Consider the following 115343-nt stretch of genomic DNA (forward strand, 5'->3'; position numbering starts at 1 on the left):
CACCTTGCGCGGCGGCCACACTGGCTCGCCTTTGATCAAGCCGTCACGAAACCCTTCGAACCAGTCGTCTTCGCAACTGACCGCCGCGATGGATTGCAGCAAGGCACGATGCTGCTCGGCGCTCAGGCTCGGGTCGTGATAGAGCACGCCCCAGAACATCAACAGCCCCAACAGATCGTCGCCACATGCAGCGCGATCGCTTTCGATGCAGGTGTAAAGCAGGGTGTTGGCAGGCAATCGGGCGCTGTCGAGTGCCTGCTGAACGCTGAACAATTGCTGCACCAACAAGCCGTGCACCGGATCATTGCCTTGCAGCCAGCCCAGTAAACCGTCGCAATTGCCTTGCTCGCGTTGCAAACGGCGCAACAGTGGCTGCAATCGGCTCAAGGGATGAGCCGGACTGAACGGCAGACGCTCCAGGCACTGCCCATCGATCAATTGCAGACAACGTTCCGGCTGATCCAGCAACGCCAGCAAAAACATGGTTTGAGCGTGCCACTCCCACACTGCCTCCCCCAGCCCGACCGACGGCAACCCGATCCCGCGACGGCTCAACTGAAAAAGCAGATCGAGTTCGGACAGGTCACAGTCGTCTTTGACGGCACCCAATTTGAACGCTTCAGCGATGCGCTCCAGGGCGGTGTCACTGTAGGGCCGCAAGCGACGCAGCCACAGGCGACAGACCTTGTGCAGCTCGCCTGTTGTCAGTTCCTGCGGCAATTGCTCCGATGTTGAATCCGCTTCGCTGAAGGCGCTCATCACCTGCGCAATCGGCGCATTCGCCAACCAGCGCAGATGTTGTCCGGCCTGAACTTTGAGTCCGCTCAATACCAGGCACTCAAGCGCATCGACCGGGAGCGGCTGATCCAGAATCCGCTGCAGCAAGACCGCATCACCGCGATGCAGCGCCCAGGCATGCCGGTACAGTTGCAGCAGCCGGCTGTCGGCATTCTCACCCAGCAGTTGGGCAAGCAACGGGAGCTCATCGCCTGTCATGCGCCAATCGACAAAACTTTGCGCCAGGCTATCGAGCTTCAACCGCCCGACACCCAACCAACGGTTCAGCGTCTCGGGACGTTGTGACGGACTGCCGTATACCTGGGCGTCATCCCCAAGATTCGCAGGCCACTCAGAGAAATCGCCCAGACAATCGAACGCCTGAATCAGCAGAGGCAGAAAAGTCGGTTGCCGCTTGGCGCACAACTCCAGCAGACGACTTTCGGCCATCGGATGGCGGAACTCGTTCCACAGTCGGATCCAGCAAGGCAATGCCTGATCGTCCCGCCCCAGCAGACTGCTCTGACACGCCAACAGGTAAAGCCAGTCCACGTCATCAGGTGCTTCCAGCTGCTTTTCGACGCAGCACTGCAAAAATGTCGATGCACCGATGCCCGCCTGAGTGAACTGCACCAGCAAACGCTTGATGAACGCAGCATCATCCGGCAACGGCAGACAGGTGTGCTGACCGGCGAAGTCGGCAAACTCATGGAGTGGACGCTTGGCGAAAATGAAGTCGAGGCTGCGTGCGTACCAGAGTGTTTCGGTCTGCGCAGCCTCTGACCAAGCGCTCATCAGATCGGTATCGAACGGGTCAGGCGTTTCGATTCGCTGCAAAAAGGCTTCCACCCGATGCGCGTCGTTGAACTCCAGATCCAGTAACTGCTGATGCCACGCCATACGCTTGGCCAACAGATTCGCGCAGCGGTAAGACAGCGGGCCGGCATCGGCCATCCGGTGGTAGAGCCCCCAACTGAGTTCATCGAGCTGTTCCAGCGACAGCTCATCCAGCGCCCGGACAAATGCCTGCCACGCCTCGAAGTTGAAACGCCGCGCGGGATCGTCAAGCAACTCACAGAAATCCGCGAACGCCTGCGGGATCTCGACAACCTCCTGCCCTGACTCTTCAGTTTTTTCCTCGGGCGCTTCTTCCTCGTCTTCACGCGCCAGACGCAACGCGTTTTCGTAGGCCATGCGCAGCGCCTGAAATCCTTCAGGATCGGTTTCCGGATGATGCGACGGCAAACATGCGCGGTAGGCATCACGAATCCGGGTTTCGTCGGAGGTGGGCTCGATGCCCAGTCGAATCCAGCAACTCATGACCAGTCGAACTCCTTGAGCGATGCAGGGCGGGGCAGCAGATCAATCTCCATGTGCCAGGGCAGGTCGGCCAGAAAGTGCGGGATGTTCTGGGCGAGGCCGCGGGTGATCCGCAGGTTATGAGCACTGTCCCCTTGCCGCTCCAGCTCGCAAGCCAGCTCGTCGTCGCTTGTGTCCAGGCAACACCAAAACGTACGCCCCACAACAAAGCCATTGAAGTAGGACATCCAGCTACCGTAGTGAAATTGCGCCCTGACGGCTAAACGGCTGTGCAGCCAGTTGCTTTCGGCCAGATCAATCCACTGATTGCGCACTGCGCAACGCAAGAGAAACCCCATTCGCCCGTAATCCCAGGACAAGATCCCTCCTGGACCGCAACCGCCGAAAGTGCGACTGGCAAACTCATGCAGAACCCGCTCGCGAGGGCTCAGCTCTTCGAGCAGGCGCTGCCATTCACTCGGCAGACAACGTTGCCATGCCAAATAGGCACCACTCAGGTGCTTTGCATGTCCGTCGTCCGTCATCCACTGGAGCATGTCGAACAATTGCCGCCGGTCATCGATTCCCCAGCTGCCTTTCAGATCGATGTAGCGGTCGTCGCAGAAGGCAGGGTCGTCATACCCGGCGCCGGTGTTGAGCGCTGCCATTGGCGCAGAAAGGGCGCACAGCCAGCGCTGTTGAATATCGTCCATGAAAAAAGGCTCCAGGCCGACCGATAAGGATGGGGGTCGGCAAAACTGCGGCGGATTGTAGAGAAACCGCCGCTGGCGGCAAAGTCGAACAGCCATTTTCTTGCGCCCACAAAAAAGGCCCCGACGTATCGGGGCCTTCATTCAGCGGCTTATCGCCCGTTCAGACGATTTGTTTCTGCAAGTGACTCAGTGCTGCAGTGCCGGCTGCGCTCCGTTGATCGGGATGCGCTTGGCTTTCGCCTCTTCCGGAATCACGCGCAACAGGTCGATGCTCAACAGACCGTTGCTCAGGCCGGCGGCCTTGATCTCGATGTGATCGGCCAGACGGAAGGACAGCTTGAATGCACGCTGGGCAATGCCCTGGTGCAGGAACGTGACGCCTTCGTTGGCATCGCGCTTGCCGCCACTGATGGTCAGCACGCCTTTTTCGACTTGCAGTTCCAGGTCTTCTTCCTGGAAACCGGCCGCCGCCACGACGATGCGGTATTGATCGTCACCGTGTTTTTCCACGTTGTAAGGCGGATAGGTGCTGCCTGGCTCGTTGCGCAGGGCAGTTTCGAACAGGTCGTTGAAACGGTCGAAACCCACCGAGGAACGGAACAGTGGAGCGAGGGAAAATGCAGTACTCATGATTCAAATCTCCTGAAAACAATCAGCAAGTTTTTTTGTCTCCGCGACCCGAATTCGGCATCGCGTAACCCTTAGATAGGGACCTGCGTTTTGTTTTCAAGAGATCGTTTGAAGATTTTTTTCAGGCGGCTTCGGCGACCGGCAAACCCAGTAAACGCGAGACCTGATCCGGCTCGGTCTCCCGGCGCAGCACGGTAAACAGCTCGACGGCCTCGGGGTAATTGCGGGTCAGCATGGCCAGCCACTGTTTCAAACGGCCCGGTGATTGACGAGCGGTCATTTGCGCTTTGGCTTGCAGCCAGAAGTCCTGGATCAGTGGCATCAGTTCGGCCCAGGTCATTTCGACGACTTCCACGCCGGCACGGGCGGCGGCGATCTGACGGGCCAGATCCGGACGCGACACCAGGCCGCGACCGAGCATGATGTCTTCGACGCCGCTGATTTCCCGGCAGCGGCGCCAGTCTTCGACGCTCCAGATATCGCCGTTGGCGAACACCGGCACCTTGACCACGTCCTGCACGCGCGGAATCCACTCCCAATGCGCCGGCGGCTTGTAGCCGTCGACCTTGGTCCGGGCGTGAACCACGATGTGCTCCGCGCCGCCCTCGGCCAGCGCCGTGGCGCACACCAGCGAACCGTCCGGGCTGTCAAAACCCAGGCGCATCTTGGCGGTAACGGGAATGTGTGCGGGCACGGCGCGACGCACGTGTTCGACGATCTGATTGAGCAGCTCCGGCTCCTTGAGCAGTACCGCACCGCCACGGGACTTGTTGACGGTCTTGGCCGGGCAGCCGAAGTTCAGGTCGATCACTTCAGAGCCCAGCTCGCAGGCCAGCGCCGCGTTTTCCGCCAGGCACACCGGATCGGAACCCAGTAACTGCACGCGCAGTGGCACGCCGGAAGCGGTGCGCGCACCGTTGAGCAGTTCAGGGCCGAATTTGTGGAAATAGGCCGGGGTCAGCAACTGGTCGTTGACCCGAATGAACTCGGTCACGCACCAGTCAATACCGCCGACACGGGTCAGGACATCGCGCAGAATGTCGTCGACCAACCCTTCCATCGGCGCCAGAGCAATTTGCATGGGGAACACACACTCAAGGAAAAACGTGCGGCAGTTTACTGGGTTTCGCGAGCTAAACCCATGTCCGCCGTCTGTATGACCGGGCCGTAGCCCTCGATGAACTCGGCAGGCATGCGCTTGGGCCTGCCGGTGGACAGCTCGATGCAGACGAAGGTGGTCTGGGCGCGCAGCAGCGTGGCGTTGTCGCTGGGGCGGATCAGCTGGAAGTGACGGGTCATTTTCAGGCGCTGATCCCAATCGACGATCCAGGTCGCCAGTTGCAGTTCATCGCCTTCGTAGGCAGCGGCCAGGTAATCGATTTCGTGTCGCACCACGGCCATCGCCCGATCCAGCCGCCGGTACTCGACCAGATCCAGACCCAGACGCTGTGAGTGGCGCCAGGCGCAGCGCTCGAGCCAGGTCACATAGACCGCGTTGTTGGCGTGGCCCAACCCGTCGATGTCCTCGGCGCCCACTTGCAGATCAATGGTAAACGGCGTTGCCCGATCCCAGCCCATGCCCTACTCCCGGTCAGATGATTCAACCGGGGCAGTGTAACGGATGACTACGCCGATTGCCGCGCCTGAAGGCTGCGCCCGGCCAGCAGTGATAACACGCCATCAATCACCCGAGGGTCGGCCAGCACGCGTTGATGGCCGCCGGCTTCCAGGCGCAGCAAGCGACTGTCGAACCAGGATTCGTGGATCAGCTGGGATTCCTTGACCGAGACGAAGGTGTCGTCCTCGGCATGCACGATCAGGCCCGGCATATCCAGTTGATAGTGGGCGACATCAAGGGTGGCGGCGCGCATGCCGACGTCCTGTTCAACCTCGCGAATGAACGCGGAACGAGCTCTGGGCGGCATACCGACGTAACGGGCAAATCCGCGCAAAACACCAAGAATTCGCGCCGGAGCGGCAATGCTCACGAGGGTTTCGGTGCGCAATCCTAATTGCACCGCCAGCATGGCGCTGGCGCCGCCCATGGAGTGACCGATGACAGCCTGCAACGGAGGCAATTCGGCAGCGGCTTCAAGCATCGCTCGAGCGAACAGGACCACGTTGGCTTCACGCCCCGGCGAGCGACCGTGGGCCGGGCCATCAAGCGCGACAACGGTGTAACCCGCTTCAACCAGCGCGGTGATCAACGCGGCAAACTGGGTGGGCCGCCCTTCCCAGCCGTGCATCAGCAAAACAGTCGGGCCTTGCCCCCAGCGCAGGGCCGAAAGACCGAAACGCAAGGTAATGCGCTCGGATTTCGCCAGCAGCGGCAATTCCCAGTCCCTCGGTTTATTCACGCGCGGCGTCATGAACGCCAACCGCATTTTGCTCGCCACCAGTTTCGGTGCGAACCAGCCCAAGGTGCCATTAACGCCGCGAACCCACTTCAACGTGCTCATCGCTCTCTCCTCGGGCTTGCAGCCTTCAGGTCAACGCACCGCCGACTTGGCGGCGCGCAGCAATCGATCGGATAAATCCCCAGGACCCAACGCCCTCGCGAGCGCCAGGCCACCCACCATCAAGGCCACGTCGGCTAACGCTTTGTCGGTGTCTTCCGGCGCTGCGGCCAACTGCGCAATCATCAATTCCAAGTGTTCGTTCAACGCAATCCGAAAGGCCTCCGGCAGACGGCCCAACTCGCCAATAGAGGCCGGAATCGGGCAGGCCGAATCGCTGGAATCGCGGTGCTTGCGCGACAGGTAAAACGCAGCCACCAGGGCGCGGCGCTCTTCACCGGTCAGCTCGCTGTCCATGTCGGCAATCAGGTCGCGACGGCGACCGAGCAATTGCTTGAACGCCTCAAGCATCATGGCGTCCTTGCTTTCGAAGTGGGCATAGAAGCCGCCGACGGTCAGGCCGGCCGCACCCATCACTTCGCCCACGCTCGGTTCAGCCGGACCGCGCTGGATCAGTGCAGCACTGGCGGCCTTGAGAATGCGTTCGCGGGTTTGAGCTTTCTTGTCGTTCATCGTCGCCTCCGAATATTACGATAGCAATATTATTCTCATAATAATATTCCGCAAGTCACACGCGTGACCGCTGGTCTGAAGCACAGTGTTAAGGAAAAAGAGGATTTGGCCAAACGCCAGACAAACAAAAGGGCCATTCAATAATTGAATGACCCTTATAAAATCCCGCAAAGCGGGTAATCGTGGCGTCCCCTAGGGGACTCGAACCCCTGTTACCGCCGTGAAAGGGCGGTGTCCTAGGCCACTAGACGAAGGGGACACAAACCTTCTATACAACTGATCAGCGCTGAGTACCGATCGATTCAAGGCCGGTGTGGCCAGACCTTGAACTGTAAATTGGTGGAGCTAAGCGGGATCGAACCGCTGACCTCCTGCATGCCATGCAGGCGCTCTCCCAGCTGAGCTATAGCCCCGGATTTTTCGCCTCTCGGCGGAGCGACATCTTGCAACATCGCTTCTGCAAAACTGGCGTCCCCTAGGGGACTCGAACCCCTGTTACCGCCGTGAAAGGGCGGTGTCCTAGGCCACTAGACGAAGGGGACGCAAACCCTTCTATACAACTGACCAACGCTGAGTGTTGATCGCTTCGAAGCCGGTGTGGCCAGGCTCCGAAGTGTAAATTGGTGGAGCTAGACGGGATCGAACCGTCGACCTCTTGCATGCCATGCAAGCGCTCTCCCAGCTGAGCTATAGCCCCTCATCGTTGATGTCATCGCTGAGGACGGGGCGAATCTTAAGGGCGTATCGAAAGGCTGTCAAACTTATTTTTGAAAAATTTCAAAATTTTTTGTCGGCATTACAATCACTTACCGCCCTCCCCCCGTAAATTCGGGGGAAAACACCGAAGGACAGGATCAAAAGATCCTGACCTTCGGCGCGTCCTGCAGAGTCAAACGCAATCAGGCGATGGCGCCCAACAGCTTTTCCCACTCTTTGTTTTCTTTCTTCGACACACCGCCCAGCAGGTCAATCGCCTGGCGCAGACGGAAACGGGTCAGGTCAGGCCCGAGGATTTCCATTGCATCGAGCACCGACACCGAACTCGCCTGCCCGGTAATCGCGGCAAACATCAGCGGCATCGCGTCACGCAGCTTCAGCTCAAGGGATTCAACCACCGCCTGAATCGTTGCGGTGATGCTGTCCTTCTCCCACTGACGCAGGCTTTCCAGCTTCCACAGGATCAATTGCATCAACTGACGAACCTGATCGCCCGAGAGCTTTTTCGATTCGAACAGCTTGGCATCCGGGTTCACGCCACCGGCGAAGAAGAATCCGGCCAGGGGTGCAACCTGGCTGAAGGTTTCGACGCGGCCCTGAACGTGCGGCGCGATTTTCATCATGTATTCGGAATTGAACGCCCACTTCTGTACGCGAGCGGCGAACTCTTCCACCGGCAGATCACGCAACCACTGGCCGTTGAGCCACGACAGCTTCTCGATATCGAAAATCGGCCCGCCCAGCGACACACGCTTGAGATCGAAGTTGTCGACCATTTCCTGCAGCGAGAACTTCTCGCGCTCGTCCGGCATCGACCAGCCCATGCGGCCCAGGTAGTTGAGCATCGCCTCAGGCATGAAGCCCATGCGCTCGTAGAACGTCACCGAAGTCGGGTTCTTGCGCTTGGACAGCTTGCTCTTGTCCGGGTTACGCAGCAGCGGCATATAGCACAGCTCCGGTTGTTCCCAGCCGAAGTACTCGTAGAGCAGGATCAGTTTCGGCGCCGACGGCAGCCATTCTTCGCCACGCAGCACGTGGGTGATGCCCATCAGGTGATCGTCGACTACGTTGGCCAGGAAATATGTCGGCAGGCCGTCGGTCTTCATCAGCACTTGCATGTCCATGCGATCCCACGGGATCTCGACATCGCCACGCAGCATGTCCGGGACCACGCAGACGCCTTCGCTCGGCACCTTCATGCGGATCACGTGCGGCTCGCCGGCAGCCAGGCGACGGGCGACTTCTTCCTTGGACAGCAGCAGCGCGCGGCCGTCGTAACGCGGGGTTTCGCCGCGAGCCATTTGCTCGGCGCGCATCTGGTCCAGCTCTTCGGCGGTGCAGAAGCACGGGAAGGCGTGGCCCATGTCGACCAGTTGCTGGCAGTACTTCTGGTAGATGTCGCCGCGCTCGCTCTGACGGTAAGGACCGTGCGGGCCGCCGACGTCCGGGCCTTCGCTCCAATCGATACCCAGCCAGCGCAGGGCGTCGAAGATCTGCTGTTCGGACTCGCGGGTCGAACGCAACTGATCGGTGTCTTCGATCCGCAGGATGAACTCACCGCCGTGCTGCTTGGCAAAGCAGTAGTTGAACAGTGCGATGTAAGCGGTACCTACGTGGGGATCCCCGGTAGGCGATGGCGCGATGCGAGTGCGGACGGTGGTCATGGCATGTCTCGAAAAGAATGAAAAGCAAAGAACGATCAAGCGGCGAATGGTAACAGGCGACACCCGCCCCGCTCCAGCGGGCAGGGCATTTAAGCCAAGGTTGCGTCTGGAACGCCCGTTGGCCGTGGTGAATGGCCGAATATCAACAGACGGCATTTACCGCTCATCGGCTGTGTGCCAGATTCGCCTGCTGATAACTTTCCTTACAATTCCTCGACTACAGTTTGCCCATGCCTGCCCAACTCAAGCGTCGCCTGTTCATTTTCCTGTTGCTGGTCCTGCTGATTGCCGGGGGCTTTTTCGCCCATTGGTTTTTCAAGGGACGCTTTTATGAAAGCACCGACAACGCCTATGTCCAGGGTGAAATCACCCGGGTATCGAGCCAGTTGAGCGCACGCATCGAGGAAGTGCTGGTGCAGGACAACCAGCATGTGGAAAAAGGCCAGTTGCTGATCCGTCTCGAACCAAATGATTTCCGCCTCGCTGTCGATCGCGCCAATGCCGCCCTCGCCACCCGCGAAGCCGAACGCCTGCAGGCCCAGAGCAAATTGACTCAGCAATCGAGCCTGATCGCCGCCAGCGATGCGCAAGTGGCAACCACGCAAGCCACCCTCGGGCGCTCGCAGATGGATTTGTCGCGGGCAGAAACCCTGCGTAAACCCGGCTACGTCTCCGAGGAGCGGGTCACCACCCTTTCCGCCGACGCCCACATCGCTCGCTCTCAAGTGGCCAAGGCCCAGGCCGATGCCCAGAGCCAGCGCCAGCAAGTCAATGCACTTACGGCCGAAATCAAACGCCTCGACGCGCAGATCGCCAACGCCCGCGCCGACCTCGCCCAGGCCGAACTGAACCTGACGCGCAGTGAAATCCACGCACCGATCAGCGGCCTGATCGGCCAGCGCGCGGCGCGCAATGGTCAGGTGGTGCAGGCCGGCGCCTATCTGCTTTCAATCGTTCCGGACGAAGACATTTGGGTGCAGGCCAATTTCAAGGAAACCCAAATCGGTCACATGCAGCCGGGCCAGAAAGCCGAGCTGCTTTTCGATGCCTACGGCGATACGCCGATCGAGGCCCGGGTCGACAGCCTGTTCGCCGCCTCCGGCGCGCAGTTCAGCCTGTTGCCGCCGGACAACGCCACCGGCAACTTTACCAAGGTCGTGCAGCGGATTCCGGTCAAGCTGACCTTCAAGGCCGATAACCCGCTGCACGGCAAGATCCGTCCGGGCATGTCCGTCACCGCCACCGTGAACATCAAAGACGCCCCTGACAATGGCCGGTGATTCACTGATCCGCCCGGTCGGCGAACCGACCCGGCGGGACTGGATTGCGGTGATGAGCGTGATGCTCGGCGCCTTCATGGCGGTGCTCGACATCCAGATCACCAACTCCTCGCTCAAGGATATTCAGGGCGCCCTGTCGGCGACGCTTGAAGAAGGCTCGTGGATTTCGACGTCTTATCTGGTGGCGGAAATCATCATGATCCCGCTGACCGCCTGGCTGGTGCAGTTGCTGTCGGCACGGCGGCTGGCAGTGTGGGTGTCGCTGGGGTTTCTGATTTCGTCGCTGCTGTGCTCAATGGCCTGGAGCCTGGAGAGCATGATCGTGTTTCGCGCCATGCAGGGTTTCACCGGCGGCGCGCTGATCCCGCTGGCGTTCACCCTGACCCTGATCAAACTCCCCGAACACCACCGCGCCAAAGGCATGGCGATGTTTGCCATGACCGCCACCTTCGCCCCGTCCATCGGCCCGACCCTCGGCGGCTGGCTCACGGAAAACTGGGGCTGGGAGTACATCTTCTATATCAACATCCCGCCGGGGCTGATCATGATCGCCGGGCTGATGTACGGGCTGGAGAAGAAAGAAGCGCATTGGGAGCTGCTGAAAAGCACCGATTACACCGGCATTCTCACGCTGGGCGTCGGCCTCGGTTGCTTGCAGGTTTTTCTCGAGGAAGGCCATCGCAAGGACTGGCTGGAATCGAGCCTGATCGTGACGCTGGGCAGCATCGCCCTGCTGAGTTTGATCACCTTTGTGATCGTGCAGATTTCCAAGCCCAATCCGCTGATCAACCTCGGGATCCTGCGCAACCGCAATTTCGGCCTGTCGAGCATTTCCAGCCTCGGCATGGGCGTCGGGCTGTACGGTTCGATCTATCTGCTGCCGCTGTATCTGGCGCAGATCCAGAACTACAACGCCTTGCAGATCGGCGAAGTGATCATGTGGATGGGCGTGCCGCAGCTGTTTCTGATTCCGCTGGTGCCGAAACTGATGAAATTCGTCTCGCCGAAATGGCTGTGCACGATCGGTTTCGGCCTGTTCGGGCTGGCGAGTTTTTCCTCCGGCGTGCTCAACCCGGATTTCGCCGGGCCGCAGTTCAACCAGATCCAGATTATCCGCGCCTTGGGCCAGCCGCTGATCATGGTGACTATTTCACTGATCGCCACGGCGTACATCCTGCCGCAGGACGCGGGCTCGGCGTCGAGCCTGTTCAACATTTTGCGCAACCTCGGCGGCGCCATCGGCATCGCCCTGCTCGCAACGCTGCTGGACGCGCGCACCAAGACCTACTTCGATTATCTGCGTGAAGCGGTGGTGCCGACCAATCCGCAGGTGGCCGAACGCCTGGCGTCGATGACTGATCGGTTCGGCAGTGACACGGCGGCGCTGGGCAAGTTGAGCGAGATCGTGCATCAGCAGGCGCTGATCATGGCCTACAACGATGCGTTTCATTTTGTCGGGATTGCGCTGGGGATCAGCATGTTGGCGATTTTGCTGACCAAGAAATTGCCCGCCGGACTGAAGGCCGGCGAGGCACATTAACCTTGAGCGGACGCAGAGCGTCCAGGGCTGCATTCCCACGCGGAGCGTGGGAATGCTCCGTTAAACGGCCAACAGCCGCTCACGCAGCTTGGCGATTTCGTCGCGCATCTGCGCTGCCGCTTCGAATTCCAGGTCGCGGGCCAGCTGGTACATCTTCTCTTCCAGTTGGCGGATGCGCTTGGTGATCTCGCTCGGCGAGCGCAATTCGGCTTCGTACTTGGCGTTTTCCTCGGCGGCCTTGGCCATGCCCTTGCGCTTCTTGCTGCGCGAACCGGGCACGGTGGCGCCTTCCATGATGTCGGCGACGTCCTTGAACACGCCCTTCGGCGTGATACCGTTGGCCAGGTTGAAGGCGATCTGCTTGTCGCGACGGCGCTCGGTTTCGCCAATCGCCCGCTCCATCGAACCGGTGATGCGATCGGCGTAGAGAATCGCCCGGCCATTGAGGTTACGCGCCGCCCGGCCGATGGTCTGAATCAGCGAGCGCTCGGAGCGCAGAAAACCTTCCTTGTCCGCGTCGAGAATCGCCACCAGCGACACTTCCGGCATGTCCAGGCCTTCACGCAGCAGGTTGATCCCCACCAGCACATCAAAGGTGCCGAGGCGCAGGTCGCGGATGATTTCGACCCGCTCGACGGTGTCGATGTCCGAGTGCAGATAACGCACGCGCACGCCGTGATCGGCCAGGTAATCGGTCAGATCTTCGGCCATGCGCTTGGTCAGCGTGGTGACCAATACCCGCTCCTCCACGGCCACGCGCTTGGTGATTTCCGAGAGCAGATCGTCGACCTGGGTCAGCGCCGGACGCACTTCAACCTGCGGGTCGACCAGACCGGTCGGGCGCACAACCTGTTCGATCACCCGGCCGGCGTGTTCGGCTTCGTAGTTGCCGGGCGTGGCCGAGACGAAAATCGTCTGCGGGCTGACCCCTTCCCACTCGTCGAAGCGCATCGGCCGGTTGTCCAGCGCCGATGGCAGGCGGAAGCCGTATTCCACCAGGGTCTCTTTACGCGAGCGGTCGCCCTTATACATCGCGCCGACCTGCGGCACGCTGACGTGGGATTCGTCGATCACCAGCAAGGCGTCGGCCGGCAGGTAATCGTAAAGCGTCGGCGGCGGTGCCCCGGCCGGACGCCCGGACAGGTAGCGCGAGTAGTTTTCGATGCCGTTGCAATAACCGAGTTCGAGGATCATCTCCAGGTCGAATCGGGTGCGCTGCTCCAGGCGCTGGGCTTCCACCAGTTTGTTGTTGTTGCGCAGATACTCCAGGCGCTCCTGCAACTCGACCTTGATCCCCTCGATGGCGTCGAGCAAGGTTTCCCGGGGCGTCACGTAGTGGCTTTTCGGATAGAAGGTGAAGCGCGGCAGCTTGCGGATGACCTCGCCGGTCAGCGGGTCGAACGCGGAAATGCTCTCCACTTCGTCATCGAACAACTCGATGCGGATCGCTTCGAGGTCGGATTCCGCCGGGTAGATGTCGATCACATCGCCGCGCACCCGGAAGGTCGCTCGGGCGAAATCCATGTCGTTGCGGGTGTATTGCAGGTCGGCCAGGCGCCGCACCAGCGCACGCTGGTCGAGCTTGTCGCCGCGATCGACGTGCAAGACCATTTTCAAATAGGTTTCCGGGCTGCCCAGACCGTAGATGCACGACACCGTGGTGACGATGATCGCATCCTTGCGCTCCAGCAACGCCTTGGTCGCTGACAGGCGCATCTGCTCGATGTGGTCGTTGATCGACGCATCCTTCTCGATAAAGGTGTCGGACGATGGCACGTAGGCTTCGGGCTGGTAGTAGTCGTAGTAGGAAACGAAGTACTCGACGGCGTTGTTCGGAAAGAACGACTTGAACTCGCCGTACAACTGCGCGGCCAGGGTCTTGTTCGGCGCCAGCACCAGGGTCGGGCGCTGCACCTGGGCGATCACATTGGCGATGCTGAAGGTCTTGCCCGACCCGGTCACCCCGAGCAGCGTCTGGTGCGACAAACCGGCTTCGATGCCTTCGACCATCAGGCGAATGGCTTCAGGCTGATCGCCGGCAGGGTCGAATCGGGTGACGAGCTGGAATTCAGACATAAACACCTCTGGAATCGCGACGCGGCGGGCAACCGCAGCACCACGAGAAAGACCGCAAACGACCGATGTCGCGCAAGGAAAAACGAAGATTGTGCTGAATGTGGAGCCGATTGCCTCGCCTTTCAAGGCAAACGTCCTACATCCGGTAAAGTCTCCGACAAGTCCATTCGACTAACGGTCGAGAAATAATCGGAAAAACTTACCTTAAAAGCCGAATCGCCTGTCGCCATTGATCGATGATGGCCTCTATACTAGCTCCCCGTTTGTGCACCGCTCTAGTGCATTCGGCTGGAGCGCGACACGTCCCTCCACTCTCCATTCAGAGCCGCCGTAAAAATGAGCCTGTTCTCCGCTGTCGAAATGGCACCCCGCGATCCAATCCTGGGCCTCAACGAAGCATTCAACGCCGATACCCGGACCAATAAGGTCAACCTCGGGGTGGGTGTGTACTGCAACGAAGAGGGGCGAATTCCACTCCTGCGCGCCGTCATCGAAGCCGAAACCCTTCGCGCCGCTCAGCATGCCTCCCGTGGCTACCTGCCGATCGACGGCATCGCGGCCTACGACCAGGCCGTGCAAAAGCTGCTGTTCGGCAATGATTCGCCACTGCTGGCGGCTGGCCGCGTTGTCACTACTCAGGCCGTCGGCGGTACCGGCGCACTGAAAATCGGTGCCGACTTCCTCAAGCAACTGCTGCCCAATGCCGTAGTGGCGATCAGCGACCCGAGCTGGGAAAACCACCGCGCGCTGTTCGAAACCGCCGGTTTCCCGGTGCAGAACTACCGCTACTACGACGCCGCCACCCACGACGTGAACCGTGCCGGCCTGCTCGAAGACCTGAACGCCCTGCCGAACGGCTCGATCGTCGTGCTGCACGCCTGCTGCCACAACCCAACCGGCGTCGACCTGAGCCCGGCGGACTGGAACAACGTGCTGGAAGCGGTCAAGGCCAAAGGTCACGTACCGTTCCTCGACATGGCTTACCAGGGTTTCGGTGACGGCATCGCCGAAGACGCCGCTGCCGTGCGTCTGTTTGCTGAATCCGGCCTGACCTTCTTCGTGTCGAGCTCGTTCTCCAAGTCGTTCTCGTTGTACGGCGAGCGCGTCGGTGCACTGTCGATCATCAGCGAATCGAAAGAAGAAAGCGCCCGCGTCCTGTCGCAAGTCAAACGCGTGATCCGCACCAACTACTCCAACCCGCCGACCCACGGTGCAAGCATCGTCGCCGCCGTGCTGAACAGCCCGGAACTGCGCGCTCAGTGGGAAGCTGAACTGGCTGAAATGCGCCTGCGCATTCGTGGCATGCGCGAGCAGATGGTTGCTCTGCTGGCGAAGAAAGCCCCGCAGCGTGACTTCAGCTTCGTCGGTCGTCAGCGCGGCATGTTCTCCTACTCCGGCCTGACCACCGAACAGGTTCACCGCCTGCGCAACGAGTTCGGCATCTACGCCCTGGACACCGGCCGCATCTGCGTCGCCGCGCTGAACCAGAGCAACATCGAAGCCGTGACGGACGCCATCGTTCAGGTCATCTGACCGGACGCGGCACAAAAAACGGGAAGCCTTCGCGCTTCCCGTTTTTTATTTGTCTGAAGAAAAGCCGCTACACCCTCTAGACTGCACCCAAACGATATTTCAGAGAGACGACATGAAAAACGATGACCTGCGCGCTGACCGCGACGATCTGGATGACTTCATCCCCCGCGCCCCGGCCAAACGCGGCAACAACCTGGTGCTGCAAGTCGCGGCCGGGGTGTTTCTCGGCGGGCTGGCGCTGTGGCTGGTGCAACTGGGTGCGACGATGCTCTACGCCAAACTGATGCTCGGCACCTTCACCTTCGGCGGTTAAGCCAGTTCCGCTGCACGCTGAGTCGCCGCATCGTCATAAACGACGTAGAGCGATTCGGCGATCTGGCTCTTGATGGCCTTGGTGCTTTCCAGGCCGAGGACAAAACCTTCGGCCTTGCCGCCTGCGCGGTTCAGCTCTTCAGCCGTACCGGCCTGAGTGATCGCGTCGTAAAGCTTTTCGGCATGTGGGCCAACGCCTTTGGGCAGGCTGATTTGTGCGGTGCTCATGCGAACACCTCGACAGGACGACGGGTTAGGATGGGACTATTCATGGCGCGTACCTTTTCGGCGAATGGCCGGCAGCGCGTGTGACCACTTCCGGGCGGCCATGGTAGTCCTCTGGTGGAGTTCTGGTAACCGCCAATCGCCGATAAACCACCGCCCGTCCTGACCTTTCCAACAAATTTACATCTCGCGCTTGACTAGTCTTTTTAAATCAGTAACATACGCACCAATTCCGCAATAGCTCAGTTGGTAGAGCAAGTGACTGTTAATCACTGGGTCCCTGGTTCGAGTCCAGGTTGTGGAGCCAAATACAGAGCCCCTGAATCGAAAGATTCAGGGGCTTTTTTGTGGGCGCTGAAAAAAAGGCGACATAGAAAAAGGGCCGATCAGTTTTCCAGCTGATCGGCCCTTTTCGTTCAACGACAACGGTCAGACGTGCTCGCTGCTCTTGGCATGTGCCTTCGGTACGCCATGACCGTGATCTGCATCCGGATCGATCACCGGTACTTCGTTGCCGTCGCAGTCATGCAGCTTGCCGTCGCTGAAGTAGTCGCCTTCACGCAACGCTGCCAGATCGCGATAACGCAGGGTCCGCTCTTCTGCTGCCGCGAACACCGACTGCTGATCCGAGTTACCCGCCGTGAAGTGGTTGAACGCCAGGTTCAGCAGGATCGCCATGATCGCCGACGAGCTGATGCCCGAATGGAAAATGGTCGCGAACCAGCTCGGGAAGTGATCGTAGAAGTTCGGCGCGGCAATCGGGATCATGCCGAAGCCGATCGAGGTGGCGACGATGATCAGGTTGACGTTGTTGCGGTAATCAACCTTGGACAAGGTGCGGATACCACTCGCCGCCACGGTGCCGAACAGCACGATACCGGCGCCGCCGAGTACCGAGGTCGGCACGGCTGCGATGACCCGGCCCATGAACGGCAGCAGGCCGAGGATCACCAGGAAGATACCGCCGGTCGCCACCACATAGCGGCTCTTGATCCCGGTCACCGCCACCAGCCCGACGTTCTGGGCGAAGGCACTTTGGGTGAACGAGCCGAAGATCGGCGCAAACATGCTCGACAGCATGTCCGCCCGCAGGCCGTTGCCCAGACGCTTGGAGTCGACCTTGGTGCCGATGATTTCACCGACCGCCAGGATGTCCGCCGAGGTTTCCACCAGGGTCACCATGACCACGATGCACATCGACAGGATCGCGGCGAAGTGGAAGGTCGGCATGCCGAAATGGAACGGCGTCGGGAAGCCGAACATCGGGCCCTGGGTGACGCTGGAGAAATCCGCCATGCCGAGGAACACCGCCAGCACCGTGCCGATCACCATGGCCAACAGGATCGACAGACGCGAGATGGTGGAGCTGCCGACCTTGCTCAGCAACAACACCAGTACCAGCGTGACCGCCGCCAGACCGATGTTCTGCATGCTGCCGAAATCAGGCGCATGACTGTTGCCGCCCATGGCCCAGCGTGCGGCCACCGGCATCAGCGTCAGGCCGATGGTGGTGATCACAATGCCGGTTACCAGCGGCGGGAAGAACTTGGTGATTCGCGAGAACACCGGGGTGATCAGCAAGCCAATCAACGACGCGGCTATCACTGCGCCGAGCACCGACTGGAAGCCGCCCTCCCCGCCGCTGCTGACAATCGCCACCATGGTCGCGACACCGGAAAACGACACGCCCTGCACTAGCGGCAACTGACAGCCGAAAAACGGTAAACCCAGGGTTTGCAGCAACGTGGCCAGCCCCCCCGCAAACAATGAAGCAGCAATCAACAGACCGATGTCCGCCGGCGATAGCCCGGCGGCCTGACCGATGATCAGTGGCACCGCGACGATACCGCCATACATGGTCAGAACGTGTTGCAGGCCGTAAGCCATATTCGCGCCGACCCCGAGATTCTCGTCCTCGGGCCGTTGGTGTGAAACATGGGGCGTTTTCATGGTGGGGGAGTTCCCTGGTTTTTGTTATGCACACACTGTATGCAAGAGTCAGGACAAATGTCCATAGACTTGTATACAACTTGTCAGTCACATAATGGTTAGCTAGCCACCCAACCTTCTATCCCGCTGCTTTCATCCCCCCACAAATCCGGCAACCCATCCCTAATCGAGTCCACGTTTTATCCGCCTAGGCTGAAGTATTCACGGCGACCGACGGCGCGGTCGCACCCTTTTTTATACATATAAAGTATGCATAGTGAAGTCATTCAAGATTCAGTTCGACAAAAGCAAGAATGCTGCCAACCCATTCGAGCCCAGCGAGCGATGGCAACTTTGCGCAGAGGTGATCAATGAAAGATGAATACAATTTCAGCGACGGTAAACGCGGCGCCATTGCTCCCACCAAGGGTAAAACGCGCATCACCATCATGCTCGATGACGCGGTGATCGAAGCCGCGCGCGAGGTCGCTGAAAGCGAGGGGTTTGGCTATCAGACGGTCATCAACAACACCCTGCGCCATGCATTGCTTAACAGCCGTGGGGCAGCTGTTGAACTCGAAGATTCAAGCGGGCAATTCAAGCAAGGCATCACCGCCACCGACCTCAAGAGCCTTGAGAAAAAACTGTCGGCGGCCGTGAACGAGATCCGGCGAGTACTGGAACCGGACGTCAAACCGTAGCTTTCAAACTGGCTGAATCAAGCGCGCCAGAGCCTCTCGCGCACCGAGCTGGTGCGGCAGGCGCAAGCCGAATTCCCGTTCCAGCAATTCGATCAGTTCATCGACATCCGTCACTTCACGCCGCTCGCTCTCGACGCCGATACGGTGGATCGCGAAACTGCCGTTGTTCAAGGTGCGCCGCCAGCCGTCGCCCGTACGCGCGACCATCAGGCGCTGGGCAAATGGTGAGTCCGGGTGGGTCGAGACGTACCAGTTGCCGAGGGTGTAATCGATGTCTTCCTGGCGCTGCAGATCGAACAGGTACATCGGCCGCCATTCGCCAGCGACTCTGGCCCGCAGCATGTAGCCATCGGCCTGCACTTCGATGCGATACGGTTCGTGCGGCGTGGATTGCTCGGCGTCGGTATCGAGCACCAGTGGTGCGGTCGGCACCATGCCGCCGAAGCCGACGTCGGTGATGTAGCGCACGTCGTCAATGGTCACCAGGCTCAAGCGATGGGTGCGCGCGGTCCAGCTGCCTTCGGGCTGATTCATGACCACGCGCCCGCTGATGCCCCGCGCGTCGAACCCCAGCTCCAGCAGCAAGGCCAGAAACAGGTTGTTCAGCTCGTAGCAGTACCCGCCACGGGCGTCATTAAAGACTTTGCGCTCGATGGACGGCAGATCGATCAGGACGGGTTCGCCACTGAGCGTCGACAGGTTTTCGAATGGAAAGGCGCCGGTATGGCGCAGTTGCAACAGACGCAGGGTTTCAAGGGTTGGCGCCGGGGGCGCATCGAATCCCAGACGTTGCAGATACTGTTTCAGATTCGTCAGGCGTGGCTCGCTCATGGCTGGGTCCTTTTGCATGGGGGCGCGGATCGTTCCGCCGATGGTCGCCATGTATACGGGATCCGGGCATCGAATCGACAATTGAATTAACCAATCACCGGCTAGCGTCTTTTACGCGAATCGATACGAATCCACGTCGGCGCGTGATCACTGGCATGCGGTTCATTACGCACCCAGGCATCCACCCCCGCCTCGTGCAAATAAGGCGTCAGCTTCGGATTGAGCAGCAGATGGTCGATCCGCAGCCCGGAGTTCTTCTGCCAGTGCTGACGGAAATAGTCCCAGAAGGTGTACAGCCGATCTTCGGGATACAGATGCCGCAACGAATCGGTCCAGCCCTGATCCAGCAGGCGCTGATAGCACTCGCGGCTTTGCGGTTGCAACAGCGCGTCCTTGAGCCAGGAACGGGTGTTGTAGATATCCAGATCGGTGGGCACCACGTTGTAATCGCCGGCCAGCACCACCGGGTGATCGCTGCTTTGCAGATCCCGGGCGTATTTGATCAGGCGCTCGAACCAGGCCAGTTTGTAGTCGAACTTCGGCCCCGGTTGCGGGTTGCCATTGGGCAGGTACAGGCATCCCACCAACACCCCGTGCACCGCCGCTTCGAGGTAGCGGCTGTGTTTATCGTCGGGATCGCCGGGCAAACCGCGCCGGCTCTCCAGCGGTTGCGCATCGCGGGCAAGAATCGCCACGCCGTTCCATGACGCCTGACCGTGCCAGATGGCGCCGTAACCAGCGGCTTCCAGCTCGGCGGCGGGAAACGCACTGTCCACCAGTTTCAGCTCCTGCAAACAGGCGATGTCCGGCTGCTCACGCCTGAGCCATTCCAGCAGGTTCGGCAGTCGGGCCCGCAGGCCGTTGACGTTGAACGTGGCAATGCGCATTTTTTTCATCGTCCAGTTTCCTGCCATTGACCGATAAAAACTGTGACATCCGCCCACCGCGACGGTTGCGTCGGATCCTTCCCGTACGGCGTAATAAGCCCTCGCCCGATCGCCGAGAATCCCCACATGCAAACCACGCTGCAAGGCCAGGGCATCATCCTGCGCCCGCTTCAATACGCCGACGCCGATGCCCTGCTCCGCGCTGCCGCCGACGGTGAACTGTGGAACCTCACGGTCACCGTGGTGCCGTCGGCGACCACCGTCGACGCTTACCTGAAGAAGGCCCTCGACGGCCGTGAGGCGGGAACGGTCATGCCGTTTGTCATCGTACTGAAGGAAACCGGCGAGGTGATCGGCTCGACCCGGTTCTGGAAGATCGACCCGCTCAACCGCAAGCTGGAGATCGGCAGCAGCTGGATTTCGGCACGTTTTCAGAAGACCTTCGTCAACACCGAGGCCAAGTACCTGATGCTGCGCCACGCGTTCGAGGTGCTCGATTGCGTGCGGGTGCAGTTCACCACCGACGAGAACAACCAGAAATCGCGCCACGCGATCCTGCGGCTCGGCGCGCAGCAGGAAGGCATCGTCCGCCACGAACGCATCATGCCGGACGGCCGCAAGCGCAACTCGGTGCGCTTCAGCATCATCGATGACGAATGGCCGCAGGTGCGCCTGAACCTGGAACGCAAACTGGCGGATTACGGCCTGCGCTGAACAGTCAGACGCGATTGCGCAGCCATTGCAGGAAACCTTTTTTCGGCAGCGCCACCGGCGTTTCTTCCGTCAGGGATTGAGCCTTGTGCAGGCGGAAATCGAGCAGCGCCTGCATCGCGTCGTTGATGTCGTGACGAGCGTCCAGGCACGGCTTGAGATAAGACTTTTCAATGCGATACAGCGCGCAGAAGGTCTTGGCGGAGAAGTCGGCCGGCAATGACGTATCGGACAGAATCCCCGCCTCGCCGATCACTTCACCCGGCCCCATCCGTCCTGACTCGAACGGCGCGCCATGGCGCTTGAGCGTCACCGAGACCACGCCGGATTCGATGATGAACAGGTGATCGCTGACCTCGCCGCCCGCGAGGATCGTCTCGCCGGCCCGGAAAGTTTGCAGGGTCATGTTCTGGCTGAAGGTTTCTTTCTCCTCCTGACGCAGGGTGGAGAAAATCGGCGAGCTGTCGAGCAACGCCCGAGGGCGCGAGAGATTGCTCGCCACGCCGGGCTCATCGCTCGACAGCAGATTGACCCCGGACGCTTGCAGGTGCCGGTACGCCAGGTCGAACAGCTGATTGCGCACCACGCGCTTTTCGCTCATCGAGGCGACGAACCCGCTGATTTCATATTCGGCACCCGCACTGTTGGAGCTCTTCAGCGCGACACTCGGCGCAGGGCTCTCCAATAACTGGCGACAACCCTGCATCGCCCGCTCCAGGGCCTCGATCACCGAACTGGGCCGCGCATGGGGGCTGACCTGCACGCTGACGGCCACCCCGAACATATTGCTCGGCCGGCTGAAATTGATGATCTTGGCCTTGGCCGCCAGCGAGTTGGGAATCACCGCCATGCTGCCCTGACTGGTTTGCAGCCGCGTGGCGCGCCAGTCGATGTCGGTGACCCGGCCTTCGGTGCCGTCGATGGAAATCCAGTCATCCAGTTGATAAGGCTTGGTGGTGTTGAGCACGATCCCGGAAAACACGTCACTCAAGGTGCTCTGCAACGCCAGACCGACGATGATCGCCAGCGCCCCGGAGGTTGCCAGCACGCCCTTGACCGGCAGATCCAGCACATAGGCCAGTGCCGCGATGATTGCGATCAGGAAAATCACCGCACCGAGCAGATCCTGCAACAACCGCCCGGTGTGCCCGACCCGTTGCATCATCACCGCACCGATCAACACCGTCAGAGTGCGCGCGCCGAACAGCCACCAGCCGATCTGCAACCCGGTCGCCGCCAGGTGCAACGGCACATTGTCGGCCCACGGCGCAGGCTCCATCGGGTTGAGCCCTTCGTTGAACAGCAGGATGCTGAACAGGGCAAAAATCAGCACCCGCACCAACAGTTTCCATGCGCTGCCGTGGGCGCTGATCAGGCGCCACAGACCGAGATCGACCAGGATCAGGATCAAGGCGCAAAACAACGGATGATCGGTGAGCAGAGACAGCATCAAACAACTCCGACAGGGGCCAATCGCGAGAAGATCGCACAGATTGGGCTCAGTGTAGGAGTAATTGATTTGGCGGGATGAGCGCTACTGCGCGTGCGCAAAAAAAACCGGCAGGCGCACGTGGCGCCTGCCGGAATTTTCAGCCGTGCATCTGGCCGAAGCGGCCGGACTGGAAGTCGGCGAAGGCCTGATGGATTTCCTGCTCGGTGTTCATCACGAACGGGCCGTGGCCGACAATCGGCTCGTCGATCGGCTCGCCACTGAGCAGCAGCACCACCGCGTCCTGGCTGGCCTGGAGGGTGATGCGATCACCGTCACGCTCGAACAGCGCCAACTGCCCTTCGCGCATCGACTCCCCACCGTTGATCTGAACCGAACCCTTCAACACCACCAGCGCCGTGTTGCGGCCTTCATGCAGATTCAGCGAGAGCAACTTGCCGGTGTTCAGTCGCAGATCCCACACGTCGATAGGCGTGAACGTGCGGGATGGACCTTTGTGGCCGTCGAACTCACCGGCGATCAGCCGCAGGCTGCCGGCACCGTCCTTGAGCGCGATTTGCGGGATATCACTGTCCAGAATGGTCTGGTAACCCGGCGCGGCCATTTTGTCCTTGGCCGGCAGGTTGACCCACAGCTGCACCATTTCCAGGTTGCCGCCGGTTCGAGCGAAGTTTTCCGAATGGAATTCCTCATGCAGGATTCCGGAAGCCGCCGTCATCCATTGCACATCGCCCGGACCGATGGTGCCGCCGCTGCCGGTGGAGTCGCGGTGCTGCACTTCGCCTTCGTAAACGATGGTCACGGTTTCGAAGCCACGGTGCGGATGCTGCCCCACGCCGCGGCGTTCAGTAGTCGGGGTGAAATGCGCAGGCCCGGCGTGATCCAACAGCAGGAACGGGCTGATGTGTTTGCCCAGGTTGTCGTAGGAAAACAGGGTGCGCACCGGAAACCCATCGCCGACCCAGTGGCCGCGAGGGCTGGTGTAGATACCGATCAGGTTTTTCATGGTGGACTCCGCAATCAGGTTGATCATGGAGCGATCATAAATTCGTCATGTATTTAGTACTAGTCAGCCAAAACCGTCCTCATCGTTCTACTGGTGGAACGATATCGATCGCGGTGATTCGTGACTTTCAGTCAACAGTACTTTGCCCCGACAGCGGTTTTTCCCAAGGAATCAGACGCGGATACTCCTGCCCATTCCCACTGCAACCCTAGAGTCCTGCATGTCTGTTCCCGCTTTCGGTCTTGGTACGTTTCGCCTGCAAGGTCAGGTGGTCATCGATTCGGTGAGCACTGCCCTTGAACTTGGTTACCGAGTCATCGACACCGCACAGATCTATGAAAACGAGGCCGACGTTGGCGCAGCCATCGCTGCCAGCGGCATTGCCCGTGAAGAGCTGTTCATCACCAGCAAGATCTGGATCGCCAACTTCGCCAAGGATCGTCTGATCGAAAGCCTCAAGGAAAGCCTGCAAAAGCTGCAGACCGACTACCTCGACCTGACGCTGATCCACTGGCCATCGCCGGAAGATCAAGTGCCGGTCGAAGAGTTCATGGGCGCGTTGCTGGAAGCCAAACGCCTGGGCCTGACCCGGCAGATCGGCGTGTCCAACTTCACCATCAACCTGATGAAACAGGCGATTGCTGCGGTCGGTGCGGAAAATATCGCCACCAACCAAATCGAGCTGCACCCGTACCTGCAAAACCGTAAGGTCGTGGAATTCGCCCAGAGTCAGGGCATTCAGATCACCTCGTACATGACCCTCGCCTACGGCGAAGTGCTGAAGGATCCGCTGATCGTGCAGATCGCCGAGCGTCTGCAAGCCACCCCGGCGCAGGTCACTCTGGCGTGGGCGATGCAGTCGGGTTACGCGGTGATTCCGTCGTCGACCAAACGCGCCAACCTGAAAGGCAACCTCGGCGCCACGGCGCTGAACCTGAGCGACGCCGACATGGCGTTGATTGCCACACTGGAGCGCGGCCATCGCCTGACCAGCCCCAAAGGCATCGCGCCGCAGTGGGACTGACCGATCAGGCCTGAAGCTGCTGCGCGAGGTCGTGCATGGCCACGCGCAGCGAATCGATGGCAGCCGTCAATGCCGCTTCGGGCTCATCGTCACGACAGGCTTGCTCGAGTAACCGACACGCCGAGACCACGCGCTCGGCACCGATCATGTGCGCCCCGCCCGTGACGTGATGCGCCAGATCACGTAAATCTGCGCGATCACTTTTGCGGCCCGATTCATCCAGACGCTTCAGGTCGACGCGCAGGCTGCTCAAAACCTCCTCACGCAACTGGTCGATCAGCGGGTTGTCCGCGCCCGCCAGTTGCAACAGCGCGCTCAGATCGAACTCGGCCGGTGCCGGATCGTCCGCGCTGTCGGCCTGCGAGCCCCCGGAGACGGCGGCCATCAAGGCCAGGCTCAATTCGCGCAGCAGAACCGGTTTGAACAGGCAATCGTCCATCCCGGCCGCGCGGCATCGCTCCTTTTCTTCCATCTGCGCATTGGCGGTAAATCCGAGGATCAGACAGGGCGTCCTGCCCATGGCAGCCTCTTCCCGACGCACCGCCCCTGTCAGTTCATATCCGTTGAATTCCGGCATGTTGCAGTCGGTGATCAGTGCATCGAAAGATTGCTCGCGCCACAGCGCGAGCCCTTCCTCACCGCCACCGGCGTCAACAGCGCGATGCCCGAGTTCACTCAACTGCCGGCACAACAGCAGGCGATTCACCGGATGGTCATCCACCACCAGCACGTTCAGCGACTTGACCGTCGCCGCCACTGGCGCCGGCACAGCCTCTTGCACAAGCGGCGCCAGCATCGGCAGCTCCAGTCGCAGCATGACCTGAGTGCCGCGGTTCAACTCGCTGTTCATCCACAAATCGCCGCCCATCAACCGGCACAGGTTGCGGCTGATCACCAGCCCCAGGCCGGAGCCACGCTGCGCCGTTGATGAGTGGTTGCCGACCTGCACAAACGGTCTGAATAATCGCTGCTGATCTTCCGCGCTGATCCCCCGGCCACTGTCTTCAATGGCTACGCCCACTTCAATCAGCCCGCCCTGTTCGCCGAACACGCGCAAGCGCAGGCTGACCTCGCCATCGTCGGTGAACTTGATCGCGTTGCTCAACAGATTCGACAATATCTGCTTGAAGCGTAGGGGGTCGAGCATCACCTCAACGTCGCTGCGCTTATCCAGTTCTGCGTTCCACAATAAAGGCTTCTGCCGCGCCAGGCCTTCGAAAATCCGACACACCGACTCCACCACCTCGCGCAGATTGACCCGTTCGGGAACCAGCGACAAATGCCCAGCCTCAATGCGCGCGATGTCGAGAATATCGCCGATCAATGCCAGCAATTGCTGCCCGGCACTGGACGCCACCTCGATCGCCTGGCGATCGGTCACGCCTTCATCGGCACGCTTGAGGGCCAGTTCGAGCATGCCGATCAGGGCATTCATCGGTGTGCGGATTTCATGACTCATGGTTGCAAGAAACGTACTTTTGGCACGATTGGCTTCGTCGGCCGCGTCCTTGGCCTCCTGCAACTGCTGAACCCATCGCTGGCGCTGACGGATCTGCCGACGCTGAAAACCGATCCAGCCCAATGCCAGCAACAGCAAACCCGCGGCAACGGCAAACCCACGCAAAATTTGCTCTCGATGACGCTGCCAATAGCTGTCCTGCAGTACCACATTACGACTCCAGCGCGCGACCAGAGCGTCGATTTCCTGGGGTGCGATGCTCAGCAGTGCCTTGTTCAGAATCGATTGCAACTGCGGGGCATCGAGCGCCGTGGCCATGGCGACCCGGGCCGGCTGATCACCCAGCGTGGAAACAATGCGCAAGCGATCACGGTACTGGTGATCGATCTGGTAGCGCGCCACCAGCAACGAGCTCAATGTCGCGTCAGCCTTGCCGTCGAGCAGCGCCTGCGTGCCGTCGGCCGGGCTTGGCAATTCGATCAGGTTGATCTGCGGCACGTGCTCCAACAGATAATCGCGCAGTGGATTACCGCGGTAGAGCGCCAGGCGCCTACCTGCCATCTCTTCGAGGCTGCGCGGCGCCTGTGACTTCAAATCGGTGATCAAGACAAAGGGGCTATTGGCGTACGAGCGGGTAAGCAGCATTTGCGTTTCGCGCTGGCGGCTCGGTGTCATCACCGGCAGCAGATCCAGTTGCCCGCTCCTGAGTTGCTCGACCTGACGATCCAGCGACTGACCGCGCACCACCTCGAATGTCAGGCCACTGCGCTGACTGATCAGGTTGAGCAATTGGGCAGCCAGCCCACCGAAACGGCCATCGGCGTCAAAGAATGTCAGCGGTGCAAAATCATCGATGGCGCCGACCCGCACCACCGGATGCTGATCCAGCCATTGTTGCTCGCTGTCGCTCAGGCTGACCCTCGACTGCGCTGCCATGTCGGCGCGACCGGCGCTCCAGCGCAGTTCCATGGCCAGGCGCTGTTCCATGGGAATCGCCAGCAAGGCCTTGTCGACCAGACGTTTCAAGCGTGTGTTGCTGCGGGCCAGGGCGAAGCCGAACGGGTTGGCGTCAAGGCCCGAGGGCCCCGCCAGTTGCAGGTCGTTGTGAAAGTGAGTGTTGATCAGATAGCTGGCGCTGATGAAGTCGCCGAGATAAAGAACAGCGTCGCCGAACGCTACAGCTCCGAGGGCATCAAGGATCGAGGGGTAACGCTGGAGGATCGCTTGCGGATAAGCCTCCTCGATGGTCCAGACAGGCAAGTAGTCTTCCACCATGGCGATACGTTTGCCGGCGAGATCATCCGGCAACGGCTCATCGAGCCGGGTCACCCACATCGGCTGATCTTCAGCGTAGGCGCGCGACAGCATCAGGTCGGGATCAGCGATTTCAAAGTTGTTCGACGTACCCAGCAGGTCCACATCCCCGGCCTTGAGCGCGGCCATCGCGCTTGCGCGGTTGGCATAACACCAGACTTCGACGTCGATGTTCAAAATCTGTGCGATCGCATCGGCGTAATCGGCGGTGAGGCCTTCCAGTTCGTGTCGTTTGCGAGTCAGTTCAAAGGGCGGGTAATCCGGCCAGGAGGCACCGATGCGCAATACCGGGTGCGTGCTCAGCCACTGCCGATCCTGCTTGTCCAGTTGAATCTGTACGCCTTCCAGGCGGGTGCGGGAGACGATTTCGAGCCGCTGCGCCGGCCCGGTCGCGTGCGCTGAGCTTGCAAGCATCAGTATCGACAGAAGTACGGCCCGCAGAGGACATATCATGAGGCTACCGATCAAGACAGGCCGTTGCGTTTGACAAACGCTCCCAACGCCACCAGCGAGCTCACTCCGAGTTTCAGCATCAAACGGCTCTTGTAGGTGCTGACGGTTTTGTGACTGAGGTTCATCGTCAGAGCGATGTGCTTGTTGGACTCACCTCTGGCCAGCTTCAGCATGATTTCCATTTCGCGGGTGGACAGAAGTGCGATCAGCTCTCGCTCATCGCGGTGCGCTTCGGATTGCACGGCATTGACAGGCACTTCAGGAAAGTAGCTATAGCCCAAACGGACGGCCTTGATAGCATTCTGCAAATGCTGCATCGAGGCGGACTTGGAGACAAAAGCCATCGCCCCCGCACGTCGACAGCGCACCACATAGTGTTCAGGTTCGGCCGAGGTGAAAATCACCACCTTGCAGACCAGCCCGATGGCCCTGATGCGCGCCAACACTTCCAGGCCGCCGAAGCCATCGAGTTTCAGGTCGAGCACGACCAGATCCGGCGTGTGCTCACGGAGCATTGGCACCACATCGACGCCTTTGGAAGTTACATAAATCGGTTTGTAGCCCGCAGACTCCAGAACCAGACGCAGGGCTCCAACCACCACCGGATGATCATCAACGATCAATGCTGAACCCATGACCACTCCCGGGGCGAATACCTGACATGACGCCACCGATCCAGCATGAACGGGACTATTGGTAGCTGCGCTACAACTGTTGCACGGTGTGCGCGCTGAATCACCTGTCAGATCTGACAGTTGTGCGCCAGACCGATCTGTGATCGAACACGCGATGGGCGCCCGAACGAAGCCTCGACCGAGGTCATCAACTGTTCGATTTCGTCGAATGAAGGCAGCGCTGCCGGGCTGGTGATGATCTTTGCCTCGAAATGCCCGGGAACCCCTGTGGAATCCGCCGGCGCACCATAGACCAGGGCCCGTCGGATTTGTGGGTGATCGAACAGAAAACCGGGCAGATCCGCGATCCCGCTCGCCAGTTCGGCATTGACCACCAGGACATCGAACGGCTGACAGCCGTAATCGACCAGGGTCAACAGTTCGGCAAGGTTTTGTACCGGCGCGATGCGGTGGTAATTCAGGCCGTTGAACAGGCGCTCGATCTTCATCCGATGAAAGTGCTGCAAGTCGGCGATCAGGATGCGCAGGGTTTTGTCGGTCAATGTGGAAGTCCGGGTAGTCGCTTCAAGTGGCGGCAAGACTACCCAAGCATCGGGATACACTCTGTAGGACTTTTCCGAAAAACACGGTCACTCATCGGGATTGAAAAAGTTACTCCGTGGTGCTCGGACTCCAGAACGCCTGCACCACCAGCGTCGACGTCGAGATTCGCGCCACCAGCGCATCCAGTTCATCACCGTCCACCGAGGTGGTGGCCAGCGTCGCTTCGATCTCGATTTCATCGGCACCGAAGGCATGTATATCGACATCGCTGGCCGGGTAATTGCTGCGTTCCAGCTCGGCCTCGAGCAAGGCGAACACGGCTTTCTGCTGCGAACGCCGGGCGATGACATAAACAATGTTGGTGACTTCCGCCGAGACCACGTCCAGCGGCTGACGGTTGATGTTGTTGACGATCGGCCGCAACAAGGTATTGGCGGCGAGCACGAACAAGGTGCCCAGGACCGCTTCGGCCAGTAGGTCGGCACCGGCGCAGGCACCAACCGCCGCCGAGGTCCAGAGCGTGGCGGCGGTATTGAGCCCGCGCACGTTGCCCTCTTCGCGCATGATCACCCCGGCACCGAGAAAGCCGATGCCGGAGACCACATACGCGACCACCCGCACCGCGCCTTCGGCCCCGGCGAGACGGTTGGCCATGTCGACGAAAATCGCCGCGCCGACCGCCACCAGCACATTGGTGCGCAAGCCCGCCGTGCGTTGCCGGTACTGGCGTTCGAAGCCGATCAGGCCGCCTAGGATGAACGCCGCGCTGAGGCTGACCAAAGTGTCGAGCAATGAGCTGAGGTTGAGATTGTTGATCGCTTGCATGTCGAACTCCTTGAAACCGCCCCCCCTCGCTCCCACAAGGGGGGAATCTTGCCTGTTACTGCCAGCCGAACCGGCGGATGTAGAAGCCTTTGACGGCCTGGGTCAGCGCCATGTACGCCAGCAGGATCACCGGCAGAAACACGAAGTACATCGACGGCAGCGCCTGCAATTTGAAGTAGTGCGCCAGCGGCCCCATCGGCAGGAAGATGCCCACGGCCATGATGATTGCGGTCATCACCAGCAGCGGCATCGCCGCGCGGCTTTGCAGGAACGGAATCTTCGGCGTGCGGATCATGTGCACGATCAGCGTCTGGGTCAGCAGCCCGACCACGAACCAGCCGGACTGGAACAGGGTCTGGTGATCCGGGGTGTTGGCATCGAACACGTACCACATCAAGGCGAACGTTGTGATGTCGAAGATCGAACTGATCGGACCGAAGAACAGCATGAAGCGCCCGACATCCCCCGGCTGCCAGCGTTGTGGCTGTTTCAGCATCTCGTCGTCGACGTTGTCGAACGGGATCGCGATCTGCGAAATGTCATACAGCAGGTTCTGCACCAGCAGGTGCATCGGCAGCATCGGCAGGAACGGAATGAACGCACTGGCCACCAGCACCGAGAAGACGTTGCCGAAGTTCGAGCTGGCGGTCATCTTGATGTACTTGAGCATGTTGGCGAAGGTCCGACGCCCTTCCAGCACGCCCTCCTCCAGCACCATCAGGCTCTTTTCCAGCAGGATGATGTCGGCCGCTTCCTTGGCGATGTCCACCGCGCTGTCCACCGAAATCCCGATGTCTGCGGTGCGTAGCGCCGGGGCGTCGTTGATGCCGTCGCCCATGAACCCGACCACGTGGCCGTTGCCCTTGAGGATGCGCACGATGCGTTCCTTGTGCGACGGCGTCAGCTTGGCAAACACGTTGGTGGTTTCCACCGCCACCGCCAGTTCGGCGTCGCTCATGCGTTCGATGTCGTTGCCCATCAACAGGCCTTGCTGGGCCAGGCCCACTTCGCGGCAGATCTTGGCGGTCACCAGTTCGTTGTCGCCGGTCAGCACTTTCACGGCCACGCCGTGTTCGGCCAGGGCCTTCAGCGCTGGTGCGGTGCTTTCCTTCGGCGGATCGAGAAACGCCACGTAACCGATCAGCGTCAGTTCCTGCTCGTCGCTCAGGCTGTAAGTGTCGCGCCCCTGCGGCATCGACCGTGCCGCCACCGCGACCACACGCAAGCCTTCAGCGTTGAATGCTGCGGTGACCTGACGAATTTTCGCCAGCAATTCATCGCTCAAGGCTTCGTCGACTTCACCGTGACGAACCCGGCTGCACACCGCCAGCACTTCTTCCACCGCGCCCTTGCAGATCAGCTGATGCGGCTGGCCGCGCCCTTCCACCACCACCGACATCCGCCGGCGATTGAAATCGAACGGGATCTCGTCGACCTTGCGAAACGCCGTGCCGACCTTCAGCTCACGGTGGATTTCCACGTGTTCCAGCACCGCCACGTCGAGCAGGTTTTTCAGACCGGTCTGGTAATAGCTGTTGAGGTAGGCCATTTCGAGCACGTCATCGGAGTCTTCGCCCCAGACGTCGACGTTACGCGCCAGGAAAATCTTGTCCTGGGTCAGTGTGCCGGTCTTGTCGGTGCACAGCACGTCCATGGCGCCGAAGTTCTGGATCGCATCCAGGCGTTTGACGATGACTTTCTTGCGCGACAGGAACACCGCGCCCTTGGCCAGCGTCGAGGTGACGATCATCGGCAGCATTTCCGGGGTCAGGCCCACGGCAATCGACAGCGCGAACAGCAGCGCTTCGGTCCAGTCGCCCTTGGTGAAACCGTTGATGAACAACACCAGCGGCGCCATGACGAACATGAAGCGGATCAGCAGCCAGCTGACTTTGTTCACCCCTTGCTGGAACGAAGTCACCGCGCGATCCGTCGCCCCGACCCGCTGCGCCAGTGCACCGAAATAGGTGCTGTTGCCGGTAGTGAGAATCACCGCCACCGCCGTGCCGGACACCACGTTGGTGCCCATGAACAGGATGTTGTCGAGCTCCAGCGGATTGCGCGTGTCGCGATCGGCCTGACGCGGGAATTTTTCCACCGGCATCGATTCACCGGTCATTGCCGCCTGGCTGACGAACAGATCCTTGGCGCTGAGCACCCGGCAATCGGCAGGAATCATGTCGCCGGCCGACAGCACGATCAGATCGCCGGGCACCAGTTGCTTGATCGGCAACTCAGCACGCGGCGCATCCCGGCGCAGCACGGTGGCGGTGTTGCTGACCATCGCCTTGAGCGCGTCGGCGGCCTGGTTGGATTTGCTCTCCTGCCAGAAGCGCAGCAGCGTCGAGAGCACCACCATCGAGAAAATCACGATCGCGGCCTTGAGGTCTTCGGTCAGCCACGAGATCACCGCCAACAGGGTCAGCAGCAGGTTGAAAGGGTTCTTGTAGCAGTGCCACAGGTGGGTCCACCACGGCAGCGGTTGCTCGTGTTCGACTTCGTTGAGGCCGTGCTGCGCACGCAGCACATCGACTTCGAAATCGGTGAGGCCATCAGTGTGGGTGCCGAGTTTCGACAACAGCACGCCGCTGTCGCAATGGGCGGCGTCCACCAGCGTGTTGGCGAGGGTGGGCGGCACTTCACGGCTGACCGTGGTGTCGCTGAGGGTTTCCAGCAAGGCCAGGCGACGGAAGTGCCGGGCGATGTGGCGGGTCCGCAGGAAGCCTGCGAAAAATTCCTTGAGCGTAAGTTTCATGGCTGTTGCCCCTATGGTCAGCCGGGAAACCGTCGAGCAGGTACGTCCTCGTCCTGGGCACCGGAAAACCGGCACGGCAAGGCGTGGCGCGCCGGTCAGAAAAGACAGGCGTGTCGATAGGGCTGCAATGACGACGATGAAGTCGACTTCACAGGCTTTTCAGTGTCGATGAGAAGGACGTCGGGACATGACCGGGACCGGTCATGATCGGGATGCCGCTGCTCGCTGTTCGGCGAGACAACGGCACAAAGAAATGCGCGTTATCTTGCCGAGAATCCGCCGGTTACAAGGACCGGCCGACAACTGTCACTCGAACAAGTACCCACTGTGGGTCTCCGCTATTGATGAAAACGCGCGAAGCTTACGCCCCGATTTCAGGAGAGTAAACCCGCAAAAGGAAGTGTGTCGGGGAATGTGGCGGGTGTTCAGGAAGGGTTCAGGATTGCCCCCGAGATCGTTCCCACGCTCTGCGTGGGAATTCAGCCGGGCACGCTCTGCGTCCCATTGGAACGCGGAGCGTCCCTTGAGGCATTCCCACGCAGAGCGTGGGAACGATCAGTGTGGAGGCTGAAAGGATACTTAGCTGGCAGTCGCCAGCAACAAGTCCATCACCGAACGGCTGTGCCCGCGGTTTTTGCCATGCTCATACAGCGAGCCGGCAATCTCGTCCGCGCGGATCGGCAGGATCGACAGCAGCGTATCGCTCAGACCATGACTGGCCTGGCAGAAGCCCTGCATGTACAGACCGGCCTTGCAGCGCTCGTCGGTGATCAACCGGTAATTGCGATCGACCTCGAAGTCGCCCAGGTATTCTTCCAGCGGCGCCAGCAGTTTGCGGTGCATCTGACGCTCGTAACCGGTGGCCAGCACGACTGCATCGTAGGCACGCACGGTGACTTCGCCGGTGGCATTGTTGCGCACGGTCAGTTCAATGCCGTGTTCGGTGGCAGTGGCTTTCTCGACCGTAGTCAGAGTGCGGAACGCATGACGTGCGACGCCGGAGACTTTCTGACGATAGAAGATGCCGTAGATGCGCTCGATCAGGTCGATGTCGACCACCGAGTAGTTGGTGTTGTGGTACTCGTTGACCAGACGCTCACGCTCGCTGCTCTTCTGCTGGAAGATCAGGTCGGTGAATTCCGGCGAGAACACTTCGTTGACGAACGGGCTGTCGTCCGCCGGTTTCAGGGCCGAGCCGCGCAGGATCATGTCGACCTGCACCGACGGGAACGAATCGTTCAGGTCGATGAAGGCTTCCGCCGCGCTCTGGCCGCCACCGATGATCGCAATGCTCATTGGCTGGTTGTTGATGCACGGCTGCTTGGCCATCTCGGCCAGGTATTGCGAGTGATGGAACACCCGACCGTCGCCCTTCAACGCCTTGAACGCTTCGGGAATGCGTGGCGTGCCGCCGGCGCTGACCACCACCGAACGCGCAGTACGCACAAACTGCTGGCCTTCGGTATCACGGGAAATCACCCGCAGCGCTTCGACCTGATGGTTGTGCAGCACCGGCTCGATGGTCAGCACTTCTTCACCGTAGCGGCTCTGTTCGGTGAACTGCCCGGCCACCCAGCGCAGGTAGTCGTTGTACTCCATGCGGCACGGATAGAAGGTGCCGAGGTTGATGAAGTCCACCAGACGGCCGTGGTGCTTGAGGTAGTTGACGAACGAGTACGGGCTGGTCGGATTGCGCAGGGTGACCAGATCCTTGAGGAAGGAAATCTGCAACTCGCTCTGGGTCGACAGGGTGTTGCCGTGCCAGCTGTAGTGGGGTTGTTTGTCGAGGAACAGCACATCCAGCTCGCCCTGGGTCGGGCCGCGCTCTTGCAGAGCGATGGCCAGCGCCAGGTTCGAAGGGCCGAAACCGACGCCGATCAGGTCGTGAACGATGGGCGATGCAATTGCCTGTGTCATTTCCAGTGTCCTCTGGAGGAACCCCGAACCAGCGGGGACGAAAAGCCTGAGTGACCTGACCGGCCTTGAGCAGGACAGCAGATCGTCTGTTGAGTAGGAACGAGGACAGTGAAAAAAAATTTAACGCCGGTAGCTCAATGGACATCCCATTGCTTGATGCGCAGGCGGCAATGTTTCATGGCGTTGACGATGTGCTTTTCCACCAGAGCCTTGGAAATCCCGAGGTGCTGCGCGATTTCGGGATGCGACAGACCTTCGATCTTGCGCAACAGAAAACTTTCGCGGCACAGCGGCGAAAGTTCTGCCAGGGCACGCTGGAGCATCTCCAGTCGCTGACCGTGATCGAACGTGTTGTGGGGGGACGGCGTGAAATAGCGCTCTTCGCTGTCGAGTACTTCCAGCGATTCGACCTGACGCAGGGCATTGCGCCGATGGTCGTCGATTACCAGATTGAGCGCGGTGCGGTAGAGGAAAGCCCGGGGTTGCTCGATCGGCGTGTCGCTGGAACGCTCCAGAACCCGTACATAAGCGTCATGCACCACATCTTCGGCGACCTGGCGGTTGCCGAGCTTGGCGTTCAGGAAACACACCAATTCGCGATAGTAGTTTTCCAACATGACTCCCGGCCGCAAGGGGTGCGGTTTCTGTCCTTGAGCCCGATCCTGACTGCACTGGAGGCAGTAGCATGATAGTGGCAACTTGAAGGGCGTAATTTATAGTAATTCTCATATAGATTTAAAGTAGTGATTCTCTTCACCAGACAAATAGTCCTGCCGGGCAACCTGTAACTTCGTGTGTGAGCACTTAAATTCCCTTGCGCATTCATCGTTTACAGGACAGCTCCCCGTGTCTGTCGTGCCTTGCGACAGCGTTCAGCGACCGACCGAACCTGTTCACCTGCTGAACGACGGGCCGAATTCCACTGGCCGGAACCCTGCATGAAACGTCCCCGCCCCGCCCGACGCGCCCTGTTCGTTGCCCTCTGCCTGATCCCTGTCATCGCCGTTGCCGCGTGGCAGGTATTGCCGCCGGGCCGTGAGACCCTCGCCACTGTTCAAGTGACACGCGGCGATATCGAAAACAGCGTGACCGCACTCGGCACCCTGCAACCGAGGCGCTATGTGGATGTGGGCGCCCAGGCGTCAGGGCAGATCCAGAAAATTCATGTCGAGGCCGGCGATGCGGTCAAGGAAGGCCAGTTGCTGGTGGAAATCGACCCGTCCACGCAAAAGGCCAAGCTCGACGCAGGCCGGTTCTCCATCGAGAACCTCAAGGCGCAGTTGCAGGAGCAACGAGCCCAGCATGAGCTGGCGCAGCAAAAGTACCAGCGCCAGCAAAAACTCGCCGCCGGCGGCGCCACCCGCGAGGAAGACGTCCAGACCGCCCGGGCCGAAGTGCGCGCCACGCAGGCCCGCATCGACATGTTTCAGGCGCAGATCCGCCAGGCACAGGCCAGCCTGCGCAGCGACGAAGCCGAGCTCGGCTACACACGCATCTATGCGCCGATGTCCGGCACGGTGGTGGCAGTAGGCGCCCGGGAAGGCCAGACACTCAACGCGCAACAGCAGACCCCGCTGATTCTGCGGATCGCGCGGCTCTCTCCGATGACCGTATGGGCCGAGGTCTCCGAAGCCGACATCGGTCACGTCAAACCGGGCATGACCGCTTACTTCACCACCCTCAGCGGCGGCAGCCGGCGCTGGAGCAGCACCGTACGGCAGATCCTGCCGGTGCCGCCGCGTCCGCTGGAACAGAGCCAGGGCGCCAGCCCCACCAGCGGTCGCAGTGGTAGCGAACGGGTGGTGCTTTACACGGTATTGCTGGATGTCGATAACGCCGATAACACCCTGATGACCGACATGACCGCCCAGGTGTTCTTCGTTTCGCAACAGGCACAAAACACCCTGACCGTGCCCACCGCCGCCCTGCAACGCAGCGCTCGCGCGGACTGGCAACTGGCGCAGGTGGTCGCCGCCAATGGCGACATTCAGTCCCGGGAAGTGCGCACCGGCATCCGCGACCGCTTGCGCACGCAGATTCTTGAAGGGCTTGTCGAAGGCGATCATGTCCTGAGCAGCCCGGCCACCGGCAATGGAGGCTGAATGCAAACGCCCCTGATTGACCTGCGGCAGATCCGCAAAGCCTATGGCGGTGGCGACAGTCCGCGGGTGGAAGTGCTGCGCGGCATTGATCTGTCGATTCATGCCGGCGAATTCGTGGCGATCGTCGGCGCCTCCGGTTCCGGCAAGTCGACACTGATGAACATCCTCGGCTGCCTCGACCGACCGACCAGCGGCGAATACCTGTTTGCCGGTGAAGAGGTCGCGCGGCTGGACACCGACGCTCTGGCCTGGCTGCGACGCGAGGCGTTCGGCTTCGTGTTCCAGGGCTATCACCTGATTCCGTCCGGCTCGGCCCAGGAAAACGTCGAAATGCCGGCCATTTACGCAGGCACACCGGCCGCCGAACGCCACGCCCGGGCCCACGCGCTGCTGACTCGCCTGGGCCTTGCCGGCCGCACTGCCAATCGCCCGCACCAACTCTCCGGCGGGCAACAGCAGCGGGTGTCGATTGCCCGTGCGCTGATGAATGGCGGTCATATCATTCTCGCCGACGAACCCACCGGTGCGCTCGACAGCCACAGCGGTGCCGAGGTCATGACCCTGCTCGATGAACTGGCAGATCAGGGCCATGTGGTGATTCTCATCACCCACGACCGCGAGGTCGCGCAACGTGCCAAGCGCATCATCGAAATCCGCGACGGCCTGATCATCAGCGACACCGCCGATCCGTCATCGCCCCCCTCGCCCGCCGTCGGTTCCGGCGCATTGCAGGCCGTGGATCTGCGCGAGCGTCTGAACACCGGCAGCACCCAGACCGGCGCCTGGAAAGGCGAATTGGTGGACGCCGTGCAAGCGGCGTGGCGAGTGATGTGGGTCAACCGCTTCCGCACCGCGCTGACCCTGCTGGGCATCGTCATCGGCGTCGCGTCTGTGGTGGTGATGCTGGCGGTGGGCGAAGGCAGCAAGCGCCAGGTGATGGCGCAAATGGGCGCCTTCGGCTCCAACATCATTTATCTCAGCGGCGCTGCCCCCAACCCGCGCACGCCACCGGGCATCATCACCCTCGATGACGTCGCCGAACTGGCCGCCCTGCCCCAGGTGGAACGCATCATGCCGGTCAACGGCTCGACCGCCGGCGTGCGCTTCGGCAATGCCGACCACACCAGCTATGTGGGCGGCAATGACACCAATTTCCCGACCATTTTCAATTGGCCGGTGGTTCAGGGCAGCTACTTCACGCAAGCCGACGAAGACAGCGCCGCTGCCGTGGCGGTGATCGGCACCAAGGTTCGCGACAAACTGCTCAAGGATGTCGCCGATCCTGTCGGTCAATACATCCTGATCGAAAACGTACCGTTCCAGGTGCTCGGAGTCCTCGCTGAGAAAGGCTCCAGCTCCGGCGACTCGGACAGTGACAACCGGATCGCCGTGCCCTACTCCGCCGCCAGCATGCGCCTGTTCGGCAGCCGCAACCCCGAATATGTGGTCATCGCCGCGCGGGACGCCCGCAAGGTCAAGGAGGCGGAGCAGGCCATCGAGCAATCGATGCTGCGCCGGCACAACGGCAAAAGGGATTTCGAGCTGACCAACAACGCCGCCATGATTCAGGCCGAGGCGCGAACCCAGGGCACGCTGTCGCTGATGCTCGGCGCGATCGCCGCCATTTCCTTGCTGGTGGGCGGTATCGGCGTGATGAACATCATGCTCATGACCGTGCGCGAGCGCACCCGGGAAATCGGCATCCGCATGGCCACCGGCGCCCGTCAGCGCGACATCCTGCGCCAGTTCCTGACCGAGGCAGTGATGCTCTCGGTGGTCGGCGGCGTTGCCGGGATCAGCCTGGCGATGCTGGTCGGCGGTGTGCTGCAACTCAGCGGCGTCGCCATGGCGTTCCAGTGGATTGCGGTGTTCGGCGCCTTCGGTTGCGCGCTGGCCACCGGTGTCATCTTCGGCTTCATGCCTGCCCGCAAGGCCGCCCGGCTCGATCCGGTCAAGGCCCTCACCAGTGAATGATCGACCTATGAAAGCCCACCTGACACTTCTCGCCGCCAGCGTTTTGCTGGCGGCGTGCGGCAGCCCCGCGCCACGCCCCGACAGCGGCCTGCAACCACCGCCCGCCTGGCAATCGCCCGAACATCCCGGCGCCAGCCAAAGCGATCGACAATGGTGGACGCATTTCGGCAGCACGGAACTCGATCATCTGATCGAACAGGCCCGGCTGGGTAGCCATGACCTGGCCGCCGCAGTCGCCCGGGTGAGGCAGGCGCAGGCCAGCGCGACCATCGCCGGCGCGCCGCTGCTGCCCGAAGTCAAGGCCGGGCTGAATGCCAATCGGCAGAAACTCCTGCACGGCAAAGGCTACAGCCAGCTCGACGTGAACCCCGACAACCGCTCGCTGGATTACTACGACGCCGAGTTGAGTGCCAGTTACGAAATCGATTTCTGGGGCGGCAAACGCGCCGCCCGGGACAGCGCGGTGCTCGGTGTGCAGGCCAGCGAATTCGACCGTTCAACGGTGGAACTGACCCTGCAAAGTGCCGTCGCCAACAGCTACACCCAGGCCCTGGCGCTGCGCGAACAGGCGCGGATCGCCGAACTCAATCTGGTCAATGCGCAAAGTGTTCTGCATCTGGTGCAGACCCGCCACGACGCCGGCAGCGCCACCGCGCTGGAACTGGCTCAGCAGAAAAGCCTGGTCGCCGAACAACAACGCAAACTGCCGCTGGTACAACAACAGGCCCGCGAGGCACTGATCACCCTGGCCGCCCTGCTCGGCCATCCGGTGCAGGAGTTGCCGACACCCCGACAGGCGTTCGCCCAACTGCAATGGCCGGACATCGCCAGTGGTGTGCCCAGCGATCTGCTGCAACGGCGCCCGGACATCGCCAGCGCCGAAGCCAGACTGGCCGCCGCCCAGGCCGATGTGACCGTGGCCCGCGCCGCCATGCTGCCCAAGGTCACGCTGACCGCCAGCCTCGGCACCGGCGCGGACCTCGCATCGGATCTGCTGCGCACGACCTTCTACAACCTGTCCTCAGGTCTGGTGGCACCGATCTTCAACAATGGCCGCCTGCGTGCCGAACGCGACAAGGCCACGGCGCGCCAGGAAGAATTGCTGGAGACCTATCGCGGCGCAATCATCAATGGCTTCGCGGACGTGGAAAAAGCCCTGACGAGCATTCGCGGCCTCGATGAACAGCGTCAATGGCAAGGCGAGGAACTGCGCCAGGCACAGACCGCGTTCGACATCGCCCAGAGCCGCTATCAGGCCGGAGCCGAGGATCTGCTGACGGTGTTGCAGACTCAACGCACGCTGTATGCCGCCCAGGACATGAACGTGCAACTGCGGCTGTCACGCCTGCAGGCCAGCATTGCGCTGTACAAGGCGCTGGGCGGGGGTTGGCAAGTCATCTGAACAGCGCCTTGTTCAAGGCAAAAAAAATCGCAGCCCGACGCTGCGATTTTTTTTGCCTTCAGAGTTGTCGCCCCTTGACCTTCAGATGCCTGGCGTACCACGGCCGCTGCGGCACTTTGCGGAACAGGTCGGCCATGTTGTCTTCATCGCCGAACGTGATGCGCAATGCCAGCTTCATGGTTTCCGGGTCCATCTCCACCGAACGCCCCACCTGAAGGCCCGGAACGGTGCTGCAACCATGGGTGTCCGGGCCGAGCCACGGATCATCGACCTCGACCCAGCGCCCCGGTGCAAACCATGGCACGCCGTTGACTTGCAGACGGCTCACCTCACCCGGATGAAAGCGTTCGTGAGCGCGATACCAGTCTTCGATGCGGTCGTCGATCCAGCCATGGAATCGCCAGAACACCGGGTTCACATGGGAGGAAAACGGGTCGCCGAGAAAGTCGTTCTCCGGCGCGTACCAGCGCGCCGCGAAGTCAGCCTGATCCCGGGCCATCGGCACCGGAATATCGTTGGACGGATCACGGGCCACCGATGCCCAGCGCATGTGCAGCCAGTCGTGCAGACCCAGCTCGACTTCCGAGCCGAACTGGCCGAGCGTCAGCTTCGAGAGATAGCGCGGATCGGTGTACTGCGATTCCCAGACCTGGAAGTTGCTGTGGTAGGTCTCGGCCGTCTTGATGTCGCTGACCCACTTTGTGTATTCGTCATCGCCTTCGGTCAGCCAGGTGGGTGGCAAGGCGTCGCCGTCATGGTTGTCGAAGTAGCGGGCAAAACCCTGACGATCGCGCTCGAGCTCCGGTTGCGGCGCGGGGAATTTCAACCAGGACGGCAAGTCCTGCATCGAACGTGCAGTGCCCAACATGTGCCGGTGCATGAAGAAGAAGTCGATGCCCGAGCCGTTGCGATCCTTGCGCGGACCGCGCGCATCGCGCTCCTTGTAACGCGGGCCGGGTTGCCAGCCGATGCCGCGCAACGCATCGCGTTTTTTCTCGGACAGTTTGTGCCACTTGTCCCGCGAGGCATGCCAGAGCTGGTGAAACAGGCGATGCTCGGGCGACACCAGCCACGCCAGCAACGTCGGGTTCAGACCGGTTCGCTCACGAGCCTCGGGGAAACGGCGTTTGACGGCGATGAAACGGTTATCGAGCTCCGGCAGACCCAACGGCCGATCCAGGCGCAGCACCTGCCCGGTGAACGTGCCGCTGCCGGCATTGCCGAAGGCCGCCCAGACTTCGTCCAGTTTGACATCGAGCTCGTAGACCGCCGGCGCCTGTGGCTGGTCCGTGCGCATCAGACGCCAGTACAGCTGCGCGCCATTGCCCGAGACCAGATCGCCAATGACGTCATAGCGGGGCAACCCGTCGCTCCGCAACCGCGCGCCGGTGTCGAGACAGCCGCGCAAGCCGCGCCCGCGCTGGGCAATATCGAGAAACAATTCCAGGCCCTCACGGGGCAGGCCGTCGAGCCCGGCATCGGCGCCCGTGAAGCGGATGTCCCAAACACCGCGCAGGTTGTCGGCCAACTGCTGGCCGGCAGTGTCTGCCAGATCCACCGTGGCCTCGCCCGGCGTGACCGGCTCCTCCTCGCGGGTCAGCTCACGATGTGCATAAAAAGCGGCAGGCAGCGCAGCGCCCGTGAGTGCCATGCCCGCCATGAACCAGCGTCGAGAGATCGTCATTGCCCTACCTGTGTCAGCCATGAAGCAGGCTTTATCCAAGCTAGAACGTTTGCTGGTGCGACAAATTTATCGCCTGCCCGAAAAGATCCTCCGAAGGTCCGGACCGCGTTCGCGCGTTCTTTTGCCGCCTCGCTAAATTGTTTGCCTCCCCAGTCGTTCCTCCCAGATAGCAAAGGCCCCTGCGCCTGTACCTCGACGGCGAACCTGAATGAGATGGCAATGACAAAACCGCGTTCGAAAAAGGCTCTATACATCGGCCTGCCGCTGGCCTTGGCGATCAGCGCCGGTGCAGGCTTCCTGGCCTGGGATTACTGGTTCAGGGACAACCCCGGCTACCCGGTCAAGGTGATGAAACAGGCCACCGAACTGCAGGAACGGATCCTGTCGTTCGACAGCCATATCACCGTGCCCTTGAGTTTCGGCACCCATGGCAATGAAGCCGACAAGGACGGCTCCGGGCAGTTCGACCTGATCAAGGCCAACCGCGGACGGCTGTCCGGCGCCGCATTGACGGTCTTCGGCTGGCCGGAGATGTGGAACGGCCCGAACGCCCCGCACCGGCCTACCGACGGTTTCGTCGAAGAGGCCCGCAATCAACAGGAAGTGCGCTACAAGATCATCTCGGGCCTGGTGCGCGACTTCCCCAACCAGGTCGGCATCGCCTACACCCCCGACGATTTCCGCCGTCTGCACGGCGAAGGCAAGTTTGCGATTTTCATCAGCATGCTCAACGCCTACCCGCTGGGCAACGACCTGAGCAAACTGGACCTGTGGGCCGGTCGTGGCATGCGCATGTTCGGCTTCAGCTACATCGGCAACAACAGCTGGGCAGACTCCTCGCGCCCGCTGCCGTTTTTCAATGATTCCCCGGATGCGCTCGACGGCCTGTCGGATATCGGCAAACAGGCCGTGCACCGCCTGAACGACCTGGGCGTGATCATCGACGTCTCGCAGATGTCGACCAAGGGCCTGGAGCAGGTCGCGCAACTGAGCCGTACACCGCTGGTGGCTTCGCACTCGGCGCCGAGGGCGGCGGTGGACATTCCGCGCAACCTCAGCGACAAGGAGCTGCAACTGATCAAGAACAGCGGCGGCGTGGTGCAGGTGGTCGGTTTCTCGCAGTACCTCAAACCGCTGACCCAAGGCACCCAGGACAAACTCAATGCCTTGCGCGCCCGTTTCGATCTGCCGCCTCTGCCGAACCTGGCCATGGCGTTGATGCCGGGCGACCCGATCATCACCGCCTGGTCGGAACAGAAACTCGGCCAGTACGCCAGCGGCCTGTACGGGATTCTCGAAGAAGAACCGAAAGCCACCCTGAAGGACTTCGGCGACGCCATCGACTACACCGTACGCAAGATCGGCATCGATCACGTCGGCATCTCTTCGGACTTCAATGACGGCGGCGGAATCAAGGGTTGGGAGAACGTCGGCGAAATCCGCAACGTCACCGCCGAACTGATCCAGCGCGGTTACTCCGAAGCCGACATCGCCAAGCTGTGGGGCGGCAACTTCCTGCGGGTCTGGGATCAGGTGCAGAAAGCCGCCAAACCCGCACTGCTCTCCCGTCAGGACGCGACCCGACCATGACTGACCGCCGTACTTTTCTGAAACAGGCCGGCGTACTGGCCGCCGCTCTGCCTCTGGGTGTGAGCCTGGCTGAGCCGGCCCGCGCCGCCGCTTCGCCGCAGGACAAATGGGTGAAACTGCGCGGGCTGTTCGAACAGGACCCGGACGCGATCCACTTCGCCAACTTTCTGGTGACATCGCACCCAAGGCCGGTGCGCGAAGCCATTGCCCGCCATCGTGCGGACATCGACCGCAATCCGGGCCTGGCGATGGACTGGGATCTGGGCGTCACCGAACAGCGCGAAGAAAACGTGCGGGTCTGGGCCGGCCACTACTTGCAGGCCAGGCCGAGCCAGATCGCCCTCACCGGCAGCACCACCGAAGGTCTGGCGATGATCTACGGCAGTGTGCACGTGCGCCCGGACCAGGAAATCCTGACCACGGTTCACGAGCATTACTCCACCCGCAACATCCTCGACTTCCGCACCGCCCGCGACGGCACCCGGGTGCGCAAGCTCACGCTGTTCGAGAACCCGCAAAGCGTTTCGACGGATCAGGTGCTCGACACCATCAATCGCAACATCCGCCCCGAAACCCGCGTCCTCGGCATGACCTGGGTGCATTCGGGCAGCGGCGTGAAACTGCCGATCGCCGACATTGCCCGCCTCGTCGACGAACACAACCGAAACCGCGACGACAAGGACCGGATCATTTACGTGGTCGACGGCGTGCACGGCTTCGGTGTCGAAGACCTGAGCTTCCCGCAGATGAACTGCGATTTCTTCATCGCCGGCACGCACAAATGGATGTTCGGCCCGCGCGGCACCGGCATCGTCTGCAGTCGCAGCGACGAGGTGAAATACGTCAGCCCCAGCGTGCCGACCTTCTCCGAAGCCACGACCTTCGCCAAGACCATGACGCCCGGCGGCTATCACGCCTTCGAACATCGCTGGGCGGTGGACGAAGCGTTCAAGCTGCACCTGCAAGTGGGCAAGGCCGATGTGCAAGCCCGCATCCACCAGCTCAACAGCTATTTGAAACAGCGCTTGCAGGAGCAACCGGGCGTCGAGCTGGTGACCCCGGTCGAGCCGAAGTTCTCCGCCGGTTTCAGCTTCTTCCGGGTCAAGGGCCGTGACAGCGATGACATCGCCGCCCGCCTGATGAAACACCGCGTGGTCTGCGATGCCGTCAGCCGCGACGTCGGCCCGGTGATCCGTACCGCGCCCGGTCTGCTCAACACTGAAGCTGAAGTGGACCGTTTCCTCGATGTGCTGGGCAAGACGCTGCGCGCCTGAGCCCTGCGCCCCCGGTTTTACTTTAAACAGAGACGACTCATGAAAAAGCCTCACGCCTCAACCGCCTTCAAGGCATTGTCCGCACTGGCGCTGACCGCCCTGTGCGCGGGCCTGCTGCCGGGCACTGCCCTGGCAGCCACCCCGCCGGCACCCGGTAAAGTGTTCAAGGACTGCAAGGACTGTCCGGAAATGGTGGTGTTGCCGACCGGCAGTTACACCATGGGCACACCGGACGACGAAGTCGGCCGTGAACCCGACGAAGGCCCGCGACACGAAGTGACCTTCACCCGACCGTTCGCCATCAGCCGCTTTCAGGTGCTGGTCGGCGAGTGGGACGCATATGTCCGCGAGACCGGCGCCAAACCCTATGACTTCGATGATCGCCCGGGTCGCCGCTGCACCGCCGGCAAGCCCGAGTTCAAACAGACCAAACGCGACCCGGCCGTCTGCATGAACGTGGCCGAAGCCCAGGGCTACATCGACTGGCTGTCGAAAAAGACCGGCCACAGCTATCGCTTGCCGAGCGAGTCGATCCGCGAATACGCGGCCCGTGGCGGCAGCACCGGATCGTTCCCCTTCCCGTTCGACGAAGGCAGCGACTACCAGATTTCCAAACACGCCAACACCTACGGCGCCGCCGACGGTTACAACTTCACGTCCCCGGCCGGCACCTTCCCGGCCAACGCCTTTGGCGTGTACGACGCCCACGGCAACGTCTACGAATGGACGGCTGACTGTTATCACAAGGATTACTCCGGCGTACCCAACGACGGCCGTCCGTGGGTGCAGGAAAACTGCGAACGCCAGGTCATGCGCGGCAACGACTGGGGCGAGGCACCGGTGTTTTCCCGTTCCGGCAACCGCAACAGCAGCTGGCCGACCAGCAAGGGCGACTGGCTGGGCTTTCGCGTAGTGCGCGACCTCTGAGCCCGACTGTCAGCGACCGCAGCCCGTCTGCGGTCGTTTAAAGAAACCCCGTGACCATTCGTTTTCCTTACATACCGGCACTCCCTCCGCACCGAAGCAGGAATCCTCCATGACCAAGCCAACGCGTGGGGCGATCAACGAATTGTTCGCCCTGCTCAAGCCCTTCCGCCTGATTGTCTGCGTATCCATCGTGCTCGGCATGATCGGCGGCCTGAGCGTCACCGTGCTGCTGGCGACCATCAACAACGCCTTGCACTCGGCCGACGGACTGACCCGCACCGTGGTCATGATTTTCGCCGGGCTGTGCGCCCTGGCCTTGCTGACCACGATCCTGTCCGACATCGGCACCAACTACGTCGGCCAACACATCATTGCCCGCCTGCGCAAAGAGCTGGGGGAGAAAGTGCTGTCGGCGCCGATCGACCAGATCGAACGCTATCGCAGCCACCGCCTGATTCCGGTGCTGACCCACGACGTGGACACCATCAGCGACTTCGCCTTCGCGTTTGCACCGCTGGCCATTTCCATGACCGTGACCCTGGGTTGCCTCGGTTATCTGGCGATGCTGTCCTGGCCGATGTTCCTGATGATGCTGGTGGCAATCGCCATCGGCACCACCATTCAGGCGATTGCCCGGGCCAAGGGCATGCGCGGGTTTTACGCTGCGCGCGACTCCGAAGACGAGCTGCAAAAGCACTACAACGCGATCGCCGAAGGTGCCAAGGAGCTGCGCATCCATCGCCCGCGCCGCCAGCGCATGTTTGTGTCGGGTATCCAGAAGACTGCCGAAAAGATCTGCGACACCCAGATCAAATCGATCAACACCTTCGTGATTGCCAAGTCCTTCGGTTCGATGCTGTTCTTCGTGGTGATCGGTATGGCACTGGCCCTGCAATCGTTCTGGCCGAGCGGTGACAAGGCCGTGATGAGCGGCTTCGTGCTGGTGCTGCTGTACATGAAGGGCCCGCTGGAACATCTGGTCAGCACGCTGCCGATCATCAGCCGCGCACAAATCGCCTTCCGCCGGATTGCCGAATTGAGCGAGCAATTCTCCTCGCCCGAGCCGCACCTGCTGCTGCAAGACCAGGGCAACAAGCCCGGTGTCGTCAACCGTCTGGAATTGAACAATGTGCGTTATGCCTTCCCGCCAGTGGCAGGCAGCGAACCGTTCCGCCTCGGACCGGTCAACCTGCGCATCGAGCAAGGCGACATCGTGTTCATCGTCGGTGAAAACGGCTGCGGCAAAACCACCCTGATCAAACTGCTGCTGGGCCTGTATGCGCCGACCGAAGGCGAAATCCGGGTCAACGGCCAGCCGATCACCGCGTTGAACCGTGACGACTACCGACAGAACTTCACCACGATCTTTGCCGACTACTACCTGTTCGACGACCTGATTCAGGGAGACCGCGAAGTACCGCAGGACGCTACCCGCTACCTCGAACGCCTGGAGATCGCGCACAAAGTCAGCGTACGCGATGGCGCCTTCACCACCACCGATCTGTCCACCGGCCAGCGCAAGCGTCTGGCACTGGTCAACGCCTGGCTCGAAGAGCGCCCGGTGCTGGTGTTCGACGAGTGGGCCGCCGATCAGGACCCGACATTCCGGCGGATTTTCTACACCGAACTCCTGCCCGACCTGAAACGGCTGGGCAAGACCATCATCGTGATTTCCCACGATGACCGTTACTTCGACGTTGCCGATCAGCTAGTGCGCATGGAGGCCGGAAAGGTCAAAAGCGAACTGCAAACCGCTTGATCGACGAAGCCGCGGCCAGACCGGAAAAATATTTTCCGGTTTACCGCGGCTTTCTCGTCTTAATGAGATGAATAAGAACCATTAACAACTATACCTGCCAAGGTCTTAACCTCATGTCCGCATCCCGCTTCATGCTTCGCCCACTGACCCGAGCCCTGCTCATGCACGGTGCTACCCGCTCCCGTCTGGCCACCACCGGCCTGGGACTGGCAATGACGCTGGCCGTCACCCCGTATGTCCAGGCTCAGGAATGGAATCTGAACATCCCGGCGCAACCTTTGGTCCAGGCCCTGCAATCGCTCGGTCAGCAGACCAGCCTGCAAATCATCTACAGCCCGGAAAGCCTGCAAGGGCTGCGCTCCACCGCCCTGAACGGCCGGTATGCGGACGACAGCGCAATCGCGGCCATGCTCAAGGGCACCGGCATCCGTCACCAGCGTGACGGCAATACCGTGACCCTGCTGGCACCCGCCACCGGCAGCGCGATGGAACTGGCACCGACCAACATCGATGGGCAACGACTGACGGCCACTACCGAAGGCAGCAACTCCTACACCACCGGTGGCGTGACCATCGGCAAGGGCGTGCACTCGCTGAAGGAAACCCCGCAGTCGGTCACGGTCATGACCCGCAAGATGCTGGACGACCAGAACCTCAACACCATCGAACAAGTGATGGAAAAGACTCCAGGCATCACCGTTTACGACTCGCCCATGGGCGGCAAGTATTTCTACTCGCGCGGTTTCCGCATGACCGGCCAGTACCAGTACGACGGCGTGCCGCTGGACATTGGCAGCAGCTACGTACAGGCCGACAGCTTCAACAGCGACATGGCCATTTATGACCGCGTCGAAGTGCTGCGCGGTGCTGCCGGCATGATGAAAGGCGCAGGCGGTACGGCCGGTGGCGTCAACTTCGTGCGCAAGCGCGGCCAGGACACCCCGCACACCCAACTGTCGCTTTCGGCAGGCTCGTGGGACAACTATCGTGGTCAGGTCGACACCGGCGGCCCGCTGAACGACGCCGGCACCATCCGTGGCCGCGCCGTGGTCACCCAGCAGACCCGTCAGTACTTCTATGACGTGGCCAGCCGCAAGGACCAGATCTACTACGGTGCGCTGGACTTCGACCTCAGCCCCGACACCACCCTGGGCCTGGGCATGGCCTATGAAGACGTCGACGCCACACCTTGCTGGGGCGGTCTGCCGCGCTATGCCGATGGCTCCGACCTGCACCTCAAGCGCTCCACCTGCCTGAACACCTCGTGGAACAACCAGCGCAGCAAACGCGCCACCTACTTCGGCGACGTGAAACACCAGTTCAACGACGACTGGTCCCTGAAAGTGGCCGGGGTCTTCTCGCGCAACACCCAGGACATGGAGTACGCGTTCCCGAGCGGCGCGGTGCCGGTAGGCGCCACCAGCTCCAACACGCTGATGCTGGGGAGCATCTACGACTACGAGCAGACCGACTACGGCTTCGATGCCTACGTGGACGGCAAATTCGACGCGTTCGGCCAGCAGCACGAACTCACCGTCGGCGCCAACGCCAGCCGTTCCCACAAGGATGACTTCTACGCCGTGGCGGCCTTGCCACAGCGCCAGAACGTGCTGAACCCGAACCATCACCTGCCCCAGCCTGACGAAAGCTACTACCTGGCCAACGCCTCCCGGGGCGGTCCGGTGGACATGCGCATCAAGCAATACGGCGTTTACTCCACTGCCCGCCTGAAACTGGCAGACCCGCTGACCTTCGTGCTGGGCAGCCGTGTCAGCTGGTACAAGTCCGACACCGACTCCGTGCAGTACTTCCGCGGTGAAGGCACCCCGGTCAGCACCAAGTCCACCGAAACCGGACAGGTCACCCCGTTTGCCGGGCTGTTGTTCGACCTCAACGACAACCTGACCGCGTACGCCAGCTACACCGATATCTTCACCCCGCAAGGCGGCTACAAGACCATTGACGGCAGCACCCTCAAACCCCTGATCGGCCAGAGCTACGAGCTGGGGATCAAGGGCGAGTGGTTCGACGGTCGCCTGAACAGCTCCTTCAACCTGTTCCGCACCATTCAGAAAGATGCGGCCCAGGATGACCCGCGCTGTGAAGACAGTTCCTGCTCGCTGAACTCCGGCAAGGTCCGCGCCCAGGGCTTCGAAGCGGAAGTCAGCGGTGAAGTGATCGATCGCCTGCAACTGCTGGCCGGCTACACCTACACCCAGACCAAAGTGCTGGAAGATGCCGACGCCACCCAGGACGGCGTGGTCTACAACTCCTACGTACCGCGCCACCTGCTGCGCGTCTGGGGTGACTACAGCCTGAGCGGCCCTCTGGATCGCGTCACCATCGGTGCCGGCGTCAACGCCCAGAGCGGCAACTACCGCACCTCGCCACTGGGCGGTGACAACATCACCCAGTCGGGTTATGCGGTCTGGAACGGTCGCATCGGCTACCGCATCGATGACACCTGGTCCGTCGCCCTCAACGGCAACAACCTGTTCGACAAACGCTACTACGCCACGGTGGGCACCGAAAGTTTCGGTAACTTCTACGGCGATCCGCGCAACTTCGTGATGTCGGTCAAAGCCGACTTCTGATTACAGCGCCCATGAAAAAACCCCGCATTGCGGGGTTTTTTCTGGTCTGCGAATTGGTCTGGGGTTCAGTTCAACGCGCGATTCAGCGCACGGCTCAGGGTTTCGTGTACCTGCAGGACATCGGGCATCACCGACGCCAGCCTGAGCAAATCGTGGGTCAACCCCGGGCAGTGCTCGAGCTCGACGCTCACACCGTGCTCACGCAACTTGTCGACATACGCCTGGCCCTCATCGAGCAGCGGATCGAACCCGGCCAGCACGACAATGGCCGGGGCGACGCCACGCAGATCTTCGGCCAGCAACGGCGAGAAACGCCAGTCCTGATAATCTTCCGGGGTGCGCGCGTAATGCCCGTAAAACCAGTCCAGTGTCTCGTCTTCCAGCAGATAGCCTTCGCTGAACAAGGTACGCGAATCATGGGCACGCGAAGCGTCGGTGACCGGATAGCACAACAACTGAGCCTTGGGCGCGATGGCCACGGTGTGCGGCTGAACCACCGCTTGCACCGCGAGTACGGTGGCCAGCGTGGCCCCGGCGCTGTCACCGCCGAAGGCGACCCGGCCCGAGTCCAGGCCCAACGAAGCCGCGTGTTCGGCCAGCCACGACAAAGCGTCCTCACCGTCTTCCAGTGCCGTCGGGAAACGGTGCTCCGGCGCCAGTCGATAGCCCACGGAGAGCACCGCGCACGGCGTGCGCCGGCAGAACTCGCGACACACGCCGTCATGGGAATCGAGGCTTCCAACCACAAACCCGCCACCGTGGAAATACACCAGCACCGGCATTAGCGCCGACACACCGTGCGGGCGATAAAGACGCAGTGCCAGCGGCGCACCGTCCCGGGCGGTAGCGCTGATGGCCTGCACGTCCAGGTCTTCGGGCGCCGTCCAGCGCAACTGCACAGTGGTCTGTTCGAAGGTGTCCCGGGCCTGGGCCGGGGTCATTTGGTGCAGCGCCGGCAGACCGGCATCCTGGCTGTCTTGAGCCAGGTCGAGAAAGGCTTCCAGATCAGGGTGTAACGACATCGCGAAGATCCTTGTATCAGCAAAAAAGGGGCGCGCCTCGGCAACGCCCCTCAAAAATGATCCAGCGTGCAGCGATCAGCCCACACGCGCCATGCAATGCTCGATCAGCGCTTCAAGTTCACGCTGGTAATCCTGCATCAGTGCGTCCATGGTGCCGGCGCGGTAACGCTGGCTGCTGTAGATGCAGCGCAACGCCAACTGGCCGTCATACACCTGGCCGACAATTTCCAACCAGTTGCCCAGGTTCGCCTTCAGGCTGTAGTTGTCACCGGTTTCTTCCAGCGCCGGCACCAGCAGCGCCTGCTCGTCGAAGCTCTGGTCGAACTGCCCCAGGTAGTTGAACGTCACCCGCGCCTGCGGCAGATCCGCCAGCTGCCGGGACACCTCGGCGCCCGCCAGATGACGCAGCACGCCGTAACCGATGCCCTTCTGCGGCACCGCCGCCAGCTGCGCCTGTACGTCGATGATCGAACGTCCGATATCGTCGCTGTCCGGACGCAACCGCACCGGGAACATGCTGGTGAACCAGCCAAGGCTGCGGCTCAGGTCGATGGATTCGAACAGATCCTCGCGGCCGTGCCCTTCCAGCAGAATCAGCGCCGATGGCTGGCCGCTCCAGCGGCACAGGGCCCGACCGAGTGCCGACAGCAGCAGGTCGTTGATTTGCGTGCGATAGACCGCCGGCGCCTGCTTGAGTAATTGTTCGGTGTGCTCGCGGGACAACTTGAGCCGCGCCTGCGCCTGCTGCCGCACCTGGTTCTTGCCACGGTAGTTGTCGCACGGCAGATCGACGCCCGGTTGATCCAGTTGTTCCAGCCAGTACGCCAGTTCCTGTTCGGCAATCGCCGGGGCCTTCGCCTGCAAGGCCTCGGCAAACGAACGATAGCTGCTGGTACGAATCGGCAGTTGCGGCGCCAGCCCCTGCACACACGCTTCATAAGCGGTTTTCAGGTCATCGAGCAGGATCCGCCAGGACACGGTGTCGACCACCAGGTGATGAATCACCACCAGCAGTCGCGCCTGACCATCCGGCAGGGCGACATGCATCACCCGCCAGACCGGCCCGTCGTCCAGTTTGAGGCTGCGCTGGGCAAGGTTGGCCAGCGCTTCGACCTGCTCGCTGTTCTCGGCCTCACGGCGCCAGAGCACCGCATCGCCCTGTTCGGTGGCGGTGCAGTAGCGTTGCAGCCAGCGCCCGTTCTCCTGAGTGAAGCGCAGGCGCAGCGAGTCGTGGTGTTGCTCGATCCAGCCCAGGGCCTGTTCGAGCGCATCCAGATCCAGTGGCTGGCGCGCACTCAACAGCAGTGACTGGTTGTAGTGATGGGCTTCGGACATGCCCTCGGCGAAGAACCACTCCTGGATCGGCAACAGATTGAACAAGCCCTCGCCCGCCACCTGCGTGACGTCCACCAGTGGCTGTCCGGCGCCTTCCTTCGTCACGTTCTGTTCGACGATGCCGGCGATGGTCTGATAGCGCATCAGATCGCGCAGCTTCAGATCCATCTGCAACGTCGGATGGTTCCTGACCCGGGAAATGACCTGCAGGCTGAGGATCGAATCGCCGCCCAGTTCGAAGAAGTTGTCCGTGATGCCCACCTGCTCGACTTGCAGCACCTGGGCCCAGATCTCGGCCAGCAGTGTTTCCTGCTCGTTGCGCGGGGCGACATATTCCTCGCTCTTGAAGTCCGGCTCCGGCAGCGCCTTGCGGTCGAGTTTGCCGTTGGGCGTGACCGGGAAAGCACTCAGGCAGACAATCTGCGCCGGCACCATGTACTCCGGCAGCGAGGCGCGCAGCCCGGCCTTCAGTTCATCGCCCACGTCTTCGCCCGTCGGCGTCACCACATAACCGATCAATTGCTTGCCGGACGCATTGTCCCGGGCAATCACCAGCGCATCGGTCACTCCCTCCAGTTGACGCAGGCTGGCCTCGACTTCACCCAGCTCGATGCGGAAACCGCGCACCTTGACCTGATGGTCGATGCGCCCGACGTAATCGACCACGCCGTCCTGACGCAAACGCACCAGATCGCCGCTGCGATACAGGCGCTCGCCGACCGCGAACGGATTGGGTACGAAGCGCTCGCAGGTCAGATCCGCACGGCCGTGGTAACCACGGGCAACCCCATAACCGCCGATGTACAGCTCACCGGCAAAACCGGGCGGCAGCGGGTTCAGATCCTCGTCCAGCACGTACAGCGAACGTGCGCCGACGGCACGACCGATCGGTGCATAGGCCGCGTCACACTGCTGGCTCACCGGTACCTTCCAGAGCATCGGCGTGACCACGGTTTCCGTCGGGCCATAACCGTTGGTGAAGTACTCGGGGCGCAGGGCCGCCTTCACCTGTTCGAAGGTCTGGTCCGGCACGGCATCGCCGCCGAAGCAGTAAATGCGCACCGGTGGTGGCGCGATGCCGCTGGCCGCCGCGTACTCCGCCAACTGCTTGAGATAGGCCGGCGGGAAGCAGGCGATGGTGACGCCATACTCGTGCAACGCGGCGTAGGTCTGCTCCGGCGTCCACAGGCAACCGTCGCGAATCACCAGACGGCCACCGCTGTAGAGCGTACTCAACCAGCGCTCATGGGCACCGTCGAAAGCGAATGACATGAAGTGCAGCTCGCAGCTGCTGGCGTCCATTTCATACAGCTCGGCGATAGCCTGACAGTGCATGCTCAACGGCCCTTGCGTGACCGCAACGCCCTTCGGCCGACCGGTGGAACCGGAGGTATAGACCAGATACGCCAGCCCCTGCTCCTGCACGCGGCAGACTGGCGCGTGATCGGGGTAACGGGTCTCGTCGAGGTGATCGATTTCCAGGCGCAACAGTCCTTCGGGCGCTGGCAATGTGGCGCGCAGGCTGCTCTGGGTCAGCAACAGGGCCATGCCCGAATCCTCGATCATGTACGCCAGTCGCTCAGGCGGATAATCGATGTCCAGCGGCACGTACGCCGCACCGCTCTTGAGCACGGCGAGGAAGCTGACGACCATTTCCAGCGAGCGCGGCAGCGCCACGCCGATCACCACCTCCGGGCCCGCACCGTGTTCGGTCAGGCAGTGGGCCAGACGATTGGCCCGTTGTTCGAGTTCGGCATAGCTCAGACTCAATCCGGCGCACTGCAGGGCGATAGCCTCTGGCTGCTGCTGCTGCGCATGCCGGCTGATCAGTTGCGGCAACAGCACCGGTTCGTGGCTGGAGACCGGTTCGGCGCTCCAGGCCTGGATCGCCTGCCACTGATCGTTCGACAGGCGCTGCAGATTGCCCAGTCGCTCGTAAGGCGCACGCATCATCGCTTCGAGGGTGTTTTCCAGCGTCAGGCGAATGCCTTCCACGGCCTCGGCGCTGAAGTGGCTGCGCAGGTACAGGTACTCGATCGACAGCTCGTCACCCAGCATCACCGCGAGGTCCATCGGTACGTTGGTCACACCGTGGCCGATGGATTTGCCGAAGGTCAGGTCGGTGTCGTTTTCTTCTTGCAGGCGATCATCGATCGGGAAGTTCTCGAACACGATGATGCTGTCGAACAGCGCCTGGCCACCGAGGTTGGACCAGCGCTGCACATCGGCCAGCGGCGCCTGGGAATAGTCACGAATGTCCAGGTTGTAGGCCTGCACTTCGCCCAGCCAGTCCGCCAGGCGCTGATCGGCCTGCGGCGTCTGGATGATCGGCAAGGTGTTGATGAACAGCCCCAGCATGTTGCCGACATTCGCCAGCCCTTCGGGACGCCCCGAAACCGTGGCACCGAACGTGACCGTGCGCTGCCCGGTGTAACGCTGCAACAGCAGCAGCCAGGCGCCCTGAATCAATGTGTTGGGGGTGATGCGCAGGTCGCGGCAGAACTGCAACAGGCGTGCGGTTTGCGCCTGATCCCAGTTCGAGTAGATCGCATCGTGGCCGGAGACATCGGCCGAATGGCGCGGATGGATCGCCTGGCTCAACGCCGTCGGCTCGTTGACGGCCGCCAGACGCGCTTTCCAGAACAGCTCCTGCGCGTCCTGATCCTGTGCCTGCAACCAGGCGATGAAGTCGCGGTAACGACCGTTCTCACCGCTGACCTTACCCTTGGAGTAGTACTGCAAGACTTCGCCGAACAGGCGCGAGCTGCTCCAGCCGTCCATCAGGATGTGGTGGCTGGTCCAGATCATCTGATAGCGGTCATCGCTCAGGCGCAACAGCGTCACCCGCTGCAGACGGGCCTGGGACAAGTCGAAGCCGAGGGCACGATCATCGCTGGCGAACCCGGCGATCAATTCATCGCTGACCTCACGCTCGCGCCAGTCGAGCACCTGCATTTGCAGCGGGGCCTGACGATGGACCACTTGCAACGGCTTGGTCAGCCCGTCCTGCCAGTGAAAACTGGTCCGCAGGATCGCCTGGCGATCGATCACAAATTCCCAGGCGCCCCGGAAGCGCTCCACATCCAGGCCCTGGATCGGCAAGCTGACCTGGTTGACGTACAGGCTGCTGCCATTGTCCGAGAGCGTATGGAACAGCATGCCCTCCTGCATCGGCGACAGCGGATAAACGTCCTCGATCAGATCCGCCGGCACCGGCAACGCATCGAGCTGCGCCTGTTCCAGACGCGCCAGCGGGTAGCTTTCCGGCGTGCCGTCGGCCTGCTGCGCGGACTCCACCGACGCCACCGTCGCCAGTTTCTGCACGGTCTGTTGCTGGAACAGATCCTTGGGGGTAAAGCGGATGCCCTGCTGGCGCGCACGGCTGACCAGCTGGATGGAGATGATCGAATCACCGCCCAGGCTGAAGAAGTTATCGGTCACACCGACCCGGTCAATCTTCAGGATGTCTTGCCAGACCACCACCAGCTGTTGCTCAAGCTCCGTTGACGGGGCGACATAGTCCCGGCCCGACTGATTGACGTCCGGTGCCGGCAAGGCCTTGCGGTCCAGTTTGCCGTTGGGGGTCAGCGGCAGCGCCTCGAGGTACAGCCACTGCGCAGGCACCATGTAATCCGGCAGGTGCGTCTTGAGGGCGGACTGCAGCGATTCGCTCAGCTCATCCTGTTCCTGAAGGCTGAGGCCGGATCGGGTCGGCACCACATACGCCACCAGTTGTTGACCGCTGAGACCGTCCACCGCCAGCACCACGCCCTCGTGCACGCTGCCCTGGGCCAGCAGGCGCGCTTCGATTTCACCCAGCTCGATACGGAAACCGCGCACCTTGACCTGATGGTCGATGCGGCCCACGTATTCGATCCGGCCATCGTCCCACAGGCGCGTCAGGTCGCCGGTGCGGTACATGCGCTCGCCGCTGGTCGAGGCCGGGTTCGGCACGAAACGCTCGGCGGTCAGGCCCGGACGGAACAGGTAACCGCGGGTGATGCCGTCACCGGCCAGATACAGCTCGGCCGCCACCCCGATCGGCGACGCTTGCAGTTGCCCGTCCAGCAGGTACGCGGTGGTGTTGACCAGCGGCCGGCCGATATTCGCCTGGCCGCCGGCTTCGCGGCGGGTCCAGGTCGAATAGGTGGTGTCTTCCGACGGCCCGTACAGGTCGTAGACGTGCTCGACCGACGTCTCGCGATACAGGCTGTCGACCACGCTTTGCTTGAGCGGCTCGCCAGCCAGATTGATGATCCGCACGCCATTCGGAATATGCCCGGCACGGTGCAAGGCAGCGATCGCCGACGGCACGGTGTTGATCAGACGCACCTGATCGCGCTCCGGCAGGTCCGGCAGCTCCAGGGCATTGCGCGCCATGACGATCGAACCGCCACGCGCGAGGGTGACAAAAATCTCCCACACCGACAGGTCGAAGCAGACCGACGTCGAGGCGAGCACGCCTTGCAGGTCAGCCTCGCTGTAGACGTCGGCGGACCAGTGGATCAGTGCCTGGACGTTACGATGGGCAATCGCCACGCCTTTGGGTTTGCCGGTGGAACCGGAGGTGTAGATGACGTAGGCCAGGTTCGCCGAATCGCCACGCACGTCGAGGTTCTCGGCAGCCGTGTCGGCAAAGGCCTCGCCGCCCGCCTCCACCAGCACCACCTGTGCGTCGGTCTGCGGCAGTTGCCCCAGCAGCGATTGTTGCGTCAGCAGGACTTTCGCCTGACTGTCTTCCAACATGTACGCCACGCGGTCGGCCGGGTAGTCCGGATCCAGCGGCACGTAGGTGCCACCGGCCTTGAGCACCGCCATCAAGGCAATCACCAGTTCCGCCGAGCGCGGCATCGCCACGCCCACCCGAACCTCGGCGCCGACGCCCAGCGTCACCAGATGACGGGCCAACTGGTTGGCCCGGCGGTTGAGCTCGGCATAGCTCAGGGCTACGCCGCCGTGGCTCAGGGCCACAGCGTGCGGACGGGCCTGGACCTGCGCCTCGAAGCTTTGATGAATCAGACGCTCAGCCGGATACGCGGCGTGGTTGTCGTTCCATTGCGCCAGCGTGTTGTGCTCGGCACCCGACAGCAGCCCGACCTCACCCAACAGGCGTTGCGGCGACTCAAGGAACTGTTGCAGCACCACTTCCAGGTGCGTGGCCAACCCAACTACGCCGCGCTCGGAAAACTGCTCGGTCAGGTAGTTGAAGTCCAGACTCAGGACCTCGCCGGCACCGGCGATCAGGGTCAGGCCGTAGTTGGTCTGCTCGCGGTGTTCCAGACCACCGAAGCGCAGGCCGCCCGGATTGGCCTCCAGCGTCTCCGACACCGGGTAGTTTTCAAACACCAGCAAGGTGTCGAACAACGCTTCGCCGTTGAGCTCGGCCAGACGCTGGATGTCTTGCAGCGGCGTCTGCTCGAAGTCGCGCAGCAGCAGGTTCTTGTCCTGCACGCTGCGCACCCAGTCGCGCACGCTGACGCCCGGTTGCGGGCTGGCGATCACCGGCAAGGTGTTGATGAACAGCCCCAGTTGCTGCTCGATGCCCGGCAAATCCACCGGACGCCCGGACACCGTGGCGCCGAACGCGACCGTGGCCTGGCCGGTGTAACGCTGCAGAATCAGCAGCCATGCTGCCTGCACCAGACTGTTGAGGGTGACTTGCTGCTGCCGGGAGAAGCTGTTCAGGCGACGGGTGAAAGCGGCGTCGAAGGTCAGGCGATGCACGCCCTTGCCCGCCCCCGGCTGCACCTTGCCCGGACATGCCGAGGCCAGTCGCGTCGGCTCTTTGAGCTCGGCCAGTTGCCCGCGCCAGAAAGCCTGCGCGGCCTGCTTGTCCTGGCCTTGCAGCCAGGCCAGGAAGTCCCGGTAGCGGCCCTGCGCACCCGGCACCGGATGACCGGCGTAATCCTGCAGCACCTCACCGAACATCCGCGAGTTGCTCCAGCCATCCATCAGGATGTGGTGGCAGGTAAAGATCAGACGATGGCGATCATCGGCCGTGCGCAACAGGCACAGACGCAGCAGCGGCGGGTTCTGCAAATCGAAACCACGCTCCAGATCAGCCCGTGCCCGCGCTTCCATGGCCACGGCCAGGTCCGGCTCGTGGCGCATGTCCACTTCCGGCATTTCCAGGGTCAGCTGGCGATGAATGACTTGCAGCGGCGTGTCGAGACCGTCGCGGCCCCAGATGAAACCGGCGCGCAGCACTTCATGGCGATCCACCACCCGCTGCCAGGCTTGCTGGAAGCGCGCGACATCCAGACCTTCGATGTCCAGCAGCATCTGATAGACATAAGCGCTGGCATCGGCGTCATAGAGACTGTGGAACAGAATGCCCTGCTGCATCGGCGCCAGCGGATAGATGTCTTCGATCCGCTGGGCAACGATCGGCAGGTTGTCCAGATGGGTCTGGGACAACCCGGCCAGCGGCACGTCGGACGGTGTCAGACCACCGCTCGGGTGATTCAGGCAATGGTCGATCAATTCGGCCAGCGCCTCTTCATAGGCACGTGCCAGCGCATGGATGGTCGCGTGTTCGAACACATCGCCGCTGTAGGTCCAGGTCAGGCTCAACTGCCCCTGATAGACCCGGCCATCGATGGTCAGCGTGTTGGCCATCGGCGCCCGTTCGTCCTGCCCGGCGCCCTTGTCTTCGGTAGCCGGCACCCACAACGCGTCTTCATCGAAGTTGTTGTCGAACTGGCCGAGGTAGTTGAACGTCACCTTCGGCTGCGCCGCGCCGCCCAGGACGGCCTGCGTCTCGGCGCTGCCCAGATAACGCAACAGGCCATAGCCGATGCCCTTGTTGGGGATCGCCCGCAGTTGTTCCTTGATGCCCTTGATCGACGTTTCGACACCGGCGCCGGGGGTCAGACGCACCGGGAACATGCTGGTGAACCAGCCCACCGTGCGGCTCAGGTCGACATCGTCGAACAGGTCTTCACGACCATGGCCCTCGAGCTGTACCAGCGCGCTCTCGGCACCGGTCCATTCGCACAGCACCTTGGCCAGCGCAGTCAGCAACAGGTCGTTGACCTGGGTGCGGTAGACCGCCGGGGCCTGTTGCAGCAACTGCCGGGTGCGCTCGGCATCCAGACGCGTATCGACGCTGCGCTCGAAACGGTTGCTCAACTGACCCTGCGGGTTGTCCAGCGGCAGCTCGATGCCCGCGCCGCTCAACTGCCCGCGCCAGTAATCCAGCTCGGCTTCCAGCACGGCACTGCGCGCATGCCCTTGCAGGCGCGCGCCCCAGTCCTTGAACGCGGTGGTCTTGGCCGGCAGGCGCACAACCTGCCCCGCCGTCAGCTGTTGATAAACGGTTTGCAGGTCTTCCAGCACGATCCGCCAGGACACCCCGTCGACCACCAGGTGATGGATCACCAGCAACAGGCGCTGGCTGGCGTCAGGCAAGTCCACCAGCACCGCGCGGATCAGCGGACCGTTGTCCAGATCGAGGCTGCGTTGCAGTTCCTGGCACAGCGCCGGCAAAGCCGCGCTTTCCTGCAAGGTCACGGTGCGCAGCAGTTCCAGGTTCTGTTCAACCGGCGCGTGGATTTGTTGCCAGCCACCCTCAAGGTCGCGGTAACGCAGACGCAAGGCGTCATGGTGTCGTTGCAGGTGCTGCAACGCCTGCTCCAGTGCAGCCGCCGCCAGTGGTTTGGTCGGAGTCAGCAGGATCGACTGGTTCCAGTGATGACGCGCCGGGATATCGCTGTGGAAAAAGTACTGCTGGATCGGCGTCAGCACCGCCTCGCCGAGCACATCGCCCTGGGTCGCGAGCACCGCGTCGCTCTGCTGCGCGACCGTGGCCAGGCGCTGCACCGTCTGATGCTGGAAGATGTCCTTGGGCGTGAAACGGATGCCCGCCTGACGGGCGCGGCTGACCACCTGAATCGAAATGATCGAGTCGCCGCCCAGCTCGAAGAAGTTGTCATTGAGGCCGACGCGCTCGACCTTCAGCACGTCCTGCCAGATGGCGGCCAGTTGCTGTTCCAGCTCACTGCGCGGCGCGGCATACGCTTCCTGCACCTGAGCGACCTGCGGCTGCGGCAGTTGCTTGCGATCGAGTTTGCCGTTGGCGGTCAACGGCAGGCGTTCGAGGAATGCCCAGCTGACCGGCACCATGTAGTCCGGCAAGGCTTCGCGCAGTTGCGCCTTGATCGAATCGCGCAGCGTCGCCTCGGCATCGGCTTGCAGTGCCTCGTTCGGCACGATCCAGGTCGCCAGTTGCTGACCGCTCGGGCCTTCGACTGCCAGCACCACCGCCTCGCGCACCGCCGGGTGCTTGAGCAGCCGGGTTTCGATTTCGCCCAACTCGATACGGAAACCGCGGATCTTCACTTGATGGTCGATACGACCGATGTACTCGATCACCCCGTCGCCGCGCAGGCGTGCCAGGTCGCCGGTGCGGTACAGGCGCTCGCCGGCCTGCGGGTTGAACGGGTCGGGAACAAAACGCGTAGCGCTCATGCCCGGTTGATTCAGGTAACCCCGCGCCAGGCCGGCACCGGCGATGTACAGCTCGCCGATGCAACCTTGCGGCACCAGGTTCAGCGCGCTGTCGAGCAGGTACCACGACAGGTCGACGATCGGCTCGCCGATCGGGCTGCTGTGGCTTTGCTCAAGGTCGGCCATCGACAATGGACGGTACGTCACGTGCACCGTGGTTTCAGTGATGCCGTACATGTTCACCAGCGTCGGCGCGCGGTCGCCGAAACGCTCGAACCATGGCCGCAGGTTCTGCACTTCCAGGGCTTCGCCACCGAACACCACGTAACGCAGCGAATGGTCGCGCGAGGATTCACTGGCCAGTTGCATCAGCGGCTTGAACGCCGATGGCGTCTGGTTCAGCACCGTGACGTGTTCATCGCACAGCAGGGTGTAGAAATCTTCCGGGGAACGGGTGACGTCGTGGGGTACGACCACCAGTTTTCCGCCGTACAGCAGCGCGCCGAAAATTTCCCAGACCGAGAAGTCGAACGCGTAGGAATGGAACAGGGTCCAGCTGTCGTCCGGGCCGAAACCGAACCAGTGGTCGGTGGCGCTGAACAGGCGGATGACGTTGCTGTGCGGCAGCAATGCGCCTTTGGGCTTGCCGGTCGAACCGGAGGTGTAGATGACGTACGCCAGGTTGTCCGGCGTGGCCAGGCACGCCGGGTTTTCGCTGTTGCCCGGCTCCAGTGCCTGGCTCAGGTCCAGACAGGTGAGCCCCGGCGGAATCGGCAGCTGTGCCTGCAAATGGCCTTGGGTCAGCAGCAGACCGATGCCACTGTCCTCGATCATGTAGCTCAGGCGGTCTTGCGGGTAGCCCGGATCCAGCGGCACGTAGGCACCGCCGGCCTTCAGCACGGCGACGATGGCGACGATCATGTCCAGCGAACGCTCGACCGCCACACCGACCCGCACATCCGGGCCGACGCCGTTCGCGATCAACCGGTGCGCCCACTGGTTGGCCCGGCGATTGAGTTCGGCGTAGGTCAGGCGTTGCCCGGCAAAGGTCACGGCGACTGCATCGGGATGGCGCTCAGCCTGAGCCTCGATTACCTGATGGATGCACTGCTCGACCGGGTGCTCGACCCGCGTCGGGTTCCATTGGCTCAACAGTTGTTGCTGACGGGCGTCATCGAGCATCGGCAACTGCCCGATGCTGCGCGACGGGTCGGCGACGATCGCCTGCAACAGCGCGGTCCAGTGCTGCGCCAGACGCTCGATGGTCGCCGCGTCGAACAGGTCGGTGGCGTACTTGAGCACCGCTTCGATGCCGTGGGCCTGTTCGGTGGTGTTCAGGGTCAGGTCGAACTGGGCGGTCTGGCTCTGCCATTCCAGTGGCTCGATGCTCAGGCCATTGAGGCGCGTCTCGACACTGCTGCGGCGTTCGGCCTGATGGTTGAACATGACCTGGAACAGCGGGCTGTGGCTCAGGCTGCGACCCGGTTCCAGGGCTTCCACCAGTTGCTCGAAGGGCAAGTCCTGATGGGCCTGGGCTTCCTGTGCGGTCTGTTTGACCTGACGCAGCAAATCGACAAAAGTTGTCTGGCTGTCAACGTCGGCCTTGAGCACCTGCGTGTTGACGAAAAAACCGATCAGACGCTCGATTTCCACCCGGCCACGGTTGGCCACCGGCACGCCGACACGGATGTCCGACTGCCCGCTGTAGCGGTGCAACAGCGCCTGGAAAGATGCCAGCAGCAAGACGAACAGCGTGACGTTTTCCTGCCGCGCAAAGGCTTTCAGGCCTTGGCTCAGCTGCGCATCGAGAATCAGGTTGTGGCTGGCCCCGGCAAAGCTCTGATCGACACTGCGCGCGCGATCGAGCGGCAGTTCCAGCACCGGTTGTTCGCCGCCAAGTTTTTCCTGCCAATAGGCCAGTTGCCGCGCCTGCTCGCCGGCTTCCATCCACTGGCGCTGCCACAAGGCGTAGTCGGCGTATTGAATCGGCAGGGCCGGCAGACCGGCATCGTGACCAAGGCTGAAACCGGCGTAGAGCTGCACCAGTTCTTCGATCATCACTTGCAGCGACCAGCCGTCAGAGACGATGTGGTGCAGGGTCAGCACCAGCACATGGTCGTTCGGGTTGACCTGCAACAGGGCCGCGCGCAACAGCGGGCCTTGCTGCAGATCGAAAGTCTTCTGGCTCTGGGTCTGGACGAACGCCTGGATCGAGGCATCCGGGTCGCTCGCCAGCTCAGGGCTCAACGGGTAAGTCTCCAGTGCAAACGGTCCTGGCGGCAGGATCGTTTGCAGCGGTTGTTCGGTTTCCTGGGAGAACACCGTGCGCAAGGTTTCGTGTCGTTCGATCAGCGCCTGAAGGCTGCGCTCCAGCGCCGACTCATCCAGCGGACCCTGCAAGCGCAGGGCCGTCGGAATGTTGTAGGCCGCGCTGTGCGGCGCCCACTGCCAGAGAAACCACTGGCGCTGCTGGGCGTAGGACAGCAGCAGCGGCTCTTCGGCCGTGCGCTTGAAAACCGGGGCAATGTCAAAGAGGTTGACGCCTTTCTGCTTGAGCAGAACCGCCAGAGCCTTTCTTTGCTTAGCCGAAAGTTGTCCTACCGACTCGATTAACTCTTGCACGCGTTTTTCCCTCTCAAGAAATCAGTTTTTCCAGATCATCGAGGGATAGACGTTTGAGGGCCTCCAGGGATTTAGCCAATTCATCCTGAACGGGCGACATTTCGACGCGCAGCGCCTCGATCCGGTTGCAGAACGCTTTCAGCGTATCGGCTTCGAACAGCTCCTTGAGCGGCACCTTGTCGCCCAGACGTTCCTTGATCCGGGTCACCACCAGCGTCGCCAGCAACGAATGGCCGCCGAGCTGGAAGAAGTTGTCCGCCAGGCCCACGCGCTCGACTTCCAGCACTTCCTGCCAGACCGTCGCCACCTCCCATTGCAAGTCGGTCTGCGGCGCTTCGTACTGCTGCTGCGTCGGGCTGTCGCCCAATGCCATCAGCGCCTTGCGGTCGAGCTTGCCGTTCGGGGTCAGCGGCACCGCCTCGATCACATGCAGGTGCCCCGGCACCATGTGCGCCGGCAAACGACTGGCCAACGCTGCGCGCAGACGCTCGGTCAGCGCCGCCGGATCGGTGACCGGTTGCGCCGCCACGACGTAGCCATGCAGGTGCTTGCCCGCCGCGCCGTCCTGAGCCAGCACCACCGCCTCGCGCACCTCGTCCTGCTCCAGCAGACGCGCTTCGACCTCGCTCAGCTCGATACGGAAGCCACGGATCTTCACCTGATGGTCGGCGCGGCCCAGGTACTCGATATTGTCATCCGCGCCCTGGCGCACCAGGTCGCCGGTTCGGTAAAGCCGCTCGCCGTTGCCGGCATACGGGTTGGGCACGAAGCGTTCGGCGGTCAGCCCCGGGCGCATCAGATAGCCCCGGGTCACGCCGGCGCCGCCCAGGTACAACTCGGCCGCCACACCGGCCGGCAAGCCATTGAGCTGCGTGTCGAGCAGGTACGCCACGGTGTTGTCCAGCGGCCGGCCGATGTTGGCCTGACCGTGCGCGGTGCGCAGGGTGAATGTCGAATACGTGGTGTCTTCCGACGGACCGTACAGGTCGTAGACCTGCTTGACTGACGTGCTCGCGTACAGCGTGTCCACCAGGCTCTGTTTCAGCGGCTCGCCGGCCAGATTGATGGTCGCGACCGACGCCGGAATCTGCCCGGCCCGTTGCAGCGCGGCAATCGCCGACGGCACCGTGTTGATCAGCGTGACCCGCTCGCGGGCCGGCAACTCCGCCAGGGCCAGCGCGTTGTCCGCCAGCACCATGCAGCCACCGCTGGCCAGGGTGACAAAGATCTCCCAGACCGACAGGTCGAAGCAGATCGAAGTCGACGCCAGCACACCGCGCAACTGCTCCTCGCGGTACACCCCTTGCGACCACTGGATCAGCGCAGTGAGGTTGGCGTGACTGATGGCCACACCCTTGGGTTTGCCGGTGGAACCCGAGGTGTAAATGACGTAAGCCAGGTTTTGCCCGGTGATCCCGGCCATTGGCGCGGTGGACGGATACTCGGCCAACGATTGCTCACTTTCCTCGACCAGCACCACTTGGGCGCTCAACGTGTCAGGCAGCATCGCCTGCGCCGCCGGCTCGGTCAGCAATACCGCCGCACGACTGTCGTCGAGCATGTGCAGCAGGCGTTCCTGCGGGTAGTCCGGATCCAGCGGCACATAGGCGCCACCGGCCTTGAGAATCGCCAACAGCGCGACCAGCATGTCCGGGGTACGGCGCATGCACACACCGACGCGCACCTCCGGCCCCACGCCCAGCGCTTGCAGCTTGTGCGCCAGCCGATTGGCCCGCCGGTCGAGGTGGCGATAGTCGATCTGCTGTTCGGCGTAGATCACCGCCGCCGCATCCGGTCGCTGTGCAACACGGGCCTCGATGAACTCGAGCACCGTGCGCGAATCGGTCGCCGTGACACCGGCCTTGCCCCAGTCGATCGCTTGCTTGCGCTGAGGCTCGTCGAGCAATTGCAAGGTGCCCAACGGTTGCGCGGCGTTGCCGAGGAACTGGCTCAACAGACTTTCGAGCTGACGACTCAGGCCGACGATCGTCGCAGCATCGAACAGGGCCTGATCGTAACTGACGCCCAGGCTCAGCTCGCGACCGGTAACCGCCACCAGCGTCAGCGGGTAGTTGGTCTGCTCCTGACGGCGGATCGCCGAGAACACCAGACCGGTATCCGGCCCCTGTTGCAGGGCTTCGGCCATCGGGTAGTTCTCGAACACCAGAATGCTGTCGAACAGCGCTCCCGCACCGAGTCCGGCCCAGCGCTGAATCTCGTAGAGCGGCGTGTGCTCGTGCTCGCGCAGCGCCAGGTTGAGGCCCTGCACGTGTTGCAACCAGCGCTCGACCGGCATCTCGGCGGACGGCGCCGCCACGACCGGCAAGGTGTTGATGAACAGGCCGATCTGCTGCTCGAGGCCGGGCAGATCGGTCGGACGTCCGGCCACCGTAGCGCCGAAGGCCACGCTGTCCTGACCGGTGTAACGCTGCAACAGCACCAGCCACGCCGCTTGCACCAGGGTGTTGAGGGTGACTTTCTGCTCCCGGGCGAAACGGTTCAGATCCGCCGTCAGCTGTTCGCTGAACAGATGCTGGTGATCGGCATAACCGCTGACGCCGGACGGCTGCGTCGGCACGGCACTGGCCAGCCGCGTCGGCTCTTCGAGTTCGGCCAGCGCCTGCTTCCAGAACGCCCGACTGGCTGGCTGATCGCGCTGACCCAGCCATTCGATGTAGTCGCGATAACGTCCCTGGGCAGCAGTCGGGGTCAAGCCCGCATAACGCTGCAGCACTTCGCCGAACAACTGCGAGGTACTCCAGCCATCCATCAGGATGTGGTGGCAGGTGTAGATCAGGTGATGCGTCGCATCATCGGTACGCACCAGCGAAACCCGCAACAGCGGCGCGCCCGTCAGCTCGAAACCGTTGGCCAGATCATCGCCGGCCAGTTTTTCCAGCGCTGCGTCGAGGTCGGTTCGACCCCGCCAGTCCTGCACGCTCCACGGCATTTGCACACGCTGGCGAACCACTTGCACCGCCGCAGCGGCGTCGCTCGGCCAGACAAACGCGGTACGCAGAATGTCGTGGGCGTCGAGGGTCTGCTGCCAGGCCTGACGGAAACGCTCGACCTCCAGATGTTGCACGTCGACCCGCAGCTGGTTGGTGTACGCCGGGCTGTCGGGATCGTTGAGGCTATGGAACAGAATGCCTTGCTGCATCGGCGACAGCGGGTACAGATCGGTGATCTCCCGGGCCGGAATCGGCAGGGCCGAAAGTTGCGCCTGCGTCAGGGTCACCAGATCGAAATCCGACGGCGTCACGCCGGCCTCGCCGCTGTCGCAGCAGTGATCGATCAGCCGTTCCAGCTCCAGGCGATAAGCCTCGGCCAGTGCCTGCACCGTGTCGGCGCGGTACATGCCCGAACCGAATGTCCAGGTCAGTTCCAGCTCGCCGCCATACACCTGACCGTCGATGCTCAGCCAGTTGCCCAACGGTGCCGCAGGGTCCTGATTGGCCCCGGTGCTTTCGCCGGACGGCACGAACAGTGCGCCCTCGGCGGCACCGAAGTCGCCATCGAACTGGCCCAGATAGTTGAAGGTCACCCGTGGCGGGGCCAGTGAACGCAGCTCGGCGGCGCCGGTCAGGTAGCGCAGCACACCATAGCCGATGCCTTTGCCCGGCACGGCGCGCAGTTGCTCCTTGATCGCGCACAACGATTCGCCCGGCGCTGCCTGCGGTGTCAGACGCACCGGGAACAGGCTGCTGAACCAGCCCACCGTGCGGCTCAGGTCGAGCTCGTCGAACAGGTCTTCGCGACCATGGCCTTCAAGCTGGATCAGCACCGACGGCTGTCGGCTCCAGTCACACAACACCCGCGCCAGCGCCGTGAGCAGCAAATCGTTGATCTGCGTGCGATACGCGGCCGGGGCGACCTTGAGCAACTTGTGGGTCAGTGCCTGGCTCAGGCGCGAACTGACGCGTTGCGCCTGCTCCTGAGTCTGCACGTCCTGTGCAAAGTCCCGTGGCAACTCCACGTCGCCCGCGCTCAGGGTCGTCAGCCAATACTCGCGCTCGCGGCCCAGTGTTTCGCTTTGGGCATAACGGTGCAGATGCGCGGCCCAGCTCTGCAGCGAACTGCTCTTGCCCGGCAACACCAGCGGCTTGCCCGAGGCCAGTGCGGTGTAACCGAGCTGCAAGTCTTCCAGCAGGACGCGCCAGGACACGCCATCGACCACCAGGTGATGGATCACCAGCAACAGACGCTGTTCACCGCCCGGCAGATTCGCCAGCACCGCCCGCAGCAGTCGCCCTTGTTGCAGATCCAGACTGCGCTGAGCCAGATCCGCCAGCGCCGTCAGTTGATCCAGGTTGTCCAGATCGCGTACCCACAGCAGCTCCGGGTCGCGTTGCTTTTGGAAGGTTGCCTGCCACACATCGCCCGACGCCTGGAAGTTCAAGGCCAGCGCATCATGCTGTTCGATCAGTGCCGCCAGCGCGGCTTGCAGATGACCGGCATCAAGCGGCGCCTGCGGCTGCAGCATCACTGACTGGTTCCAGTGCTGACGCCGGGCAATCGGCGTTTCGAAAAAGCGCGCCTGAATCGGCAGCAGTGCCAGTTGCCCGCCGACCTTCTGCGGCGCTGCCGCCACGGGTTTGGCTTCGATCAGTTTGGCCACCGCCGCCAACTGGCCGACGGTCTGCTTCTCGAACAACTGCTTGGGGCTCAGCTTGATGCCCTGACGTTTGGCCCGGGCAATGATTTGCAGGCTGAGGATCGAGTCCCCGCCCAGTTCGAAGAAGTTGTCGGTGCTGCCCACACGCTCGAGCTTGAGCACATCGGCCCAGATCGCCGCGAGTTTTTCCTCGATCTCGCCCACCGGCGCGACGAAGCGCTGCGTCACCACGCCCGGCACCGGCAAGGCGCGCTTGTCCAGTTTTCCGTTGGCGGTCAGCGGCAATTGCTCCAGCAGGACAATTTGCGCCGGCACCATGTAATCCGGCAGACGGGCTTGCAGTTGCTCGCGCAGTGTTTCCGCCTTCAGCGCTGCATCTGCCGCCGGCACACACCAGGCCACCAATTGCAGGCGTGCCGGGTCGTCATCCAGCGCCAACGCGAGTACCGCCGCTTCGCTGACACCGTCCAGGCCGAGCAGCACCCGGGCGACTTCCGCCGGCTCCACCCGATACCCGCGCACCTTGACCTGATCGTCGGCGCGCCCGATGAACTCCACCGCCTGCTGGCGATTGCGACGCACCCGGTCGCCGCTGCGATAGACCCGTGCACCGGCCGGCCCGAACGGGTCGGGAACGAAGCGCTCGGCCGTCAGCCCCGGTTGCCCCAGATAACCGAAGGCAACACTGTCGCCGCCGATATACAGCTCGCCCGCAACCTGATCGGCCACGTTGTTGAGCACATCGTCGAGCACATACACATGGGCCCCGGCCAATGGCGTGCCGACCGGCACACTGCGAGCCCCCGGTTCCAGCGAACCGACTTCGTGGGCCAGTACACCGACGGTGGTTTCGCTCGGGCCGTAGTGGTTGATGACCCGGCAACCCGGCTTGAGCTGACGCACACGCTCCACCAGCGCCGGCGAACACGCTTCGCCGCCGACAATCAGCGCCTGCTCCGGCAGCACATCGGCTGCACGCGACGCCTGCAACAAGGCGGCCAGATGTCCCGGAACGATTTTCAGCATGCCCACCCGGTGCCCGGCCATGTACTCGGCGAAGCGATCCGGATCGAAGCCCAGCTCTTCCGGCAACACATGCAGCAAACGGCCCGAGCACAGCGCGCCGAACAGCACGGTGAACCCCAGGTCCGCCGCGATGGTCGAGACCAGCGCCATGCTGGTGTCCGGCGCCGGATCGAGACGCTCCAGCCCCCCGCGCACGTAACTGGCCAACGCACCGTGGCTGACCAGCACCCCCTTGGGTTGACCGGTGGAACCGGAGGTGTGAATTACGTAGGCCGGCGACTGCGACGACAACTCGCAGACCGGGGCCGTCACCGGCTGGTGTTGCCATTGCTGTGCATCGAACGCCAGCCCCTGACAACCGGCGACCGCCAGTTCCGACACCCGCGAATCCCCCTCGACACACACCACTGCGCGAGCCCTCGCGGCGGCGAGCATCTGCTGCAAGCGCGCGGTCGGTGCCTTGACGTCCAGCGGCATGTACACCGCGCCGGCCTTGAAGATCGCCAGCACGCACGTCAGCCAGTCGAGCGAGCGCTCCATCAGCACCGCCACCGGCTGACCGACAACTGCACCGTGGGCCAGCAGATGATGCGCGAGGCGATTGGCAGCCTGATCCAGCGCCTGGAAGCTCAAGCCGCCATTCAGATCCCGCGCGGCCAGCGCTTGCGGCTGGCGCGCGACTTCGCGTTCCCAGTGCTGCAACACCGACAGTGCCGGTTCACGCGGTGCCGCGAGCGCGCTCGGCAATGCCGTCGCCACGGTGTGCAGCGGCGCTTGTGGCGCTTTCAGCAGCGCACCGAACAGACCGAGCAAGGCCGGGACAAAACCTTCGACGGTTGCGTGTCGATAGAGGTCGCTGGCGTAGGTCATCTGCCCGTGGATCAACGTGCCGTCGTCGGTGATGTCCAGCGCCAGATCGAAGTGCGTGCCGTCCTTGTCCAGCGGATACTCCGCCACGGTCAGGCCCGGCAACGCCATCGAACGCTGCTTCTGCATGCCGACGTTCTGGTTGAACTTGGCCTGGAACAACGGGTTGTGCCCCAACGTACGCTCGGCGACCAGTTCGTCCACCAGTTGCTCGAACGGCAGCTCCTGATGGGCCTGCGCGCCGAATGACGCCTCGCGCACCCGCGCCAGCAAGTCCTCGAAACTGCCTCGCTCATCCACCTCGCAGCGCAGCACCTGGGTATTGACGAAGAAGCCGATCAGCCCTTCGACCTCGGCGCGACTGCGGTTGGCGTTGGGCACGCCGACACGGATGTCACGCTCGCCGGCCTGACGCGAGAGGAACAGCGAAAAACCGGCCAGCACCAGCATGAACAGACTGATGCCCTGAGCCCGGGCGAACCCGTTGAGCTGACGTGACAGATCCGCGCCGAAATCGAAGCTCAGGGTCTGGCCTTCAAAACTCTGGGTCAGCGGCCGGGCGAAGTCCGGGGCGACCTCCAGCAGCGGATGTTCCTCACCCAGTTGCTGACGCCAGTAATCGAGTTGACGCTCGCCCTCGCCCGCTTCCAGCCAGCGCCGCTGCCAGATGGCGTAGTCGGCGTATTGCAAGGCCAGCGCCGGCAACTGCGGCTCGCGCTCCAGGCTGAACGCCTGATAGCACTGCACGAATTCCTTGACCATCACGTCCATCGACCAGCCGTCGGAGACGATGTGGTGCATGCTCACCACCAGCACGAACTCATCGTCCGCCAGGCCAAACAGACTGGCGCGCAGCAACGGGCCGTGGCGCAGATCGAACGGCTGCGCCGTCACCTTCTGCACGTGCTCGGCCAGCGCCTGTTCGCGTTCCTGCGCGGCGATACCGGTCAAATCGATGCGCTCGAGCGCAACGCCCTGCGGTTCGAGGATCACCTGATGCGGCTGGTCGCCGTCGGTGCGGAACACCGTGCGCAGCACTTCATGGCGCGCCAGCAGGTGATCGAACGAGCGGGTCAGCGCCGCTTCGTCCAGCCGCCCTTTCAGGCGCAGACCGGCGGCCATGTTGTACGCGGCGCTCTGCGGTTCGAGCTGCCAGAGAAACAGCAAACGCTGCTGGGCGAACGACAGCGGGATCTGCGCGCAGTCGTGGCGACTGACCGGCAGCGGCAGCAGGCTGAAGTCCTTGCCCTCTTCGCGCAGCCTGGCCAGAAACAGCCGACGCTGCTCAAGCGGCAAGCCGACGAACCTTTTAGCGATGCGCTCCGCCATGGTGCCGCTCATACTTCTTCTCCTTCCAATTCATTCATGAACAGGTCCATGTCGGACCAGTCGTTATCCGCTGCACCGTCGGCCAACTGCGCCACTGCCTGGGCCAGTTCACCGAGCAGCGGTTTTTCGAACAGGTTGCGCAGCGGCAACACCACGTTCAGCTGTTTCTTGATCCGGCCGATCACTTGCGCCGCCAGCAGCGAATGGCCGCCCAGCTCAAAGAAGTGATCGTCCAGACCAACACGTGGCACTTGCAGGACATCCGCCCAGATCTGCGCCAGGGCTTGTTCGATGTCCGATTGCGGGGCGCGGTAATCGACCTGCAATTGGTCCATGTCCGGCGCCGGCAAGGCCTTGCGATCGAGCTTGCCGCTCGGCGTCAGTGGCAATTCCGCCAACAGCAGCAGATGGCCCGGCACCATGTAGTCCGGCAGCCTGGCCTGCAGCGAAGCCCTGACCTGCTGACGGAACGCCGACTGACCGGCCACCCCGTCGAGTACGTCCTGATCGGCCACCAGATACGCCACCAGTTGCAGGCTGCCATTGAGCGGCAAGGCCAGCACCACGGCCTCACGGATGCCCGGGCATTGCTGCAGGCGCGATTCGATTTCACCCAGCTCGATACGGAAACCGCGGATCTTCACTTGATGGTCCACGCGACCGACGTATTCCACCGCGCCATCGGCGCGCAAACGTGCGCGGTCGCCGGTGCGGTACAGGCGCTCGCCGCTGGCAAACGGGTCGGCAATAAAGCGCTCGGCGCTCAGGGTCGGCTGTCGGTGATAGCCGCGCGCCAGGCCCGGACCACCGATGTACAACTCGCCCACCGCGCCTTGCGGCAGCAGGTTCAAGTCATCGTCCAGCACGTACAGACGACGTGCGGCCAGACCGTGACCAATCGGAATGCCGCGCCACGACACGGCGTCAGCGGTCAGCGCCGAGCAGTCGTGGATCGTCGACACCACGGTGGCCTCGGTCGGCCCGTAGGTATTGAGCAGGCGCACATGACCCAGCCCGGCCTGCTGCCACAGGCGCAGACCGTCCACCGCCATCGCCTCGCCGCCCACGTGTATCTGGCGCAGCGCACCGAAATGCGCTGGAGGATGGGCGGCGTATTCCTGCACCAGCCAGTACCAGTACGCCGCCGGCAAGTCGGCCAGGGTAATGCCGTGCTCGAGGATCACCTGATGCAATGTCGCGCTGTCCCACAGCCGTGCGTCGCGCAGCACCACGCTCGCGCCGTGACAGAGCGGCGGGAAAAACTGCTCGACGAAGCCATCGAAGCTGCTGGTCGCGAACTGCAAGACCCGATCGCCTTCGCGCAGGTCGCTGTAGTCGATGGCGCGCTCGATGAACTCGCTCAGCGCGGCATGACTGATCGCCACGCCCTTGGGCCGACCGGTCGAACCGGAGGTGTAGATCACGTAGGCCAGGTTCTGCGGCTCGACCGTCACCGGCAGATTGTCGCTGAGCCCATCCTCCGGCAGCGTATCCAGACACAGGCTTTGCACGCCATCGAGAGCCGGCAGAGCGGCCAGCGTCTGACGGTCGGTCAGCAACAGGTTCAGTCCGCTGTCGTCGAGCACATGGCGCAGGCGCTCGCCCGGCGTCTGCGGATCCAGCGGCACATAGGCGCCGCCGGCCTTGAGCACGGCGAGCAAGGCGACAGCCAGTTCCAGCGAACGCCCCAGCGCCACGCCGACCAGCACGTCCGGACCGACACCCCGGGCGCGCAGTTGATGGGCCAGGCGATTGCTGCGCCGGTTCAGTTCGGCATAGCTGATCGAGGGTGACGGCTCGCTCGCCAGAATCACCGCCGGCGCCTCGGGGGTTCGGGCCACTTGCGCTTCGAACAGGGTCTGAAAGCTGGCCAGTCGCGGGCTCGTTTCGGCGATCTGGATCAAGCCCTGCTGCTCGGCGACGTCCAGCATCGAAAGGTTGCCGATCAACTGCTGCGGATCACGGCAGACCGACACCAGCACGTTGCGCCAGTGCCCGGCCAGCGCGGCGATGGTGGACTCGTCGAAAATGTCGGTGGCGTAGGTGAACGCGGCGAACAGTTGCTCGCCCTCTTCACGGGTATCGAGCATCAGATCGCTGGTGGCCGCATGTTCGCGGCCGCTGCCGGTCAGTTGTTCCTCGGTCAGGTAACCGACCCGCAAGCCGGACGCCAACTGCGCCTGCTGCAAATCGGTCACCAGCGGCTGGTGGTTGAACATCACCTGGAACAGCGGGTTATGGCTCTGACTGCGGGCCGGTTGCAGGGCTTCGATCAAGGCATCGAACGGCAGATCCTGATGGGACTGCGCGCCGGCCGCGCACTGGCGCAGGCTCTGTAACAGATCGGCGAAACGGCTGTTGGCGGTGACCACGCTGCGCAGGATCTGCGTATTGACGAAGAAGCCGATCAAGCCTTCGGTTTCGCTGCGGGTACGGTTGGCGATCAGGCCGCCGACGCGAATGTCGGTCTGGCCGCTGTAGCGATGCAGCAAGGTCTTGAACGCCGCCAGCAGAACCACGAACAGGGTCACGCCCTGACGTTGGGCGAGGCTCTTCAGATCCTGGCGCAGGCTGGCGTCGACGACCGTTTCCAGACGCGCGCCACGGTGACTGGCCTGGGCCGGGTACGCACGATCGGTCGGCAATTCAAGCACCGGGTGTTCGTCGCCCAGTTGCGCGCGCCAGTAGTCGAGCTGACGCTCGCGCTCGCCCGCCTCCAGCCAGCTGCGTTGCCACAGCGCATAGTCGCGGTAGTGCACGGTGATCGCCGGCAATTGTGGCTCGCGCCCGGCCACCAGCGCATCGTAGGTGCGCATGAATTCATCGATGAGAATGTTCATCGACCAGCCGTCGGCAATGATGTGGTGCAACGTCAGCAACAGCACGTGTTCCTGTGCGTCCAGCCGCAGCAGACGCAGGCTCAGCAACGGCCCGTTTTGCAGATCGAAGGCTTGCGTGGCCTCCGCCATCATGTGCTGTCGGGCCAGCGGCCAGCGCTGTTCCTCGGGCAACGCGCTCAAGTCAGTGAGGGTCAGCTTGACGGGCTGCGGTTCGGCGACTTTCTGGAAAGCTTGTTCGCCCTCCTGACCGAACGTGGTGCGCAGGCACTCATGCCGCGCCGCCAGCAGACTGAACGCCTGCTCCAGCGCCTCGGGCTGCAACTCACCGTTCAGGCGCACAGCCATCGGCAGGTTGTAGGCGGCGCTTTGCGGATCCATCTGCCAGAGAAACCACATCCGCTGCTGGGCATAGGACAGGCCGTCACGCTCGGCGGCCCCAATGCAGGCGGTCATGGGCAGCTGCGCAAAATTGATCCCTTCACGGGCCATGCCGGCGAGAAACAAACGACGTTTGTCCTGAGGCAATTCGATAAAGCGGCGGGCTAGTTTCTGTGCGTCTGCGGCATTCATGCATGGGGTCCTTGCTGATCGGCGGCGTGACCAGGAGGCCCGGTCGTATCAACAAGAACGAATGACAAACGCAATGATTTAGCGGGGCCGGGCAATCACCGGCCGACGGTTGCCGGGACTGGCGCACAAACGCCGAGGCCGGCTCACGACCGGCTTCGACAACCACCCGCTCAACTGATGCAACGGGTCAGAGTGCGTCCTGGGAGTGACCTTCGGCCATGGCCACGATCACCTTGCGCGGGCCTTCGAACGGCGAGCGGGCATGGGCCGACAACATGTTGTCGAGCATCAGCACATCGCCCTCCTGCCACGGAAAGCTGATGGCGCATTCGTCGAGCACCGCACGAATCTGGCTCAACACTTCATCCTCGATGGGCGAACCGTCACCGTAGTAGACGTTACGCGGCAGATCCTCCTCATCGACGATGTCGAGCAGGCTCTCACGCACCTCCGGTTGCAGGTTGGAGATGTGGAACAGGTGCGCCTGATTGAACCAGACCATGTCCCCGGTGACCGGATGCCGGGCCACAGCCTGACAGGTCTGGCGGGTACGCAGTTCGCCGTCGTCCTTCCACTCGCAGACAATGCCGTGGGCCTGGCAATAGGCCTCCACCTCTGCCTGATCTTCGGTGTTGAACACATCTTCCCAGGCCACATCCAGGCCGTTGCCGAAGTTGCGCACATACATCAGGCCTTTGCTGACAAAGCGTTCGCGGATCGCCAGCGGAATCCGGCGATACACTTCGCGACTGTCGGCAATCGGCGTTTCGCCACCGGACCTGGCCGCGATCATGCTGTAGAACCAGATCTTCATCGGCCAGTCCCGGGAGTAGGCCTGCTCGTTATGCAGCGGAATACTCTGGTGCGCCGGGTATTCGGTGGAGGTGTATACCCCCTGCGTCACGTTGGTACGTGGCGTGGAGCCGAACTCGTAGTTCAGCAGCGGATGGCCGAAGCTCGCCGCAAACTCGCGAAAGCGCTCCGCACCCTCCAGCCGGAACCCGCGAAACAGCACACCGCCGTCTTGCAGCAGGTGCTCATCGACCAGCGCTTTCAATTCGTCGAACACCGCCAGCAAATCGGTATCGGCGTCGCTCGCCTCCACCAGCAGCGGCAGGCGACCGCGATGCGGCAACAACGGACGGACGGAAAATCCCTCAGCAACAGCCATGACTGGCCTCCTCAAAACACTCGATAGGTGAACCGCGCCTTACAGCGCCGGTGCCGCCGACAGCGCATGGCGCCGGTGATGGGCTTCCAGGTGATTCTTGAGCGTGCGGATGACCCGGGCTTCATGCTCATGAATGAAGAAGTGCCCGCCGGTCATCATGTCCACCGAAAAACTGCCCAGCGTCTCTTTGCTCCAGCCGATCAACTGTTCAGTGGTCGCCCGGTCTTCCTTGCCGCCCAGCACATGCACCGGGCAATTGAGCAGTGGCCGCTCGATCGGCGTGAAGCGTCCGCACATCATGAAATCGGCGCGCAGGACCGGCAGCGTCAGGCTCATCAGCTCCTGATTGGCCAGTACTTCTTCGCTGGTGCCCTGAAAGGTGCGCAGCTGTTCGATCAGCTCTTCGTCGCTGCGCGGCTCGGAAAAACCTCGGTCGTAATCGCTGCGCATGCTCGGGGCGGCGGTGCCGGAGGCGAACAGCGCCACCGGCTCGGGGGCTCCAAGATCGCGAAAGGCGTGGGCCAGCTCGCACGCGAGCAGCGCGCCCAGGCTATGCCCGAACAGCGCATAGGGCGCCTGCAGCGAAGGTTTATGCTCGCGAGCCAGTTGCCGGGCCAGGGCCCGCATGTCGATTTGCAGGGGTTCGTCGTAGCGCGCGCCGCGTCCGGGCAACTCCACCGGTTGCAGTTGCATCCACGACGGCAGCTGGCGCCGCCAGCGGCTGTAGACCATGGCGCTGGCGCCCGAATAGGGCAGGCACAGCAGTGTCAGCTTTGTCACCGCGTTTACCTCAATGGGTTATCTGTAAAAGAGAACGGATGAGGCACGGCGGGAATTAGTCCGGGTGACGATCACTTCAAATGACGGAAACTCTGCACCGCCGAGCCCAGCACCACCGCCCCGGCGGCAATCGCCAGCCAGAAGCCGCTGCGGGCGCCGAACGCATCCACCAGTGCGCCGGAACCGGCAGCGCCGATGGCCACACCGATGCTCAAACCGGTCACCAGCCAGGTCAGGCCTTCGGTGAGTTTGGCTGGCGGCACGATGCGCTCGATCAACGCCATCGCCACGATCAGGGTCGGCGAGAAGAACAGCCCGGCGATAAACACCGCGACGGCCAACCCGAAAATATTGCTCGCCAGCAACAGCGGCAAAGTGGTCACCGCGGTCGCCAGACCGCCGTAGAGAAACAGACGCGGCAACGGCAGCTTCGAGCGCATCGCGCCGAAGGCGATACCGGCCAGACAGGAACCGATGGCGTACACCGACAGCACGATGCTCGCCGCCGCCGGCTGACCCTGCTGCTGGGCGAACGCGACGCTGACCACATCCACCACGCCGACAATCACGCCCATGGCGAGCATCAACGCCAACAGCCATTGCACGTCGGTCGAACGAATGATCGAACCCTGATGCTGCGATTCGTGCGGATGCACCGGCGGCTCAGTACTGCGCTGGGCGACGAACGCCGTGACGCCGATGGCCAACATCAACAGCGCCGCCAGCGGCCCGGCCTCGGGGAACACGCCGACGCACAGCCCTACCGAGAGCGGCGGGCCGACAATAAAGCAGACTTCGTCGAGCACCGACTCCAGCGCATAAGCGGTCTGCAACTGCGGCTGGCCGCGATAGATTTCGGTCCAGCGCGCTCGCGCCATCGCCGACATGCTCGGCATGCAACCGGCCAGCGCGGCGCAGACAAACAGGGTCCAGGTCGGCGCCTGCAAACGGGTGCACAACAGCAACATCAACAACGCGCCCCCACCGATCAGCGCCGCCACCGGCAGCACCCTCCCCTGACCGAAGCGATCCACCAGTCGCGACACCTGCGGCGCACAAAACGCCGTGGCCAGCGCAAACGTCGCCGCCACCCCACCCGCCAACGCGTAGCCGCCGGTCAATTGCGAGAGCATGGTGATCACGCCGATGCCGGTCATGGAAATCGGCATGCGCGCGATCATCGCGGCAATCACAAAAGCCCGGGCGCCGGGGGCGTTAAACAGTTCGCGGTAAGGGTTTGCCATCGGATGCAGCCTCATCAGGGGCGGCCAAGTTGCCACAAAGCCTGACGGGCGGGGAAGCGAGGAATTGTTGGTGGAGTGTGAAGACTACAAGCGTGCGATTGACTCACGACTGACTCTACGTGCCTGGTCATCTATTGCCAGAATGTCGTCAATCGTATTAACCGGCGCTGAGTCGATGCGTTGCAGGGTTCGATCAATGACTCGCACGATGTCAGTGAAAGAAATTCGCATGGACAAAAAGGCGTCGACCGCCACTTCATTTGACGCGTTCAGGACAATACTTGCCGCCGGCGGTTGATTGATCACCTCCATGGCCAACTCAAGACACGGGAAACGAACAAGATCAGGTTTCTCGAAGGTCAATGCCGACAACTGGCTGAGATCCAATGGCGCGACGCCTGAAGTTATACGTTGCGGATAGGCCAACGCATGGGCAATGGACATGCGCATATCGGGATTGCCCATCTGTGCCAGTACGGACTGATCCCGAAAAACCACCATCGAATGAACAATGCTCTGAGGGTGTATCAGCGCCTCGATACGCGACGGCGCCGTATTGAACAACCAGCTGGCCTCAATGATCTCCAGGCCTTTGTTAATCATCGTTGCTGAGTCGACGGATATTTTTCGGCCCATCACCCAGTTGGGATGAGCACAGGCTTCTTTGGGCGTAACGTCTCTGAGCGATGCCAGCGAACGCGTCCTGAACGGCCCGCCCGAGGCGGTCAGAATCAACCGCTCAACGCCGGATAATTCGGGATCACAACCTTGCAAGCATTGAAAGATCGCATTGTGTTCGCTATCCAGCGGCAAAATAACTGCACCGGACTCTCTGGCCGTGCGCATGAACAACGCACCAGACATGACTAAGGCTTCCTTGTTGGCCAAGAGTATTTTTTTTCCGGCCCGGGCAGCGCTCAAAGTTGGCAGAAGCCCTGCCGCACCGACAATGGCAGCAACGACGGTATCGCACTCTGCGACACAAACGACCTCGCACAAAGCCTCAATACCGCAACATACTTCGGTACGTGACTGTACTGCCTGTAGATGTGCCTGAAGCTCTATCGCGTGGTGCGGTTCACTTACGACAGCCACGATCGGGTTAAACTCAAGACACTGTTGAAAAAGCTTTTTTATATTGCAATGCGCACTTAATGCATACACAACATACTTGTCAGAGTTACGTGCGACTACATCTAAAACACTGTCGCCAATAGACCCGGTAGAACCGAGAACACATAGGCGTTGTAACATTTGAATACCCTAACCCATCAAAACCAGACGTTAAAACTTCGATATATACAAAATCGAAATCACCCAACATCAAAAAAACTCCCACGACCTGCGACATCCACCATCACGAAATTCAGAGAAGTTCTGTCTGACAATAGCTACAAAGCTACGTACCACAAGTGCTATCTCTATGAGCGTTTGCTATAAGCATCAATACAATTCTGAATATTCACTCGCAAAATACCGCATACACCATAGAACTATACAACCAGAAAAACGCACCAAGAATAAGAAAAAGATCTAATCAAAATTTGCCCCTTCAACAACAAACAACTAACTTCCAACCACAACACCCGTCTGTTTTTCCCTAAGAAGTCTGGTCAGCGTAGTAACGCCCAGTAGCGAAGACGTATTGGAGTCTAGCTATGGAAGAGTTACTTATTCTGGTCAATCGGCGAGATCGTAAAAAAGGCTGTGCGCCCAAGTTGCAGGCCCATCAATTCGGGCTTTTGCACCGTGCGTTCTCGATCTTCATTTTCGATAACACTGGCCGTGTCCTGTTACAACAACGCGCCTTCGGCAAATACCATTCTCAAGGCCTGTGGACCAACACTTGCTGCGGGCATCCCCGGCTTGGCGAGCGGACGCTTTCAGCCGCAAAACGCCGTTTGCAGGAAGAGATGGGCATAACCTGCTCCTTGCGCAAGGTTTCCACGCTGCTCTACCGCGAAGAAGTCTCGAACCAACTGATAGAGCACGAGTTCGACCACGTGTTCGTCGGTGTCAGTGACTGTGACCCCATCGCCAATCCCGAAGAAGCCCATGCATGGCAGTGGCTCAAGCTTTCACAACTCCCCGCACGCATCGCAGCTGCCCCCGAGACCTTCACCGTTTGGTTCCGTCGGATCGTCGAGACCACCGGAGTTGCCAGGATAAGCACCTGGAAAGAACTCGCAAAAACGAACCACTAGAAAGGAATCCAGCATGTTCGAATTACTCAAGACCATCGATAGCCCGGTTGATTTGCGTGCGCTGCATGTCGCCGCCCTGGGCCCACTCGTGGATGAACTGCGGGCGTTCATTTTGCATAGTGTCGCTAGAACCGGCGGTCACCTCTCGGCCAACCTTGGCACCGTGGAATTGATTGTTGCGCTGCATTACGTGTTCAACACCCCCAACGACAGAATCGTGTGGGATGTCGGCCATCAGGCCTACGCCCACAAAATCCTTACCGGTCGACGTGAAGCGATGGAGAGTATTCGCCAATTCGGTGGAATTTCCGGCTTTCCTCGCCGTTGCGAATCTGAATTCGACACCTTTGGCACGGCGCACTCGAGCACTTCCATCTCGGCGGCACTGGGCATGGCGTTGGCCGCTCGCAATCAATCGCAACCCCGCCATTGCGTAGCAGTAATCGGCGACGGCGCGGTAACCGGCGGCATGGCATACGAAGCGATGAACAATGCCGGCTTATATAAGCAATTGCCGTTTCTGGTGATTCTCAACGACAACGACATGTCGATCTCGCCACCGGTCGGGGCCTTGCGCGAATACTTCGGGAAATTGAAGCAGGTAAAAGAGTCAGGAACACAGGCGACTTTTTTCGAAGCCTTGGGCTTTGGCTACACAGGCCCCATCAACGGCCATCAACTCGACGAGTTGCTGCCTGCACTGCGTGCCCTGAAAAAACTGCGCGGCCCGCAACTGCTGCACATTGTCACGGAAAAGGGGCACGGTTATTCACCGGCAGCATCCAACCCGGTGCTTTACCACGGACCGGGAAAATTTGACCCCGCACACGGTATCGATCCCCCTGTGACCAGCAAGGCCACTTACACCCAAGTATTTGGCAGGTGGATATGTGATGAAGCTGAACGTGATCCAAACGTCGTGGCAATCACCCCAGCGATGTGCGAAGGATCAGGTCTGGTGGAGTTCGAACGACGCTTCCCCGACCGTTTTTTCGATGTCGGAATTTCCGAACAACACGCGCTGACCTTCGCTGCAGGATTGGCAGTCGAGGGTTTGAAACCGGTGGTGGCGATCTACTCGACCTTTTTGCAACGAGCTTACGACCAGTTGATTCACGATATCGCTATCCAGAATCTGCCTGTGGTTTTCGCCATAGACCGGGCTGGTATCGTCGGTGCCGACGGCGCCACTCACACGGGCGCTTTCGACATCGCTTATCTGCGCTGTGTACCGAACCTTACTGTCATGGCCCCGGCAGATGAAGACGAATGCCGGCAGATGCTCCACACCGCACTCCTCCAAAAAGGCCCGAGTGCAGTGCGATATCCACGCGGATCGGGTAACGGCATCGTTACATCGCGGGCATTGCATACCCTGCCGGTGGGCAAAGGTGAAATCCGCCGAACCTCCACGCAGCCCACCGGCTATCGCATCGCCATCCTGGCGTTCGGCTCGATGCTGCGCCCCGCCCTTGAAGCCGCCGAAGCATTCGACGCCACTGTCGCCAACATGCGCTTTATCAAACCCCTCGATGGGGCCCTCGTTGAGCAACTGGCCCGGAACCATGATCTGTTGGTAACCATTGAGGAAGGTTGCGTGATGGCGGGTGTTGGCTCAGCGTGCCTGGAGCAGTTAGCCGCGATCAGCCACTCACCGCCAGTGCTGCAATTGGGCTTCGTCGATCAATTCATCGAGCACGGTGCATCTGAAAAATTACTGAGTATGTGCGGGCTCGATGCGCCCGGGATCACGCGTTCGATAGAGGTGTTTATAAGCCGCCTCGATGTGAAGTTTCCCGACAACAGCAACGCAACGATCGGCGTGTCGTTGCGGACACGAGTATGACGTGAATATTCACAAGGAGAGAAAACAATGAGCAAACAAGCCAAACCGGCTGTCATCGCCGACGAAACTCACTTGCCCTATCAGATCATTCAAGGATCCAGCGTCGATAACTACCAGGAAAAGGTTGTATACACCTATGGCGACAGTCCCGAAGACTGGCGCAAGGCGATCGGTAATTACATCCTCTTCCAGTTCGGTGTCTATGACGATCCACGTTCGACACCGCCAATCAGCCTCGACGAGTCAGGTATTCGCTACTTTGAGCGCCAACTGAAACTGGCAGGTCTGGAAGAACCCGATCGCCCACCGATCAAACGTATTCTCGATATCGGCTGTGGCTGGGGTTACATCCTTAAGTACCTGGCCGAACGCTTCCCGGAATGCCAGCACCTCGACGGCGTGAACGTCAGCCGGCGCCAACTGGAATTCTGCGCAAAATTTCACGCCGAACAGGGTTTGACCGATCGCATCAATCTGTACCTGTGCAACGCCAAAGACATCGAATTGCTCCCCGATGCCGATGAGCCCTATGACCTGGTGATCATTCGCGGCGTGATCTCGCACTTTCCCGATGAACTCTACGAAAACACCATGCGCGCCCTCTTTTCTCGAGTGCGCGAAAGCGGCGTCGTGGTGATTTCCGACAACCTTTACAACACCGATCCCAAGGAATACAAACCCGACACTCCGGATGACGTGGATCGCTTGGCCTGCAAACACCGCAAGACACCTGAGTACTTTCGTCAAGTGCTGGAAGGGAGTGGTTTCACCACTCATGACATGCGCGTATTGCCATCCAACATAGATGTTGCACGCTGGTTGATGGATTCGAAAGCCAATATTGAAAACGAGGAACTGTTTCCGAATGGGGTGACGGGGGCATTGGAAGAGTTGCGGGTATTGGCGGAGAACTGGTCGGTGGCGCTGCTTAAGAACAAGGTTTCTACTTATAGTGTGATTGTAAAAAAGCCAGGCGAAAAGTTCTGATCGCTTTTAAAAATATCACAAGGAGTCTACATGACCACTCTTACACTAACCAATATCAATTGCCCATTGCCATATAGAATTTATCCAGAAAGTGAAAAGCTTGAGGAAGGAGTTATCTCGTGGATGGATAAATGGCATTTATACAGTGATGAAAAACATCGGCAACGTCTGGCCAGCGTTGGATGCGGCCGCCTGGCGGCACTGATGTACCCCTATGCGGCGAGTGCTTATATCGCACAAATCTTCGCGGACTATACTCTTTGGGCTTTTTCATTTGACGACGAGTACTGCGACGAAGGTGCAATGAGTGAAAACCCCGCGCGATCAATTACCGCCATGTTACAGATGCAACGCTCGATCGAATCACCCGAAGTCCCCGCTTACCCTGAAAACAATTTTGCAATGGCTTTACGCGACATACGTCTAAGGCTGGACAAATATACAACTCCATTACACACCTCTAGATTTGTAAATACTCAACGTGGCTACTTCATGGTCGAAGTAGGAAAACTGGTCAATCCACAACCAACCTTGAACGATAGCGCACTGCTGCGTCTTAGTTCAGGTGGCGGAATGGTTTTTCCAACTTTTGGCCATATTAGCACCCTGGTCAATATAAGCCAGTCAGATATGGAGGATCGACGCCTATGTGCTCTGACCGAAATGGCTGCAATGATGATTGTCTGGGAAAGTGACTTCTTTTCGTATGGCAAAGAACTGGCAAGAGATCCCGAGGGCAGACAACATAATATTGTCTCTCTGATTCAACAGCGCACTGGAATTACTCATAATCAAGCATTGGCAGAAGCTTTCAGCATGCGCGACAACATTGCTGGCTTGTATATGCGACTGAGAGAGTCTGTGCTAGCAAAAGCATCACCGGAAGTTGAAGCCTATATCCAGAGCCTGGATTGTTACTGGCGTGGGGGGTTGGAGTGGATAATTGAAAACCCTCGATACCGTTACTTGAATGGAGTCGACGGACCACTGGCTTATTACGGGGGAACTCTGACCGAGAACTTCCCGGATAATTGCAGGGGAATAGTCGATATTCCTTCAATATCTTGGTGGTGGCATTACGATCCTTTGCATTCAGCCCCTATAGACTAGGCCACATAGAGAAAAAAGTGTGCGACAGGAATCCTGTCGATTACGAGATAGTGGGGAAACTCACCGTCCATTAATACTCAACTATAGGTGGGATCACTTCGTGACAATGTCGAGCACTCCTAATGAGAGGATAACTCCATCAACTTTATATCCTGACGGCTGGTTCGTACTGTGCTTCGCCAGTGAACTCAAACCCAAAGCTGTGAAAACGGTGCCATTCATGGGCGAGGAATTAGTGCTTTACCGCACGGAATCAGGCGCTGTCCGAGCCGTCGAGCCCTTTTGTCCGCACCTGGGTGCCCATCTCGGAAGAGGAGGAAAGATCGTCGGCGAAACCATTGTGTGCCCGTTTCATCATTTCGCGTTCACTGCGGATGGCCATTGCCTACACACTCCCAGCGGGATCAAACCGCCACAGGCAAGGCTCACTCACCGCCGAGTACAAGAATGGAACGGACTGATATTCGTGTGGCAGGGATCTGATGTACCCCACGCAATATGGAAACTGCCCGACCTTCAATTGGCAGGATTTCCCACTCCGCTCAGAAGTCATCACAACGCACGGGGCAACCTCCAGAACATAGGCGAAAATGTCTTTGACCTGAACCATTTCGCACCTGTTCACAGCTGGATGAATGCAGTCATGCAGCCACCTATCGCCGAAGGTCATCAACTGACAGTCCAGTACACTATGGAAGTACTCGGGCTCGCCATAGAGATGAAAATGACGCTTTACGGGCTCGGATTAACGGTTGTGGATGTGACCCAGAAACGACTAGGTCTGCATATCATATTGATGGTGACTCCTACCCAGATAGCCCCACAGCAATGGTCATTGAAAGACTTCATGGTGCTTCGGGTCGAGAGGCTCTCGATGTTCCCACGCTGGATAAGAAACACATTGAATCTGGCCCTGACAGCGGCGGCTTACCATTTCTGGTTCATTCCTGAGGCGAAAAAAGACCTTCATATCTGGGCGTACAGGAATTACGGCGCAAAACCTAAACTCACCGTCAACGAAGGCCCGATTATGATTTTCCGCAGTTGGACGGCGCAGTTCTATCCACCTCATGAAGTCGCGCCCGAAAAGCTACCGCTAACGGGATCGCTCATTGCTTCTACCCGCGACATACACACTTGAAGTGTCACGGAGCCAGGGCCAGCAATGGACACTGATCGCCCTTTGAGTAGCATCGAACAGCCGTAAAAGCCCCTCGCGAACCTTTAGCGACAGAGATGTGGGCGAAGCCTGTTCAGATAGATTGTGCTCATTGACAGGTAAATACCGAAGGAACGTGAGAATCCACCATGAAAGTCATCCTCGCCCAACCCCGAGGTTTCTGCGCCGGTGTAGTTCGCGCTGTCGATACCGTCGAACAGGCCCTTGAGCAATTCGGTGCACCAGTCTATGTGCGGCACGAAATCGTCCATAACCAGCACGTGGTCGAGGACTTGCGGGCCAAAGGAGCACGATTCGTCGAAGATCTGAATGAAGTACCAGCCAATGCCGTCACGATTTTCAGCGCTCATGGTGTTGGAAAAGAGGTAGAAAACAATGCTCACCAGCGGGGATTAAAGGTCCTGGACGCCACCTGCCCGCTGGTGACCAAAGTGCACAACCAGGGTCGTCAATACGCTGCCCGAGGTTATCAGGTGATCCTGATTGGCGAACCGGACCATCCCGAGGTGATCGGCACGCTCGGACAAATTCCCTCTCCGGTGGTGGTCGTACAAACCGAAGCGCAAGTCGCCACACTCGAGTTTTCACAGGACACACCGCTGGCCTACATCACCCAAACCACCCTCAGCGTCGACGACACCCATGCAGTAGTCGACGCACTCAAGCGGCGTTATCCGCAGATCATCGGACCCGACACCCGCGACATTTGCTATGCCGTACAGAATCGTCAAACGGCTGTACGTGAACTGAGCCAATGCGTCGATGTGGTGCTGGTGATCGGCAGCCCACAAAGCGCCAACTCCGTGACGTTGCGTGATATCGCCGCTGAAACAGGAATCCCCAGTTACCTGATCGCCGATGGCAGCGCAGTTCACAGCGAATGGCTTAACGATCAATCGACCATCGGTATTACCGCCGGGGCTTCAACGCCTGAGGCAATGGTCAGCGATGTTCTCAACGCCCTGAGCAGGATCGCCCCGCTCCAGATCGAGAACCTGCCGGGGCGCGAAGAACATGTTCACTTCCGCCTTCCCGACGGGTTGATCACCCGTCAGTAAGCAGCACCCCACTGGAGTCAAATCCATGGACAACCCCATCGTTCGACGCACCACCCGGCAAGTAATCATCGGTCCCGTCACCATAGGCAGCGAAGGGCCTGTTGTTGTGCAGGCCATGACCAACACCGACACCACCGACGCCCAAGCCACAGCCCGTCAGGTCGAAAGTCTGGCGCTGGCAGGTGCCGAGCTGGTGCGGATCACGGTCAACAGCCACGATGCCGCAGCGCAAGTGGCGCACATTCGCGAGCTTCTGGATCGGCGCAACATTAAAGTGCCGCTGGTGGGTGACTTTCATTTCAACGGCCATCGTTTATTGGCGGCATATCCCGAATGCGCCGAGGCACTGGGCAAGTACCGCATCAACCCCGGCAATGTCGGCAAAGGGGCCAAGCGTGACGAGCAGTTTTGCAGCATGATCGAAGCCGCCTGCCGCTACGGCAAGCCGGTGAGAATCGGCGTTAACTGGGGCAGCCTGGACCCGGTTTTGCTGGCTCGAATGATGGACGCAAACGCGGCATCAGCCCTGCCGCTGGAGTCCGATGCGGTGATGCGTGAGGCGCTAGTGGTATCGGCGCTGGAGAATGCGCAACGGGCCATCGACGTCGGCTTGCCGGCAGACCGGATTGTGCTGTCGGCAAAAGTCAGCCATGTGCAGGATTTGATCGCGGTGTACCGCAATCTCGCCGCACGTTGCGATTTTCCGCTGCATCTGGGGTTGACCGAGGCCGGCATGGGCTCCAAAGGTATCGTCGCCTCCTCTACCGCGCTGGCGGTGCTTTTGCAGGAAGGCATCGGTGACACGCTGCGCATTTCCCTGACTCCGGAACCCAACGGTGACCGCACCCGTGAAGTGCTCGTGGCGCAGCAGATTCTGCAGGTCATGGGCTTGCGTGCATTTACCCCCACCGTGGTGGCCTGTCCCGGGTGCGGGCGCACCACCAGCAGCTTTTTTCAGGAACTGGCGCAGCAGATTGAAGGTTTTCTCCAGGCCCGAATGCCCGAGTGGAAAATGCAATTTCCCGGCGTCGAAAATATGCATGTCGCGGTCATGGGCTGCGTCGTCAATGGCCCGGGCGAAAGCCGTCTGGCGAACATCGGCATTTCCCTGCCTGGAGCAGGAGAGCATCCATCGGCACCGGTGTACATGGACGGCGAGCGGGTAATGACACTCAAGGGCAGCAACATCGCAACGGACTTCACTGAGTTGCTCGACGCCTACGTGACTGCCCGGTATGGCCTGCAATCCGAGGCCAAAGCCAGACTGGAAGCACTGTTAAATCCATCCCGGTGAAGTTGAATAGATTTAGCAACGTCGTTGGAGATCTCTTCAAGTTTCAATGTGAACTCGTAGCCAAGTTGCCACAAAGCCTGACGGGCGGGGAAGCGAGGAATTGTTGGTGGAGTGTGAAGGGAGTGCTCCCGCGAAAAGTTCAGGGTCTTGGCTTCGCCAATTGCCTGCCTGACGCTTCGGGCGGGTCGCTGACCGCTCGTCCATTGAGCTGCGCACCTGTCAAACCTGACAGGTGCGTAAATTCTGCCAAAGGTTTTACATGGACCTGTCACCCCTGCCCAGGAACCGCGTCGGTGAGCACCACAATCGACCGCGAATAAAGGATCGCACCATGAATCAATCCATTGCCCCGACGCCACGCAGCGCGACTGCACCCTTTATCATCCGCGCCGTACGCTGCCCGCCGCCTACGCGCATTGATGATGCGCTGGGCCAGGAAGTCAACGATCGCCTGATGGCCTGGATACCGAGCGTGGGAATCTTTGCCGGCAAAGAGGAAAAAATCCGCGCCAGCGACTTTGGTCGCTATGCAATGCTGTGCCACGCCGACACGAATGATCCGAATCGACTGTTACTCGCAGCGCAATGCTTTGCGGCGTTGTTTGCGGTGGACGATCACTATTGCGACGATCAATCCCTCGGCGGTCGCCCCGAGACAGTGGCCGAACACTTATCGTTCGCCCTCACCGCGATCGACCCGCCCTATGTGCCTGCACCGTTCGACAAAGAACTCGTAAAACAGCAGATACGCGACCCAGTGATCAGAGGATTGCTGGCTTACATGAAACGGGTCGCCCAATTCTGCACGCCCTCGCAAGTCGCCCGGGTACGCCAGATCACCATCGCCATGTTCGTCACCATGGCGGCGGAAGGTCCTTGGCGCCTCTATGGCACCCAACCCACTGTCGCTGAATACCTGGCCAGTCGGCAGGTCAACAGCTTCTGGCCTTGCCTGGTATTGATCGATCCGATTGGCGGCTACGAAGTCCCGGCCAACACATATTCCCGTCCAGAGATTCACCACATCACCGCACTGGCTTCGCTGGCGACCACTCTGGTCAACGATCTGTATTCCGCTTACAAAGAGCACCTGAACGAAACCGGCGACTTCAAGCTGCCTTATCTGCTGGCAGCCAGGCACAACTGTTCGCTTCAAGAGGCAATCGACCTGGCAGCCGATATTCATGACGCAGTGATGGAAGAATACGAACGCCTGCATGGAACGCTGATGAAAGGCACGCGCTCGCCGGTATTGCGGCGCTATCTCACAGGATTGAGTACATGGATCGGTGGCAATCTGGAGTGGCATAAACACAGTGCCCGGTACCATATCTGAACCCGTCCAGCCCTGCGGGGCTCGACTTGATTACGTGCCCCTTCGCATTCACGCTGAACTCTGACTCAAGGATGCCGGTCAGCAGATCAGATCCCCGCATAAGGCGCGACCGTTCATGCAGATTTCCCTCGCCCGTCAGGTGGCTCTTGTCACCGGCGCCAGTTCCGGCATCGGCCACGGTGCCGCCAAAGCCCTGGCCGCTGCCGGTGCTGCCGTGGTCATTAACTACAACCGTCAGGCCGAGCCCGCCGAAGCGCTGGCCCGGCAGATCGTCGCCGACGGTGGCCGGGCCATCGCCATCGGCGCCGACGTTTCGAAGGAGGAAGACGTAGAGCGGCTGTTCCAGCAGACCCTCGACGCCTTCGGCACACTGGACATTCTGGTGGCCAATTCCGGCCTGCAAAAAGACGCGGCGGCTGTGGATATGTCGCTGGCCGACTGGAACGCGGTGATCGGCGTCAATCTCACCGGCCAGTTCCTCTGCGCCCGTGCCGCGCTGCGGATCTTCAACCGCCAGGGCGTGCGCGAAGGCGTGTCGCGGGCTGCCGGCAAGATCATCCACATGAGCTCGGTGCACCAGCGCATTCCCTGGGCCGGGCACGTTAACTACGCAGCGTCCAAGGGCGGCGTCGATCAGTTGATGCAGACGCTGGCCCAGGAAGTCAGCCACCAGCGCATCCGCATCAACGGCATCGCACCGGGGGCGATCCGCACGGCCATCAATAAAGACGCCACCGAAGGCGACGCCGCGCAGGACCTGCTCAAACTCATCCCTTATGGGCGCATCGGCGATGTCGAGGATGTGGCCAACGCGGTGGTGTTTCTCGCCTCCGACGCCTCTGACTACATCGTCGGCACCACCCTGTTCATCGACGGCGGTATGAGCCTCTATCCGGAGTTCCGTGGCAATGGCTGAGCATCAATCCGAACGACAAAGCCCCATCGACGCCCACGGCATCATTGGCGACCTGCGCAGCGCCGCGCTGGTCAATGACAAGGGCAGCGTGGATTTCTTCTGCTGGCCGGAGTTCGACAGTCCGTCGATCTTCTGTTCGCTGCTGGACACGCCCGATGCGGGGATTTTCCAGCTCGCCCCGGACCTGCCCGATGCCCGGCGCGAGCAGATCTACCTGCCGGACACCAACGTCCTGCAAACCCGCTGGCTCAGCGATCACGCCGTGGTGGAAATCACCGATCTGCTGCCGATTGGCGACAACGACGATGCCTTGCCGCTATTGATGCGCCGAGTTCGGGTGGTCAGCGGGCAGGCGACGTTTCACCTGCGCTGCGCGGTTCGGCATGACTATGCCCGCGTTGAAACTCGCGCCGTCATTGATAAAAAGGATGTGCTGTTCAGCGCCAGCGGGCAGCCGACACTGCGACTGGCGTCAGATCAAACCTTGAGCGTCGATAACGCAGCGGCAGTCGGGCAGTTCACTCTCAAGCAAGATCAAACGGCGGCGTTCATGCTCGGCGCCAGCGACGATCCGCGCTTCGCCGAAGGCGCCGCGCAACTGTGCATCGAACGCACGCTGAAGTTCTGGCGCGACTGGATCGGCCAGTCCAACTATCGCGGTCGCTGGCGGGAAATGGTCAACCGCTCGGCCCTCGCTCTGAAGTTGTTGACCTCACGCCAGCACGGCGCAATCCTCGCTGCCGCCACCTTCGGCCTGCCGGAAACACCCGGCGGCGAACGCAACTGGGACTATCGCTACACCTGGATCCGCGACGCCTCGTTCACCGTCTACGCCTTCATGCGCCTGGGGTTTGTCGACGAAGCCAACGCCTACATGCGCTGGCTGCGCGGGCGGGTCAGCGACTGCTGCGGCCAGTCATCGATGAAGCTGAACATCCTCTACGCCATCGACGGCCGCCAGGAACTGCCGGAAACCGAACTCACGCATTTGGCCGGACACGGCGGCGCGAAACCGGTACGGATCGGCAATGGCGCGTACGACCAGATTCAACTGGATATCTTCGGCGAACTGATGGACGCCGTTTATCTGGTCAACAAATACGGCGACGCGATTTCCCACGAAGGCTGGAAACACGTGATGGAAGTGGTCGACCAGGTCTGTGAGACCTGGCAGACCAAGGATGTAGGCATCTGGGAAATGCGCGGTGAGCAACATCACTTCCTGCACTCGCGACTGATGTGCTGGGTGGCGCTGGACCGGGCGATCCGCCTGGCTTCAAAACGCTCGCTGCCGGCACCGTTCGCCCGCTGGGACCAGACCCGTCAGGCGATCCACGCCGACATCTGGGACAACTTCTGGAACGAAGAGCGCGGACATTTCGTGCAATACCAGGGCGGCACCGCGCTGGATGGCTCGATGCTGCTGATGCCGCTGGTGCGTTTCGTCAGCGCCAAGGATCCGAAATGGCTGGCGACGCTGGAAGCCATCGAGAAACATCTGGTGCGCGACGGCATGGTTTACCGCTACCGCAACGACGATGCCGGCATCGACGGTTTGTCCGGCACTGAAGGCGCCTTCGCCGCGTGCTCGTTCTGGTACGTCGAATGCCTGGCCCGCGCAGGGCAAGTTGAAAAGGCTCATCTGGAATTCGAGCAACTGCTGCGTTACGCCAATCCGCTGGGGCTGTACGCGGAAGAGTTCGACAACCGAGGCCGGCATCTGGGCAACACGCCACAGGCGTTAACCCATCTGGCGTTGATCAGTGCGGCGAGTTTTCTTGATCGCAAGTTGAGTGGGGAGAAGAATTCCTGGCAGCCGTAGTCATCCTTCTTCGCCAGAGCCTGTAAGAAAGATCTCAACTCCAACCGCCGTTTGTAGGATGGCCACCTACGAACGGCAAACACCCCCGAGCCTTGTAGTTGAAGGGCTGGCCCACACAATCGATTCCTTTCGATACAACTTGTTGATGGCACGGCCTACAGAAACCTGCCAACCCCGTGTAACGCTTGGCCCGCAACTCGCACTTACACCCCGAAATACCTTGTTGCCAGCTGTTACATCCCCCCCTACCATCCACCGCAACGGGCACAGCGGAGCTGTCCAATAAAAACCCGATTCAAGGAACCAGAATGAGCCAACGCATCCACCGCCAGATCGATACCCCTCTGCGCACCGGCCTCAAGCGCGACGAACTGTGGGAAGCCGCCGACAAGGGCCTGATCAAATGCTGGGAAATCGGCCGCCAGCGCGCCGCCCGCTTCCCCGACCTCGCCCAACGCTGCCGTGCCGATGAACTGCCGGTACTCGGCTGGAAAGGCGGAGTCAGTCGCAGCCTGAAGAAGAATGAAAAATACGGATCACTGAAATACCTCGCCCAGTGGCAGGGTTTGCGCGGGGAGGATCTGGATATTGATCTGGGCGCCGAGCGGGTCATGACCTGCTCGCGGACCAAGATGGTGGTGACGTTTACCCCGGATCGCAGCAAGTATTTCAATCAGGTGGCGGAAGCCGAGGTGTAAGGAGACTTTCCATGACCCGTGCCGAAATCCGATTCAGCCAGACCCCAAGCCTGACCATCGGCTATGAACATCACGGCCCGGAAAACGGCATGCCGGTCATCCTGCTCCACGGCTTCCCCTACTCCCCCCGCGCCTACGACGAAATCGCCCCGCCCCTCGCTGCCAAGGGTTATCGGGTGATCGTGCCGTATCTGCGCGGTTACGGCCCGACCCGTTTCAACAGCCCGGACACGTTGCGTTCCGGCCAGCAAGCGGCGCTGGCGCAGGATCTGCTGGATTTGATGAACGCACTGGGGATCGAGCAAGCAACGCTGTGCGGTTACGACTGGGGCGGTCGGGCGGCGTGCATTGTGGCGGCGCTGTTCCCCGAGCGGGTGCGCGGGTTGGTGACGGGCGATGGCTACAACCTGCAGGACATTCCGAATTCGATCCAGCCGCTGGATCCGCAGAGCGAGCATCGCTTCTGGTATCAGTATTACTTCCACACGCCCCGTGGCGTTGAAGGGCTGACGCAGAATCGTCGGGCGCTGTGCGAGTTGCTGTGGCAATTGTGGTCACCGACCTGGGCGCGGAACGCCGAGCGTTTTCCGCTGAGCGCGCCGGCGTTCGACAACCCGGATTTCGTCGAGGTGGTGATTCACTCTTATCGCCATCGCTTCATGTATGCGCCGGGCGATCCGGCGCTGGAAGGGATGGAGCAGGCGCTGGAGAAACAGCCGGCGATCGGCGTGCCGACGATTTCGCTGTGCGGTGCGGATGATGGTGTTGGCCCGGCGCCGGAAGACGATGAAGATGCCCACCACTTCACCGGGATTTACGAGCGGCGGGTGCTGGCGGGTGTCGGGCATAACATTCCCGAGGAAGCGCCGGGCGAAACGCTCAAGGCATTACTGGATCTGCTGCAGCGCTGACCGAAAACCGCTCCCGATACGCCTGCGGCGTCACGCCCATGGCCCGCAGGAAACTGCGTCTCAAGGTTTCTTCACTGCCAAATCCACAGTTGGCCGCGACCCGTTTGATCGGCAAACCTGTGTCACTCAACAACCGGCGAGCGGTTTCAACGCGGATCAGTTCGATGGCGCGGGCCGGGGTCTGGCCGGTGTCGGCGCGGTAGTGGCGCACGAAGCTGCGTTCGCTCATGCCGGCCTGTTCGGCGAGGGTCGGGATACCCAGATCGCAAGTCAGGTGTTCGGCGATCCACGCGTGCAAATCGTCGAAGCGATTGCCCTGTTTTTGCAGCGACAGCGTCACGCTGAATTGCGATTGCCCGCCCGGGCGCTTGAGGAACACCACCAGTTGCCGGGCAACGTCCAGAGCCATGTCGCGGCCGAGGTCGTCTTCAACCATGGCCAGCGCCAGGTCGATGCCGGCGGTGACGCCCGCCGAGGTCCAGACCGGGCCGTCGTTGATGAAGATCGGATTGGGCTCGACCTGCAAGCGCGGGTGTTGCTGCGCCAGTTGTTCGCAGCGGGTCCAGTGGGTGACGACCCGGCGACCGTCGAGCCAGCCGCTGGCCGCCAACAGAAATGCGCCGGTACAAACCGAAGCCACGCGCCGGCAGCCGTTCGCGTGCTCTCGCACCCAACTCACTAACTCGGCAGCTTCAGAGGCCGCATACACGCCCCAGCCTCCGGCGATGATCAGCGTATCGCTGGGTTGCTCCGGCAGCGATTCGGCCAGCATCGCCAACCCGGCAGAGGAGTTCACCGCCCCACCGCCGCTGGCGATGACCGTCGGTGCGTACGGCGCAGGCAAACCCTGCTGGCGGGCAATGTCGTTGGCCGAGGAGAAGACCTGCAACGGCCCGGTGACATCGAGCAATTGCACGTTGGCGAATGCGAGGACATGGATGGTTTTCGGCATTTGGCGTAATTCGTGGGCTGATTGGCGTATGCGCCAAAACCTACGCGCCTACAGTGAAGCCGTCCACCCCTTTCACGGAGAAGAATCATGGCGTTGCAGATCGGTTTTCTGTTGTTTCCCCAGGTGCAGCAACTCGACCTGACCGGCCCGTATGACGTGCTGGCGTCGTTGCCGGACGTGCAAGTGCACCTGATCTGGAAGGATCTGGTGCCGGTCACCGCCAGCACCGGGCTGGTGCTGAAACCGACCACCACCTTCGAGGATTGCCCGGCTCTGGACGTAATCTGCGTACCCGGCGGCGCAGGCGTCGGGCCGTTGATGGAAGATGAGCAGACGCTGGCGTTCATCAAGGCGCAAGCGGCGCAGGCGCGTTACGTGACGTCGGTGTGCACCGGTTCGCTGGTGCTCGGGGCGGCGGGTCTGTTGCAGGGTAAACGGGCGACCACGCATTGGGCTTATCACGATCTGCTGCCGACACTGGGCGCGATTGCGGTGAAGGATCGGGTGGTGCGTGACGGCAATCTGTTTACCGGGGGCGGCATCACGGCGGGGATCGATTTTGCCCTGACGTTGGCGCAAGAGCTGGTCGGTGTCGATACGGCGCAACTGGTGCAGTTGCAGCTGGAATATGCGCCGGCGCCGCCGTTTGATTCGGGCAGCCCGGAGACGGCGCCGAGTGCGGTTGTCGATGAGGCGCGTAAGCGTGCGGCGCCTTCGTTGAAGTTGCGCAAGGAGATCACCGAGCGCGCGGCGGCGAAATTGAACCTGCGCTGATCCCTCAGCCAAACACAAAGCCATGTGGGAGCGAGCCTGCTCGCGATGAAGGCATGTCAGTTAATTTTTGTGCAACTGACCCACCGCCATCGCGAGCAGGCTCGCTCCCACATGGGTTACTTGCCCTCCTTCACCACGGATTGGCGCTGTCCCTGATTTCCCCTACACCTTCACTTGTCCCCTCGTCCCCACCCGTGTAGAAAGCCTGTCCACAAATCGTGCACAAGGACTTTCCATGACAGCTCTGCCATGGCTCTATCTCGGGCTTCTCAGCCTTGGTTACGGATTGGCGTCGAGTTTCGGCCAGCTCGGCTGGCTGGCGCTGATCTCCATTGCACTGCTGGTTTTCGCCGGTTACGCCGTGCGCCAGCAAACCGTGCCGGTCGGGCGTTATCTCGGGCATGGCCTGTTTATCGTGCTGGCCTTGGCGCTGGCCCTGCACTGGCTGCCGGGTTTCTACAACGGCCGGGCCATCGAGCCCCAGCGCTTCACCGACAACGCTGTGCCGTTCTCGATGTACCTGAATCTCGACAAACCGCTGATTGGCTTCTGGCTGCTACTGGTCTGCCCGTGGATCGTCGCGCGACGCTCATTGCGCCTGACGGTGTACGCCACCGCGCTGGCACTGACGCTGAGCGTGATTCTGGCGTTGGGCGGCGCCGTGTTACTGGGCATGATCACTTGGGCGCCGAAGTGGCCGGATCAGGCATGGCTGTGGGTGCTGAACAATCTGCTGCTGGTGACGCTGGTCGAAGAGGCTCTGTTTCGCGGCTATATCCAGGGCGGCCTCAGCCGGCGTTTCAAACACCTGCCCTACGGCGACAACCTCGCGCTGCTGCTGGCGTCCCTGCTGTTCGGCCTGGTGCATGTGGGCGCCGGCTGGCAATGGGTGTTGCTGGCGAGCCTGGCGGGTGTCGGCTATGGTCTGGCCTACCGTTTTGGCGGGCTCGGCGCGGCGATCGCCACGCACTTTGGCCTGAACCTGCTGCATTTCGGTCTGTTCACCTATCCGATGCTCGCGGGTTGAAGCAAGGGCCGTTTTGCGACGCCGTACTTATAAATGAAAAAAAATTTCAATAAATGGCCGACCCCGCCGACAACCTTTCAAAGCCTTGCGGATTGAAAAACCATGCGTAACAACCAGCCCATTACACAACGCGAACGGACTTTCCCGGCTCAGCAACGGTTGATTTCCACAACCGACGCCAAAGGCGTGATCACTTACTGCAACGACGCTTTCGTCGAAATCAGCGGGTTCTCGCGTGAGGAACTGATCCGTGCGCCGCACAACCTGGTCCGTCACCCCGACGTCCCGGCAGCGGTGTTTTCGCACATGTGGGGCACACTGAAACAAGGCTTGCCATGGATGGGCATTGTCAAGAATCGCTGCAAGACCGGTGATCATTACTGGGTGAACGCCTATGTAACGCCGGTGTTCGATGGCAGTCAGGTGGTCGGTTACGAGTCGGTGCGGGTCAAACCCACCGCCGAACAGATCCGCCGTGCCGAAGCGCTCTACCAACGCATCAACCAGGGCAAGTCGGCGATTCCTTCGAGCGACAAATGGCTGCCGATCGTGCAGGACTGGCTGCCGTTCATTCTGGTCAGCCAGTTGAGCTTCATGATCGGCGCCACCCTCAACTCGCAGTGGGGCTTCGCCCTCGCCGCCGGTCTGTCGGTGCCGCTGGGCCTGCTGGGCCTGCAATGGCAACAACGCGGGCTCAAGCGCCTGCTGCGTCTGGCCGAGCAGACCACCTCCGACCCGTTGATCGCGCAGATGTACACCGACAGCCGTGGCGCCCAGGCGCGTCTGGAGATGTCCATCCTCAGCCAGGAAGCGCGTCTGAAAACCTGCCTGACCCGTCTGCAGGACACCGCCGAGCACCTGACCGATCAGGCCAAACAGTCCGACGCCTTGGCGCACAACAGCTCCAGCGGTCTGGAACGTCAGCGCGTGGAAACCGAACAGGTCGCCACCGCCGTCAACCAGATGGCCGCCACCACGCAAGAAGTGGCGAGCCACGTCCAGCGCACCGCCGACGCCACCCAGGAGGCCAACCGCCTGACCGGTCGCGGCCGCGACATCGCCGGGGAAACCCGCGAAGCCATCCAGCGCCTGTCGGTCGTGGTCGGTGAAACCGGCCTGACCGTCACCCAACTGGCCAAGGACAGCGACGAAATCGGCGGCGTGGTCGACGTGATCAAAGGCATCGCCGACCAGACCAACCTGCTCGCACTCAACGCCGCGATCGAAGCAGCCCGCGCCGGTGAAATGGGCCGTGGTTTTGCCGTGGTCGCCGACGAAGTCCGCCAACTGGCGCAACGCACCAGCGAATCCACCGGCCAGATCCACGCCCTGATCGCCAAGCTGCAACAGACTGCCTCCAGCGCCGTACAAACCATGGAAGCCGGCCATCGCCAGGCGGAAGAAGGTGTGGCGCGGGTACTGGAAGCAGACCAGGCACTGGTGGGCATCAGCGAAGCCGTGGCCAACATCACCGACATGACCACCCAGATCGCCGCCGCGACCGAAGAGCAAAGTGCCGTGGCTGAAGAAATCAGCCGCAACATCAGCAACATCTCGGAACTAGCGGACCAGACCTCGGAACAGGCGCATAACTCGGCGTTGCTGAGTGAAGAGCTGACCAAGACCGCCAACACGCAATACTCGTTGGTGGAGCGGTTTAACCGCTGATTGTTCTGCAATAGAAAAAACCCGGATAGCGAGAGCTTCCGGGTTTTTTATTGTGGCTCACCGCGTGACTACACATAGGGGCGCTATGCCCTACAAGAACGCCAGAATCCGCTGACTGGTGCACCTTTGGGGTCGGCTCTATCGTTTGCCGGTAGAAATCCAATCCCTTAAGCTGGTCAGTATGAATACATCTCCTTTGGAGGCTCCGATGGCCACCACCAGAAAGATCGACAAGCCAGTCAAAAAAGTCATTCGCGATGAACTGACTTTTCTTGATGTCCGGCAAGCCGCGCGTGATGGGCAGAAAGCGTTCGATAAATATGTGATCACTGGCAAGCTACCCATAACAAAGTAGCCATAGATGCCAGCAGTCAAAATCTCTGCGCTTTTCGAACAAATCAACAACTGGAAAAATTTCGCCGCTCATTTTTATAACTACAAAGTGTGCGGCGAACTGCCCGCTATTTTTGGGCGAGACGAACGACTCGACCTCAGCGATATGCATCACATCCACCTGGCCAGTACCCAAGCGACCCAGGCGCGGTGGGCAAAAATAGACCGCCAGTATTATCGAACTGCCCTGGTTGACGATCCTGACAACGACTTCTGGCTTATCTACGCCTACGATGCTTTCCGGGATGAATACCTTTTGCTGACAATCACTGGCCCGGATGCCCATAACCGGAGTGAGTGGGGTTCATTTCTGCGAACGGTGCATTACGAGATTGTTGAGCCATGGGTCGTGGGAAAAGTCATCTATCTGGACCTCGACGACTTTTGATTAACTGGCTGGCCAGTTCTCGGAAAATGTATTTAGTGGGTGATAACAAAAAACCGGATAGTGAGAGCTATCCGGTTTTTTGTTTTTGATTTGGCGTTACACGCGGTTACCAGCGATTACTGTGGCAAGCGCAGCCTGTCCAGCAGTCGATTTACCAGCAGCTCGTTCAACATGATCAGCTGTTGCAGCGCCAGCAGCGGTTTGCGTTCCGGGCCTTTTACCGAGTTGGCGATATTGCCGGCCATGGCGTTGGCTGACGACAGTGATTCACTGGCTTCGACAAGCAGTGTTTCGTCATCGAGCGTGGGATCGACCATGTAGATGGGACGGGCCTTGGGTGGGAAGTACTTCGGAATTTCGGGGCCGAGGTAAAAGTCGAGTGCGCGGTCGGCGGCTTCTTTTGTCTTTTGGGACTCGAGCTCGGGGTCTTGGAGGATTGGGTCGGCTTCTGGTGGGTTAGGCGTGGCTTTGAACATAGATTTAACTCCAGTTTCGAATATTTAGGAGCCATCACCCTCGCTACCAAACGAAGGGTGGTGGCCATACGCGGGTTGGTAGACCGGTCGAAACGGGAAACCCGGCGCTCACAAAGGAGCCCCGCGCATGCCCACCATAAAATCTGAGCCCCAAATAAGGGACTGCATATGGTGACGCCATACGACGGTTTCGAAGCGGGCTACCAAACCCGATCACTGTTTTTCAGTGACAGGGAAACGATATAGCCCTTTCCAAACCGCGTAAGCCGGCGGATTCTGGCGTACGCGTAGGCAACGACGCAAGGTGTTGTAGCCCTTATGGCGTAACGGTTCGTGTACTTTAAACGTGGTGACGCGATCGTGTTTATTCGCTGGAAATGCCGGGCTGGGGGGCTTTCAGTTTTTGTGGTGTGTCAGTGAAATCCTTACCCCTCACCCTAGCCCTCTCCCCGAGGGAGAGGGGACTGACGGAGTGTTTGGGCGAGGTACGCCGACGTGGGATACCGAGTTGAACTCAGGTTTTGAACAGCACTTCAATCGGCTCCTAACCACTCAACAGGATGAGCGTTAGCTCGGCTGCAGCTTTTGATCTTGATCCACGGGCGACTTCGGAAGGCTGAGTGGAGGGATTTATCCGGGGGTGGGAGCGCAGCGACCGTTTGGCGAAGCCAAACACATCGAGAGGAGGTGCAGCGAAGCAAACCGGAGGCGATGCCCCCGGATGAATCCCGGAGCGAAGGAACCCCGAGCCTCAGCGAGCGGGCCGGACGTAGGAGCAAGACCTTTTGGTTACTTTTGGGGCGTTTGCCAAAAGTGACCCGCCGTAAGGGCGGAACCCTAAGCAGCCATAACCGCAGCAACGGATATACACCCCAAAACCAAACCTCAACGAAGAAACCCGGCAACCCTCTCCGCCGCCAAAGCCAAATGCTGCTCATGCGTAAACCCGGAAACCTTGAGCGGCTTCAAATCATGATCCCCAGAGGCCAGCCAAAACACCTCAACACTCGGCGATAGATCGTAAGCCTCGACAGCGTCCCGATTCCCCAGAGCATCCCGCTCCCCCTGAACAATCAACGTCCGAGTCCGCAAAGAAGCCAAATGCTCAACCCGAGGCTTCTCCGGTTTCCCCACCGCATAAAACGGATACCCCAGGCAAACCAACGCATCCGCGCCAAGCTCATCGGCAAGCAGACTGGCCATCCGCCCCCCCATAGACTTCCCGCCAACCGCCAAAACCCCAGCGACATGAAGTCGCACCAAGCCATAAACCTCACGCCAGCACTCCTGCAATTTCCCCGCAGGATTCGGCGGCCGCTTGACCCCATCAACCCGCCGCTGCGCCATATAAGGAAACTCAAACCGCAACACGTTCACCCCCAGCCCAGCAAGGCGCCCAGCCATATCGTTCATCCAGTCGCTATCCATCGGCGCCCCCGCCCCATGCGCCAGGATGAGCGTCGCCGAAGCCTCGCCAACAGCGGCATCCCAAAGCCACCCGTGATCCCGCAGGCACTGCGCCCATTGATCCCCGTCAATACTGGCCTTGTGCTGTTTGTCCATGCTTGCCTCGCTTTTAGTCTGCCTATAACTCCAGGCGAAGGACGCGCTGTTGGCGCTCACTTCGGCTGAACCGTGGATGGGGAACCATGAACACTTCTATCAGTACCGCCTACAACTACAAGGTGGTCCGCCAATTCGCCATTATGACGGTGGTGTGGGGCATCGTCGGCATGGGGCTCGGGGTTTTTCTCGCGGCTCAATTGGTCTGGCCCGAACTCAACTTCAACCTGCCGTGGACCAGCTTCGGACGCCTGCGCCCGCTGCACACCAACGCGGTGATCTTCGCGTTCGGCGGCTGTGCCTTGTTCGCCAGTTCGTTCTACTCGGTGCAGCGCACCTGCCAGACCCAGCTGTTTGCGCCGAAAATCGCCGCGTTCTGCTTCTGGGGCTGGCAGCTTGTGATTCTATTGGCGGCCATCAGCCTGCCACTGGGTTACACCAGTTCCAAGGAATACGCCGAGCTGGAATGGCCGATCGACATCCTGATCACCATCGTCTGGGTCGCCTACGCCATCGTGTTCTTCGGCACGATCATGCAGCGCAAGACCAAGCACATTTATGTGGGCAACTGGTTCTTCGGCGCGTTCATCATCACCGTGGCGATCCTGCACATCGTCAACAACCTTGAGTTACCGGTGAGCTTCACCAAGTCCTACTCGGTGTACGCGGGTGCAACCGACGCGATGGTGCAATGGTGGTACGGCCACAACGCCGTAGGCTTTTTCCTCACCGCCGGTTTCCTCGGGATGATGTACTACTTCGTGCCGAAACAGGCCGAACGCCCGGTGTATTCGTATCGCCTGTCGATCGTGCACTTCTGGGCGCTGATCACCCTGTACATCTGGGCCGGTCCGCACCACTTGCACTACACCGCGCTGCCGGACTGGGCGCAGTCGCTGGGCATGGTGATGTCGCTGATCCTGCTGGCACCGAGCTGGGGCGGGATGATCAACGGCATGATGACCCTCTCGGGCGCCTGGCATAAGTTGCGCAGCGACCCGATCCTGCGCTTCCTCGTGGTATCGCTGGCTTTCTACGGCATGTCGACCTTCGAAGGTCCGATGATGGCGATCAAGACCGTTAACGCCCTCTCCCACTACACCGACTGGACCATCGGCCACGTACACGCCGGCGCACTCGGCTGGGTGGCGATGATTTCCATCGGCGCGCTGTACCACATGATCCCGAAAGTCTTCGGCAAAGAGCAGATGCACAGCATCGGCCTGATCAACGCGCACTTCTGGCTCGCGACCATCGGCACCGTGCTCTACATCGCTTCGATGTGGGTCAACGGCATCGCCCAGGGCCTGATGTGGCGTGCGGTGAACGAGGACGGCACGCTGACCTACTCCTTCGTCGAAACCCTGGTGGCCAGCCACCCAGGCTTCGTCGTGCGGCTGATTGGCGGGGCGATCTTCCTCAGCGGCATGTTCCTGATGGCTTACAACACCTGGCGCACCGTGCGGGCCTCGCAGCCTGCTGACGTCGTTGCTGCCGCGCAGATGGCCTGAGGAGTCCGCCATGAAACACGAAACGATTGAAAAGAACGTCGGCCTGCTGATGCTGCTGATGGTGTTCGCCGTGAGCATCGGCGGCCTGACCCAGATCGTCCCGCTGTTCTTCCAGGACGTGACCAACAAACCGGTGGAGGGCATGAAGCCCTACACCGCGCTGCAGCTGGAAGGTCGCGACATCTACGTCCGCGAAGGCTGCGTCGGTTGCCACTCGCAGATGATCCGTCCGTTCCGCGCCGAAACCGAACGCTACGGGCACTACTCGGTGGCCGGTGAAAGCGTGTGGGATCACCCGTTCCTGTGGGGTTCCAAGCGCACCGGTCCGGACCTGGCCCGGGTTGGCGCGCGCTACTCGGATGACTGGCACCGCGCGCACTTGTACAACCCGCGCAACGTTGTACCGGAATCGAAAATGCCGGCCTACCCATGGCTGGTCACCCAACCGGTCGACAGCAGCCACACCGAAACCAAGCTCAAGACCATGCGCACCCTCGGCGTGCCGTACACCGACGACGACATCAGCGGCGCGGTGGCCAGCCTCAAGGGCAAGACCGAAATGGACGCCCTCGTCTCCTACCTGCAAGTGCTCGGCACTGCGATCAAGAGCAAGAGGTGAGCCATGGTCTTTGAATTGAGCGCGGGGCTGATTCGCGGCCTCGGCACGGTCGTGGTGTTCGTGGCCTTCGTCGGCCTGACCCTTTGGGTGTTCAACCGCAAGCGCACGCCGGAGTTCGCCGAAGCGCGCCTGCTGCCGTTTGCCGACGAGCCACAACCCGACACTACCCAAGCTAATGAAACAAGGAGTACCCGGCCATGACCACCTTCTGGAGTACGTGGATCTGCGTACTGACCATCGGCAGCCTGATCGGCCTGACCTGGCTGCTGATCGGCACCCGCCGGGGCGAGACCAAGGGCAGCGTCGACCAGACCATGGGCCACAGCTTCGACGGCATCGAGGAGTACGACAACCCGCTGCCGCAGTGGTGGTTCATGCTGTTCGCCGGCACGCTGGTGTTTTCCGTGGGCTATCTGATCCTTTACCCAGGCCTGGGCAACTGGAAAGGCATCCTGCCCGGCTACGAGGACGGCTGGACCGGCGTCCACGAGTGGGAAAAGGAAATGAGCAAGGCTGACGCCAGGTTCGGACCGATCTTCGCCAAATTCGCCGCGATGCCGGTGGAAGAAGTGGCGAAGGACCCGCAGGCACTGAAAATGGGCGGCCGTCTGTTCGCCTCCAACTGCTCGGTGTGCCACGGCTCGGACGCCAAGGGTGCGTTCGGTTTCCCTAACCTCGCCGACAAGGACTGGCGTTGGGGCGGCAGCGCCGAAACCATCAAGGCCACCATCATGGGTGGCCGGATGGCGGCGATGCCGGCGTGGGGTGAAGTGCTGGGCGAGACTGGCGTGAAAAACGTCGCCGCCTATGTGCGTCATGAACTGGCGGGGCTGCCACTGCCGGCGGACAACAAGGCTGATCTCCAAGCGGGTCAGCAGGCGTTCAGCACAACCTGCACCGCCTGTCACGGGGCAAACGGCCAGGGCACCGAAGCCATGGGCGCGCCGAACCTGACGCATCCGGCCGGTTTCATCTATGGCACCAGCCTGACGCAGCTCGAGCAAACCATTCGCCATGGTCGTCAGGGCCACATGCCCGCTCAGAACGAGCTGCTGGGCAACGATAAAGTGCAACTGCTCGCCGCTTACGTATACAGTCTGTCAAAAAATACTGAGCAGTTGAGCGACAAGCTTCAAGCTGAAAGCTCCAAGTAAAATCACAAGCAATGTATACAATCCTGCAGGCGACATGATTCGTCTTGTCGCTTGCAGCTGCTTCCTTTTGTCGCACCCCTTCACCCCCTCTCCTTTCGGTTACCCGGATTCGGGTCTACGCTTGCTCGATGCGGACTGGCCCGTGCCGGTTCCAGGTCGACCCCGAGCGAGGAATTGAACGAATCGGCTGACTGACATGGCCGCAAAGGCCGGTAGATACCGGTTGTCGTGCCCATTACCGTCCGTCACCCGAACCGAGCGTTCGAACACACCCCGTTACATCCGACCGGGACCCCTCGCTTTTTTCGTCCGCTGCGACATTTTGTCCGAGGGCAATTTTGTCCTTACGCGGCGCATGGAAAGGCCGCAGAATCAGCGTTGGAAAGCATTGACCCAGGTCATGGCGCGTTGCATTGACCCCCTGCTTTCTACATACTTGCGGCCGATTTTAATCCTAATAAAACACCCAAACCGTGGAACCTTAGAATGAGCACAGCAATCAGTCCGACTGCTTATAACTATAAGGTAGTCCGCCAGTTCGCCATCATGACGGTGGTCTGGGGGATCCTTGGCATGGGGCTCGGTGTCTTCATCGCCTCGCAACTGGTCTGGCCGGAGTTGAACTTCGGTCTGCCGTGGACGAGCTTTGGACGCCTGCGCCCGTTGCACACAAACCTGGTGATTTTCGCCTTCGGTGGTTGTGCACTGTTTGCCACTTCCTACTATGTCGTGCAGCGAACCTGCCAGACGCGACTGATTTCCGACAGCCTCGCGGCCTTCACCTTCTGGGGATGGCAAGCGGTGATCGTCGGCGCGATCATTACCTTGCCGCTGGGTTACACCACCACCAAGGAATACGCGGAACTGGAATGGCCGATCGCCATTTTGCTGGCCATTGTCTGGATTTCCTACGGACTGGTGTTCTTCGGCACCATCACCAAGCGCAAGACCAAGCACATCTATGTCGGTAACTGGTTCTACGGTGCGTTCATCGTGGTGACCGCGATGCTGCACATCGTCAACCACATGTCGCTGCCGGTCAGCCTGTTCAAGTCCTACTCGGCCTACTCGGGCGCCACCGACGCGATGATCCAGTGGTGGTACGGCCACAACGCCGTGGGCTTCTTCCTGACCACCGGCTTCCTGGGGATGATGTACTACTTCGTGCCGAAACAGGCCGAACGTCCGATCTACTCCTATCGTCTGTCGATCGTGCACTTCTGGGCGCTGATCACCCTGTACATCTGGGCCGGCCCGCACCACCTGCACTACACCGCACTGCCGGACTGGGCACAATCGCTGGGCATGGCGATGTCGATCATCCTGCTGGCACCGAGCTGGGGCGGCATGATCAACGGCATGATGACCCTGTCGGGCGCCTGGCATAAGCTGCGCACCGACCCGATCCTGCGCTTCCTGGTGGTATCGCTGGCGTTCTACGGCATGTCGACCTTCGAAGGTCCGATGATGGCGATCAAGACCGTCAACTCGCTCTCGCACTACACCGACTGGACCATCGGCCACGTACACGCCGGTGCACTCGGCTGGGTAGCGATGATCTCGATCGGCGCGATCTACCACATGATCCCGAAACTGTTCGGCCGCGCGCAGATGCACAGCACCGGCCTGATCAACGCGCACTTCTGGCTCGCGACCATCGGTACCGTGCTGTACATCGCTTCGATGTGGGTCAACGGCATCACTCAAGGCCTGATGTGGCGTGCAATCAACGACGACGGCACCCTCACCTACTCGTTCGTCGAAGCGCTGCAGGCCAGCCACCCCGGCTTCATCGTCCGAGCCCTGGGCGGTGCGTTCTTCGCCAGCGGCATGCTGCTGATGGCTTACAACGTATGGCGCACCGTGCGCGCCTCGAACCCGGCTGAAGCCGAAGCCGCCGCCAAGATCGCCGTAGTTGGAGCTCACTGATGAAGCATGAAGCTGTCGAGAAGAATATTGGTCTGCTGGCCTTCTTCATGGTCATCGCCGTCAGCGTCGGTGGCCTGACCCAAATCGTTCCGCTGTTTTTCCAGGACGTCACCAACAAGCCGGTCGAAGGCATGAAGCCGCGCACCGCCCTTGAACTGGAAGGCCGCGACGTTTACATCGCCAACGGCTGTGTCGGCTGCCACTCGCAGATGATCCGTCCGTTCCGTGCCGAAACCGAACGCTATGGCCACTACTCGGTCGCCGGTGAAAGCGTCTGGGATCACCCGTTCCTGTGGGGTTCCAAGCGTACCGGCCCGGACCTGGCCCGCGTCGGCGGTCGTTACTCCGATGACTGGCAGCGTGCACACTTGTACAACCCGCGCAACGTCGTCCCCGAGTCGAAAATGCCGGCCTACCCGTTCCTCGTAGAAAACAAGCTCGATGGCAAAGACACGGCCAAGAAAATGGAAGTGTTGCGCACGCTCGGCGTCCCTTACACCGACGAAGACATCGCCGGTGCAAGAGATGCCGTGAAGGGCAAAACCGAAATGGACGCGCTGGTGGCCTATCTGCAAGGCCTGGGCACCATCATCAAAAGCAAACGGTGATTCTGATGGATATCGGGATGATTCGAGGCCTGGGCACCGTTGTCGTGATGGTTGCCTTCATCGGCCTGGCGTTGTGGGTGTTCAGCCCCAAGCGCAAGTCGGAGTTTGAAGACGCGACCTTGCTGCCCTTCGCGGATGATCCCGAAGCCATCAAGCACGTCGAGCAAGCTTCTAGGAGTAACAAAGAATGACTACATTCTGGAGTCTGTACGTCACAGTCCTCAGTCTCGGTACGATCTTTTCCCTGACCTGGCTGCTGCTGTCGACCCGCAAGGGCCAGCGCAGCGAGCAGACGGACGAGACGGTCGGCCACTCCTTCGACGGGATCGAGGAGTACGACAACCCGCTGCCGAAATGGTGGTTCATGCTGTTCGTGGGCACCATCGTGTTCGCTCTGGGTTATCTGGTGCTGTACCCGGGCCTGGGCAACTGGAAAGGCCTGCTGCCGGGCTACAACTACCTCGATACCGAGAAGCAGACCGCGTTCGCCAACGGCCAGACCGGCTGGACCGGCGTTCACGAGTGGGAAAAGGAAATGGCGCGTTCGGATGCCAAGTTCGGTCCGATCTTCGCCAAGTTCGCCGCCATGCCGATCGAAGAAGTCGCCAAGGATCCACAAGCCCTGAAAATGGGTGGCCGCCTGTTCGCCTCCAACTGCTCGGTCTGCCACGGCTCCGACGCCAAGGGCGCTTATGGCTTTCCCAACCTGACCGACGCCGACTGGCGCTGGGGTGGCGAGCCGGAAACCATCAAGACCACCATCATGGGCGGTCGTCACGCGGTGATGCCGGCCTGGGCTGAAGTGATCGGTGAGCAAGGCGTGGCCGACGTGGCTGCGTTCGTGCTGACCAATCTGGATGGCCGCAAGCTGCCGGAAGGCACCAAGGCAGATCCGGCCAATGGCCAGAAACTGTTCGCCGCCAACTGCGTGGCCTGCCACGGCCCGGCGGGTAAAGGTACGCCAGCCATGGGCGCACCCGATCTGACCCACCCGGCCGCGTTCATCTACGGTTCGAGCTTCGCCCAACTGCAGCAGACCATCCGTTACGGCCGTCAGGGCCAGATGCCTGCCCAGGAACAACTGCAAGGCAACGACAAGGTTCACCTGCTGGCGGCTTACGTTTACAGCCTGTCCCACGGTGAAAAACCAGCGGAAGCCGAGGCCCAGTAAGGCCAACGCCTGAAGCAAACAAAGCGGCCCCGCCAATGAGAATTGGCGGGGCCGTTTTGTTTCTGCCTTTTTGAATGCCCGACCAGCGGTCAGGCTCGTCAGGCCTTCCCGGTTGTGAGACGAGGCATGAGGTAGTAACGTTGCTACATATCTTTTTCAGGAGAGGTCGCAATGATGGCCATCACCACCATTTCCAGCCGCGAATTCAATCAGGACACAAGCAGTGCCAAAAAAGCCGCACGCAATGGGCCGGTGATCATCACGGATCGTGGCAAGCCCGCCCACGTACTGCTAAGCATTGAGGAGTACGAAAAACTAACCGGCCTCAACGCGAGCATCGTCGATCTGCTGGTCATGCCTGAAGCGGCAGACATCGAGTTCGAAACCGAGCGTGCCGTGATCACTCACCGCCCTGTGGACCTGTCCTGAATGTATTTGCTAGACACCAATGTAATTTCCGAATTGCGCAAACCCCAGGCCGACAAGAACGTTGTCGCCTGGGCCAGAACGATCATTGCCCCTCGCATGTTTATCTCGGCCATTACGCTGAAGGAACTGGAGACCGGCGTCCTACGCATGGAGCGCCGTGATCCGGCTCAGGGAAAGATTCTGCGCACCTGGCTCAAGCGCCACGTAATGCCGGCCTTCGATGCGCGAATCCTGCCGGTCGATGCAGCTGTCGCCCTGCGCTGCGCGCGCATTCATGTGCCGGATCAGGCCAATGAAAGCGATGCGCTGATTGCCGCGACGGCACTGGTTCATGGGCTGACGGTGGTCACCCGCAATGTCGCCGACTTTGAATCCAGCGGCGTTGCGCTGATCAATCCGTGGGAATGAAAGACCCGCATCTCAGCTTCACATCTCGCAACTGAAATTCGATGGGCACATTGGCTGGCAAGCGATAACGTCCTGCTGCAGCCGATGGGCTGCCTACCTCACAACTCATCTTGCAAGGAAGCTATCCGATGAACGAACAACATCCGAATCAGGAAACTGATCAGCCGATTCAAATGGGTGAACAGACGCCACAAATTGACGAAGCCAACAGCGACAGCCTGAGACGACAAACACGATCCATCGTGAACGAAGCCACTGCCGACAGAAAGCGCAGTACCGGCGGGATGGACAGCCTTGGCGGCGGCCGGTTGCTTTGACCGATTGATGAAAGCGGCGGCAATTTCCGGGTTTGGGTGACTGAGCCGTCGCGATGTCAGCAGCACCCATCGTCTATAGTCAATTGATCTGCATCATGCTTTGTTACATTCGCTACACCATTCATGATTTTTCCCCAACGCGACCAAAGGTCGCACCCGTTCGTCGGTAGTACAGGCGTATCATTGCGCCACCGCAACACCCCTTTTTGACCCCGGCCGGCACGTATCGACCGAGGCATTTTTCCACTGCCGTGGGATGCAATGATGAGCAACCAGATTCCGGTACACGACGTCACGCCACCCAGCAAGAACGCAAACAACAGCGTCGACCTTTACGCCTCTCGAGAAAAAATCTACACCCGTGCTTTCACCGGCCTGTTCCGCAATCTGCGGATGATGGGCGGCGCGGCGCTGTTCCTGCTGTATTTCGGTACGGTGTGGTTGAACTGGGGCGGTCACCAGGCAGTGTGGTGGAACCTGCCGGAGCGCAAGTTCTTCATTTTCGGCGCCACCTTCTGGCCGCAGGATTTCATTCTGCTTTCCGGGCTGTTGATCATTGCCGCCTTCGGTCTGTTCTTCATCACCGTGTATGCCGGCCGGGTCTGGTGTGGTTACACCTGTCCCCAAAGCGTCTGGACCTGGATTTTCATGTGGTGCGAGAAGGTCACCGAAGGCGACCGCAACCAGCGCATCAAGCTCGACAAGGCGCCGATGAGCGCCAACAAGTTCCTGCGTAAATTCGCCAAGCACGCGCTGTGGCTGCTGATCGGCTTCGTCACCGGCATGACCTTCGTCGGCTACTTTTCGCCGATCCGCGAACTGGTAATCGAATTCTTCACCGGGCAAGCCGATGGCTGGTCGTATTTCTGGGTCGGTTTCTTCACCCTCGCCACCTACGGCAATGCCGGCTGGCTGCGTGAGCAGGTGTGCATCTACATGTGTCCGTATGCACGCTTCCAGAGCGTGATGTTCGACAAGGACACGCTGATCGTTTCCTACGACCCGCGTCGCGGTGAAAGCCGTGGTCCGCGCAAGAAAGGCATCGACTACAAGGCTCAGGGCCTGGGCGACTGCATCGACTGCACCATGTGCGTCCAGGTCTGCCCGACCGGCATCGACATCCGCGACGGCCTGCAGATCGAATGCATCGGCTGCGCCGCGTGCATCGACGCCTGCGACAGCATCATGGACAAGATGGATTACCCGCGCGGACTGATCAGCTACACCACCGAGCACAACTTGTCCGGGCAGAAAACCCATAAACTGCGGCCACGCCTGATCGGTTATGCCGTGGTGCTGCTGGCGATGATCAGCCTGTTGGTGACGGCCTTCTTCATGCGTTCGCTGGTGGGTTTCGACGTCAGCAAGGACCGCGTGCTGTACCGCGAAAACGCCGAAGGCCGGATCGAAAACGTCTACAGCCTGAAGATCATGAACAAGGATCAGCGCGACCACACCTACGTGCTGGAAGCCGCCGGTTTGCCGGATCTGCGCCTGCAAGGCAAACGCGAGATCAAGGTGCCGGCCGGGGAAATCTTCAGCATGCCGGTCGAGCTGTCGAGCGCGCCTGAACAACTGCCATCAAGCACCAACGAGGTGAAATTCATCCTCAGGGATGCCGATGACGACAGCGTCCACGTAGAAGCCAAGAGCCGGTTCATCGGCCCACAAAATCGTTGAGAGAACTGAACATGCCCGCAGCAAACGCCGCAAGTCCCTGGTACAAGCACCTTTGGCCATGGATCATCATCGCGATTCTGGCCTGTTCGGTGACCCTGACGCTGTCCATGGTGACCATCGCGGTGAACAACCCGGACAACCTGGTCAACGACAACTACTACGAGGCCGGCAAGGGCATCAATCGTTCGCTGGACCGTGAATTGCTGGCTCAGACCCTGAAGATGCGCGCCGCTGTGCACCTGGATGATGTCACCGGCGAAGTCGACCTGCGCCTGAGCGGCGACAGCCAGCCGAAAACCCTGGAACTGAACCTGATCTCGCCGACCCAGCCGGAGAAGGATCGCAAGATCGTCCTCGCCCGCAGCGAGACTGAAACGGGCCGCTACATTGGCCAGTTGAGCGACAAGGTCGAAGGCCGGCGCTTTGTTGAATTGCTGGGCACTCAGGACGATCACGTGTGGCGGATGTTCGAGGAAGAGCTGGTCAACCATGACAAGGATCTGTTGCTGGGTGATGAGCCGTTGCAGGGTGCAGAAGACCTGAAGAAATAAGCCTTACTCTGATCGTTCCCACGCTCTGCGTGGGCACGCCGCCAGGGACGCTCCGCGTCCCAGCCGAAGCGGACGCGGAGCGTCCGGGGAGGCATTCCCACGCGGAGCGTGGGAACGATCATCGGAACGCCTCATGACCATTCCAATCCCCTGCTACCACTGCGCCCTGCCCGTCCCGTCCGGCAGTCGCTTCACCGCCGTCGTGCTCGGGGAGTCCCGCGAGTTCTGCTGCCCCGGCTGCCAGGCCGTGGCCGAAGCCATCGTCGCCGGCGGCCTGGAAAGTTATTACCAGCATCGCAGCGAAGCTTCGGCCAACCCCGAAGCGCTGCCGGTGCAACTGGTCGATGAGCTTGAGCTGTACGACCGCGCCGACGTGCAGCAACCCTTCGTGCGCCACGAAGGTGAGCTGGCCGAGACCACGTTGCTGATGGAAGGCATCAGTTGCGCCGCCTGCGGCTGGCTGATCGAGAAACACCTGCGCAACCTGCCCGCCGTAGCCGAGGCGCGGCTCAATCTGTCTAACCATCGCCTGCATGTGCGCTGGGCTGACGCTCAGCTGCCACTGAGCCAGATCCTCGGCGAACTGCGCCACATCGGCTACGCCGCGCACCCGTATCAGGCCGACCGCGCCAGCGAACAACTGGCCAGTGAAAACCGCCTGGCCCTGCGCCAGCTCGGGGTCGCCGGGCTGTTGTGGTTCCAGGCGATGATGGCGACCATGGCGACCTGGCCGGAATTCAACATCGACCTCAGCCCGGAGCTGCATACGATCCTGCGCTGGGTCGCGCTGTTCCTCACCACGCCGATCGTGTTCTACAGCTGCGCGCCATTTTTCAAGGGTGCCATGCGCGACCTGCGCACCCGCCACCTCACCATGGACGTCTCGGTGTCGCTGGCCATAGGCGCGGCTTACGTCGCCGGGATCTGGACTTCGATCACCGGGGTCGGCGAACTGTATTTCGACGCAGTGGGCATGTTCGCGCTGTTCCTGCTCGCCGGGCGCTACCTCGAACGCCGCGCCCGGGAGCGCACCGCTGCCGCCACCGCACAACTGGTCAATCTGCTGCCGGCCTCGTGCCTGCGCCTCGACGACGCCGGCCAGAGCGAACGCATCCTGCTCAGCGAACTGCGCCTCGGTGATCGGGTGCTGGTGCAACCGGGCTCAGTGCTGCCGGCGGACGGCAAGATCCTCGATGGCCAGTCGAGCATCGACGAATCGGTGCTGACCGGCGAATACCTGCCGCAACCGCGCACCAAAGGCGATGCGGTCACCGCCGGTACGCTGAACGTGGAAGGTGCGCTGACCGTCGAGGTGCAGGCACTCGGCCAGGACACGCGGCTGTCGGCCATCGTCCGCCTGCTGGATCGCGCCCAGGCGGAAAAACCACGACTGGCGGAAATCGCCGACCGTGCTGCGCAATGGTTCCTGCTGCTGTCGTTGATCGCGGCGGCCGCCATCGGCCTGCTGTGGTGGGAACTGGATTCGTCACGGGCGTTCTGGATCGTCCTCGCAATGCTGGTTGCAACCTGCCCGTGCGCGCTGTCTCTGGCGACGCCGACCGCCCTCACCGCCGCCACCGGCACCCTGCACAAACTCGGCCTGCTGCTGACGCGCGGTCATGTGCTGGAAGGCTTGAATCAGATCGACACGGTGATCTTCGACAAGACCGGCACCCTCACCGAAGGCCGACTGGTACTGCGTTCGATCCGCCCGCTCGGGGCCCTCGACAACGATCAATGCCTGAGCCTGGCCGCCGCCCTGGAAAACCGTTCCGAACACCCGATCGCCCGCGCCTTCGGTCGCGCACCGCTGGCTGCCGAAGAGGTCCACAGCACGCCGGGCCTGGGGCTTGAAGGGTTGGTTGGCGAACAACGCTTGCGCATCGGCCAGGCGGATTTTGTCTGTGATCTCAGCGGCGTGCCTGTGCCCTCGATGCCGAAGGAACCGGGGCAATGGTTGCTGCTCGGTGACAGTAACGGACCGCTGGCCTGGTTCGCCCTCGACGACCGTCTGCGCGACGACGCCCCGGCCCTGCTCGCCGCGTGCAAGGCGCGCGGCTGGCGCACGCTGCTGCTGTCGGGCGACAGTTCGCCGATGGTCGCCAGTGTCGCCGCCGAACTGGGTATCGACGAGGCCCGGGGCGGTCTGCGCCCGGACGACAAGCTGCAAGTGCTGCAACAACTGCACAAGGACGGCCGCAAGGTGTTGATGCTCGGTGACGGCGTGAACGACGTGCCGGTACTGGCCGCTGCGGACATCAGCGTGGCCATGGGCTCGGCCACTGATCTGGCGAAAACCAGTGCCGACGCGGTGCTGCTGTCCAACCGCCTCGACGCCTTGGTACAAGCCTTCACGCTGGCCCGCCGTACTCGCAGGGTGATCATCGAGAACCTGTTGTGGGCCGCGCTGTACAATGGCCTCATGTTGCCGTTCGCCGCCCTCGGCTGGATCACTCCGGTGTGGGCCGCCGTCGGCATGTCGATCAGTTCGCTGACCGTGGTACTCAACGCCCTGCGCCTGACTCGCCTGCCGAGTGCGCCGGCCGTCAGCGCCACGTCAGAAACCCGCCCGCTGCCGGCCTGAGCCGCGCGGGCATGGAGTACAGATGCCAGCTCTCTACGTGATGATTCCGGCCGCGCTGCTGATCGTGGCCATCGCCGTTTACATCTTCTTCTGGGCGGTGGACAGCGGCCAGTACGACGACCTCGACGGTCCGGCCCACAGCATCCTGTTCGACGACCAGGACCCGAACCACACTGCCGCTGTGGACGAAGCCAACCCGACAAAAGCGGACGACAAGGCGCCACCTCATGCTTGAACTGGCGCCGCTGCTGGTGTCTGCGTTGATCCTTGGCCTGCTCGGCGGCGGCCATTGCCTGGGCATGTGCGGAGGCTTGATGGGCGCGCTGACTCTGGCGATTCCCAAGGAACAACGCAGCCGACGCTTTCGATTGTTGCTGGCCTATAACCTCGGGCGGATTCTCAGTTATGCCACGGCCGGTCTGCTGATCGGGCTGGCCGGTTGGGCGGTGGCCAACAGTCCCGCCGCGCTGTTCATGCGGGTTTTGGCCGGGTTGCTGCTGATCGCCATGGGCCTGTATCTGGCGGGCTGGTGGAGCGGTCTGACCCGCATCGAAAGCCTTGGCCGAGGACTGTGGCGTTACATTCAACCCGTCGCCAACCGCTTGCTGCCGGTGTCGAGCCTGCCCCGGGCCTTGCTGCTCGGCGCGCTGTGGGGATGGCTGCCGTGCGGGCTGGTTTACAGCACGTTGCTGTGGTCGGCCAGTCAGGGCAATGCGTTGGACAGTGCATTGCTGATGCTCGCCTTCGGGCTCGGCACCTGGCCGGTGTTGCTGGCCACCGGCCTCGCGGCCGAGCGGGTCACGGCGCTGTTGCGCAAACGCAGCGTGCGCATGGCCGGCGGTCTGCTGGTGATCCTGTTCGGTATCTGGACCCTGCCGGGGCCGCACCAGCACTGGCTGATGGGCCACTGATCCCGTTGATGCAAATCAAGATGCCTTTTCGCGCCCTCCCCTAGACTCGGCACACTGCCAGCCTATCCGGGGGAATGCCCGCATGCTCGACGCCATTCGTTGGGACACCGATTTGATCCGCCGCTACGACTTGGCGGGGCCGCGCTACACCTCGTACCCGACGGCCGTGCAATTTCACAGCCAGGTCGGCACCTTCGACCTGTTTCATGCCCTGCGCGACAGCCGCAAGGCCCTGCGCCCGCTGTCGCTGTACGTACACGTGCCGTTCTGCGCGAACATCTGCTACTACTGCGCCTGCAACAAGGTCATCACCAAGGATCGCGGCCGCGCGCTGCCCTATCTGCAACGGCTCGAGCAGGAAATCCAGCTGATCGCCTGTCACCTCGACCCGGCGCAGAAAGTCGAGCAACTGCACTTCGGCGGCGGCACGCCGACCTTTCTCAGCCACGATGAATTGCGCCAGTTGATGGCGCACCTGCGCAAGCATTTCAATCTGCTGGACGATGACTCCGGTGATTACGGCATCGAGATCGACCCGCGCGAAGCCGACTGGTCGACCATGGGCCTGCTGCGCGAATTGGGCTTCAACCGGGTCAGCATCGGCCTGCAGGATCTCGACCCGGCGGTACAACGGGCGGTCAATCGCCTGCAAAGTCTGGAGGAAACCCGCGCGGTGATCGACGCGGCGCGGACCCTGCAATTTCGCTCGATCAACATCGACCTGATTTACGGCCTGCCCAAGCAGACTCCAGATAATTTCGCCCGCACCGTCGAGGAAGTCATCAGCCTGCAACCGGACCGGCTCTCGGTATTCAACTACGCACACCTGCCGGAACGCTTCATGCCGCAGCGGCGGATCAACGGCAACGAACTGCCGAGCCCGGCGCAGAAACTGGAAATGCTGCAGCGGACCATCGAACAACTGACCGCCGCCGGCTATCGCTACATCGGCATGGACCACTTCGCCCTGCCCGACGATGAACTGGCGATTGCTCAGGAAGAATCGACCCTGCAACGTAATTTCCAGGGCTACACCACCCACGGTCACTGCGATCTGATCGGCCTGGGCGTGTCGGCGATCAGCCAGATCGGCGATCTGTACTGCCAGAACAGCAGCGACCTCAATCACTACCAGAACACCCTCGCCGGCGCGCAACTGGCTACCAGCCGAGGCTTGGTGTGCAACGCTGACGATCGCCTGCGGCGCGCGGTGATCCAACAACTGATCTGCAATTTCAGCCTGGACTTCGCCGAGATCGAGCGCAGCTTCAACATCGATTTTCAGGGTTACTTCGGCGCGCTCTGGCCACAATTGCAGGGCATGGCGCAGGACGGGTTGATCGAACTGGATCGCGAGCGCATCACCGTGCTGCCGGCCGGGCGACTGCTGGTGCGTTCGGTGTGCATGGTGTTCGATGCGTATCTGGAACAGCAGAATCGCCAGCGCTTTTCCCGGGT

83 protein-coding genes and 5 tRNA genes (2 of these 88 cut by a window edge) are annotated in these 115343 nt (G+C 61.3%); 50 read left to right on the top strand and 38 right to left on the bottom strand.

The features are described 5' to 3' along the window. The 12 genes from ACM6JM_RS22070 to gltX all read right to left on the bottom strand — a co-directional run. Nucleotides 1-2097, bottom strand: partial view of a J domain-containing protein gene (locus ACM6JM_RS22070; RefSeq protein ID WP_414882486.1) — the 5' portion only. Its footprint begins 600 nt before the window's first position; the window shows 2097 of its 2697 coding nt (coding positions 1-2097); it begins with the start codon at nucleotides 2095-2097; its stop codon lies beyond the left edge, outside the window. Further along, complete coding sequence (locus ACM6JM_RS22075; RefSeq protein ID WP_039770152.1) at nucleotides 2094-2789, bottom strand: DUF1266 domain-containing protein; 696 nt, start codon at nucleotides 2787-2789, stop codon at nucleotides 2094-2096. Before ACM6JM_RS22075 ends, ACM6JM_RS22070 begins: the two co-directional genes overlap by 4 nt. A gap of 186 nt (nucleotides 2790-2975) precedes the next feature. Continuing rightward, nucleotides 2976-3419, bottom strand: a complete 444-nt coding sequence (locus ACM6JM_RS22080; protein ID WP_011333344.1) for an Hsp20 family protein — start codon at nucleotides 3417-3419, stop codon at nucleotides 2976-2978. Between the two features lie 121 nt (nucleotides 3420-3540). Beyond that, complete coding sequence (locus ACM6JM_RS22085) at nucleotides 3541-4500, bottom strand: tRNA dihydrouridine synthase (protein ID WP_039770150.1); 960 nt, start codon at nucleotides 4498-4500, stop codon at nucleotides 3541-3543. Nucleotides 4501-4535: 35 nt separating this feature from the next. Beyond that, complete coding sequence (locus tag ACM6JM_RS22090) at nucleotides 4536-4997, bottom strand: acyl-CoA thioesterase (RefSeq protein ID WP_103386614.1); 462 nt, start codon at nucleotides 4995-4997, stop codon at nucleotides 4536-4538. Nucleotides 4998-5044: 47 nt separating this feature from the next. Next, nucleotides 5045-5878 carry an alpha/beta fold hydrolase gene (locus ACM6JM_RS22095; RefSeq protein ID WP_039770146.1) on the bottom strand — a complete coding sequence of 278 codons (834 nt, stop codon included), beginning with the start codon at nucleotides 5876-5878 and terminating at the stop codon, nucleotides 5045-5047. Between the two features lie 30 nt (nucleotides 5879-5908). Further along, complete coding sequence (locus ACM6JM_RS22100) at nucleotides 5909-6448, bottom strand: TetR/AcrR family transcriptional regulator (protein WP_039770145.1); 540 nt, start codon at nucleotides 6446-6448, stop codon at nucleotides 5909-5911. A gap of 183 nt (nucleotides 6449-6631) precedes the next feature. Then, nucleotides 6632-6707, bottom strand: a tRNA-Glu gene (locus ACM6JM_RS22105). A gap of 78 nt (nucleotides 6708-6785) precedes the next feature. Beyond that, nucleotides 6786-6861 (bottom strand) — tRNA-Ala (locus ACM6JM_RS22110). A 53-nt stretch (nucleotides 6862-6914) separates the two neighbouring features. Beyond that, a tRNA-Glu gene (locus ACM6JM_RS22115) sits at nucleotides 6915-6990 on the bottom strand. A gap of 79 nt (nucleotides 6991-7069) precedes the next feature. Next, nucleotides 7070-7145 (bottom strand) — tRNA-Ala (locus ACM6JM_RS22120). Between the two features lie 202 nt (nucleotides 7146-7347). Continuing rightward, entirely contained in the window at nucleotides 7348-8829 is a 1482-nt protein-coding gene (gltX, locus tag ACM6JM_RS22125; protein WP_007956429.1) for a glutamate--tRNA ligase, read from the bottom strand. Nucleotides 8830-9059: 230 nt separating this feature from the next. Between gltX and ACM6JM_RS22130 the strand changes: the two genes are divergently transcribed. Both ACM6JM_RS22130 and ACM6JM_RS22135 read left to right on the top strand, forming a co-directional pair. Then, nucleotides 9060-10109 carry an HlyD family secretion protein gene (locus ACM6JM_RS22130; protein WP_064594815.1) on the top strand — a complete coding sequence of 350 codons (1050 nt, stop codon included), beginning with the start codon at nucleotides 9060-9062 and terminating at the stop codon, nucleotides 10107-10109. A gap of 49 nt (nucleotides 10110-10158) precedes the next feature. Continuing rightward, the gene (locus ACM6JM_RS22135; RefSeq protein WP_178082624.1) at nucleotides 10159-11649 is read left to right on the top strand and encodes an MDR family MFS transporter; all 1491 of its coding nucleotides are present in this window, start codon (nucleotides 10159-10161) and stop codon (nucleotides 11647-11649) included. A 60-nt stretch (nucleotides 11650-11709) separates the two neighbouring features. On the opposite strand, the gene uvrB is transcribed toward ACM6JM_RS22135, so the two are convergent. Next, nucleotides 11710-13725, bottom strand: a complete 2016-nt coding sequence (uvrB, locus tag ACM6JM_RS22140; RefSeq protein WP_039770141.1) for an excinuclease ABC subunit UvrB — start codon at nucleotides 13723-13725, stop codon at nucleotides 11710-11712. 336 nt (nucleotides 13726-14061) lie between these two features. On the opposite strand from uvrB, the gene ACM6JM_RS22145 reads away from it, so the two are divergent. After that, entirely contained in the window at nucleotides 14062-15258 is a 1197-nt protein-coding gene (locus ACM6JM_RS22145) for an amino acid aminotransferase (protein ID WP_039770139.1), read from the top strand. Nucleotides 15259-15370: 112 nt separating this feature from the next. Further along, on the top strand, nucleotides 15371-15571 hold the full coding sequence (locus ACM6JM_RS22150; protein WP_007956421.1) for a hypothetical protein: 201 nt from the start codon (nucleotides 15371-15373) through the stop codon (nucleotides 15569-15571). Here ACM6JM_RS22150 and ACM6JM_RS22155 read toward each other — a convergent pair. Continuing rightward, nucleotides 15568-15798, bottom strand: coding sequence for a hypothetical protein (locus ACM6JM_RS22155; RefSeq protein ID WP_039770137.1), 231 nt, complete (start codon nucleotides 15796-15798; stop codon nucleotides 15568-15570). The two genes, ACM6JM_RS22150 and ACM6JM_RS22155, sit on opposite strands and share 4 nt — an antisense overlap. A 228-nt stretch (nucleotides 15799-16026) precedes the next feature. On the opposite strand from ACM6JM_RS22155, the gene ACM6JM_RS22160 reads away from it, so the two are divergent. Continuing rightward, nucleotides 16027-16102: transfer RNA gene (locus ACM6JM_RS22160), tRNA-Asn, on the top strand. A 122-nt stretch (nucleotides 16103-16224) separates the two neighbouring features. Here the strand turns inward: ACM6JM_RS22160 and ACM6JM_RS22165 are convergent. Continuing rightward, nucleotides 16225-17745 (bottom strand): nucleobase:cation symporter-2 family protein, encoded by a 1521-nt coding sequence (locus tag ACM6JM_RS22165; protein WP_039770135.1) that lies wholly within the window; start codon nucleotides 17743-17745, stop codon nucleotides 16225-16227. Between the two features lie 350 nt (nucleotides 17746-18095). Between ACM6JM_RS22165 and ACM6JM_RS22170 the strand changes: the two genes are divergently transcribed. Further along, the gene (locus ACM6JM_RS22170; RefSeq protein ID WP_011333334.1) at nucleotides 18096-18425 is read left to right on the top strand and encodes a BrnA antitoxin family protein; all 330 of its coding nucleotides are present in this window, start codon (nucleotides 18096-18098) and stop codon (nucleotides 18423-18425) included. A 3-nt stretch (nucleotides 18426-18428) separates the two neighbouring features. Here the strand turns inward: ACM6JM_RS22170 and ACM6JM_RS22175 are convergent, their stop codons facing one another. Then, nucleotides 18429-19256: an arylamine N-acetyltransferase family protein gene (locus tag ACM6JM_RS22175; protein WP_414882487.1), complete on the bottom strand. Its 828-nt coding sequence runs from the start codon at nucleotides 19254-19256 to the stop codon at nucleotides 18429-18431. A 101-nt stretch (nucleotides 19257-19357) separates the two neighbouring features. Beyond that, entirely contained in the window at nucleotides 19358-20152 is a 795-nt protein-coding gene (locus tag ACM6JM_RS22180; protein ID WP_414882488.1) for an exodeoxyribonuclease III, read from the bottom strand. Between the two features lie 117 nt (nucleotides 20153-20269). Between ACM6JM_RS22180 and ACM6JM_RS22185 the strand changes: the two genes are divergently transcribed. Then, the gene (locus ACM6JM_RS22185; RefSeq protein ID WP_414882489.1) at nucleotides 20270-20857 is read left to right on the top strand and encodes a GNAT family N-acetyltransferase; all 588 of its coding nucleotides are present in this window, start codon (nucleotides 20270-20272) and stop codon (nucleotides 20855-20857) included. Nucleotides 20858-20861: 4 nt separating this feature from the next. Here ACM6JM_RS22185 and ACM6JM_RS22190 read toward each other — a convergent pair whose 3' ends face one another. Together ACM6JM_RS22190 and ACM6JM_RS22195 are read right to left on the bottom strand one after the other, a co-directional pair. Next, the gene (locus tag ACM6JM_RS22190; RefSeq protein ID WP_414882490.1) at nucleotides 20862-22304 is read right to left on the bottom strand and encodes a mechanosensitive ion channel domain-containing protein; all 1443 of its coding nucleotides are present in this window, start codon (nucleotides 22302-22304) and stop codon (nucleotides 20862-20864) included. Nucleotides 22305-22443: 139 nt separating this feature from the next. After that, nucleotides 22444-23310: a pirin family protein gene (locus tag ACM6JM_RS22195; protein ID WP_414882617.1), complete on the bottom strand. Its 867-nt coding sequence runs from the start codon at nucleotides 23308-23310 to the stop codon at nucleotides 22444-22446. A gap of 220 nt (nucleotides 23311-23530) precedes the next feature. On the opposite strand from ACM6JM_RS22195, the gene dkgB reads away from it, so the two are divergent. Next, nucleotides 23531-24334, top strand: coding sequence for a 2,5-didehydrogluconate reductase DkgB (gene dkgB / locus ACM6JM_RS22200; protein ID WP_414882491.1), 804 nt, complete (start codon nucleotides 23531-23533; stop codon nucleotides 24332-24334). A gap of 4 nt (nucleotides 24335-24338) precedes the next feature. On the opposite strand, the gene ACM6JM_RS22205 is transcribed toward dkgB, so the two are convergent. From ACM6JM_RS22205 to ACM6JM_RS22235, 7 genes are all read right to left on the bottom strand, one after another. Continuing rightward, nucleotides 24339-27560: an ATP-binding protein gene (locus ACM6JM_RS22205; protein ID WP_414882492.1), complete on the bottom strand. Its 3222-nt coding sequence runs from the start codon at nucleotides 27558-27560 to the stop codon at nucleotides 24339-24341. A gap of 11 nt (nucleotides 27561-27571) precedes the next feature. Beyond that, nucleotides 27572-28195 carry a response regulator transcription factor gene (locus ACM6JM_RS22210; RefSeq protein ID WP_103386608.1) on the bottom strand — a complete coding sequence of 208 codons (624 nt, stop codon included), beginning with the start codon at nucleotides 28193-28195 and terminating at the stop codon, nucleotides 27572-27574. Between the two features lie 107 nt (nucleotides 28196-28302). Then, nucleotides 28303-28737, bottom strand: coding sequence for a chemotaxis protein CheY (locus tag ACM6JM_RS22215; RefSeq protein WP_414882493.1), 435 nt, complete (start codon nucleotides 28735-28737; stop codon nucleotides 28303-28305). Nucleotides 28738-28846: 109 nt separating this feature from the next. After that, a complete protein-coding gene (locus ACM6JM_RS22220; protein WP_103386606.1) occupies nucleotides 28847-29563 on the bottom strand; it encodes an MgtC/SapB family protein in 717 nt (238 codons plus the stop codon). 55 nt (nucleotides 29564-29618) lie between these two features. Then, on the bottom strand, nucleotides 29619-32318 hold the full coding sequence (gene mgtA / locus ACM6JM_RS22225; RefSeq protein ID WP_414882494.1) for a magnesium-translocating P-type ATPase: 2700 nt from the start codon (nucleotides 32316-32318) through the stop codon (nucleotides 29619-29621). A 579-nt stretch (nucleotides 32319-32897) separates the two neighbouring features. Continuing rightward, on the bottom strand, nucleotides 32898-34235 hold the full coding sequence (locus ACM6JM_RS22230; RefSeq protein WP_074687670.1) for a lysine N(6)-hydroxylase/L-ornithine N(5)-oxygenase family protein: 1338 nt from the start codon (nucleotides 34233-34235) through the stop codon (nucleotides 32898-32900). Between the two features lie 134 nt (nucleotides 34236-34369). After that, a complete protein-coding gene (locus ACM6JM_RS22235) occupies nucleotides 34370-34852 on the bottom strand; it encodes a sigma-70 family RNA polymerase sigma factor (RefSeq protein ID WP_039770110.1) in 483 nt (160 codons plus the stop codon). Between the two features lie 321 nt (nucleotides 34853-35173). Here ACM6JM_RS22235 and ACM6JM_RS22240 point away from each other — a divergent pair, with 321 nt between their 5' ends. The 3 genes from ACM6JM_RS22240 to ACM6JM_RS22250 are packed head-to-tail and all read left to right on the top strand — an operon-like array spanning nucleotide 35174 to nucleotide 39713. Beyond that, entirely contained in the window at nucleotides 35174-36337 is a 1164-nt protein-coding gene (locus ACM6JM_RS22240) for an efflux RND transporter periplasmic adaptor subunit (RefSeq protein ID WP_074687669.1), read from the top strand. Further along, nucleotides 36338-38311: a MacB family efflux pump subunit gene (locus ACM6JM_RS22245; RefSeq protein WP_163974490.1), complete on the top strand. Its 1974-nt coding sequence runs from the start codon at nucleotides 36338-36340 to the stop codon at nucleotides 38309-38311. It begins immediately after the preceding gene. A gap of 7 nt (nucleotides 38312-38318) precedes the next feature. Next, complete coding sequence (locus ACM6JM_RS22250) at nucleotides 38319-39713, top strand: efflux transporter outer membrane subunit (protein ID WP_103386379.1); 1395 nt, start codon at nucleotides 38319-38321, stop codon at nucleotides 39711-39713. Nucleotides 39714-39771: 58 nt separating this feature from the next. Here the strand turns inward: ACM6JM_RS22250 and ACM6JM_RS22255 are convergent, their stop codons facing one another. After that, nucleotides 39772-41397, bottom strand: a complete 1626-nt coding sequence (locus ACM6JM_RS22255; protein ID WP_414882495.1) for a PvdJ/PvdD/PvdP-like protein — start codon at nucleotides 41395-41397, stop codon at nucleotides 39772-39774. 219 nt (nucleotides 41398-41616) lie between these two features. Here ACM6JM_RS22255 and pvdM point away from each other — a divergent pair, with 219 nt between their 5' ends. The 5 genes from pvdM to ACM6JM_RS22280 all read left to right on the top strand — a co-directional run bounded on the left by pvdM (nucleotide 41617) and on the right by ACM6JM_RS22280 (nucleotide 49541). Beyond that, nucleotides 41617-42987 carry a pyoverdine-tailoring dipeptidase-like protein PvdM gene (pvdM, locus tag ACM6JM_RS22260; protein WP_039770100.1) on the top strand — a complete coding sequence of 457 codons (1371 nt, stop codon included), beginning with the start codon at nucleotides 41617-41619 and terminating at the stop codon, nucleotides 42985-42987. Next, a complete protein-coding gene (locus ACM6JM_RS22265) occupies nucleotides 42984-44261 on the top strand; it encodes an aminotransferase class V-fold PLP-dependent enzyme (RefSeq protein ID WP_039770098.1) in 1278 nt (425 codons plus the stop codon). The genes pvdM and ACM6JM_RS22265 overlap by 4 nt, the downstream gene beginning before the upstream one ends. Nucleotides 44262-44300: 39 nt before the next feature. Next, a complete protein-coding gene (locus tag ACM6JM_RS22270) occupies nucleotides 44301-45188 on the top strand; it encodes a formylglycine-generating enzyme family protein (protein WP_414882496.1) in 888 nt (295 codons plus the stop codon). A gap of 109 nt (nucleotides 45189-45297) precedes the next feature. Then, nucleotides 45298-46947 (top strand): cyclic peptide export ABC transporter, encoded by a 1650-nt coding sequence (locus ACM6JM_RS22275; RefSeq protein WP_085667888.1) that lies wholly within the window; start codon nucleotides 45298-45300, stop codon nucleotides 46945-46947. 113 nt (nucleotides 46948-47060) lie between these two features. Further along, nucleotides 47061-49541 carry a TonB-dependent siderophore receptor gene (locus ACM6JM_RS22280; protein WP_134334395.1) on the top strand — a complete coding sequence of 827 codons (2481 nt, stop codon included), beginning with the start codon at nucleotides 47061-47063 and terminating at the stop codon, nucleotides 49539-49541. 65 nt (nucleotides 49542-49606) lie between these two features. Here the strand turns inward: ACM6JM_RS22280 and ACM6JM_RS22285 are convergent, their stop codons facing one another. From ACM6JM_RS22285 to ispC, 8 genes are all read right to left on the bottom strand, one after another. Further along, a complete protein-coding gene (locus ACM6JM_RS22285) occupies nucleotides 49607-50563 on the bottom strand; it encodes an alpha/beta hydrolase (RefSeq protein ID WP_414882497.1) in 957 nt (318 codons plus the stop codon). 75 nt (nucleotides 50564-50638) lie between these two features. After that, entirely contained in the window at nucleotides 50639-62968 is a 12330-nt protein-coding gene (locus ACM6JM_RS22290; protein ID WP_414882498.1) for a non-ribosomal peptide synthase/polyketide synthase, read from the bottom strand. Nucleotides 62969-62981: 13 nt separating this feature from the next. Continuing rightward, nucleotides 62982-70817 carry an amino acid adenylation domain-containing protein gene (locus tag ACM6JM_RS22295; protein WP_414882499.1) on the bottom strand — a complete coding sequence of 2612 codons (7836 nt, stop codon included), beginning with the start codon at nucleotides 70815-70817 and terminating at the stop codon, nucleotides 62982-62984. Beyond that, nucleotides 70814-74215: an amino acid adenylation domain-containing protein gene (locus tag ACM6JM_RS22300; protein WP_414882500.1), complete on the bottom strand. Its 3402-nt coding sequence runs from the start codon at nucleotides 74213-74215 to the stop codon at nucleotides 70814-70816. Before ACM6JM_RS22300 ends, ACM6JM_RS22295 begins: the two co-directional genes overlap by 4 nt. A gap of 187 nt (nucleotides 74216-74402) precedes the next feature. Then, complete coding sequence (locus tag ACM6JM_RS22305; RefSeq protein ID WP_039770085.1) at nucleotides 74403-75386, bottom strand: TauD/TfdA family dioxygenase; 984 nt, start codon at nucleotides 75384-75386, stop codon at nucleotides 74403-74405. 39 nt (nucleotides 75387-75425) lie between these two features. Then, nucleotides 75426-76166 (bottom strand): thioesterase II family protein, encoded by a 741-nt coding sequence (locus ACM6JM_RS22310; protein WP_039770083.1) that lies wholly within the window; start codon nucleotides 76164-76166, stop codon nucleotides 75426-75428. Nucleotides 76167-76237: 71 nt separating this feature from the next. Beyond that, nucleotides 76238-77410 carry an MFS transporter gene (locus ACM6JM_RS22315; RefSeq protein WP_007956351.1) on the bottom strand — a complete coding sequence of 391 codons (1173 nt, stop codon included), beginning with the start codon at nucleotides 77408-77410 and terminating at the stop codon, nucleotides 76238-76240. A gap of 84 nt (nucleotides 77411-77494) precedes the next feature. Continuing rightward, complete coding sequence (gene ispC, locus ACM6JM_RS22320; RefSeq protein WP_414882618.1) at nucleotides 77495-78670, bottom strand: 1-deoxy-D-xylulose-5-phosphate reductoisomerase; 1176 nt, start codon at nucleotides 78668-78670, stop codon at nucleotides 77495-77497. 398 nt (nucleotides 78671-79068) lie between these two features. Here ispC and idi point away from each other — a divergent pair, with 398 nt between their 5' ends. The 12 genes from idi (at nucleotide 79069) to ACM6JM_RS22380 (ending at nucleotide 92772) form a co-directional block, all read left to right on the top strand. Next, complete coding sequence (gene idi / locus ACM6JM_RS22325; RefSeq protein ID WP_414882501.1) at nucleotides 79069-79614, top strand: isopentenyl-diphosphate Delta-isomerase; 546 nt, start codon at nucleotides 79069-79071, stop codon at nucleotides 79612-79614. A 13-nt stretch (nucleotides 79615-79627) separates the two neighbouring features. Then, nucleotides 79628-81460 carry a 1-deoxy-D-xylulose-5-phosphate synthase gene (gene dxs, locus ACM6JM_RS22330; RefSeq protein WP_414882502.1) on the top strand — a complete coding sequence of 611 codons (1833 nt, stop codon included), beginning with the start codon at nucleotides 79628-79630 and terminating at the stop codon, nucleotides 81458-81460. A 27-nt stretch (nucleotides 81461-81487) separates the two neighbouring features. Beyond that, on the top strand, nucleotides 81488-82447 hold the full coding sequence (locus ACM6JM_RS22335) for an SAM-dependent methyltransferase (RefSeq protein WP_414882503.1): 960 nt from the start codon (nucleotides 81488-81490) through the stop codon (nucleotides 82445-82447). A gap of 30 nt (nucleotides 82448-82477) precedes the next feature. Next, nucleotides 82478-83557, top strand: a complete 1080-nt coding sequence (locus tag ACM6JM_RS22340; RefSeq protein ID WP_414882504.1) for a terpene synthase family protein — start codon at nucleotides 82478-82480, stop codon at nucleotides 83555-83557. A gap of 106 nt (nucleotides 83558-83663) precedes the next feature. Next, nucleotides 83664-84698, top strand: a complete 1035-nt coding sequence (locus ACM6JM_RS22345) for a Rieske 2Fe-2S domain-containing protein (RefSeq protein ID WP_414882619.1) — start codon at nucleotides 83664-83666, stop codon at nucleotides 84696-84698. 167 nt (nucleotides 84699-84865) lie between these two features. Continuing rightward, complete coding sequence (gene ispH / locus ACM6JM_RS22350) at nucleotides 84866-85795, top strand: 4-hydroxy-3-methylbut-2-enyl diphosphate reductase (RefSeq protein ID WP_414882505.1); 930 nt, start codon at nucleotides 84866-84868, stop codon at nucleotides 85793-85795. Between the two features lie 25 nt (nucleotides 85796-85820). Then, nucleotides 85821-87089 carry a flavodoxin-dependent (E)-4-hydroxy-3-methylbut-2-enyl-diphosphate synthase gene (gene ispG / locus ACM6JM_RS22355; protein ID WP_414882506.1) on the top strand — a complete coding sequence of 423 codons (1269 nt, stop codon included), beginning with the start codon at nucleotides 85821-85823 and terminating at the stop codon, nucleotides 87087-87089. A gap of 331 nt (nucleotides 87090-87420) precedes the next feature. Next, a complete protein-coding gene (locus ACM6JM_RS22360) occupies nucleotides 87421-88425 on the top strand; it encodes a terpene synthase family protein (protein WP_103386386.1) in 1005 nt (334 codons plus the stop codon). A gap of 115 nt (nucleotides 88426-88540) precedes the next feature. Beyond that, nucleotides 88541-89341, top strand: coding sequence for a glucose 1-dehydrogenase (locus ACM6JM_RS22365; protein ID WP_414882507.1), 801 nt, complete (start codon nucleotides 88541-88543; stop codon nucleotides 89339-89341). Next, nucleotides 89334-91163, top strand: coding sequence for a glycoside hydrolase family 15 protein (locus tag ACM6JM_RS22370; RefSeq protein WP_414882508.1), 1830 nt, complete (start codon nucleotides 89334-89336; stop codon nucleotides 91161-91163). Before ACM6JM_RS22365 ends, ACM6JM_RS22370 begins: the two co-directional genes overlap by 8 nt. A 308-nt stretch (nucleotides 91164-91471) precedes the next feature. After that, a complete protein-coding gene (locus ACM6JM_RS22375) occupies nucleotides 91472-91861 on the top strand; it encodes a hypothetical protein (protein ID WP_074687651.1) in 390 nt (129 codons plus the stop codon). An 11-nt stretch (nucleotides 91862-91872) separates the two neighbouring features. Continuing rightward, nucleotides 91873-92772 carry an alpha/beta fold hydrolase gene (locus ACM6JM_RS22380; RefSeq protein ID WP_103386390.1) on the top strand — a complete coding sequence of 300 codons (900 nt, stop codon included), beginning with the start codon at nucleotides 91873-91875 and terminating at the stop codon, nucleotides 92770-92772. On the opposite strand, the gene ACM6JM_RS22385 is transcribed toward ACM6JM_RS22380, so the two are convergent. Beyond that, nucleotides 92741-93724, bottom strand: a complete 984-nt coding sequence (locus ACM6JM_RS22385; protein WP_103386391.1) for a GlxA family transcriptional regulator — start codon at nucleotides 93722-93724, stop codon at nucleotides 92741-92743. The two genes, ACM6JM_RS22380 and ACM6JM_RS22385, sit on opposite strands and share 32 nt — an antisense overlap. An 87-nt stretch (nucleotides 93725-93811) precedes the next feature. On the opposite strand from ACM6JM_RS22385, the gene inhA reads away from it, so the two are divergent. The 5 genes from inhA to ACM6JM_RS22410 all read left to right on the top strand — a co-directional run bounded on the left by inhA (nucleotide 93812) and on the right by ACM6JM_RS22410 (nucleotide 97974). After that, nucleotides 93812-94498: an isonitrile hydratase gene (gene inhA / locus ACM6JM_RS22390; RefSeq protein WP_414882509.1), complete on the top strand. Its 687-nt coding sequence runs from the start codon at nucleotides 93812-93814 to the stop codon at nucleotides 94496-94498. Between the two features lie 235 nt (nucleotides 94499-94733). Further along, on the top strand, nucleotides 94734-95525 hold the full coding sequence (locus ACM6JM_RS22395) for a CPBP family intramembrane glutamic endopeptidase (RefSeq protein ID WP_039770065.1): 792 nt from the start codon (nucleotides 94734-94736) through the stop codon (nucleotides 95523-95525). 102 nt (nucleotides 95526-95627) lie between these two features. After that, on the top strand, nucleotides 95628-97193 hold the full coding sequence (locus ACM6JM_RS22400; protein WP_039770064.1) for a methyl-accepting chemotaxis protein: 1566 nt from the start codon (nucleotides 95628-95630) through the stop codon (nucleotides 97191-97193). 208 nt (nucleotides 97194-97401) lie between these two features. Continuing rightward, nucleotides 97402-97548 (top strand): hypothetical protein, encoded by a 147-nt coding sequence (locus ACM6JM_RS22405; RefSeq protein ID WP_165369536.1) that lies wholly within the window; start codon nucleotides 97402-97404, stop codon nucleotides 97546-97548. A 6-nt stretch (nucleotides 97549-97554) separates the two neighbouring features. Then, nucleotides 97555-97974, top strand: coding sequence for a type II toxin-antitoxin system YafO family toxin (locus ACM6JM_RS22410; protein WP_039770062.1), 420 nt, complete (start codon nucleotides 97555-97557; stop codon nucleotides 97972-97974). A 116-nt stretch (nucleotides 97975-98090) separates the two neighbouring features. Here ACM6JM_RS22410 and ACM6JM_RS22415 read toward each other — a convergent pair whose 3' ends face one another. Next, nucleotides 98091-98450, bottom strand: a complete 360-nt coding sequence (locus ACM6JM_RS22415; RefSeq protein WP_039770060.1) for a DUF6124 family protein — start codon at nucleotides 98448-98450, stop codon at nucleotides 98091-98093. An 885-nt stretch (nucleotides 98451-99335) separates the two neighbouring features. Further along, nucleotides 99336-100013: an alpha/beta family hydrolase gene (locus ACM6JM_RS22420; protein WP_074687647.1), complete on the bottom strand. Its 678-nt coding sequence runs from the start codon at nucleotides 100011-100013 to the stop codon at nucleotides 99336-99338. 86 nt (nucleotides 100014-100099) lie between these two features. Here ACM6JM_RS22420 and ccoN (ACM6JM_RS22425) point away from each other — a divergent pair, with 86 nt between their 5' ends. The 17 genes from ccoN (ACM6JM_RS22425) to hemN form a co-directional block, all read left to right on the top strand. Further along, the gene (gene ccoN / locus ACM6JM_RS22425) at nucleotides 100100-101524 is read left to right on the top strand and encodes a cytochrome-c oxidase, cbb3-type subunit I (RefSeq protein ID WP_007969190.1); all 1425 of its coding nucleotides are present in this window, start codon (nucleotides 100100-100102) and stop codon (nucleotides 101522-101524) included. A gap of 10 nt (nucleotides 101525-101534) precedes the next feature. Beyond that, nucleotides 101535-102143 carry a cytochrome-c oxidase, cbb3-type subunit II gene (gene ccoO, locus ACM6JM_RS22430; protein WP_414882510.1) on the top strand — a complete coding sequence of 203 codons (609 nt, stop codon included), beginning with the start codon at nucleotides 101535-101537 and terminating at the stop codon, nucleotides 102141-102143. Between the two features lie 3 nt (nucleotides 102144-102146). Continuing rightward, nucleotides 102147-102344 carry a cbb3-type cytochrome oxidase subunit 3 gene (locus ACM6JM_RS22435; protein ID WP_085667900.1) on the top strand — a complete coding sequence of 66 codons (198 nt, stop codon included), beginning with the start codon at nucleotides 102147-102149 and terminating at the stop codon, nucleotides 102342-102344. Beyond that, nucleotides 102341-103297: a cytochrome-c oxidase, cbb3-type subunit III gene (ccoP, locus tag ACM6JM_RS22440; protein WP_414882511.1), complete on the top strand. Its 957-nt coding sequence runs from the start codon at nucleotides 102341-102343 to the stop codon at nucleotides 103295-103297. Before ACM6JM_RS22435 ends, ccoP (ACM6JM_RS22440) begins: the two co-directional genes overlap by 4 nt. Nucleotides 103298-103783: 486 nt before the next feature. Further along, nucleotides 103784-105226, top strand: a complete 1443-nt coding sequence (gene ccoN, locus ACM6JM_RS22445) for a cytochrome-c oxidase, cbb3-type subunit I (protein ID WP_039770049.1) — start codon at nucleotides 103784-103786, stop codon at nucleotides 105224-105226. Beyond that, a complete protein-coding gene (ccoO, locus tag ACM6JM_RS22450; RefSeq protein WP_011333287.1) occupies nucleotides 105226-105834 on the top strand; it encodes a cytochrome-c oxidase, cbb3-type subunit II in 609 nt (202 codons plus the stop codon). Before ccoN (ACM6JM_RS22445) ends, ccoO (ACM6JM_RS22450) begins: the two co-directional genes overlap by 1 nt. A gap of 5 nt (nucleotides 105835-105839) precedes the next feature. Then, a complete protein-coding gene (locus ACM6JM_RS22455) occupies nucleotides 105840-106025 on the top strand; it encodes a CcoQ/FixQ family Cbb3-type cytochrome c oxidase assembly chaperone (protein ID WP_003175465.1) in 186 nt (61 codons plus the stop codon). After that, complete coding sequence (ccoP, locus tag ACM6JM_RS22460; RefSeq protein WP_039770046.1) at nucleotides 106022-107005, top strand: cytochrome-c oxidase, cbb3-type subunit III; 984 nt, start codon at nucleotides 106022-106024, stop codon at nucleotides 107003-107005. Before ACM6JM_RS22455 ends, ccoP (ACM6JM_RS22460) begins: the two co-directional genes overlap by 4 nt. Before the next feature lie 174 nt (nucleotides 107006-107179). Continuing rightward, nucleotides 107180-107434, top strand: coding sequence for a type II toxin-antitoxin system Phd/YefM family antitoxin (locus ACM6JM_RS22465; protein ID WP_039770179.1), 255 nt, complete (start codon nucleotides 107180-107182; stop codon nucleotides 107432-107434). Beyond that, nucleotides 107435-107842: a type II toxin-antitoxin system VapC family toxin gene (locus ACM6JM_RS22470; protein WP_039770044.1), complete on the top strand. Its 408-nt coding sequence runs from the start codon at nucleotides 107435-107437 to the stop codon at nucleotides 107840-107842. Between the two features lie 128 nt (nucleotides 107843-107970). Beyond that, nucleotides 107971-108159 carry a hypothetical protein gene (locus ACM6JM_RS22475; protein WP_039770042.1) on the top strand — a complete coding sequence of 63 codons (189 nt, stop codon included), beginning with the start codon at nucleotides 107971-107973 and terminating at the stop codon, nucleotides 108157-108159. Nucleotides 108160-108423: 264 nt separating this feature from the next. Beyond that, nucleotides 108424-109839, top strand: a complete 1416-nt coding sequence (gene ccoG / locus ACM6JM_RS22480) for a cytochrome c oxidase accessory protein CcoG (RefSeq protein ID WP_085649031.1) — start codon at nucleotides 108424-108426, stop codon at nucleotides 109837-109839. A gap of 11 nt (nucleotides 109840-109850) precedes the next feature. Beyond that, entirely contained in the window at nucleotides 109851-110390 is a 540-nt protein-coding gene (locus tag ACM6JM_RS22485; protein ID WP_085667902.1) for a FixH family protein, read from the top strand. Between the two features lie 133 nt (nucleotides 110391-110523). Beyond that, nucleotides 110524-112974 carry a heavy metal translocating P-type ATPase gene (locus ACM6JM_RS22490; protein ID WP_414882512.1) on the top strand — a complete coding sequence of 817 codons (2451 nt, stop codon included), beginning with the start codon at nucleotides 110524-110526 and terminating at the stop codon, nucleotides 112972-112974. 22 nt (nucleotides 112975-112996) lie between these two features. After that, nucleotides 112997-113209, top strand: coding sequence for a cbb3-type cytochrome oxidase assembly protein CcoS (ccoS, locus tag ACM6JM_RS22495; protein ID WP_064594725.1), 213 nt, complete (start codon nucleotides 112997-112999; stop codon nucleotides 113207-113209). Further along, the gene (locus ACM6JM_RS22500; protein ID WP_039770036.1) at nucleotides 113202-113885 is read left to right on the top strand and encodes a sulfite exporter TauE/SafE family protein; all 684 of its coding nucleotides are present in this window, start codon (nucleotides 113202-113204) and stop codon (nucleotides 113883-113885) included. Before ccoS ends, ACM6JM_RS22500 begins: the two co-directional genes overlap by 8 nt. 82 nt (nucleotides 113886-113967) lie before the next feature. Beyond that, on the top strand, nucleotides 113968-115343 hold the 5' portion of the coding sequence (hemN, locus tag ACM6JM_RS22505; protein WP_011333280.1) for an oxygen-independent coproporphyrinogen III oxidase. Its footprint extends 7 nt past the window's final position; the window shows 1376 of its 1383 coding nt (coding positions 1-1376); its start codon is at nucleotides 113968-113970; its stop codon lies off the right edge, out of view.

This window comes from Pseudomonas sp. IT-P2, assembly GCF_949767575.1.
Taxonomy (GTDB): domain Bacteria; phylum Pseudomonadota; class Gammaproteobacteria; order Pseudomonadales; family Pseudomonadaceae; genus Aquipseudomonas; species Aquipseudomonas pharyngis.

Bases quoted from the DNA above. Each gene is read 5' to 3' on its own strand.
- ACM6JM_RS22075 (WP_039770152.1), bottom strand. From the start codon at position 2,789: ATGGACGATATTCAACAGCGCTGGCTGTGCGCCCTTTCTGCGCCAATG.
- ACM6JM_RS22080 (WP_011333344.1), bottom strand. From the start codon at position 3,419: ATGAGTACTGCATTTTCCCTCGCTCCACTGTTCCGTTCCTCGGTGGGT.
- ACM6JM_RS22085 (WP_039770150.1), bottom strand. From the start codon at position 4,500: ATGCAAATTGCTCTGGCGCCGATGGAAGGGTTGGTCGACGACATTCTG.
- ACM6JM_RS22090 (WP_103386614.1), bottom strand. From the start codon at position 4,997: ATGGGCTGGGATCGGGCAACGCCGTTTACCATTGATCTGCAAGTGGGC.
- ACM6JM_RS22095 (WP_039770146.1), bottom strand. From the start codon at position 5,878: ATGAGCACGTTGAAGTGGGTTCGCGGCGTTAATGGCACCTTGGGCTGG.
- ACM6JM_RS22100 (WP_039770145.1), bottom strand. From the start codon at position 6,448: ATGAACGACAAGAAAGCTCAAACCCGCGAACGCATTCTCAAGGCCGCC.
- gltX (WP_007956429.1), bottom strand. From the start codon at position 8,829: ATGACCACCGTCCGCACTCGCATCGCGCCATCGCCTACCGGGGATCCC.
- ACM6JM_RS22130 (WP_064594815.1), top strand. From the start codon at position 9,060: ATGCCTGCCCAACTCAAGCGTCGCCTGTTCATTTTCCTGTTGCTGGTC.
- uvrB (WP_039770141.1), bottom strand. From the start codon at position 13,725: ATGTCTGAATTCCAGCTCGTCACCCGATTCGACCCTGCCGGCGATCAG.
- ACM6JM_RS22145 (WP_039770139.1), top strand. From the start codon at position 14,062: ATGAGCCTGTTCTCCGCTGTCGAAATGGCACCCCGCGATCCAATCCTG.
- ACM6JM_RS22150 (WP_007956421.1), top strand. From the start codon at position 15,371: ATGAAAAACGATGACCTGCGCGCTGACCGCGACGATCTGGATGACTTC.
- ACM6JM_RS22155 (WP_039770137.1), bottom strand. From the start codon at position 15,798: ATGAGCACCGCACAAATCAGCCTGCCCAAAGGCGTTGGCCCACATGCC.
- ACM6JM_RS22165 (WP_039770135.1), bottom strand. From the start codon at position 17,745: ATGAAAACGCCCCATGTTTCACACCAACGGCCCGAGGACGAGAATCTC.
- ACM6JM_RS22170 (WP_011333334.1), top strand. From the start codon at position 18,096: ATGAAAGATGAATACAATTTCAGCGACGGTAAACGCGGCGCCATTGCT.
- ACM6JM_RS22175 (WP_414882487.1), bottom strand. From the start codon at position 19,256: ATGAGCGAGCCACGCCTGACGAATCTGAAACAGTATCTGCAACGTCTG.
- ACM6JM_RS22180 (WP_414882488.1), bottom strand. From the start codon at position 20,152: ATGAAAAAAATGCGCATTGCCACGTTCAACGTCAACGGCCTGCGGGCC.
- ACM6JM_RS22185 (WP_414882489.1), top strand. From the start codon at position 20,270: ATGCAAACCACGCTGCAAGGCCAGGGCATCATCCTGCGCCCGCTTCAA.
- ACM6JM_RS22190 (WP_414882490.1), bottom strand. From the start codon at position 22,304: ATGCTGTCTCTGCTCACCGATCATCCGTTGTTTTGCGCCTTGATCCTG.
- ACM6JM_RS22195 (WP_414882617.1), bottom strand. From the start codon at position 23,310: ATGAAAAACCTGATCGGTATCTACACCAGCCCTCGCGGCCACTGGGTC.
- dkgB (WP_414882491.1), top strand. From the start codon at position 23,531: ATGTCTGTTCCCGCTTTCGGTCTTGGTACGTTTCGCCTGCAAGGTCAG.
- ACM6JM_RS22205 (WP_414882492.1), bottom strand. From the start codon at position 27,560: ATGATATGTCCTCTGCGGGCCGTACTTCTGTCGATACTGATGCTTGCA.
- ACM6JM_RS22210 (WP_103386608.1), bottom strand. From the start codon at position 28,195: ATGGGTTCAGCATTGATCGTTGATGATCATCCGGTGGTGGTTGGAGCC.
- ACM6JM_RS22220 (WP_103386606.1), bottom strand. From the start codon at position 29,563: ATGCAAGCGATCAACAATCTCAACCTCAGCTCATTGCTCGACACTTTG.
- mgtA (WP_414882494.1), bottom strand. From the start codon at position 32,318: ATGAAACTTACGCTCAAGGAATTTTTCGCAGGCTTCCTGCGGACCCGC.
- ACM6JM_RS22230 (WP_074687670.1), bottom strand. From the start codon at position 34,235: ATGACACAGGCAATTGCATCGCCCATCGTTCACGACCTGATCGGCGTC.
- ACM6JM_RS22235 (WP_039770110.1), bottom strand. From the start codon at position 34,852: ATGTTGGAAAACTACTATCGCGAATTGGTGTGTTTCCTGAACGCCAAG.
- ACM6JM_RS22240 (WP_074687669.1), top strand. From the start codon at position 35,174: ATGAAACGTCCCCGCCCCGCCCGACGCGCCCTGTTCGTTGCCCTCTGC.
- ACM6JM_RS22245 (WP_163974490.1), top strand. From the start codon at position 36,338: ATGCAAACGCCCCTGATTGACCTGCGGCAGATCCGCAAAGCCTATGGC.
- ACM6JM_RS22250 (WP_103386379.1), top strand. From the start codon at position 38,319: ATGAAAGCCCACCTGACACTTCTCGCCGCCAGCGTTTTGCTGGCGGCG.
- ACM6JM_RS22255 (WP_414882495.1), bottom strand. From the start codon at position 41,397: ATGACGATCTCTCGACGCTGGTTCATGGCGGGCATGGCACTCACGGGC.
- pvdM (WP_039770100.1), top strand. From the start codon at position 41,617: ATGACAAAACCGCGTTCGAAAAAGGCTCTATACATCGGCCTGCCGCTG.
- ACM6JM_RS22265 (WP_039770098.1), top strand. From the start codon at position 42,984: ATGACTGACCGCCGTACTTTTCTGAAACAGGCCGGCGTACTGGCCGCC.
- ACM6JM_RS22270 (WP_414882496.1), top strand. From the start codon at position 44,301: ATGAAAAAGCCTCACGCCTCAACCGCCTTCAAGGCATTGTCCGCACTG.
- ACM6JM_RS22275 (WP_085667888.1), top strand. From the start codon at position 45,298: ATGACCAAGCCAACGCGTGGGGCGATCAACGAATTGTTCGCCCTGCTC.
- ACM6JM_RS22280 (WP_134334395.1), top strand. From the start codon at position 47,061: ATGTCCGCATCCCGCTTCATGCTTCGCCCACTGACCCGAGCCCTGCTC.
- ACM6JM_RS22285 (WP_414882497.1), bottom strand. From the start codon at position 50,563: ATGTCGTTACACCCTGATCTGGAAGCCTTTCTCGACCTGGCTCAAGAC.
- ACM6JM_RS22295 (WP_414882499.1), bottom strand. From the start codon at position 70,817: ATGAGCGGCACCATGGCGGAGCGCATCGCTAAAAGGTTCGTCGGCTTG.
- ACM6JM_RS22300 (WP_414882500.1), bottom strand. From the start codon at position 74,215: ATGAATGCCGCAGACGCACAGAAACTAGCCCGCCGCTTTATCGAATTG.
- ACM6JM_RS22305 (WP_039770085.1), bottom strand. From the start codon at position 75,386: ATGGCTGTTGCTGAGGGATTTTCCGTCCGTCCGTTGTTGCCGCATCGC.
- ACM6JM_RS22315 (WP_007956351.1), bottom strand. From the start codon at position 77,410: ATGGCAAACCCTTACCGCGAACTGTTTAACGCCCCCGGCGCCCGGGCT.
- idi (WP_414882501.1), top strand. From the start codon at position 79,069: ATGGAAGAGTTACTTATTCTGGTCAATCGGCGAGATCGTAAAAAAGGC.
- dxs (WP_414882502.1), top strand. From the start codon at position 79,628: ATGTTCGAATTACTCAAGACCATCGATAGCCCGGTTGATTTGCGTGCG.
- ACM6JM_RS22335 (WP_414882503.1), top strand. From the start codon at position 81,488: ATGAGCAAACAAGCCAAACCGGCTGTCATCGCCGACGAAACTCACTTG.
- ACM6JM_RS22340 (WP_414882504.1), top strand. From the start codon at position 82,478: ATGACCACTCTTACACTAACCAATATCAATTGCCCATTGCCATATAGA.
- ACM6JM_RS22345 (WP_414882619.1), top strand. From the start codon at position 83,664: ATGTCGAGCACTCCTAATGAGAGGATAACTCCATCAACTTTATATCCT.
- ispH (WP_414882505.1), top strand. From the start codon at position 84,866: ATGAAAGTCATCCTCGCCCAACCCCGAGGTTTCTGCGCCGGTGTAGTT.
- ispG (WP_414882506.1), top strand. From the start codon at position 85,821: ATGGACAACCCCATCGTTCGACGCACCACCCGGCAAGTAATCATCGGT.
- ACM6JM_RS22360 (WP_103386386.1), top strand. From the start codon at position 87,421: ATGAATCAATCCATTGCCCCGACGCCACGCAGCGCGACTGCACCCTTT.
- ACM6JM_RS22365 (WP_414882507.1), top strand. From the start codon at position 88,541: ATGCAGATTTCCCTCGCCCGTCAGGTGGCTCTTGTCACCGGCGCCAGT.
- ACM6JM_RS22370 (WP_414882508.1), top strand. From the start codon at position 89,334: ATGGCTGAGCATCAATCCGAACGACAAAGCCCCATCGACGCCCACGGC.
- ACM6JM_RS22375 (WP_074687651.1), top strand. From the start codon at position 91,472: ATGAGCCAACGCATCCACCGCCAGATCGATACCCCTCTGCGCACCGGC.
- ACM6JM_RS22380 (WP_103386390.1), top strand. From the start codon at position 91,873: ATGACCCGTGCCGAAATCCGATTCAGCCAGACCCCAAGCCTGACCATC.
- ACM6JM_RS22385 (WP_103386391.1), bottom strand. From the start codon at position 93,724: ATGCCGAAAACCATCCATGTCCTCGCATTCGCCAACGTGCAATTGCTC.
- inhA (WP_414882509.1), top strand. From the start codon at position 93,812: ATGGCGTTGCAGATCGGTTTTCTGTTGTTTCCCCAGGTGCAGCAACTC.
- ACM6JM_RS22395 (WP_039770065.1), top strand. From the start codon at position 94,734: ATGACAGCTCTGCCATGGCTCTATCTCGGGCTTCTCAGCCTTGGTTAC.
- ACM6JM_RS22400 (WP_039770064.1), top strand. From the start codon at position 95,628: ATGCGTAACAACCAGCCCATTACACAACGCGAACGGACTTTCCCGGCT.
- ACM6JM_RS22405 (WP_165369536.1), top strand. From the start codon at position 97,402: ATGGCCACCACCAGAAAGATCGACAAGCCAGTCAAAAAAGTCATTCGC.
- ACM6JM_RS22410 (WP_039770062.1), top strand. From the start codon at position 97,555: ATGCCAGCAGTCAAAATCTCTGCGCTTTTCGAACAAATCAACAACTGG.
- ACM6JM_RS22415 (WP_039770060.1), bottom strand. From the start codon at position 98,450: ATGTTCAAAGCCACGCCTAACCCACCAGAAGCCGACCCAATCCTCCAA.
- ACM6JM_RS22420 (WP_074687647.1), bottom strand. From the start codon at position 100,013: ATGGACAAACAGCACAAGGCCAGTATTGACGGGGATCAATGGGCGCAG.
- ccoN (WP_007969190.1), top strand. From the start codon at position 100,100: ATGAACACTTCTATCAGTACCGCCTACAACTACAAGGTGGTCCGCCAA.
- ccoO (WP_414882510.1), top strand. From the start codon at position 101,535: ATGAAACACGAAACGATTGAAAAGAACGTCGGCCTGCTGATGCTGCTG.
- ACM6JM_RS22435 (WP_085667900.1), top strand. From the start codon at position 102,147: ATGGTCTTTGAATTGAGCGCGGGGCTGATTCGCGGCCTCGGCACGGTC.
- ccoP (WP_414882511.1), top strand. From the start codon at position 102,341: ATGACCACCTTCTGGAGTACGTGGATCTGCGTACTGACCATCGGCAGC.
- ccoN (WP_039770049.1), top strand. From the start codon at position 103,784: ATGAGCACAGCAATCAGTCCGACTGCTTATAACTATAAGGTAGTCCGC.
- ccoO (WP_011333287.1), top strand. From the start codon at position 105,226: ATGAAGCATGAAGCTGTCGAGAAGAATATTGGTCTGCTGGCCTTCTTC.
- ACM6JM_RS22455 (WP_003175465.1), top strand. From the start codon at position 105,840: ATGGATATCGGGATGATTCGAGGCCTGGGCACCGTTGTCGTGATGGTT.
- ccoP (WP_039770046.1), top strand. From the start codon at position 106,022: ATGACTACATTCTGGAGTCTGTACGTCACAGTCCTCAGTCTCGGTACG.
- ACM6JM_RS22465 (WP_039770179.1), top strand. From the start codon at position 107,180: ATGGCCATCACCACCATTTCCAGCCGCGAATTCAATCAGGACACAAGC.
- ACM6JM_RS22470 (WP_039770044.1), top strand. From the start codon at position 107,435: ATGTATTTGCTAGACACCAATGTAATTTCCGAATTGCGCAAACCCCAG.
- ACM6JM_RS22475 (WP_039770042.1), top strand. From the start codon at position 107,971: ATGAACGAACAACATCCGAATCAGGAAACTGATCAGCCGATTCAAATG.
- ccoG (WP_085649031.1), top strand. From the start codon at position 108,424: ATGAGCAACCAGATTCCGGTACACGACGTCACGCCACCCAGCAAGAAC.
- ACM6JM_RS22485 (WP_085667902.1), top strand. From the start codon at position 109,851: ATGCCCGCAGCAAACGCCGCAAGTCCCTGGTACAAGCACCTTTGGCCA.
- ACM6JM_RS22490 (WP_414882512.1), top strand. From the start codon at position 110,524: ATGACCATTCCAATCCCCTGCTACCACTGCGCCCTGCCCGTCCCGTCC.
- ccoS (WP_064594725.1), top strand. From the start codon at position 112,997: ATGCCAGCTCTCTACGTGATGATTCCGGCCGCGCTGCTGATCGTGGCC.
- ACM6JM_RS22500 (WP_039770036.1), top strand. From the start codon at position 113,202: ATGCTTGAACTGGCGCCGCTGCTGGTGTCTGCGTTGATCCTTGGCCTG.